The following is an 89244-nucleotide window of genomic DNA, read 5'->3' on the forward strand; positions in this document are numbered from 1 at the left end:
TCTGACCAGGCCACGAGCGCTCCCCATCGCCCGTGGGGGCGGCGGGGAAAAAGTAAAAAAAGCACCCCCCCCCCCCCAGTGGGGGGGAGGGGAAAAAAACCATGGGGGGTCCCCCCTCCCCCGGGGGGGAAAAAACACCGAGGGGGGGAGCCCCAAATTGGTTCTCCCCCCCCCCCCTGGGGGGGAGGGGGGGGGGGGGGGGGGGGTGGTTTGAACCAGTCAAAAAAATCAGCCCTGACCGCCCTCGCCCTCCGCCCGCTTGCCGCGCTTGAGCCAGGCGGCCAGGTTATGCGGACGCAGCGTGTCGTATTCCTCGAACGGCTGATGGATCCACGGATTGGTCGGCAGGAAGCTGACATGATAGTCGGGCTTGACCTTCGAGCAGGCCTTGTACCACAGCACCGCCGAACGCACCTCGGTCACCGCGGGATAGCGCTCCTGCAGATGGCGGCCGACGCGTTCCAGCGTCACGCCCGAGTCGACCAGATCGTCGACCAGCAGGATGCGGCCGCTCAGCTCGCCGCGCGTCATCGTGATGTACTGCGCGATGTCGAGATCGCCCTGCACCGTACCCGCCGCCTCGCGGTAGCTGCTGGTCGCCAGGATCGCCAGCGGCACGTCGAAGATGCGCGACATCTGGTCGCCGACGCGCAGGCCGCCGCGCGCCAGGCACAGGATCTTGTCGAAACGCCAGCCCGACTCGTGCACGTTCAGTGCGAGGCGGGCAATCAGCCGGTGGTATTCGTCCCACGAGATCCACAGGTTCTCGTCATCGTTCTGGGGCAGGGTCATCGCTTGCTCTTCGTCGCTGCTTTGTAATGGAGTCGTCCCGCGTGGAAAACGCACGCCGGGGATACAGCAAGGCCCGCTTGCGCGGGCCGGATTGCATTCGGTCGCCGCGGTCTGGCCGCGGCTGACGTTGGATCAGATCAGATACGGATGGCGCAGCAGAATGGTTTCGTCGCGGTCCGGACCCGTCGAGATCATGTCGATCGGAATGCCGACCACTTCCTCGATGCGCTTCAGGTACTGGCGCGCGGCCTCGGGCAGCGCGTCCCAGCTCTTGATGCCGAACGTCGATTCGTTCCAGCCGGCGAAGTCTTCGTAGATCGGCTCGCAGCGCGCCACGGCATCGGAGCCGCGCGGCAGCATGTCGATCTGCTTGCCGTCCAGCGTGTAGCCGACGCACAGGCGGATCGTCTCCAGACCGTCGAGCACGTCCAGCTTGGTCATGCACAGGCCGGACACGCCGTTGATCTGCACCGAGCGCTTGAGCGCCGCGGCATCGAGCCAGCCGGTGCGGCGCGGACGGCCGGTGACCGAGCCGAATTCCTTGCCGACGTTGGCCAGGCGCACGCCGACCGGATCCTGGCGGCGCGGATTGTCGTTGTCGTACAGCTCGCTGGGGAACGGGCCCGCACCGACGCGGGTGCAATAGGCCTTGGTGATGCCGAGGATATAGTGCAGACGGCCCGGACCGACGCCGGCGCCCGCGGTGGCGGCACCCGCCACGCAGTTGCTCGAGGTCACGAACGGATAGGTGCCGTGGTCGACGTCGAGCAGCGTGCCCTGCGCGCCTTCGAACATCAGGTTGTGGCCGGCGGCGTTGACCGCGTACAGCTCGGCCGACACGTCGGCGACCATCGGTGCCAGACGCGGCGCGTAGCTCAGGGCCTCGTCCAGCGTCTGCTGGAAGTCCACCGCCTCGGCGCCCAGATACTGGGTCAGCATGAAGTTGTGCAGGTCGAGGTTCTCGCGCAGGCGCTCGGCGAATTGCTGCGGATCGAACAGATCCTGCACGCGCAGCGCGCGGCGCGCGACCTTGTCTTCATAGGCCGGGCCGATGCCGCGGCCGGTGGTGCCGATCTTGCCGGCGCCACGGCGCACCTCGCGCGCCTTGTCGATGGCGACGTGGTACGGCAGGATCAGCGTGGCCGCTTCGGAAATGCGCAGGCGGTTCTGCACCTGCAGGCCGGCTCCTTCCAGTTCCTCGATCTCGCGGAACAGCGCCTCGGGCGACAGCACCACGCCGTTGCCGATATAGCAGACGGTGCCTTCGCGCATGATCCCCGACGGGATCAGCCGCAAAATGGTTTTCTTGCCGCCGATGATCAGGGTGTGGCCGGCATTGTGGCCACCCTGGAACCGCACCACGCCCTTTGCATGATCGGTAAGCCAATCGACGATTTTTCCTTTGCCTTCGTCACCCCACTGGGTGCCGATCACGACGACGTTGCGTCCCTGGCTTACTGCTGAAGCGGACATGTTGAACTGGTCAGAAGGTTAAAAACGTATTCTACTCTTGTTGCGGGCCGATCCCCGATTTTGACGGGAGAAACGCTCAGTCCGCTCGTGCGGCCGGACCGATCGCTCAGCGCGGCACCACCACCCAGCGGCTGCCCTCGCGCACCAGCTGGCGGTCGCAATTGAATTCGTCGAGCTCGTGCGTGTGGCCCGGCAACGACTGGATCACGATCTCGCCGCCCTCGCGCAGCGCCGCAATCGCGGTGCGCAACGCAGGATCGGGGTCCCACGGCGCGAAGATCGCCAGCGCGCGAACCTCGACCGGCGACAGCGCCGCCACCTCGCGCAGGTCCAGCGAAAAGCCGGTGGCCGGACGCGCGCGCCCGAAGGCCTCGCCCACCTTGTCGTAGCGGCCGCCGCGCGCGACGTGGTTCGGCAGGCCCGCCACGTACGCGGCGAACATGACTCCACTGTGATAGTGGTAACCGCGCAGATCGGCAAGGTCGATATTGACCGTGGCACCGCGCACTTCGGCGGCGAGGAACGCGAGCTCGTCCAGCGCGCGGGCGATGGCCGGGCTGGCGGGCAGCACCGCGCGGGCCCGCTCGATCACCTCGGGGCCGCCGTACAGCGTCGGCAGCGCCAGCAGCGCGTCGCGCTCGACCTCGGGGAATCCGGCCGTCAGTTCGCGCAGCGCCGGCACATCCTTGTTCTCGAGCGCATCGAACAGGGCCTGCTCGTTGCTGCGCGCCGGCGGCAGGCCGTCGAGCAGTGCCGCGACGATGCCGGCATGGCACAGATCCAGCCGCACCTCGCCCAGCCCCGCCGACTGCAGCGCCGCCAGCATCAGGTTCTGGATCTCGACGTCGGCTTCGAGGCCGGCATGGCCGTAGATCTCGGCGCCGACCTGGATGGGTTCGCGCGTCGCATGAAAGCCTGCCGGACGCGCGTGCAGCACGTTGCCGGCGTAGCACAGCCGGGTCACGCCGGGGCGGTTCAGCAGGTGGGCGTCGATACGGGCGACCTGCGGCGTGATATCGGCGCGCAGGCCCATCGTGCGGCCCGACAGCTGGTCGACCAGCTTGAACGTGCGCAGGTCCAGATCGTGGCCGGTGCCGGTCAGCAGCGACTCGATGTACTCCAGCAGCGGCGGCATCACCAGCTCGTAGCCGTAGGTGCGGAACAGATCGAGCATGCGGCGGCGCAGCTCCTCGATCTTGCGGGCCTCCGACGGCAGGACGTCGGCGATGTTCTCGGGCAGGAGCCAGTGGTTCGACATGGAGCTTCTCTGATTCGTGTGGATCGCGCGCCGGGCGCAGGCGGCTCGCGCGAATGGGGTCATCGGTGTGCGGGCGGCCAAGCCAGGGGGCCGCCCTGCCGAGCGAACAAAACCCCGGCAAGCCGGGGTTCGGGCACAGCGGAATTATCGCGCTATTGCACTAGACACTATCGGACGATCGCACTGCGGCGGCCGGCGTGCTGGCTAGCGCCGCGGTGCGGTCTGCGCGCCGCCCGACGACCGCATGTAGCGGAAGAACTCGGAGTCCGGCTCCAGCACCAGCACGTCGCGCTTGTCGCGGAAGGTGTTGCGATAGGCTTCCATGCTGCGCCAGAACTGCGCGAACTGCGGATCGCGGCCGAACGCGTCGGCGTAGATCTGCGAGGCCCGGGCATCGCCCTCGCCCTTGATCTTCTGCGCCTCGCGATAGGCCTCGGCCAGCACCACCTCGCGCTGGCGGTCGGCATCGGCGCGGATCTTCTCGCCCTCGGCCGCGCCGGTCGAACGCAGCTCGTTGGCCACGCGCTTGCGCTCGGCCTCCATGCGGCGGTAGACCGATTCGCTGATCGCCGGCAGCAGGTCGACGCGCTTGAGGCGCACGTCGAGGATCTCGACGCCGACCGACTGGCCGTACTCGCTCATGCTGTTGCGGATGTTCTGCATGACCTTGTCGCGCTCGCCGGCGACGACCTCGGCCACGGTGCGGCGGCCGAATTCCTCGCGCGCCGCGGCATCGATCCGCTGCGTCATGCGGTCCTGGGCGCCGCGCAGATTGCCGCCGAAGGCGACGAAGAACTTGCGCGGATCGGTGATTCGCCATTTGACGAACCAGTCCACCATCATGCTTTTCTTCTCGGCGGTCAGGAAACGCTCGCCGGCGGCCACGTCGATGGTCTGCAGGCGGCGGTCCATGAAGACCACGTTCTGCAGCGGCGGCGGCAGCTTGAAATGCAGGCCGGGGTCGCGCACCACCTGCTTGATCTCGCCGAAGGCGAACACCACGGCGTACTGGCGCTGGTCGACCACGAACACCATCGAGGAGGCGATCGCCAACACGATGAAGAGGCCGATGGCATAGGAAATCAGTCGGTTCATCTGTTTACTCTCCTCAACGGGAATCGCGATCGCGATTGCGCAGCGCTTCGCGCGAGCGCGTGTCGGCGCTGGCGTCGGGCGCCGGCGTCGGCGTGGCCGGCGGCGGCACCGCGCCTGCCATCCCGCGGGGGTCGCCCTGCGACTGCGACATCAGCTTGTCGAGCGGCAGGTAGAGGAGATTGTTGCCCTGTTTCGTATCGACCAGCACCTTGCTGGTATTGGCGTAGATCTGCTGCATCGTTTCCAGATAGATGCGGTCGCGCGTGACCTGCGGCGCCTTGGCGTATTCGTTCTGCACCTGGCGGAAACGCGACGCATCGCCCTCGGCCTGTGCGATTACGCGCGCCTTGTAGGCCTGCGCTTCCTCGGCCAGGCGCGCGGCGGTACCCTGAGCGCGCGGGATCACGTCGTTGGCATAGGCCTGGCCTTCGCTGATCGCGCGCTCGCGGTCCTGGCTGGCCTTGTTGACGTCGTCGAAGGCGGCCTGCACCTGCTCCGGCGGCTGCACGCTCTGCACGTTCACCGAGATCACGCGAATGCCGGTCTTGTACGCCGACAGGATCGCCTGGATCGACTTGGCCAGGCCCTGCGCGATCTGCTCGCGGTTTTCGTACAGCACCGAATCCATCTTGTTGCGGCCGACGATCTCGCGCACCGAGGTCTCGGCGGCCTGCGTCACCAGTTCCTCGTCGCCGCCGCGATCGGTCCGGTTGAAGAACAGGAATTCGGTCGCGTCCTGGATGTCGTACTGCACCGTGAAGCGCACGTCGATGATGTTCTCGTCCTGCGTCAGCATCGACGAGTCCTTCAGATTGCTGTCCTTGATCGAGGTCGAACGGCCCACCTCGACCGAACGCACCGCCGACAGGTTGACGATCTCGGCCGACTGGATCGGCCAGGGCATGCGCCAATTGATGCCGGGACCGGTGGTGTATTTGAACTTGCCGAACTGCAGCACCACCGCGGTCTGGCCTTCCTGCACCATGAAGAAGCCGCTGGCCAGCCAGATCGCGATCACTGCGACCGCGATCACGCCGGCGCCGATGCCCGAACCCTTGCCCGGCGTGCGCGTGCCGCCGCCGAAGTTCTGGTTGTTGTTGCCGCCGCCGTTGTCCTTGCGGCCGAGCAGGCTGTTCAGACGGCGATTGAAATCGCGCCACAACTCGTCCAGGTCCGGCGGACCGTCCTGCGGGCGCTGGTTCTGACGGCCGTTGTCGCGTCCGCCGTCGCGCCCATCCTTGTCCTCGTCGTCCTTGTCGCCACGGCCCCAACGGGGATCGTTCAGCGACAGGATCGCGCGCAGACGCTGCCAGCTGCTCGGCCGACGGGCGCCTCGGGCAAGGCTTGTATCAGAGGTCCGGGAGAACTGGGGCATGTAGGGCACGGTTCCGGGAAAGTTGTAACGAGGGGATTCTAGCAGCCATCGACGCCACTTTTGCTCATTTGATGCCGAAGGCGGCGCATGGCGCCGCCCGCATCAGCTGGCGTCGCGATCGGGAAGGCGGCGAGGGGCCGCCGCCTGGGGGTCGGAATCCGGGTCCAGATCCGGGTCCAACGACGCGTCCGAAGCGGATTCCGGATCCGGGCCGGTGGCGCGCGCCGAGCCGGAACGGGCGCCGGGTTCGACATCTTGTCCGGGGTCCGGGGCATGGGCATCGGCGCCGCGATCGGCAAACTCGACGCCGCCCGCATCGTCTGCGCCATCGCCCTCCCACGGCCGCCGCTCCTGCAGGTCCTGCAATCGCGGATCGGCAGCGTCGGAAGCGGCGGGCCGCTCGGCCAGCCAGCGTGCGGCCTCGACGATCGCATCGCGCAGTTCGTCCAGCCCGATGCCGTCGCGCGCGCTGATGAAGACGCGCACCGGCACGCCGTCCTCGTTGCGCTCCACGCGCGGACCGTGCTCCAGCAGCTCGGGCGCGGCGTCGATCTTGTTCATCACGACGATCTGCGGAATGTCGGCCGCATCGATCTCGGCGAGCACGCGATTGACCTGTTCGATCTGCTCATGCCGCACCGGGCTGGCGGCATCGACCACATGCAGCAGCAGATCGGCATGCACGGTCTCTTCCAGCGTGGCGCGGAAGGCCGCCACCAGCTGGGTCGGCAGGTCGCGGATGAAGCCGACCGTATCGGACAGCACCACATTGCCCAGCCCGTCGAGATAGAGCCGGCGCGAGGTCGTGTCGAGCGTCGCGAACAGCTGGTTGGCCGCATAGGCGCGCGCCTTGGTCAGCGCGTTGAACAGCGTCGACTTGCCCGCGTTGGTATAGCCGACCAGCGAAATGCTCAGCGTCTCGTTGCGGGCGCGAGCACGCCGCTGCGTGCTGTGCTGGCGCTGCAGCCGCGACAGATCCGACTTGAGCCGCTTGGCGCGATCGTCCAGCATGCGGCGGTCCAGTTCGAGCTGACGCTCGCCGGGGCCGCCGCGCATGCCGATACCGCCCTTCTGCCGCTCCAGGTGGCTCCAGGCGCGGACCAGCCGCGAGGCGCGGTATTGCACCTGGGCCAGTTCCACCTGCACCTTGCCGACATGACTCTGTGCGCGCTGGCCGAAGATATCGAGAATCAGGCCGGTGCGGTCGATCACGTGCCGGTTCAGAAAGCGTTCGAGATTGCGCTGCTGCGCGGGACTGAGCGCATGGTTGAACACCACCACGTCGGCATCGAGCGCGTCGGCCGCTTCCTTCAGTTCCTCGGCCTTGCCCGAGCCGATGAACAGCGCCGGGTCCGGACGCGAACGTTTGCCGGTCAGGGTATGCACGGGCGTCGAGCCGGCGGTCGACGTCAGCAACGCCAGTTCGCTCAGACTCTCTTCGAAATCGTGCTTGCCGAAATCGACGCCGACGAGAATGGCGCGGGTGGGTTCGGAGGGGGATGTGGCTCTAGGTTGCAAGCTCGGGGCGCACAGCGGCGCGAGAAAAATCGGGGATCAGAAACAGGGAGGCGCGCTCCGCGACAGGCGGCGAAAAACGCGACGATACAAAGAACGATGCCGCGCCAGCACCGGAGGGCGCTGGCGCGGCGTCGGAGCGTGATTGCCGCGCGTCGGCGCGGCGTGAAATGCGAGCGGCGTCGGAATCAGCCTTCCGCGGAGTCGTCGACGCGGAAATTGACCGCGCGCGCAGGAACGACAGTGGAGATCGCATGCTTGTAGACCATCTGCGTCACGGTGTTACGCAGCAGGACAACATATTGGTCGAAGGATTCGATATTACCTTGCAGCTTGATGCCATTGACGAGGTAGATGGAAACCGGCACGTGCTCCTTGCGCAGCGCGTTCAGGAACGGGTCTTGTAGCAATTGCCCTTTGTTGCTCATGGCACACTCCAAATTTATAGATTTAGTGATCAATGATGGGGATCGATATCCCCGGTTTCAAGTCGGACGACGCAAGATCGCGTCAAAAAAAGTCAAAACGGTACCAGGCCGGCATCAACCAGCGGGGGCTCCCGCTAGTGTGAATTTAGCCGCAGTTCCAAACGAACGCAAACGAAACTTCGGCGCCACAGACGGGGCTGCGGCGCCCCCATCAGGCCGCCTTTTCCGACTCAATCCTTCGATTGCGCGTACGGATTTTTGTTCGTACGAAATTCGATTCGAAGCGGTGTGCCCTTCAGATTGAACGCCGCGCGGAAACGCCCTTCCAGAAAACGCCGATAGGTTTCCGGCACCGCGTTCAGCGAGTTGCCATGCACGACGATGATCGGCGGATTGGAACCACCCTGGTGCGCGTAGCGCATCTTGGGGCGGGTCGCACCGACGCGGCGCGGCTGCTGGAATTCCACGGCGTCATGCAGCACGCGCGTGAGCTTCGGCGTCGGCATCTTGATCATCGCCGCGGCATAGGCCTCGTCCACCGAGCGCAGCAGCGGGCCGATGCCGGTCCGTTCGCGCGCCGAAATGAAGTGGAAATTGGCGAAATCGAGGAACTGCAGCTTGCGCTGCAGATCGTGCTTGATCCGGTCCCGGCTGTGTCCGTCCAGCCCATCCCATTTATTGACGCCGACTACGAGCGCCCGCCCCGACTCGACGATGAAGCCGGCGATATGGGCGTCCTGTTCGGACACGTCCTGCTGCGCGTCGAGCAGCAGCACCACCACGTTGGCATCGGCGATCGACTGCAGCGTCTTGACCACCGAGAACTTCTCGATCGCCTCGAACACCTTGCCGCGCTTGCGCAGGCCCGCGGTATCGATCAGCGTATAAGGCTTGCCGCCCCGCTCGAACTCGACATAGATCGCGTCGCGGGTGGTGCCCGGCATGTCGAACGCGATCACGCGCTCCTCGCCGATCAGCGTATTGACCAGCGTGGACTTGCCCACATTGGGACGACCGACGATCGCGATCTTGGTGCCGCGCGTGTTCTGGTCCTCCGGCTCGCCCAGCTCGGGGCGTTGCTGGACAGCGGCTTCGAGCGCTTCCTCGATCAGCTCGCGCACGCCGTCGCCATGGGTGGCCGAGATCGCATAGGGGTCGCCCATGCCCAGCTCGTAGAAGTCTGCCGCGACCGCGGTGTACTTCATGCCCTCGGCCTTGTTGACCGCCAGCATCACGCGGCGGCCGGTCTTGCGCAGATAGTCGGCGATCACCAGGTCTTGCGGCGCCAGGCCCAGACGGCCGTCGACGATGAAGATGACGACGTCGGCCTCGACCACGGCCTGCCGGGTCTGCTTGGCCATCTCGGCGACGATCCCTTCCTTGGCCACCGGTTCGAAGCCGCCGGTATCGATGACGATATACGGACGGTCGGCGCCGCGTCCCTCGCCATAGTGGCGGTCGCGGGTCAGGCCCGGCAGGTCGGCGACAAGCGCGTCGCGCGAGCGGGTCAGGCGGTTGAATAACGTCGACTTGCCCACATTGGGGCGGCCGACGAGTGCGATCACTGGTTTCATGCAAATCGTGGAGGGCCACGCCGCGCGCGGTGCGCCCGGCATGCCTCCGAAGAATCAGGTTGGTCCGACAGCCTGGCGCAACGCGCCGGGCCGGCAATCCTGTCGGGTGAAATCATTGTGCGGGCGTTGGCCCGCATGACGCATGCGGCCGACACCGCCATCGCGACGGGTCGGCCGTGCAGTCGGATCCGGCGATCGCGCGCACCGACAGGTGAGCGCGCGGTCGCCGGTGGGACGCCCGCCGTGGCGGCCGCCCCTGTTCTTGTCAGGTCTTCAGTCCGGAATATAGCCGTAGACGTCGCCCCCTCGGGTCTGCACCACCAGGGTCTGGCCCGCCACCACCGGCGCGGCGGTGATCGGGCTGCTGCCGGCCCGCACACGCGCGACGAACTTGCCGTCCTCGCGCGACAGGAAGTGCAGGTAGCCTTCGAAGTCGCCGATCACCACCGAGCGGCCCAGCGCCAGCGGCATGCCCAGCGGCCGGTTGCGCAACTGCTCGTTGCGCCAGCGCTCGTTGCCGTTCTGGCGGTCAAAGGCATACACCACCGAATGCTCGTTGGCGGCGAACAGCGAAACGTCGTCCTGGGTCGGCCCGACCGGCGACGAGAAATCCTTGCCCCACTGCGGCTGGCCATTGGCCAGTTCCAGGCAGGCGACGCGGCCCTGGAACGTGGTCGCGCAGACCTGGCGGCCGTTGACCATCGGCAGGCCCGTCACGTCGTTGAGCCGCTCGATCTCGGACACGCCCTTCGGATACGAAATCGTGCTCTCCCAGCGCAGCACGCCGTTGGACGGCGCCAGCACGCCCAGCTTGCCGCCGGGGAAGCCCATCACGATGCCGTCGCCGGCGAACACCATGCCCATCGCGGCGCGCAGGTTCAGCGGCGTCTGCGCGCGCTGGTAGATCCAGCGGCGCTCGCCGGTCTGCGCATCGAGGCCGAGCACGCGGGTATCGGTGGTACGCACGACCACCAGGTCATGGCCGACCAGCGGCGAGGACAGGATCTCGCCATTGATCTGCTTCTTCCACAGCTGCTTGCCGCTGGCGTCGAAGGCGAACACCACGCCCTTCTCGCCCGCCACCGCCGTCACGTTGCCGTCGCTGCCGGGGCCGGTGGTCAGGTCGACATCCGTGTCGACCTTCCACAGCGTGCGGCCGGAGGTGCCGTCGAGCGCCATCACGTCGCCGCCGTGCGACGACACATAGACCTTGTCGCCGACCGCGACCGGCTGCAGCGAATACGGGCCGCTCTTGCCGACGCTGGCGCGCCAGGCTTCCTTGACCGTCAGCGTCTGCGTGACCGGCTGCAGCTGGGCCGGCGGATTCTTGTCGGCCTTGCCGAACAGCGAGCAGCCAGCCAGGGCGGTGGCACAGGCAACGACGAGCGCCTGGGTCAAGCGAACAGGGCGAGAGATCCGGGCAGCGCCGTTAGGCATCGACATCATCTGGTTGCGTTCCTGAAAAAAGGTGGGAAGCGAAGTAGGTAGCGAAGTGGGCAGCGATTCAGCCAATTCCGATCGCCGGGCAATGTGGAGCCGCCATCGATGCACCGGCGAGGCCGCGGCGTCGATGGCGGTGGCTCCGCTTACGCCGTACCCAGGGCGTCCAGCTTGAACTGGATGATCTGGCGCATGCCGGCTTCGTCGACGCCGAGCTTGTCGAGCGCCTGACGGTAAGCTGCGCGCGCCTCGTCGCGCTTGTCCTGCGCCGCCAGCAGATCGCCGCGGCGGTCCGCATACAGCGCGACGAACGGGCCCGGCGGCTCGGTCTTGAGCAGCGCCAGCCCCTGGTCGTAGGCTTTCTCGTCGAGCAGCACGCCGGCCAGCCGGACTCGCGCGAGGTGCTGATACTCACCGTCGCCGTGATCGACCGCCCATTGCAGCTGGCTCTTGGCGCCGGCCAGATCGCCTGCCTCGTACAACACCTTGGCGGCGACCAGCGCCGTCATCTGGCCGTAAGCGGTCTTGCCGTACTTGTTCTCGAGGTCGCCGGCGGCGCGCTTGATCCGCTCGACATCGCGCGCTTCGGCCGCCTTCAGCACCTGCTCGTACAGCACCGCGGCCTCGCCGGCCTGCTTGCGCTGCCACCAGTTCCAGCCGTTCCAGGCCGCGAAGGCCAGCAGGCAGGCGATCAGCAGCCAGGTCAGGAAGTTGCCGTACTGGCGCCACCATGCCTTGATGTTTTCAAGCTGTTCCTGCTCTTCCAGATCGTAAGCCATCTAGTCGTTTCAACCGCGTTGGTTTGTCGTCGGGCAAGCGCGCGCAGCGAGCGCCGCGCCTGCGTCATTGAAGGTCTTCGCCGGCCTCGCCGCCCATGCCGGCGACCATCGATTCGACCAGATAGTCGACCAGGTCCTCGGCGGGCACCGTGGCCTGCTGGCCGTTGTTCTCGGTCTGCCCGTCCGCGGCGCGCAAGGCCTTGACCTGCACCACACCGGCGGCGAGCTCATCCTCGCCAATGATAACGGCATGGGAAGCCCCGCTCGCGTCGGCGCGCTTCATCTGCGACTTGAAGCTGCCGCTCTTGCCGTCCGCGGTGGCATGCACGACCACGTCGAAACCGGCATCGCGCAGCCGTTCCGCCGCGATCATCGCCTGCTGCACGGCGGCCTCGCCCTGGTGCACGACATAGACGTCGCAGGCATCGGCCTGACGCGCCAGCCCTTCCTCGCGCATCAGCTCGATGATCCGCTCGATGCCCATGGCCCAGCCGCAGGCCGGCGCCGACTTGCCGCCCATCTGCGCGATCAGCGGATCGTAGCGGCCGCCGCCGGCAATGGTGCCCTGCGCGCCGAGCTTGTCGGTGATCCACTCGAACACGGTCAGGTTGTAGTAGTCCAGCCCGCGCACCAGACGCGGATTGATCGTGAACGGAATATTGTTGGCCTTCAGCAAGCGCTGCACGCCTTCGAAGTGCGCCAGCGAGGCCTCGCCGAGGAAGTCGATCAGCTTCGGCGCGTTCGCCGCCATTTCCTGCAGTGCCGGATTCTTCGTGTCCAGCACGCGCAGCGGATTGGTGTACAGGCGGCGCTTGCCGTCCTCGTCGAGGATGTCCTGGAAGCCTTCCAGATACTTGATCAGTTCCTGCCGATGGGCCGCGCGCTCGTCGGCCTGGCCCAGCGAATTGATCTCCAGCCGCACGCCGACCAGGCCCAGGTCGTCCCACAGGCGCTGGCACATCAGGATGATCTCGGCGTCGACATCGGGGCCGGCGAAACCGAGCGCCTCGGCGCCGAGCTGATGGAACTGCCGATAGCGGCCGCGCTGCGGACGCTCGTGGCGGAACATCGGGCCGGTGTACCACAGGCGCTTGGGGCCGTCGTACAGCAGGTTGTGCTCGATGGTCGCGCGCACCACCGCCGCCGTGCCCTCGGGGCGCAGCGTCAGTTGCTCGCCGTTCAGCGAATCGGTGAAGGAATACATCTCCTTCTCGACGATGTCGGTGACCTCGCCGATGCCGCGCACGAACAGCTGGGTCGGCTCGACGATCGGCGTACGGATCTGCTGATAGCCGTAGGCGCGCAGCATCGCGCGGGCCGCCTGCTCGAACTGCTCCCACAGCGGGGCGTCGGCGGGCAGCATGTCGTTCATGCCCTTGACGCCCTGCAGCGCGCGGGCCTTGCCTGTGTTCTGGGCGCCGCCGTTGGCCGGCGCCGGATTCTCGGATGCGTTCATGGTTGTCATTCTGTTGCTCGGTCGGCGGCTGCGTTGCTCGCGCTATCCCGGGGAGCGCCTCAATGGGGCGCGCCGGCGCTGGCCGCGGCCTTCCCCTTGCCGTAGTGCGTGCGCACGTATTCGTCGACCATGGCCTGGAATTCCTCGGCGATCCGCTCGCCGCGCAGCGTCTTGACCTTGACGCCGTCGACGAACACCGGCGCGGCCGGCGATTCGCCGGAGCCCGGCAGCGAGATGCCGATATTGGCATGCTTGCTCTCGCCCGGGCCGTTGACGATGCAGCCCATCACGGCCACATCCATTTCCTCGACGCCGGGATACTCGGTCTTCCATACCGGCATCTGCGCGCGCAGATACGACTGGATGCTGGCGGCCAGTTCCTGGAACACCGTGCTGGTGGTGCGGCCGCAGCCCGGGCACGCGATCACCATCGGCGTGAAATTGCGCAGGCCCATGGTCTGCAGGATTTCCTGCGCGACATGGACTTCCTTGTCGCGCGACGCGCCCGGCTCCGGCGTCAGCGAGATGCGGATCGTGTCGCCGATGCCTTCCTGCAGCAGCACCGACAGCGCGGCCGTCGAGGCGACGATCCCCTTGCTGCCCATGCCCGCCTCGGTCAGCCCGAGATGCAGCGCATAGTCGCAGCGGCGCGCCAGTTCGCGGTAGACCGCGATCAGCTCCTGCACCTGCGACACCTTGCACGACAGGATGATCTGCTCGCCCGGCAGGCCGATTTCCTCGGCGCGCTGCGCGGACTCGATCGCCGACGTGATCAGCGCCTCGATCATCACGCTCTGCGCGGGCCACGGTTCGGCGCGCCGGCCGTTCTCGTCCATGATGCGCGCCAGCAGATCCTGATCGAGGCTGCCCCAGTTGACGCCGATGCGCACCGGCTTGCCGTGGCGGCAGGCCATCTCGATCATCTGCGCGAACTGCGTGTCGCGCTTGGCGCCCTGGCCGACATTGCCCGGGTTGATGCGGTACTTCGACAGCGCCTGCGCGCAGGCCGGATGGTCCTGCAGCAGCTTGTGGCCGTTGTAGTGAAAGTCCCCGACCAGCGGCACGTCGATGCCCATCCGGTCGAGCTGGTCGCGGATCGCGGGCACCGCGGCAGCCGCCTCCGGCGTATTGACGGTCACGCGAACGATCTCCGAGCCGGCGCGCGCCAGTTCCTTGATCTGGATCGCGGTGCCGACCGCATCGACGGTGTCGGTATTCGTCATCGACTGCACCCGCACCGGCGCATCGCCGCCGATCGTCACCACGTTGTCGCCCCAGACCACGCGCGCCTGCCGAGTGCGGCGACGCGGCAGCGATCCGGGCAGTACGGGCAGACAGGCCTGTGCGTTCATGGTGTTACCTCGTTGCATTGGCGTGCGGTTGACGAACGGGAACGATCGGAAATCAATCGGCGGAAAAATCAGGGCAGCGTCAGACGCGCCACGTTGTTGCGGTTGGCCGCCTGCAGATCGACCGGCTCGCCGTTGCGGGTCATCGCCGCGACGCCCTTGACGTTGCCGATCACGACCTTGTACGGCGCCGTGCCGCCGCCGACGACTTCGTCGCCGGCCTTGGCGGTCCCGCCCAGCACCACCTTGCCGCTGGCGTCGCGGACCTCATACCAGGTCGGGGCGCTGAAGCGCAGCTGCAGTTCGCCGGCGGCCGATGCTGCCGTCGCGGCGGGCGCTGCGGCTGCCGGCGTGGCCGTGACAGCAGACTCGTTCGCCGCGGCGGACGGACCCGTCACCGGGGCCAGCGGCGTCGCGAGCGTAGCGGACGCATTGGCGGCACCTTCCGTGCCGGTCATCGCGCCCGGTGCCTCGCTGGCGGCGCCGCCCATCACGTGCGGCAGCACCGCGGTGACGGTGCCCGATTCCGCCTCGGGGGCCGCTTCCGTGCCCGACTGCGTGAATTGCTGCTCGCGGGCATCGAGCCATTGCTTGACATGATCGACGCCGAACAGGGCACCGGCGCAGACCACGGCCGCGACTAGCGCGAGCCAGACCCAGCGTCCGCCGGAACCGGACGTGCCGCTGCTGCGAAAGCGCCGGCGATCGTCGAAGCTCGCGTTCAGGCTGCCCTGGCGGCGGATCGCGACCTCGGGTGCCGGGGGCGCGGCCTGGGCATGGAAGCGCGCCAGCAAGGAATCGATGTCGACCTGCAGCAGGCGCGCGTAGGCGCGCATCAGACCCTTGGCGAACGTCAGATCGGGCAAGGCGTCGACATTGCCGGACTCGATCGCATCGACCTTCTGCGCCGGCACCTTCAGCCGCGCACCGACGTCGTGCACCGACAGCCCCTGGGCCGCGCGCGCCTTCGCCAGGCTCGCGCCGATCTCCTGCGCGACCGCGTTGGCGCTGCCGCTCGCATTGGTCGAGACGGCCTGGCCCTCGGCGCGCTCGTGCTCATTCATCCCGTGCTCCTTGTTGGTATGCGCTCGACTCCCGTGAGTCCGGGAAGCGCTTATGTAATTGCGCCAGCAATGCCTGCTGTGCGGCCGCGTCTCCCTCGCGGTGCGCGATGCGGGCGCCCAGCCACAGCGAGGCCGGACTGGCGAAGCGTCCTGCGTTGACCTGCGCCACCTCGGCGCGGGCCCGCGGCAGATCGCCCTGCTTCCAATACAGCAGACCGAGCTGGGTCTGCGCGGCCGCGCGCGTCGCCGCGTCGGCCGATTCGGCAGATTCGGCGCTCGCCGTCGTGCCAGGCTGTGCCAGTGCGCTGGTCAGGCTGCGGTGTGCCGCCTCCAGATCGCCCTGGCGCAACTGGCAGGCACCCAGGCTGGTCAGCATCCTGGCTGCGCCGCCCCTCGAAGGCGCCGCCACCGCGCGCTGCAGCTGAGTCAGCGCCTCGGCGTAGCGTCCCTGTTCGCACAGCAGCCAGCCATAGTTGTTCAGCAGATCGCCGTCGTCCTGGCGGCGCGACAGCGCGGCCCGAAAGCTCTGCTCGGCCTCGGCCGGCCGCCGCAGCGCCATCTGCGCCAGCGCCTGCACGTGATAGGCGTCGGTCAGGGCGGGATCGAGCGCGATCGCCTGGCGGGCCTCATCGAGCGCGATCGCGCTCTGCCCGGCTTGCAGATAGCCGGTGGCCAGCTGCAGCCGCAGGGCTGCGCGCTGATGCGCATCGGCCGGTGCGGGACTGGCGTCCCTTGCCTGCGGCGCCTGTTGTCCCGGCGTGCCTCGGGTGGCGGGCGTGCCTGTCGACTGGCACGCGGTCAGCAGTGCCAGCCCGGCCAGAACCACGGCGGGCAGACCGGCAGGCAGACGCCTCATGCAGATCGCGCCTCCCCGCCCGGCGCCGCCACCACCGGCGGAATCTTGCCGAAGCGGCCGCGCTCGGCAAGCCGGGTGCGATCCTGCACGCGCCCCTCGGCGGCAAGCTGACCGCAGGCGGCGTCGATATCGTCGCCGCGTGTCTTGCGGATCGTCGTCACGATGCCGGCGTCCATCAGCACCTGGGCGAAACGCCGGATCTGCTCGTTGTTCGAGCGCTTGAGCCCCGATTCGGGGAAGGGGTTGAACGGAATCAGGTTGAACTTGCATGGCACGTCGGCCACCAGCTTCAACAATTCCCGCGCATGCTCGACGCCGTCGTTTACGCCATCCAGCATGCAGTATTCGAAGGTGATGAAGTCGCGCGGGGCGAACTCCAGATAGCGGCGGCAGGCCGCCATCAGTTCGGCCAGCGGGTACTTGCGGTTCAGCGGCACCAGCCCGTCGCGCAAGGCGTCGTTCGATGCGTGCAGCGACACCGCCAGCGCAACCGGCAGGTCCTTGGCCAGGCGGTCCATCATCGGCACCACGCCGGAGGTGGACAGCGTGACACGGCGGCGCGACAACCCGTAGGCGTTGTCGTCCAGCATCAGGCGCATCGCCGGCACGACCTGGTCGTAGTTCAGCAGCGGCTCGCCCATGCCCATCATCACCACGTTGGAGATCACGCGATCGTCCTTCGGACCGCGCCCCAGCTGGGTGCGCATCGCGAATTCGGCCATCCACAGCTGGCCGATGATCTCGCCGGTGGTCAGATTGCGCGAGAAGCCCTGCTTGCCGGTCGAACAGAAGCGGCAATTGACCGCGCAGCCGGCCTGCGAGGAAACGCACAGCGTGCCGCGCGTTTCCTCGGGGATGTAGACCGTTTCGACCGCATTGCCGTTGCCCACGTCCAGCAGCCACTTGCGCGTGCCGTCCGCCGACAGATGGTCGGTGATCACGGACGGCGCACGGATTTCGGCGCGCGTGGCCAGCTTCTGGCGCAGCGACTTGGCCAGGTCCGACATCTGGTCGAACTGGCTGGCGCCGAACTGGTGGATCCAGCGCTGCAGCTGCCGCGCGCGAAACGGCTTCTCGCCGAGCTCGCCGCAATAGGTGGCGAGCCCGTCCGCATCCAGATCGAGCAGGTTGACGAGAGCGTTCATGACGGCAGCGGGGGCTTCGGGTAGCAGTCTAGTGTCCGGGTTCAGGCCAGACAATCAGCGCGAGTAAACGTTCATGCCGGGGAAGAAGAACGCCACTTCCGCGGCCGCGGTCTCGGCAGCGTCGGAGCCGTGCACCGCGTTGGCGTCGATGCTGTCGGCGAAATCGGCGCGGATGGTGCCCTTCTCGGCCTTCTTCGGGTCGGTGGCGCCCATCAGCTCACGGTTCTTGGCGATCGCGTTCTCGCCTTCCAGCACCTGGATCATCACCGGGCCGGAGATCATGAAGTCGACCAGATCCTTGAAGAACGGACGCTCCTTGTGCACGGCATAGAACTGCTCGGCTTCGCCGCGCGACAGGTGCGCCATCTTGGCGGCCACGATCTTCAGGCCGGCGCCTTCGAAACGGGCGTAGATCTGACCGATGACGTTCTTGGCCACGGCATCGGGCTTGATAATCGACAGAGTGCGTTCGATCGCCATAAAAACTCCGAAAAATGAAGGGGTTACCAGATTGGGAAACGCAAGATTCTAGCACGAGACCCCGATCGTTTCGAGAACTGGCGCCGGGAAACGAAAGGGGCGGCATTCCGTAGATTATCGCGGCGCACCATCGCTCCGATATGGGACAAAGGGACGGGAACACCGGGCCGCCCCGCCGATCCAAGGCAACGTAAGCGCCTCATCGGTTCCTCGACGGTTTCGCGATTTTTAGTGCTGGTTAAATCACCCAGCACTTGCAATCGTGCAAGGACGATGCCACATTGGCGAGGTGTCCGCCGGCGCTTCCGGCACCGCCCTTCAAAGAGGAGTCATCATGAACGACAAGCTGAACACCTATGGTTTCGGCAATGCCGGCGCGACGGCGGGAGCCGTTACCGTCCGCAATCGGGTCCTGCGCAATACCTACTGGCTGCTCGCGCTGTCGATGGTGCCGACCGTGCTCGGCGCCTGGATCGGCGTGGCCACCGGCTTCAGCTTCATGGCCGCGAGCCCGGGCCTGTCGCTGATCCTGTTCCTCGCGATCGCCTTCGGCTTCTTCTTCGCGATCGAAAAGACCAAGAACAGCGCCATGGGGGTGGTCCTGCTGCTGGCCTTCACGTTCTTCATGGGCCTGATGCTGTCGCGGCTGATCGGCGCGGTATTGCAGTTCTCCAACGGCCCGGCGCTGATCATGTATGCGTTCGGCGGCACCGCCACGATCTTTGCCGCGATGGCGACCATCGCCACGGTCAGCAAGCGCGATTTCTCGAACCTGGGCAAGTTCCTGTTCGTGGGCGTGATCCTGCTGATCCTGGCCTCGGTGGCCAACATCTGGCTGCAGCTGCCCTCGCTGATGATCACCGTCTCGGTGATCGCGATCGGCATCTTCTCGGCCTACATGCTGTACGACGTGCAGCGTGTGGTGAACGGCGGCGAGACCAACTACATCACCGCGACGCTGGCGATCTACCTGGACGTCTACAACGTGTTCGCCAACCTGCTGGCGCTGCTGGGCATCTTCGGCGGCAACCGCGAATAAGCGTTCGCTTCACCACGATGGCGAAGGGCCGGCAATGCCGGCCCTTTTTGTTGCCTTGGCGGGCGACTCCCGCGTCGCCGGCCCCTGCCCCGTCAACCCCGCTCGAACACCGCGATCGACTCGACGTGCGAGGTGTGCGGGAACATGTTGACCACGCCCGCGCCGCGCAAGCGGTAGCCGGCCTCGTGCACCAGCAGGCCGGCATCGCGCGCCAGCGTGGCCGGATTGCACGACACATAGACGATGCGCCCCGGCAGCACGTCGCTGCCCGCCTGCGCCAGTTCGGCCAGCGCCTTGCTGACCGCCAGCGCGCCTTCGCGCGGCGGATCGACCAGCCAGCGATCGAAGCGCCCGAGCGCCGCGATATCCTCGGCACTCACCTCGAACAGATTGCGGCAGGCAAAGCCGACCTTGTGGGCCAGGCCGTTGTACTCGGCATTGGCCAGCGCCCGCGCCGTCAGCGCCTCGCTGCCCTCGATGCCCATTACCTCGCGCCCCTGCGTCGCCAGCGGCAGCGTGAAGTTGCCGATGCCGCAGAACAGGTCCAGCAGCCGGTCGCCCGGCTGGGCATCGAGCAGACGCAGCGCGCGCTTGATCAGCACGCGATTGATCTGATGGTTGACCTGGGTGAAGTCCGTCGGCTTGAACGGCATGCGGATGCCGAATTCCGGCAGCGTGTAGGCCAGCTCCCGATCGAGCGGATAGAACGGCACCACCGTGTCCGGGCCCTTGGGCTGCAGCCAGAACTGCACGTTGTGGCGGTCGGCGAAGGCGCGCAGCAGATCGCGGTCGGCATCGTTGAGCGGCTCGAGGATCCGCAGCACCAGCGCGGTGACGTCCTGCCCGACCGCCAGCTCGATCTGCGGCATCCGGTCGCGAATCGACAGCCCGGCCACCAGCTCGCGCAGCGGCACCAGCAGGGCGGACACGTGCGGCGGCAGCACCTCGCAAGTGGTCATGTCGGCCACATAGCTGCTCTTGCGCTCGTGGAAACCCACCAGCACCCCGCCCTTCTTCGCCACGTGGCGCACCGTCAGCCTGGCCCGGTAGCGATAGCCCCAGTCCGGCCCCGCGATCGGCCGGAACACCATCTCGGGCCGCACCTTGGCGAGATGCCACAGATTGTCTTCCAGTACGCGCTGCTTGATCGCCAGCTGGGCGCGTGCGTCCAGGTGCTGCATCGAACAGCCGCCGCAGACGCCAAAGTTCGCGCACCCCGGCTGCACCCGCATCACCGACGGCTCACGGACCTCCACCAGATGCGCCTGTTCGTAGCTCGGCTTGCGGCGATAGCTCTGGTAGGCCACCGTCTCGCCCGGCAGCGCACCCTCGACAAAGACGACCTTGCCGGGCGTCCCGTCCTCGTTCACCAGCCGTCCGACGCCGCGCGCCTCCATGTCGAGGCTGTCGATCTTCACGGTCGGATGGGCCTGGGCCTCGGCGCCGGCAGCGGGTGCGGCGGCGCCGCCACGCTTGCGAGCGGGAGCGGGCGAAGCAACCGGCTGCTGCACCGGCTCGGGGGTGGATTGCGGGGAAGACACGGCTTGAGACACCAGCGGGACCTGACGTATTGTTTTGCGAAAGCGCGATTGTAGACCAGTCGCCGCGATCCGAACGGACACGACGGCGGTGCGGCGCGCGCGGCAAACCCGCGCCGGGAGAGGCTAGCGATGGAACTGATCAACTGGAATATCCAGTGGGGGCGAGGGTGCGACGGCGAGGTCGACCTCGCCCGCACCGTGTCGACGCTGCGGGCGCTGGCCGACTTCGACGTGCTGTGCCTGCAGGAGGTGACGCGCGGCTTCGGCGAGATGCCGGGCAACCCGGGCGCGGACCAGGTCGCCGAGCTGGCCGCGCTATTGCCCGGCTACCACCTGCTGTACGCGCCGGGGGTCGACCGCTTCGCAGCGGATGGCACGCCGCGCCAGTTCGGCAATCTGATTGCGACCCGTCTGCCGGTGTGCGAGGTGTTTCGCCATGCGTTGCCCTGGCCCGCCGATCCTGCCGTCGCCTCGATGCCGCGTGTCGCGTTGGAAGCGACGGTCGTCGTCGGCACCGGGCGGCTGCGCGTCATCTGTACGCATCTGGAGTACTACTCGGCCCTGCAGCGCAACGCGCAGGCCGAGGCCCTGCGGGGCTGGCATGTCGAGGCCTGCCAGCATGCGGCGCGGCCCGGTCCGGCAGAGCGGCGCTTCGGTCCGTTCACGCCCGAGGCGCGCCCGCGCAGCGCCATCCTCTGCGGCGACTTCAACAGCAAGCCCGACGACATCGCCTACCGGCGCCTGACCGCACCATTCGACGACGGCACGCCGGCGTGGCGCGATGCCTGGCTGCATCTGCATCCGGGTCGGCCACACGCACCGACTTGCGCGCTCTACGACAAGGCGCAGTGGAACGAGCCGCCCTTCGCTTGTGATTTCGTGCTGGTGACCGAGGACCTGCTGGGACGGGTCACGCGCTGCGAGGTCGACGGCAGCACGCAGGCATCGGACCATCAGCCGGTGCACCTGTCGCTGCGGGACTTCGAATGAGGCAGTGAGGGTGTGAGGCGCGCGACGTCGCGACGCTGCGACTTCGCGACGCCGTACGCGTCAGTCGATCTCTTCGTCGTCGGCCACGCGGCTTGACGGCTGCAGCTGGAAGGCCTGCAGATATTCCATCCATTGCGGCCCCGGCAGTTCCGCCAGCGATTCCTGCACCAGTTCGACTTCGGCATCGAACTCGCGCGGCGTCAGGCCGCCGCGCATCATCTGGAAGCGGCAGTACATCAGGTAGGTATTGACGACGTCGGTCTCGCAGTAGGCGCGGATCGCACCGATCTGCCCCTGCTGGAACGCCTCCCAGACCTTGCTGCCGTCCATCCCCATCTTGCCCGGGAATCCGCACAACCTGGCGAGGTCATCGAGCGGCGCGCTGGCCCGCGGCTGGTACATCGCCAGCAGATCCATCAGGTCCAGATGCCGCATGTGGTAGCGGCTGATGTAGTTGTTCCACTTGAAGTCGCGGCTGTCGTCGTCGCGGCCCTCGCCCATTTCCCAGTAGCGGGGCGCGGTAACGCCGTGCACCAGCCCGCGATAGTGCAGCACCGGCAGATCGAAGCCGCCGCCGTTCCATGACACCAGTTGCGGACTGTAGCGTGCGATCAGTTCGTAGAAGCGCTGGATCAGCGTTGCTTCGCCATCGTCCTCGCTGCCGAGCGAACCGACATGGAACAGCGCGGTGCCGTCGCGCTGCGTGCGACGCAGCACGCAGGAGATCGCCACCACGCGTTGCAGATGCAGGGGGAGGAAATCGCTGCCGGTCTTTTCGCGGCGAGCCGCGAAGGCCAGCTCCGCGACCTCGGCATCGCTCAGCGTCGGCGGATGGTCGTGCAAGCGGCGCAGGCCGGCGACATCGGGAACCGTCTCGATGTCGAATACCAGCACAGGCGTCATAGAACCGCGTCCTTGCGCACCCCTTGCGAAGCGAAATGCCGCTTGAGCTTGACCAGCGCTTCCTGCTGGATCTGACGCACACGCTCGCGCGTCAGGCCCATCTCCTCGGCCAGCTCTTCCAGCGTGGCGGGCTCGATATGGTTCAGGCCGAAACGGCGCTCGACCACATAGCGGTGCTTCTCGGACAGCCGCGCCAGCCACAGCTTCATCAGGTTCTCGAGCTCGCGGTGCGCGACCTCCTGATCCGGCGCGGCATTGTGCTCGTCCGACAGGAAGTCGAGCAGGCTCGATCCCGGATCGAGATCGAACGGCGTATCGAGCGAGGTCGTGTGTTCGTTCAGTGCCAGGACGTCCTGCACTTCGTCGGGAGTCTTGCCGAGCAGATGCGCGATGTCCTCGAGGCTGGCATCGCGTCCGTCGGTGCCGCCCTTCTCCAGATGGCGCTTGGCACGCAGCACCTGATTGAGTTCGCGGATCACGTGCACCGGCAAGCGGACCGTGCGCGCCTGATTCATGATCGCGCGCTCGATGCTCTGGCGGATCCACCAGGTGGCATAGGTCGAGAAACGGAAGCCGCGCGACGGATCGAATTTCTCGATGGCATGCATCAGGCCGAGGTTGCCCTCTTCGATCAGATCGAGCAGCGGCACGCCGCGATTCAGATAGCCCTTGGCGATGCTGACCACCAGGCGCAGGTTGCGCTCGATCATGACCTGACGCGCGGAGAAATCGCCGTCCTTGGCCAGCGTCGAGAAATGGAGTTCTTCGGGAGCCGACAGCAGCGGCTTGATGCTGATGCGATTCAGATAGTGCTGAACGGTATCGGCGGCCAGTTCGGTATGCAGGGCGCTGCGGAATTCGTCCTGCTCGGTGGCGACCGCGGCTTCGGTCGCGCCCTCTTCCTCGTCGGTCTCGCGCTCGGACTCGTCGTCGTCGCGCGCGACCGCATCGCCGTCGTCGGCCATCAGATCGGCCTCGCGCAAACCCACGGAGCCGGCGCCGGGCGCGATCGGTTCGTCGGTCAGGGGAATCAGCTCGGCCGCCAGATCGTGTTCGTAGCCATCGGCTTGCCCGTCACGATGTGCCACACCAGAACGTGCTTCCGGTTGCTTGGCACGACGGGTGCGGCTGGCGGTTCCGGAGGAGACTGTTTTCTGGCGTGGCATGAACCCTCACTGTGGCGGCAAATACCGCATCGGATCGACCGGTTTCCCGTTCCTGCGAACCTCGAAATGCAGCTTCACGCGATCGGCATCGGTATTGCCCATCTCTGCAATCTTCTGACCCCGGCGGACCGTTGCCTGCTCTGTCACGACGACCTTGTCGTTGTGGCCGTAGGCAGTAAGAAAAGTCTCGTTGTGTTTGATGATGACAAGATTCCCGTAGCCGCGCAAGGGGCCTACGTGAATCACCCGACCGTCATCCGCGGCGAGCACCGCATCGCCGCGCTGACCGCTGATATCGATGCCCTTGTTGCCCTTTTCGTCGAAGCGCCCGAGCAGCGCACCACGCGCGGGCCAGGCCAGCTGGACCTCGCCGTTGGCCGCTGCTGCGGGGCTCGTGCCGGCGGCGGCCGGCGCGGAAGCACCGGCGGGCGCGGCGCCGTTCGCGCCCGGCGTGGTGGCCGGCGGCAGCGCGGCCTGATCGAGCGGCTGGCCTTGCACCGCGGCCGGTGCGACCGGCATGGTCGCAACGCCGGTCGCGGCATTGACGTCGGCGCCCGGCGGCACGATGCGCAGCAGTTGGCCGACCTCGATCTGATTGGCGTTGACGATATTGTTCCAGGCCGCGACATCGCGATACGACTGGCCGTTCTCGAGGGCGATGCGATACAGCGTATCGCCGCGCTTGACCCGATAGTAGCCGGGAGGCGCGGGCTCGACCGGTGCGGCCGCGGTGCCCATGCCGCCGGCGGTACGGTCGATCACGGGCGCGGGCATCGGCGAGGAAGCGCAGGCGGCCAGCAGGGCAGCCAGCAGCGAGGCGGTGGCGAGCTGGCCCGCGCGGATAAGACGTTGCGAAGTCACGGTGTTGTGCATAGTTCGACTCAGGTGGTGCCCGATTTTAATGGCACAAAGAAAACGGCTTCAAGCGCGGTGCGGTGATAACGATGCCGGCCCCGGCGCTCGATCAGCAGCAGTTGCTGCGCCGCGGCCTGGCCCTGCTTGTGCCCGTCCGCGGCCGCCACCGCGACCGGCGCGATCAGCCTGCCGCCGATCTCGAGCTGTTCCAGCAGCGCCTCCGGCACTTCCATTCCCGCCGCGGCCAGGATGATCGCGGAGAACGGCGCGGCCTGCGGCAGTCCCAGCATGCCGTCGCCATAGTGCAGGCGCAGATTGGGCAGGCGCAGCGCGCGCAGGTTCGCCTTGGCCTGTTCGTGCAGCGGCCGGATCCGCTCGATCGAGAACACGTCGCGCGCCACCAGGCTCAGCACCGCGGCCTGATAGCCGCAGCCGGTGCCGATCTCAAGCACGCGCTCGAGCGGCTGCGCCGGCGCCAGGCCATGGCGCAGCAGTTCGATCATGCGGGCCACCACCGACGGCTTGGAGATGGTCTGCTGATGGCCGATCGGCAGCGCCGCGTCCTCGTAGGCCTGCGAGGCGAGCCCCGGCTCGAGGAACAGATGGCGCGGCACGGTGGCGATCGCCTGCAGCACGCGTTCGTCGCGAAGGCCGCCGCTGCGCAGGCGCGCGGCCAGCGCGGCGCGCGCGCGGTCCGAGGCCATGCCGCCGCCGCCGACGCTGGCCGCGATGGTGCGGGCCTGCACCGCGCTGCCCGGCGGCGCGGGCGCGGGCACCGGCGCGGCGGCCGGCGGCACACGGCGCGCTGGCGTCGGTGCCGGGGCCGGCGTGGCCGCACGCTTGCCTACGATCGCGGGCAGGCCGGCGGTTCGCGCGGGCGCGGGCTTGCGCTCGACCACGGAGTCGAGCGTCAGCGGAAACTTCGGACGGCGCGGGCTCGAACTCATGGCCTCATCGCATCCATGGACCCGGCCGCCGGCACGCGGCTCGGCTCATTCGAGCCATTGCCGCAGCGTATCGAGCTGGGCGCGGTGGGTCAGATCCAGTTGCAGCGGGGTCAGCGAAACGAAGCCCTCCGCGGTCGCGTGGAAGTCGGTGCCTTCGCTGGCATCGAGCGCATCGCCGGCGGGACCGATCCAGTAATTGGTCTCGCCGCGCGGATTGACCTGCGAGATCACCGGCTGCGAAGGATGGCGCTTGCCCAGCCGCGTGGCGCGCAGCCCGCGGATATGTTCGAACGGCAGATTGGGGATATTGACGTTGAGCAGGAACGGTTCGCGCGGCGGCGTCGCGATGGCGCGCTCGACGATGCCGCGCGCGATGCGGGCGGCGGCGTCCAGATGTTCCCAGCCCTTGTCGACCTGCGAGAAGGCGATCGACGGGATGCCGAGCAGAAAGCCCTCGATCGCGGCGGCGACGGTGCCGGAGTACAGCACGTCCTCGCCCATGTTCTGGCCCTGGTTGATGCCCGACACCACCAGGTCCGGCTTTTCGTCGAGCAGGCCGGTCAGCGCGATATGGACGCAGTCGGTCGGCGTGCCGTTGACGAAGCGAAATCCCTGTTGCACCCCTTCGCGCGCCTCGAACACCGTCAGCGGCCGCTGCAGCGTCAGCGAATTCGATGCACCGCTATGATTCTGCTCGGGGGCAATCACGGTGATACGGCCCAGCGGCGCCAGCGCGGCATGCAGCATGGCAAGTCCCGGCGCGAGGTAACCGTCGTCGTTGGCGAGAAGGATGTGCATGGCCGCGATTGTACCCGAGGCAAATGCGATGGCGTCGTGACAAGGTGCCGGAGAATGGTGCGCGGCGCCCCCTGCAGCGGCCCTTGCCGCGTCCCGCACCGCCGCCGCCATGCTGCCTTCCGCCAAACTGAACGATCGTACTATTTCTGCGCTACACTAGCCCGGACCCGCGTGGCCGCGCGGTCCACATCGAGGCATCAAGACATTCAATGGAGACACGATGAAAGCCGTACTGTGCAAAGCCTGGGGCCCGCCCGATTCGCTGGTGCTCGAAACCCTGCCCGACCTGGTCGCCGGTCCCGGCGAAGTGGTGATCGACGTCAAGGCCGCCGGCGTCAATTTCCCCGACGTGCTGATCATCCAGAACAAGTACCAGGCCAAGCCGCAGCTGCCCTTCTCGCCCGGCTCCGAACTGGCCGGCATCGTCAACGCGGTCGGCGAAGGCGTCGGCCACGTCAAGCCCGGCGACAAGGTGATCGCGTATCTGGGCAACGGCGCCTTCGCGACGCAGGCCAAGGCGCCCGCCGCCGCGGTCGTGCCGATGCCGCCGGGCATCGATTTCGAGACCGCTGCAGCGTTCACGCTGACCTATGGCACCTCGCACCATGCGGTGGTCGATCGCGGCGAGCTGAAGGCCGGCGAGACCATGCTGGTGCTGGGCGCGGCCGGCGGCGTGGGCCTGGCCGCGATCGAGATCGGCAAGGCGATCGGCGCGCGCGTGATCGCGGCCGCCTCGACCGACGAGAAGCTGGCCGTCTGCAAGGAGCATGGCGCCGACGCGCTGATCAACTACAGCACCGAGGACCTGCGCGAGCGCATCAAGGCGCTGACCGACGGCAAGGGTCCGGACGTCATCTATGACCCGGTCGGCGGCATCTATGCGGAACCCGCATTCCGCTCGATCGGCTGGCGCGGCCGCTATCTGGTGGTGGGCTTTGCCAACGGCGAGATTCCGAAGATGCCGCTGAACCTGGCGCTGCTCAAGGGCGCGTCGCTGGTCGGCGTGTTCTGGGGCGAATTCACGCGCCGCGAGCCGCGCGCCAACCAGGCCAACATGGCGCAGATGCTGGGCTGGATGAAGGAAGGCAAGATCCGCCCGCACATCTCGGCGCGCTACCCGCTGGAACAGGCGGCGCAGGCGCTGAAGGACATGGAGGCACGCAAGGTCACGGGCAAGATCGTGATCGTGCCGTAAGCCTGCGACACTTGGGATTGAACCTTGAGCCTGCTCCCCTCTCCCGCGTGCGGGAGAGGGGTTGGGGGAGAGGCAGCGGCGGTGGCAATCTGCGAATCCCATCCACATGACTACCGCCCTATTCCCTCTCCCCGGCCCTCTCCCGCAAGCGGGAGAGGGAGAACCCCCTACAGCTTCTCCGTCTCCCCGCTCTTGGGCTGCCACTTCATCAGCCGGCGTTCCACCACTCCCACCATCCAGTCGAGCACCAGCGCAAACGCGGTCAGCACCACGATGCCCGCGAACACGGTATTGATGTCGAAGGTGCCTTCGGCCTGCAGGATCAGATAGCCGACGCCGCGCGCCGAACCCAGATACTCGCCGACCACCGCGCCGACGAAGGCCAGCCCCACCGAGGTATGCAGCGACGAGAACACCCAGCTGGTGGCGCTCGGCAGATAGACATGGCGCAGCAGCTGCTGCTGGTTGGCGCCCAGCATGCGCGCGTTGGCCAGCACCACCGGGCTGACTTCCTTGACGCCCTGGTAGACGTTGAAGAAGACGATGAAGAACACCAGCGTCACCGCCAGCGCGACCTTGGACCAGATCCCCAGGCCGAACCACACCGCGAAGATCGGCGCCAGAATCACGCGCGGCATCGAGTTCATCGCCTTGATATACGGATCGAGGATGGCCGAGGTGACGGGGCTCAGCGCCAGCCACAGCCCCACGCCCAGGCCCGCGATGGTGCCGATGCCGAAGGCCAGCACCGTCTCGAGCAGCGTCACGCCCAGATGCAGGTAGATGTCGCGCTCGACGAAGAACCAGCTCCAGACGCGCTGCGCCACCAGCCACGGCTCGCCGAAGAAGAACGCCACCTGCTGCGAGCGCGTGGCCAGATGCCAGACGCCGAGAATGATCACGAGGACGAGCAGCTGCCAGACGCGCAGCATGCCTTTGGAATCGGTACGAAATGCCATGGATCGTTATTGGTTCGGATTCGTTGGATCGTGGACTGGTGGGCTAGCGGGCTGGGGGGCTGGCGGGCTTGCCGGCAGCGTCGCGCCCCTCAGGCGACCTTGCGCTGCTGCGCATAGCCCTTGAGCACTTCCTCGCGCAGCACGTCCCAGATCGCCGCGTGCAGTTCGACGAAGCGCGGATGGTTGCGGATCTCCGCCACGTCGCGCGGACGCGGCAGATCGATGTCGAATTCGCCGATCGGATGCGTGGCCGGGCCAGCGGACAGCACCACCACGCGGTCGCTCATCGCGATGGCCTCGTCCAGATCGTGCGTGATGAACAGCACCGCCTTGCGCCTGGCGGCCCACAGTTCGAGCACCTCGTTCTCCATCAGCTGGCGGGTCTGCACATCGAGCGCGGAGAACGGCTCGTCCATCAGGATGATGTCCGGGTCCAGGATCAGCGTCTGCGCCAGCGCGACGCGCTTGCGCATGCCGCCCGACAGCTGGTGCGGATAGCGGTCGCCGAAGCCGCCCAGGCCCACGCGGCGCAGCCATTCCTCGCCGTCCGCGGCCGCCTGCGCGCGCGGCACGCCGCGGAATTCGAGTCCCGCGATCACGTTGTCGAGCGCGCTGCGCCAGGGCATCAGCGCCTCGGTCTGGAACATGTAGCCGGCGCGCGCGTTGATGCCCGACAGCGGCTCGCCGAACACGCGCACCTGGCCGGACGAGGGCGTCAGCAGGCCGGCGCCGACATTGAGCAGCGTCGACTTGCCGCAGCCGGTGGGCCCGACCACCGAAACGAATTCGCCGGGCGCGATCGCGAGCGAGACGTCCTTGACGGCGGTATAGCGCTGATTGCGGTCCTCGCGCGAAATGAAGGTACAGGTGACGTTGTCGAGGGAAAGGGCCGGAGTGCTCATGCGTTTCGCTATGCGTGCGCCGCGCATCGGTGCGGACCGAAGGCGGCGGAAGTTCGATGACGCCGCGATGGGGCGTCCATCGCATGTCAATGGCGCCTCGGCGATGCGGTGCGCGGCCTTTGTCTGATACAAAGCCGCACCGCCGAAAGCAAAGGCCCGCTGCACGCAGCGGGCCCCGCTTCCCGCGGCCGCCGATGCGCGCCGCGGTGGCTTACTTGTACTTCGCGTTGGCTTTCTGCACGAAGCTGTTGGTGAAGGTCTGGTCCAGCTTGATCGCCTTGCCCTTGAGGGCCGGATCGAACTGCTGCAGCGTCGCCAGTGCGGTGCGCGGACCGTCGGCCGGCATCATGCCGTCCGGCGAGATCGCTTCCTTGACCTTGTCCCACGCCGACAGATAGAGCGCACGGTCCCCCAGCAGATAGCTCTCCGGCACCGTCTTGACGATGTCCGACGGGCCCGCCTTCTGCAGCCACTTCAGCGCGCGCACCATCGCATTGGTCAGCGCCTGCGTGGTATTGGGGTTCTGTTCGATGAACGAGGCCGAGGCATAGAGGCAGCCCGACGGCATATTGCCGCCGAACACCGCCTGCGTGTCCTTCAGCGTGCGGGTATCGGCGACGACGCGCACCTCGTTCTTCTGCGTCAGCATCGAGATCACCGGGTCCAGGTTCGCCATCGCGTCGATCTGGCCCGAGCGCATCGCCGCGACGGCGCCGTTGCTGGCGCCCACGCCGATAAAGGACACGTCCGACGGCTTCAGTCCGGCCTTGGCCAGCACGAAGTTCGCCATCATGTTGGTCGACGAACCGGGCGCGGTGACGCCGATCTTCTTGCCCTTCAGGTCGGCGACCGACTTGAAGTCCGGCATCGTCTTGTTGGACGTCACCAGCACGATCTGCGGCGCGCGGCCCTGCAGCACGAACTCGCGGTAGTTCTGGCCCTTGGCCTGCAGATTGATGGTGTGCTCGTAGGCGCCCGATACCACGTCGGCGCTGCCGCCGACCACGGCCTGCAGCGCCTTGGCGCCGCCGGCGAAGTCGACGATCTCGACGTCGAGCCCTTCGTCCTTGAAGTAGCCCTGGCGCTCGGCGATCGTCAGCGGCAGGTAGTAGAACAGGTTCTTGCCGCCGACGGCGATCGTGACCTTGGCCTTCTCGGGCTTGCCCTGCGCCTGCGCAAAGCCGCCGAAGGTGAACCAGCCGGCCAGGAACAGCACCAGCGCGATCAGCAGCTGTTTCCAGAATTTGCGGTTGTACATCTGTGTCTCCTGCTTATTGTGTTCCCGCGCGGTGTTCTCGCGCCTTTTCGAGCCTCTCGCCCCGCGCATGACGCGCGAGCGACCCGCCGGATGGCATGCAGCGCCGCCGCGCGGCTTCGTGCGATGCTATCCGAGCGGCGCGGGTCGGCCCAATCGGGAACACTACCTAGCGGGAACGCTGCCCGCAGGCTTATTCGGCCTGGATATTGGCCGACTGTATGACCTTGCCCCAGCGCGTCAGCTCGTCACGCTGGTACTGGCCCAGCTGCGACGGGTTCATGTACTTCGCTTCGGCGCCCAGGTCCTCGGCCTTCTTGCGGAAGGCATCGGTCTTCATGATCTTGTCGATCTCTACCGTCAGCTTGTCGATCACGGGCTTGGGCGTGCCGGCCGGGGCGTACATCGCGAACCACGACGACACGTCGAGATCGGCGTAACCGGCCTCGGGCGCCGACGGCACGTCCTTCAGGCTGGGCAGGCGGTTCTTGCTGGTCACCACCAGCGGGCGCAGCTTGCCGGCCTGGATATGCGGAATCAGCGGCGGCGGCGTGGTGATGGTCAGATCGACCGAGCCGCCCAGCAGATCGGTCATCGCCGGACCGGTGCCCTTGTACGGCACGTGCGTGATGTGGATGCCGGCCATCAGGTTCAGCAGCTCGGTCGACACATGCTGCAGCGAGCCGTTGCCCGACGAGGCGTAGTTCAGCTTGTTCGGATTGGCCTTGGCGTAGGCCACCAGCTCGGACAGCGACTTGACCGGCAGGCTCGGGCGCACCACCAGCACCTGCGGCGCCGACAGCAGATTGGCCACCGGCGCGAAGTCCTTGACCGGGTCCCACGACAGACCCTTCACCAGCAGCGGCGTGATCACGTGAAAGCCCGAGTACTGCACCAGCAGCGTGTAGCCGTCCGGCTTGGCGCGGGCCACCAGTTGCGCGGCGATGCCGCCATTGCCGCCGGGGCGGTTCTCGACGACCACCGGCTGGCCGAGCGCCTTGGCCAGCGGCTCGGAGATCATGCGCGCGGCCAGGTCGGTGGTGCCGCCAGGCGCCGCGGACACGATCAGCGTGACCGGGCGATTCGGATAGGCGCCGTCCTGCGCGTGCGCGCCGGGGGTCAGACAGGCCGCGGCCGCGCAAACGGCGGCGGCAAGCAGACGGCGGCGGCCGGGCATGGCCGAGTCAGCGGCAAAGTCAGCGGAACGGAACGGTTTGGACGAACGGATCGACATGCTGTCTCCTCCAGGAATCGATGTTGTTTTTGGGTTGGGGTTGCGGACCTTCGTCCGCGTGCTTGCTGATTGCTGTTGTTCTTGGGGGATGGGCCGCCTGCCCTCACTGCCCCGCGAAATGCTCCGCCAGCCAGGCCGGCGGCTGATGTGTGCGCAGCCGCGGACCGGCGCGCAGCAGCTGGCTGCAGACGTCGCGCTCGACCACGGTGGGCAGTTCGCCGATGATGCCGAGCAGGCGCTGCAGATCGACGCCGGTGTCGACGCCCATCGACGCGAACATATGGACGAGCTCCTCGGTGGCGACATTGCCGCTGGCACCGGGCGCGTAGGGGCAACCGCCCAGTCCGCCGGCGGCCGCATCGAAACGCGACACGCCGATCTCCCACGCGGCGAGCGCATTGGCCAGGCCCATGCCGCGCGTGTTGTGCAGATGGATGGTCAGGCCGGTCGCCGGCAGTTCGCGCTGGAAGGTTTCGCACACCGCGCGCACCTGGTTCGGATAGGCCACGCCGGTGGTATCGCACAGCGTGATGCCGTCTGCGCCGGCCTCGGCGAAGCTGCGTGCCAGCGCCATCACCGCATCGATGGCCACCTCGCCCTCGAACGGGCAGCCGAACACCGTCGACAGCGAGACATTGACCGGCACGCCGGCCGCGCGCGCCACCTCGATCATCGCCAGCAGCTGCGCCTGCGATTGCGCGCGCGTCATGCGCAGATTGGCGCGGTTGTGCGTCTCGCTGGCCGACATCACCAGATTCACTTCATCGGGCCGGCACGACAGCGCACGCTCCAGCCCGCGCAGGTTCGGTACCAGCACCGTGTAGCACACGCCCTCGGCCCGGCGCATGCGGTGCATCACGGCCTCGGCGTCGGCCAGCGCGGGAATCGCCTTGGCGGACGTGAACGAGGTCGCCTCGATGCGGGCGAAGCCGCAGCCGGACAGCGCCTCCAGCAGCGCGACCTTCGTATCGGTCGGCACCACGACGGGTTCGATCTGCAGGCCGTCGCGCGGCGCGACCTCGTTGATCTCGATGCGGGCCGGGCCGCGCAGCGGGAAGTTCGATGCGGCCGCGTTCATGCCACCACCCCGCGTGCGCGCAGGTCGGCGATGGTCGCGGCATCGAAGCCGGCCTGCGCCAGCACCGCGTCGGTATGCTCGCCGAGCGTCGGCGCGCGATCGTGGATCGCGCCGGGGCTGCCCGACAGCTTCGGCACGATGCCCGGCACCTCGACCGTCAGGCCGCTGGCCGCGGTGACCTGCTCGATCACGCCGCGGGCGCGATAGTGCGGATCCTCGGCGATGTCCTTGACCGTATAGATGCGGCCGGACGGCACCTGGGCCTCACGCAGCACTGCCAGCGCGCTGTCGATGTCCTGCGTGCGCGTCCACGCGGCGATCGCGGCGTCGAGCTCCTCGACCCGGGCCACGCGGCCGTCGTTGCGCGCCAGTGCCGGATCGTCGGCCAGGTCGGCGCGGCCGATCGCCTGCATCAGGCGCTTGAAGATGGCGTCGCCGTTGGCGGCAACCAGCACGTATTCGCCGCTGGCGCACGGATAGGCGTTCGACGGCGCAATGCCGGGCAGCGCGCCGCCGGCCGGCTGGCGCACCGCGCCGAAGGCTGAATACTCTGGCAGCAGGCTCTCGCTCAGATTGAACAGCGCCTCGTACAGCGCCACGTCGATGACCTGGCCGGTGCCGCCGCGCGCATCGCGCTCGTACAGCGCCAGCAGCACGCCCAGCGCGCCATGCAGGCCGGCGATGGTATCGCCCAGCGACAGCCCCGCGCGCACCGGCGGCCGGCCCGGCTCGCCGGTCAGATGGCGCAGCCCGCTCATCGCCTCGGCAACCGCGGCAAAGCCGGGCTCGTCGCGCTTCGGGCCGGTCTGCCCGTAGCCGGACACGCGCAGCATGATCAGCCTCGGATTGGCGGCGTGCAGCACGTCCCAGCCCAGGCCCCACTTCTCCATCGTGCCCGGGCGGAAGTTCTCGATCAGCACGTCGGCCTCGGCCGCCAGCTTGCGCACCAGCGCCTGCCCGTCCGGGCTGCGCAGATCGATGCAGATCGATTCCTTGTTGCGCGACTGCGCCTCCCACCAGACCGAGGTGTCCTGATACAGCAGGCGCCATTTGCGCAGCGGATCGCCCTGCCCGGGCGGTTCGACCTTGATCACGTGGGCGCCGAAATCGGCCAGCGTCTTGGCGGCGAAGGGACCGGCGATCAGCTGCCCGAGTTCGAGCACGCGGATGCCATCCAGAATCTGTCGCGGCATGCGGATTGTCTCCGGGGATCGGTGTGTGTCTGGCGATCGCCGGGAGGATTGGGGCCTGGCCCTGCGATCGAATTTGGCCGCAGTGTGCCGCAGCCCTGGCGGGCGCGGAAGGCGTCAATCGGTGAAGCGGGCCTTCACCGAACGCGAAAGGCTGCTGCCCTCTCCCCTACCCCTCTCCCGCAAGCGGGAGAGGGGTAGGGGAAGGCAACCGCATGACTTTGAACGCCCGCAGCAGGCTCCCCTCTCCCGCTCGCGGGAGAGGGGTGGGGGGAGAGGGCCCCCCCGAGCGGAAAAAAATTCAGAACGGCGCGCGATCGCCGCAGAGGTGGGTGATCAGCAGCCGCGCCGATACCGTCAGCGCGGCCGGGTCGCGCATGCCGATCAGCAGCGAGCGCTGCGCCCAGGCGTCCTGCAGCTTGACCAGCGACAGGCCCATCGACTTGACGTGCGGCTCGGCGGCAATGCGCGGCAGCACGCCGACGCCCAGGCCCGCCATCACCATGCGGCACATCGCATCGAAGCTGCGCACCTGGATGCGCAGCCGGAACGGCCGCTCGAGCCGGCTGCTTTCCTCGAGCAGGCGCGCGGCCAGCGAGGTCACCTGCGGCAGGCTGACGAAGTCGTATTCGAGGGTATCGGCATAGCGTACCGGACCGCGCTGCGACAGCGGGTGGCCCGGCGGGGTCACCAGCACCAGCTCGTCCTGGCGGTATTCGACGGTAACGAGGCCGGCGCTCGGCGTGCGGTCGGCGAAGATGCCGACGTCGGCGCGGTTCTCGACCAGCGCCGCGACGATATCGCCGCTGTTCTGCTCCTCCAGCTCGATGCGGATGGTCGGATGCAGCCGCATGAAACCGGCAAGATCGTCAGGCAGGAATTGCGTGATCGCGGAGGTGTTGGCGCAGACCCGCACCTGTCCGCGCACGCCCGACGCATAGTCGGACATCACGCCGGCCATGCGCTCGACGTCCTGCAGCACGGTCAGCGCATGATGAAAGCACGCCTGCCCCGCCTCGGTCAGCTGCACGCCCGCCGCATGGCGGAAGAACAGCGGCGCGCCGACGGCCGCCTCGAGATCGGAAATGCGTTTGCTGGCGGCCGCAACGGCCAGATGCGACTGGCGCGCGCCGGCCGAGATACTGCCCTGCCGCGCGACAGCGACGAACAGTCCCAGCGTGACCAGATCGAAGCGGGCCAGGTTCATCGGGCGATCAGACCATGCGCGTCGATGCGAAGCGATGCAAGGGGCCGCGGCTCACAGCGTGCGGCGGTCCATCACCGCGCGCGCGATGGTGCCGGCATCGACGTATTCGAGCTCGCCCCCGACCGGCACGCCGCGCGCCAGCCGCGACACCTTGAGCCCGCGCGCCTTCAGCATCTCGCCGATATAGTGCGCGGTGGCCTCGCCCTCGCTGGTGAAGTTGGTGGCGACGATGACCTCGGCCACCGGACCGCCGAGCGCGGGATCGGTGGCGCGCGCCAGCAGCCGGTCCAGATGGATCTCGCGCGGGCCGACGCCGTCCAGCGGCGACAGCCGGCCCATCAGCACGAAATACTGGCCGCGGTAGGTCAGCGTCTGCTCGATCATCACCTGGTCGGCGGGCGTCTCGACCACGCACAGCAGCGAGGCATCGCGGCGCGGATCCAGGCAGGTCTCGCAGACCTCGGCCTCGGTGAAGGTATTGCAGCGCGCGCAGTGACGCACGCCGTCCGCCGCGCCGCGCAGCGCGTCGCCGAGCCGGCGCGCGCCCTCGCGGTCATGCTGCAGCAGGTGATAGGCGATCCGCTGCGCCGACTTCGGGCCAACGCCGGGCAGCACCTTCAGTGCCTCGACCAGCGCCTGCAGCGAGGTGGGAGTGGATGCCTTCATTGGATGTGCGGGCTCGGCAAGTCCGCGCTCAGAACGGCAGCTTGAAGCCCGGCGGCAGCGGCAGGCCCGAGGTCATCGAGCCCATCTTTTCCTGCGTGGTGGCTTCGGCCTTGCGCACCGCATCGTTGAAGGCGGCCGCGACCAGGTCTTCCAGCAGCTCCTTGTCCTCGCCCTCGGCGAGCAGGCTCGGATCGATGGTCACGCGCTTGACATCGTTCTTGCAGGTCATCACGACCTTGACCAGGCCGGCGCCGGACTGGCCCTCGACCTCGATCAGGGCGAGCTGCTCCTGCATCTTCTTCATGTTTTCCTGCATCTGCTGGGCTTGCTTCATCAGCCCGGCGAGTTGGCCCTTCATCATGATGCTTCTCCTGATATCGATGGATTCGGTGGATTCGTCAGTCGGTGCGCGCCGCGCGGCTTCGATAGGGACGTATTGGCGTAGGGATCGACAGGCGTGCTCGTGTCAGACCGCGCGCGGCTGGATCGAGCCCGGCACGATCTGGCCGCCAAACTCGCGCAACAGGCCCTGCACGAAGGGATCGTTCTCGATCGCTGCCTCGGCCGCACGCTGGCGCTCGGCGCGCGCCTGCGCATCGGCCGCCGCGGCGGTCTCGCTCACCGCGCCGACCTCGCAATGCACGCGCACCGCTTCGCCGAAATGGTCCGACAGCGCCTGCGCCAGACGCTCGACTGCATTGCCTTCGGCGATCGCCGCGACCGGTGCGCGCAGCACGAAGGTGCGGCCCTGCACGCGCGCCAGTTCGCTCTGGTAGGCCAGTTGCTGGGCCAGGCCCTTCAGCGGCAGGCTGGCGGCCAGCGCCGGCCAGTCGCCGCTGAAGATCGCCGGCGTGCCGTCGTCCGGCGGCAGCGGCGCGGCGGCCGGCGGCGGGGTCTTGTTCGGGCCCGCCGCGAAGGCCTCGTCCGCGGCGGCAGTGGCCGGCACCGGCATGGCGGCGCGCGGCGGTTCGGGGCGGCGCAGCGGTGCGGCACGCTGCGGCTCGGGTTCGCTGTCGTACGGGCCGATCAGCGGCAGAGCGGGCGGCAGCTCTTCCCGCGGCGGCACGTCGCTGCCGCCGGCCAGTTCCCATGGTGCGGGTTCGGCGGCCGGTGCGGCGGGCGTTGCGGCCGGCGTCGGCGCCAGAGCTGGAGTCGACGGACGCGGCGGCTCGGGCCGGCGTTGCGGCGCGGCCGGGCGCAGCGATTGCGTCGGCGCGGCCGGTGCGGTCGGCATCGGTGCCGGCGCGGCAGCGGCGGCCGTGGGCCGCGCCGAACCGCCGCCCTTCCCGGCCGACGCCTGACGGGCGGCTTGCAGCGCGGCGCGGGCCGGCGACAGCGGCTTGCCGTCGGCGGCGGGCCTGGCGGCCGGGGCCGGCGAAGCGGCAGGCACCGCGGAAGGTGCCACAGACGGTGCGGCGGACGGTGCGGCGGACGGTGCGGCGGACGGTGCCGCGGACGGTGCCTGAGCAAGGGCCGATGCGGGCGACGCTGCGCTGCCGGCCATCGGGCTGGGCGCGGCCGGGCGCGGACCCGCTGTCGTGGCGGGCGCGGCGGACGTGGGGGGCACAGCGGCGGGGCTCGTCGCAGGCGTTGCAGCGGTGTTGGCGGCGGCGCTTGAAGCGGCCCGGGCCGGCGCCATCGCCGGACTCGGCGTCGACAGCGGCGAAGCGGAGGCAACCGATGCCGCCGGCGCGGAAGCCGCCGCGGCGCTGGCCACACTGGCCGCCGCGGGAGCCGGCGAGCGGCGCGCACCGGTCGTCGCGGGTCCTGCCGGCGTCGGCGCCGACGGCATGGCCGACGGCCGGAACGCCAGCATCCGCAGCAGCGTCATCGTGAAGCCCGCATACTCGTCTGGGGCGAGCGCCAGCTCGCTGCGGCCGAGGTTGGCGATCTGGTAGAACAGCTGGACTTCCTGCGGATCGAAGGCGGCGGCCAGGCGGCGCACTTCACCGGCCTCGGGCCATTCCTCCTGCACCGATGCGGGCACGGCCTGCGCCAGCGCGATCTTGTGCAGCAGCGAGCCGAGATCCTGCAGCGCGCCGGCGAACGACAGGCTGCGATCGGCCATGCTGTCGGCCACCGCCAGCATCGCGGCGCCGTCTTCGGCAGCCAGCGCGTCGAGCAGCTGCACCAGATAGCTCTGGTCGATCGCGCCCAGCATGCCGCGCACCGAGGCCTCGGACACCTCGCCGGCGCTGTAGGCGATCGCCTGGTCGGTCAGCGACAGCGCGTCGCGCATCGAGCCGTGTGCGGCCTGCGCGAGCAGCCGCAGCGCATTGCCATCGTGCGCGATGCCCTCCTCGGCCAGGATGCGGTCGAGGTGGTTGACGATATGGCCCGGCGGCATCTGCTTCAGATTGAACTGCAGGCAGCGCGACAGCACCGTGACGGGAATCTTCTGCGGGTCGGTGGTGGCGAGGATGAACTTGACGTGGCCGGGCGGCTCTTCCAGCGTCTTCAACATCGCGTTGAAGGCGTGGTTGGTCAGCATATGCACTTCGTCGATCATGTAGACCTTGAAGCGTCCGACCGTCGGTGCGTAGACCGCCTTGTCGAGCAACTGGGCCATCTCGTCGACGCCGCGGTTCGATGCGGCATCCATCTCGATGTAGTCGACGAAGCGGCCCGCATCGATCTCGGTGCAGGCCTTGCAGACGCCGCAGGGCTGCGCGGTGATGCCGCCGTTGCCGTCAGGCCCGGTGCAATTCAGGGCCTTGGCCAGGATGCGCGACAGCGTGGTCTTGCCGACGCCGCGCGTACCGGTAAACAGATAGGCGTGATGCAGCCTCTGCTGTTCCAGCGCATGCGTGAGCGCGCGCACCACGTGCTCCTGGCCGACCAGCGTGGTGAAATCCCTGGGGCGCCATTTGCGCGCTAGAACTTGGTAACTCATGGCGGCGATTGTAGCAAATGGCGTGCCGCGACAGCGCGGCCGCAGGCCGGGCTTGTCGGTGCGTCGCCGTGGCGAGCGCTACCGCGTGTCTCCCCTCTCCCGCGTGCGGGAGAGGGCTCGGGGGAGAGGGCAAGCCACCGCCGCCCAGCGGCACACACTAACCGCACTCGCCGACGTACCCGCAATTGGCGCATTTGGCGCAGCCGTCGACCTTGTGCAGCGCATGCGCGCCGCAATCCGGGCACGGCTTGCCGGTGCCGACGCCCGGCGCGCCGACCGGCAGGCCGGCGCCCGGCGCGGAAGGTCCACCCTGCGGCGCGGCGTCCATTGCGAGGCCGGCCTCGCGCTGCGCCAGCCGCTCGGCCAGCGCGGCGACCGGCACCTGCTGCCCGTCGGCATCGAGAAAACCGCGCTTGATCAGGATGCGCTGCAGCGCATAGCCGAGCGCCGCCACCTCGGAATCGTGAAAACGCGGCACCTCGGTGCCGTCCTGCCGCGTCAGCGTGCCGTAGCGCACCGTGCCCTTGTCCCACACTACGTTGCGCATGTCGGCCAGCGCCTTGGCGATCGAACCGCCCGAGCGCGCCACCATCGACAGCAGCCGCATCGTGGAGGTAATCCATTGCTGGCCTTCGCTGCGCTGCCCGGCCGGCATGAAGAATTCCACCGGCCGCTCGATCGTCACCGGCTTGCCATCGACCACGCCGCTGACGCGCATGAAGTTGACGGTCAGATAGACCGTCTTGTGGCCCTCGTAGGTCAGGTACTCGACCTTGGACGTCACGCCCTCGAGATCGCCCACCGGCCGGCTGGCGAAGGGCTTGCGCAGCGGATCGTCGCCATTGGCCGCCGCCGCACCCACCGGCCCCGCGCCCTGCCCCGCCGCCTCCGCCACCGACAGCACCGCGCCCAGCACGCGATTGGGGCGATAGGTCGCCAGCCCCTTCAGCCCGGCCTTCCACGCCTCCAGATACAGATTGCGGAAGGCCTCGTACGGATAGTCCTCCGGCACGTTGACGGTCTTGCTGATGCTGGTGTCGATATAGGGCTGCACGGCCTCCAGCATCTTCATATGGTCCAGCGCGGACATCTGCAGCGCGGTGACGAAGCTGTCGGGCAGTTGCGCGACATCGCCGCCCAGATGGCGGTACAGGCGCCAGGCATGGTCCGCGACCTCATAGACCTTGTAGCTGTCGTCGCCCATCCGCTTGCGCCGCTGGTAGGTCCACGAGAACGCCGGCTCGATGCCGTTCGAGGCGTTGTCGGCGAACGCCAGCGTGATGGTGCCGGTCGGCGCGATCGACAGCAGATGCGAATTGCGGATGCCATGCGCGCGGATCGCTGCCCGCACCGGCTCGGGCAACCGGCGCGCGAAGCCGCTTTGCAGATAGGCATCGGCATCGAACAGCGGGAAGGCGCCCTTCTCGCGCGCCAGTTCGGTGGAGGCCAGGTAGGCGGCATCGCGCAGCGTCTGCGCGATGCGCGATGCCAGCGCGCGGCCCGCTTCGCTGTCGTAGCGCACGCCCAGCATCACCAGCGCGCTGCCCAGGCCGAGAAAGCCAAGACCGATGCGGCGCTTGGCCATCGCCTCGGCGCGCTGTTCGGGCAGGGGCCAGTAGGTGACGTCGAGCACGTTGTCCAGCATCCGCACCGCCACCGCGACCAGCGCGCGAAAGCCGTCGAAGTCGAAGGACGCCGCCTCGCTGAACGGCCCGCGCACGAAGCGCGTCAGATCGATCGAGCCGAGGTCGCAGCAGCCGTAGGCCGGCAGCGGCTGCTCGGCGCACGGGTTGGTGGCCTCGATGCGCTCGCAGTAATAGAGGTTGTTGTCGTCGTTGATGTGCGACAGGAACAGGATGCCGGGCTCGGCGTGATCGTAGGTCGCCTGCATGACCTGATCCCACAGCTGCCGCGCCGGCACCCGCCGGTACACCCACATGCCGTCGTCGCGGCGCCAGGCGCCGGCGGCGATGGTCTCGGGCGCGGGCTCGGCGACATGGACCAGATCGATCTCGCCATCGGCCTCGACCGCCTGCATGAAGGCATCGTCGACGCCGATCGACAGATTGAAGTTGGTCAGCTCGCCGCGGTCCTTGGCGTGGATGAAGGCCTCGATATCGGGATGATCGGCGCGCAGCACGCCCATCTGCGCGCCGCGCCGCGCGCCGGCCGATTCGACGGTCGCGCACGAGGCGTCGAACACCTTCATGAACGAGACCGGGCCCGAGGCGCGCGAATGCGTGCCGCGCACCAGCGCGCCCGAAGGACGGATCGCCGAGAAGTCGTAGCCGACGCCGCCGCCGCGGCGCATGGTCTCCGCGGCCTGCGCCACCGCGGCATAGATGCCGGGCTTGCCGTCCACCGTTTCGGACACGGCATCGCCGACCGGCTGCACGAAGCAGTTGATCAGCGTGGCCTCGATGCGGGTGCCCGCGGCGGAGTGGATGCGCCCGGCCGGCACGAAGCCGCCTTCGAGCGCCGCGAGGAAGCGCTGGGCCCAGCGTTCGCGCTGCGCCTCCGGCTCCGCCTCGGCCAGTGCGCGCGCCACGCGGGCACGCACATCGGCTGCGGTGCGTTCCTCGCCCTTGGCGTACTTCTCGCGCAGCACCTCGACCGAAATTTCCTGCGGCGGCAGCACGGCCTGCATCATCTGTTCGTTGGCATTCATCGGTCAGATCACCAGGTTTTGGCGCGGGACTCGCGCTCTGGGTTACAATGCCGGTCGGACGGGCCTCCTCGCATGGCGGCGCGGTCAACCTGGTCAGGTCGGGAACGAAGCAGCCACAGCCGTTTTCCGCCAGTGCCGAGGGTCAGGCTCGTCCCCCTTCCTTTTCTCCCCTCCTGCTTTTCCCCCCGCTTTTTCCCCTGTTTGCTGTTCGCTTTCGGCGCGACATCGGCCGAAGGATGCTGTTCGTCTTCGTTCCGGGCGGCGCGCGTTGGCGCTTGGCCGGCGCCCTTGCCCTCTCCCCCACCCCTCTCCCGCACGGCGGGAGAGGGGAGCCGGTATCCCGCATCGTCGGCGCCGTCCATACCGATATCGCGCTCCCCTCTCCCGCTTGCGGGAGAGGGGTGGGGGAGAGGGCAACGGCGCTCGACAAACCCGCACCGTTCGCATCTTATTCCCGTTCGCCGCCCTGCGCCGAGCGCTCAGAACAGCGACGCCTGCCGCGGCGATGGGGGCGCCGATAGCTTGCCCAACGCGATCCATTCCCCGTCGGCCGTCGCGATGCCCGACTCGATGCGCCGGCCCGGGAACATCGGCCGCAGCGCGGCCTCGTAGCGCCGCAGCTGGGCCGCGTAGGCGGCGTGTTCCTGCGGCAGCAGCCGCAGCTTGTAATCGACCACCACCACGCGATCGGCGTATTCGACCAGCCGGTCGATCCGCAGCAGGCGTCCCTGCGCGTCATACAGCTCGACCTCGTTGCGCGCGCTGTGTGCGCCCTCGGCCAGCAGCAGCGGCCGCAGCGCCGGCGCGTTCAGCATCGTGCGGACCGCCTGCACGGCGGCCTCGGCCTGCGCGCGCCATTCGGTGCGTGCCTGCGGACTGCCCGCTCCGGCCAGCGGAAACCAGCGCATCACGGCATCGGCATCCGGCACGCCGTCGTAGGCGCCGGGATAGCGCGTGATCCGCTCGAGCAGCGCATGCACCAGTTCGCCATGACGGGCCGCGGCGGCATCGAAGACGATCTCGTCGTGTCCGCCGTCGTGCTCGCCGTCGTGCTCGCCCTCCATGTCCTGCCCGCGGCGCCGGGAATCGACCGGCTCGACGGATAGCGCATCGCGATAACGCACGTGGAAGTCGGTAAAGCGGATCGGCCCTTCCACGCCGCCGGACGCAACACCCCGCACCCCGACGTGATCGTCCGGCAGCGCCGGCACCGGCTGGCCGACATTCGCCACCTGCAACCGCACATACCAGCTGCCGGCGATCTCGCTGCCCGCCTCCTTGCCGCCGTCACTGCCGCCCTTGCCGTTGCGCTGGATGCCGCTGACGATCAGGCCCTGCCGCGCGCGCGTCATCGCGACATAGAGCAGGTTCCAGTTCTCGCGTTCGGCCAGCGCGGCCTGCTCGTCGAAGCGCGCCGCGCGCGCCAGCCCACGCTCCGACCGCTTGCCGTACGCGGAGAAATGCACCGGTGCCGGGGCCGACGGCGGCCAGTCGATCAGGATGCCGGCGCGATCGGCGGCCGGCTCGCTGTGATTGGCGTCGAGCAGCACCACGAACGGCGCCTCCAGCCCCTTGGCCGCGTGCACGGTCAGGATGCGCACCGCATCCAGCGTGCCATTGCTGTCCTCCGCGCCCTCGGGCTCGTCGGCCTCGGCTTCTGCCGCGTCGCCCATGCCGCCTTCGTCGGGGCTCTCGTCCTCGTCGCCGCGGCGGATCGCCTGCAGCTCGTCGATGAACTTCGGCAGGCTGGGATAGCGCCCGCCATCGAGGTCGAGCGACAGCTTCAGGAACGCATCGAGATTGGCGAGTACCTGCTCGCGAATTTCCGCGGGCGCCGCCTGCGCATAGCGGCGGCGCACCTCGCCGGTGTGATAGATGTGGTCGATCAGATCGTGCACCGGCCGATGCGGCGCGATCTCGAGCCAGCCGCGCAGGCGCACCAGTCCTTCGCGCATGGCGGGCGAAGCGTGCTCCGGGCACTCGCCAGCCGACAGCGTCGGCCACCAGCGGCGCGTGCCTGCCAGTTGTGCGATGGCGATCAGATCGTCGTCGCATGCGCCCACCAGCGGGCTCTTGAGCACGTGCGCCAGATCGAGGTCCGACTCGGGCGTCATCAGGAAGGCCAGCAGCGCCGACAGGTCCAGCGCCTCGAGCGTGGCCAGCAGACCGCCCCGGCGCGGGCTCAGGCAGGGAATGCCGGCCTCGCGGAAGGCGCGTTCGTAGTCGGCCAGATAGGACTTGCGCCGGACCAGCAGCGTGATGTCGCGCCAGCAGGCCGGACGCTGGCCCTCGCCCTCGTCGACCGGCACGGTGGCGCGCAGATGGCGCAGCCAGGCGGCGACGCGGCGGCCTTCCTCGAAGCGCGGCGAATCGCCCAGCGCCGTGCGCGGCTGGGTCAGCGTGTCGCGGGATGCGGGGGCGATGTTGGCTTCGCCATTGGCGTGATTGCCATTGCCGTTGCCTTCCTCGCCATTGCCGCCATTGCCGCCGTTGCCGCCATTGCCGCCGTTGCCGTTGCCGTTGCTGTCGCTGTCGCCATTGCCGTTCGCCGGCACCAGCGGCAGCAGCCACACCGGCCCACCCTGCTGCGCCAACGCGGTGGTCTGCGTTTCGTACAGCGGATAGCGCCCTTCCGCCCGCGCCTGGTCGAACACCGCATTGACCCAGCGCAGCACGCTGCCGCTGTTGCGGCGCGTGCGGTTGGTGCGCAGCACCGTGGCGCCGAACTCGTGCTGCAGCATCTGCCGGGCCACGTCGAACAGCCGCGCGTCGGCACGGCGGAAGCGATAGATCGACTGCTTCGGATCCCCGACCAGGAACACCGTCGGCCGCTCGGCCAGATCCTGATAGCCGGCCAGCCAGCCCTGCAGGATGCGCCATTGCAGCGGGTTGGTGTCCTGGAATTCGTCCAGCAGCAGATGGCGATAGCGCGCGTCGAGCCGGACCTGCAGATAGGTCGCGGTCTGCTCGTCGCGCATCAGCCGCGCGGCCAACCATTCGAGATCGGCAAAATCCATCGCGCGCTGCTGGCTCTTGTGCTCCTGATAGCGCGACAGCAGCGCGTCGCCCAGCAGATAGAGATCGCGATTGAGCGCGAGCACCGCGGCCTCGCAACGGCGCGCGGCCACCTGGCGCAAGGTGTCGCACAGGCTCGCGTGCCGGGCCAGCAGCGCGTCGGCTTCCGCCTCGCCGCCCGCGGCCTTGACCAGCGCCGCGGTGCGCCGCAGCGCGCGCGGTTCGCCCTTGCCGGTGAAAAAGGCCTCCCAGCAGCAGCCGAACGTGTCCTGCGCCGGCTGTCCGGTGTGCGCGCCGGCCTCGGTCCAGGCCCGCATCGCTGCCAGCGCCGCACCGATGCGATCGGCATGGCCCTGCTCGGTCTTGCCGCCCTGCGCCAGGCTGGCTGCCAGCGCCTCGCACTCGGCGCGCAGTGCCGCGTCGCCCATGGCATGCGCCAGCACGTCGATGCGCGCGTCCTCGCCAAGATCGGCGGCCAGCCGCTCGGCGGGATCGTCGTCGGGCGCATCCTCGCGCATCGCCCACCATTCGCTGCGCGCATGGAACATCGCGTCGAGCAGCGCGCGCGCCGAGAACTCGCCGATCGCATCGACCAGCCGCTCGTAGGCTTCGCGGTACGGCGCCGCTTCGGGCCCCGACAGGCCGCGCCAGAACGGCGCCCATGCCTCTCGCTTCATGCGCAGCGCATCCTCGCGCAGCGCCGCGCCCGGCACGATGCCCGACGCCAGCGGCGCGCCGCGCAGCAACGTGCCGAACCAGCCGTGGAAGGTGTCGATCGCGATGCGGCCGGGGCTGGCCAGCACGCGCGCATGCAGCGTGCGGGCGCGTGGCAGCGCGGCGCGCGCGGCGTCGGGCGACAGGCCGCGCTGTTCCAGCGCGGCCAGCACCTGGGCCTCGGTGCCGCCGGCCAATTGCGCCAGCACGTCGAGCAGGCGCTCGCGCATTTCCTCGGCGGCCTTGCGGGTGAAGGTGATGGCGAGGATCTGGCTCGGCTCCGCGCCGGCCAGCAGCAGGCGCAGCAGCCGCGCCACCAGCAGCCAGGTCTTGCCGCTGCCGGCGCAGGCCTCGACCACGACCGAGCGCGCGGGGTCGCACGCGGCGCGCGTGAATTCGGCTTCGCTGACGTCCTGGCCGTCGCGCAGATAGGCGTGCACGGTCATGCCAGCGGTCCTCCTGTGTTGTCGTCGGTTTGATGGTTCGCTTGTTCGTTCCCCCGTTCGTTCCCCTGCTCGCCCGGCTGCTCGCTCATCGCGCGATCTTCTGGTGATTCCGATGTCGGCGTCGGCGCGCGCTCATGCGTGTATTTGGGCGCCGCAGCCACCGACTGCGGCAGCGCGGTCGATTGCCAATACCCCTTGCGGCACAAGCCGCGCGCATTGCACCAGGTGCAGGCCGCGGCGTCGCCAAAGGCCGGCAGCGGCGCGCCCTCGCGCAGCCGCAGCGCGTCGTGCGTCAGCTGCTCGTGCAGCCACGCCACCGCCTCGTCGAAGTCCGGCAGCGAGACCTCGCGGCGGCTGGCCGGCGAGGCACTGCGCGGCTCGTTGCGGCCGTCCTCGAGCGCGATCCAGCTGCCCGCGCGCGCGTCGGCACGCAGCAGGCCGTAGAACGGCAACTGGCAATCCTCCTGCGCATCGCGCGCCTTGCGCTTGAGCCTCGCCGCGCTTTGGGTCTTGTAGTCGAGCACCGCATGGCGGCCGTCGCGATGACGGTCGAGCCGGTCGATGCGGCCATGCAGGCGAATCGGCTGACCGTCGCGCATCGGCAGATCGGCGCCGGCATCGAGCTCGCCCGCATGCCAGTACCAGCCTTCGCGCTCGCGCGCGGCCTGCCAGGCGACATACGAGGGCAGCACCGCGAGCCAGCGTCGGTAGTAGCCGATCGCATTGCCGTCCTCGGCCATCACGCCGTCGAAGACCTCGCGCGAGACCGCCTGCAGATGCGCGATGCGCGCCGCATCGTCGCGCACGTCCTGTGCCTGCACGTCGCGGTGATAGCGCAGCAGGATCTGGTGCAGCAGCTCGCCGATATCGCGCTTCTCGAGGTCGTCGCTGACCGCTTCCAGTCCCGCCAGGCCCAGCATGCGGCCGGCGAAGAACTGATAGGGACAGCGGCGCAGCATGTTGTACGACTGCGCGGTCCAGCGCGCCGGCGCCAGTTCCGGCGCGCGCGGCGCCGGCATGCCGCCCACTTCTGCGTTGGCCTCGTACAGCGCGGGCGCAACGCTCGCGCCGATCGGCGCCCCGGCCGCTTCGCAATGCACCGCCAGCCGTTCGAGCCAGCCCGACACATGCTTGGGCTCGCCGCGGCCGCCGAAACGCTGCCAGGTCATCACCACGTCGTCGTTGTTCAGCAGCACCTCGGCCAGATCGCGCGCCTGCTGCGCGAAGCGGGCCTCGCGATCCTCCAGACCCAGTTCGCGCCGCATCTGATTGGAGAAGAACATCAGCTCGGCGGCGGTGGACGGCAGTTGCGCGTCGTCGCAGCCGACGATCACGACGCCGTCGAAGCGGCGCATGCGCGCGCCGTTCAGCGGCAGGATCGTGATGCGCGCGGCGGACGGCTCGCTCGGCTCCTTGTAGGCCACCGCTTCAAGCAGCGCGGCCAGCATCGCGCGGAATTCGGCCAGCGTCAGCGTGGCGGTGGCGCCGGCCTCGTCGTCGGGCAGCTCGTCGAGCCGCGCCAACGCGTCGAGCAATTGCACGCCGGCATCGTCCGCAGTGAGCGCAGAGCGCATGTCCAGCGCGTCGAGCGTGGCCTGCAGGCGCTGCAGCCAGAAGCCGACCGGACGCGCATCGTTGCCGCGCGGCCAGGCCTGCGCCTCGCCGGCCAGCTGGCGCAGCAGCGCCGCGGTGGCGGCCTGGGCGGCGGCCAGCGCGGCCGCTTCCTCGTCGTCCTGCGGGCCGGTGTCGGCCGTCCACTGCGGCTGCGACGCTGCCGGAAAGCGCTGCAACAGCCGGCGCCATCCGCCCGTGATGCCGTGGCGGCGCCCCTGCCGCTCGAGCAGCGCGATCGCCGCGCCGCGCTGCGGCAGTTGCGGCAGGCAGAACGGGCTCTTGAGCAGATCGAGCAGCGCCGCGGTATCGCCGTCGCCGACCACCAGGTCGAACCAGCGCATCAGCGCGGCGGCGGCCCGCGTGGTCGACAGCTTCCAGCCGGTCTCGTCGCGCACCGGCGCACCGGCGCGCGCGAGCAGGGCGCGGGCGCGCCGCGCCACCACGCGGTCATGCGCGACCAGCGCCAGTTGCTTGCGGCCCTCGTTGAGCCAGCGCACCAGCTGGTCCGCCGCGGCGGCGGCTTCGTCCTCGAAGCGCGCGCTGCCGATCAGCCGCACGCGCGGGCGGTCCGCTGGCAGGCGCGGCGCCATCAGGGCCGGCACCGCGTTCGTATCGGCGGGCAGGCGGCATTCGGGCCAGAGCGTCAGCAAGGTGCGATACCAGCTGCCATGTTGTCCCTCCCGATCGTCGGCATCATCCGGGTCAAAGCCGCTCGCCGCTTGCGCAGCGTCGCTGCCCTTCTCATCCGCGCCGTGGTGCTCGGCCTCGCCCTCGGCCGCCTCGCCGCTCCAGTCGTAGCCGATCTCCAGCACCGGCACGATCTCCGCGGCGGCACGCAGGAAGGCGGCCTCGATCGGCGTCGGCGGGGTCGGGCCGAGCCACACCACCGGCCCGGACAGCTGCTGGGCCAGTGCCTGCAGCGCACGGCGGCGGGCCGGCAGCGGATCGTCGGGCCCGGACAGCGCCTGCCAGAATGCCAGCACGATGCGCGCCTCCTCGCCGAGAAAGCGCTCCGACAGATGCGCATAGGTGCGTTGCAGCGCTTCCTGCAGCAGGCTGGCGCGGTCGTCGGCCAGCACCGCGTCGTCGTCGCGGATGGCGGCATCCTCGAGCCATCGCGCCGACAGTTCGTCGCAGACGGTCAGCACGGTCTGCGCCAGCCCCCAGGCCGCCGGTTCGGTCTGCGCGCCGAAGGCCCGCCGCAACCAGTCCTGGCCGCGGATCGCCTGCTGCACGGCAAGCAGGCGCGCGGCATGGCTGCGCACCTTGCCGCCATGCAGCATCGCCGGCGGAAAATCCAGCAGCCAATGGCCGAGCGTCAGGATGCGGGGCAGCAGGCGCGCCGCACCGGACGCGCGCGCGGCGCGATCCAGCGCCTGGCGCACGCCCGGGATCTGTGCCGCGGTCGGCACCACCAGATGCGCGGCGGACGCGCTCTGGCCGTGCTGCTCGCAGCGGTCGAGGAAATACCAGGCCGCGGCCGCGGCATTGTCGAGAAAGTCGCGGCCGGGGCGGAAACGCAGCGTCGTCATGGAGCGGGGGAAATGGCAGGGGCGAGGCTGGCGGAAGAAAGGAACATCGTGCAGGCGCGGCGCATCGCCGGCGCGCGCTCAGGCGCCGGCGTCAAGCGCCGGCATCAGGCGAGCGCGGTCGGACTCAGGAGCGGTCGCCTTCGATGCGGGCGCGGATCTCGCGCGCGGTTTCGAGCAGCCCTTCGTAGCCCGAGCGCGCGTGCTCGGGCAGGTCCGGGTCGCCCACCAGCGTACCGAGCGTCTCGATGATGCTGTAGACGAGGCCCTTGGCCGCGCCCACCGCGATGCTGTTCTCCTCGACGGCGGTACTCAGATGGGCCAGCGCGTCGCCCAGATGCTCGGCGCCGGCAGGATCGGCGCGCGTTTGCGCGTCCGCCTCGGACAAGGGCTCGGGATCGCGCAAGGGGTCGCGCGTCGGATCATGTTCGGGCGTCATGGTCGTGGCCTGATCGATTGGGGAGGAACTGCGCCGGGCCTGGTCCGGCACGCGTTCATTCTACGCGCGACGTGCCGGCACACGGCAACTGCTGGCGACTGTTCGGCAAGTGCGGCCGCCAGCGCGCACCGGGAAAACCCGATGCAACAGAATGCGATATTGACAAAATCTCTGACGCCGATTGAAAGGCATCATTGGCCTCGCGGCGCCGAGCGCGGCAAAATGGCGCCATCCCTGGTACGAGGCCGACGCCGCCGGCGCCGGGACCGCACGGTTCGCGCGCAGCACGGGCGAAGGTCGGGACGGTTGAATTCGAGGCCGCCGCCGCCATCTCCCGTATTGCAAACCCGGGCGGCCAACCCCGGCGCAGTATGGCCGGCCCCGACGAGCCGCGAAAAAGTCGTGTAATGTAGCGGTTCGGCATAATCCAGCCTTTTGAAATCCCCGAGCGAACCCTGAGGTTTTCCGCCATGAGCGAACAAATCAAGTATGTGAGCGACGCCTCCTTCGACGCCGACGTCCTCCAGTCCGACAAGCCCGTGCTGCTCGACTTCTGGGCCGAATGGTGCGGCCCCTGCAAGATGATCGCGCCGATCCTGGACGAAGTCGCCAAGGACTACAGCGACAAGCTGCAAGTGGCCAAGATCAACGTCGACGAGAACCAGCAGGTGCCGGCCAAATTCGGCATCCGCGGCATCCCCACGCTGATCCTGTTCAAGAATGGCCAGGTCGCCGCGCAGAAGGTCGGCGCGCTGTCCAAGTCGCAGCTGACCGCCTTCCTCGACGGCAACCTGTAATTGCCCCGCGCGGCGCCGCGCAACGCGCGCCGCGACAGGCATCGCCGCCCTCCCGGGCGGCCACGATCCGGCTGGCGCCCCGGCTCTGGTGCGCCGGTCGGATTGTGCTAAGATGCCCCCTACAACTTCCCCGAGCGTTCGCTCATTTCTTTCCCCTTCCTTTGCTTCCGCCCGTCCGGGCCCCATCTGTACCCCTCGTCTATGCACCTGACAGAACTCAAATCGCTTCACGTGTCTGCCCTTCTCGAAATGGCCGCGACCCTCGAGATCGACAACGCACAACGGATGCGCAAACAGGAACTGATGTTTGCGATCCTGAAGAAGCGCGCCAAGATGGGCGAAACCATCTACGGAGACGGCACGCTGGAAGTGTTGCCCGACGGCTTCGGCTTTCTGCGCTCGCCCGAAACGTCGTATCTGGCCAGCACGGACGATATCTATATTTCCCCCTCGCAAATCCGCCGCTTCAATCTGCATACCGGCGATTCGATCGAGGGCGAGGTGCGGACGCCCAAGGACGGCGAGCGCTATTTCGCGCTGGTCAAGGTCGACAAGGTCAACGGGCAGCCGCCCGAAGCGGTCAAGAACCGCATCATGTTCGAGAACCTGACGCCGCTGCATCCGAACCGGCCGCTGACGCTCGAGCGCGATATCAAGGCCGAGGAAAACATCACCGGCCGCATCATCGACATGATCGCGCCGATCGGCCGCGGCCAGCGCGCGCTGCTGGTGGCCTCGCCCAAGTCGGGCAAGACCGTGATGCTGCAGCATGTCGCCCACGCGATCGCCAACAACCATCCCGAAGCCGACCTGTTCGTGCTGCTGATCGACGAGCGTCCCGAGGAAGTGACCGAGATGCAGCGCTCGGTGCGCGGCGAAGTCGTGGCGTCGACCTTCGACGAACCGGCGATCCGCCACGTGCAGGTGGCCGAGATGGTGATCGAGAAAGCCAAGCGCCTGGTCGAGCTGAAGCGCGACGTGGTGATCCTGCTGGACTCGATCACGCGTCTGGCGCGCGCCTACAACACGGTGGTGCCGGCCTCGGGCAAGGTGCTGACCGGCGGTGTCGATGCCAATGCGCTGCAGCGCCCGAAGCGTTTCTTCGGTGCCGCGCGCAATCTCGAGGAAGGCGGTTCGCTGACGATCATCGCGACCGCGCTGATCGAGACCGGCAGCCGCATGGACGACGTGATCTACGAAGAGTTCAAGGGCACCGGCAACATGGAAGTGCACCTGGAACGCCGGCTGGCCGAGAAGCGCGTCTACCCGTCGATCAACCTGAACAAGTCCGGCACGCGCCGCGAGGAACTGCTGATCAAGCCCGAGATCCTGCAAAAGATCTGGGTGCTGCGCAAGTTCATCTCCGACATGGATGAAGTGCAGGCGATGGAATTCATCCTCGACAAGATGAAGGCGACCAAGAACAACGCCGAATTCTTCGACATGATGCGCCGCGGCGGCTGAGGCCGCCCGCCATCGCTCGCATCGCTTGAAGTCAAGGCGCGCCACGGCGCGCCTTTTTTCCGTCCGCGCCACGCTGCCCGTATTCACCGACTGAGCCCCACTGAGCCGACCGCCGCCATGCTCGCCCGCCTCGCCCGACTGCTGCATGCCCGCTCGCGCCAGCGCAAGCTGCGCCGCTACGCGATCGACGACGCGCTGTGGCAGCAGACCGTTGCCTCGTTGCCCTTCCTGCAGCGCTACGGCGCCGACGATCTCTCGGCGCTGCGCGAGCTGGCCACGCTGTTCATCGCCGACAAGGAATACTCGACTGCGCACGAACTCGCGTTGACCGACGAGATGGTGGTCAGCGTCGCCGCGCAGGCCTGCGTGCCGATCCTGCGGCTCGGGCTGGAGTGGTATCGCGGCTGGCACGGCATCGTGCTGTACCCCGGCGAATTCATCATCCGGCGGACCGTCGAGGACGAGATCGGCCTGGTGCATGGCGTGGTCGAGGAGGCCAGCGGCGAGGCCTGGGAACGCGGACCGGTGATCCTGTCGTGGCCGGACGCGAGCCTGCCGGGCGCGGGCCTGGACGCCGCCGCGGATCAGCCGGACGACACCTACAACGTGGTGATCCACGAGTTCGCCCACAAGCTGGACATGCTCGACGGCGAGGCCGACGGCGTGCCGCCCTTGTCCCGCGCGCTGCATGCCGGCGTGCAGCGCAGCCAGTGGGCGCAGACGTTCGACGCCGAATACCAGCGCTTTGCCGACGCCTGCGACGCGGTGCCGGACGCAGCCTGGGAGGATCCGGACCGCTTGCCCGCGCCGATGCGGGTGATCGACCCCTATGGCGCGGAGGCGCCCGGGGAATTTTTCGCGGTCGCCTCGGAGGCGTTTTTCGTCGAGCCGGCCGGGCTGTCGCGGCATTGGCCGGTGCTCTACGGCTTGCTGAAGACCTTCTACCGGCAGGATCCCGCATCAATGTGACACACGAGGCGCACGGCCGCGCTGCAACGTCACCACGCGCTGCGTGTTGCACCTTGCCCAAGTCCTTGTTTCTCTGCCATAATCCGCGTTTGTCCGTCACCGGCAAGTGGTTCGCTCGCCGCCAGCCAGCGCAACAACGAATGGTCAACACGATGGCCAGGCATTGGCGGCCGCGGACTGGCTACCCAACCTGCAAGGAAACACCATGAAAGAAGGCATTCACCCGAATTACCGCGAAGTCGTGTTCGTCGACGTGTCGTGCGACTTCAGCTTCGTGACCCGCTCGACCATCCAGACCAAGGAAACGATTACCTGGAAGGATGGCAAGGAATATCCGCTGGCCAAGATCGAAGTGTCGTCGGAATCGCACCCGTTCTACACCGGCACCCAGAAGATCATGGACACCGCCGGCCGCGTCGAGAAGTTCCGCCAGAAGTTCGGCAGCAAGCTGGGCAAGTCCGCCGCGAAGTAATCCGGCGCTGGACCCAGAGACGGCGCCGGCAGCGCATCCCGCATGCCTTCTGCCGCCGTCCGATGCGCGCCTTCCTGCAGGAACCGGTGCACATTGTGTTAAAAGAGGCAGCCCAGGCTGCCTCTTTGCTTTTGCAACGCGTCTGGCGCCGCGCGGTCTTCGTTCTGTTGCATCCCATCTACCGCGCCCGCCAAGTCCGGTGCCAAGCCCTGCGCCAAATCCGCCGCCCAGCCCGCTGACCGATCGATGAGCCCCGTCAAAGCCTCCCGCGTCCACCTGACCGCCGCCGCCACCGGAGCCCTGCCCCGCGCCCTGCTGCTGGCGATCTGCATCATCTACGGCGCCGTCGGCCTGTTCGGCCGCGACCCGTGGAAGAACGAAGACGCCGCCGGCTTCGGCGTGATGTGGCAGCTGGCCATCGGCGGCCTGCACGACTGGCTGATGCCGAACATCGCCGGCCGGCCATACGGGCAGGACGGCCCGCTGGTGTTCTGGGTCGGCGCCACGATGATCCGGCTGGCCAGCGGCTGGCTCGGCGCGCCCGATGCCGCGCGGCTGGCCACCGCGCTGTTCTATTTCGCGACCTGCGCCTTCATCTGGTACGCGACCTATCTGCTGGGACGGCGCGCCGAGGTGCAGCCGTTCGCCTTCGCCTTCGGCGGCCAGCCCAATGCGCGCGACTACGGGCGCACGCTGGCCGATGGCGCGCTGCTGATCTTCCTGGCCTGCGTCGGCCTGGCGATGCGCGGGCACGAGACCACGCCGCAGGTCGGCCAGGTCTGCTTTGTCGCGATGAGCCTCTATGGCCTGGTGCGCAGTCTCGACATGCCGACCCAGGGCGCGCTGTGGCTGGGCGCCGGGCTGGGCGCGCTGACGCTGGCCAGCGGGCCGATCCTGCCGCTGGTGCTGTTCGCCGCGATCCTGATCGGTGGGCTGGTCTGCAAGCCGCTGCCGTTGCGGCGCGTGCTGACGATCGCGTTGCCGATCGCGCTGGCGATGGTCGCGGCCTGGATGGCGGCGACCTACTTCGGGGCCGCGCATCGCGACGAGGCGGTCGCCTTCATCCGCGAATGGTCGCGCTACGACCGCCGCACCTACAGCTGGCCGAACGGCTTCGCGATCGGCTTCGTCGCCCGCAATTTCTTCCTGTTCTCGTGGCCGGTGTGGCCGATCGCGATCTGGTCCTGGCTCAGCTGGGCCGGCATGCGGCGCGGGCCCCATGTTGCGCTGCCGCTGGCGCTGCTGCTGCCGCTGTTCGTGCTGCTGCTGATGCTGCGCCAGCCCGGGGACGTGCAGTTCATCCTGCTGCTGCCGCCGATGGCGGTGCTGGCGGCCTTCGGGCTGCCGACGCTGACGCGCGCCACCATCAATGCGATCGACTGGTTCGCGCTGCTGTTCTTCACGATCTTCGGCGGCTTCGTCTGGTTCATGTGGCTGGCCAAGACCACCGGCTGGCCGCCGCGGATCGCCAACAACATCTTCAAGCAGCTGCCCGGCTATCAGCATGTGTTCTCGGTCAGCGCGGTGCTGTTCGCGATCGCCGCGACCGCCGCCTGGGTGCTGGTGGTGCGCTGGCGGCTGTCGCGGGCGCCCAAGCAGATCTGGCGACCGGTGGTGATCTCGGCCGCCGGCACCACGCTGATGTGGGTGATGGCGATGACGCTGTGGCTGCCGTCGATCAACTACGGCAAGACCTACCGCGATGTCGCCGAGGCCGCCTCGATGGCGCTGCCCTCGACCTACGAATGCGTGCAGCCGATCCGCATGGGCGATGCGCAGCTGGCTTCGTTCGCCTTCTTCGGGCATTTCCGCTTCGGCGGCCCGGAGGACGGCTGCGACGTGCTGCTGCGGCACGATCCGGTCGATTACGGCGCGCCGTCGAGCATCTCGCGCTTCGAATGGCGGCTGATCTGGGAAGGCCGCCGCCCGTCGGACCGCGACGAGCGCTTCCGCATGTACCAGCTGCTCGAAAAGCCCGCGGCCCCGCCGCGCAAGAGCACGCGCCGGCTGCCGCGCCAGCCTTGATCGCCGGGCTCGGCGGCCGGGGCCTCAACCCTTCGCACGGCGCCATCGCGTGGCCGCCCTGCCGCGGCCCGCGCCACGCCTTCGAACGACCATGACCCTGACCCAGGACCTTCGCCGCATCGCCGCGCTGGCCGGCCCCGTGCTGGTCGGCCAGCTGGCCGTGATCGCCTTCAGCGTGATCGACACCATCATGGCGGGCCGCGCCTCGGCCACCGATCTGGCCGCCGTGGGGCTGGGCGGATCGATCTATGTGACCGTCTATATCAGCCTGATGGGTGTGCTGCAGGCGCTGGCGCCGATCGCCGGGCAGCTCTATGGCGCCGGCCGCCACGCGGAGATCGGCGTCGAGGTCCGGCAGGCCGCATGGCTCGGCCTCGCGCTGGCGGTGCCCGGCATGCTGCTGCTCAGTTTCCCCGGCCCGCTGCTGGCTTTCGCCAAGGCGCCGCCCGAGCTGGTCGACAAGGCCACCGCCTACCTGCATCTGCAGGCGTTCGGCCTGCCGGCGGCGCTGGGCTTCCGCATCTATTCGGCGCTGAACAATGCGCTGTCGCGTCCGATCATGGTGACGCTGCTGCAGTTGCTGGGGCTGGCGGTCAAGGTGCCGCTCAACGCGTGGTTCATCCATGGCGGACTGGGCCTCGCGCCGATGGGCGGCCCGGGCTGCGCGCTGGCGTCGACGCTGATCAGCTGGATGTGGTGTGTGTCCGGCGTGCTGATCCTGCGCCAGGGCAGCGCGTATCGGCCGCTGGGCATCTTCGCCGCGTGGAGCTGGCCGATGCGTTCGCATCTGTGGGCGCTGCTGCGGCTTGGCGTACCGATGGGGCTGACCTATCTGATCGAGATCACCTCGTTCACGCTGATGTCGGTGTTCATCACGCGGTTGGGCACGGTCGCGCTGGCCGGGCATCAGATCATCGCCAACCTCGGTGCGGTGGCCTATATGCTGCCGCTGTCGCTGGGCATCGCCACCTCGACGCTGGTCGCGCAGGCGGTCGGCGCCCGCGACCGGGCCGGCGCGCGCCGCGTCGGCTGGCGCGGGATCCGGCTGGCCGCCGCGCTGGCGTTGGCGGTCGGGGCGACGCTGTGGCTGTTGCGCGCGCCGGTGCTGCATGCCTATGCCAGCGATGCGGCGGTGGTGCAGGCGGCGTTGCCGCTGGTGATCTTTGTCGCGCTCTATCAGGCTTTCGATGCCGTGCAGGTGACGACGGCCTTCGTGCTGCGCGCCTACAAGATCGCGCTGGTGCCGACCCTGATCTATGCGCTGTCGCTGTGGGGAATCGGCCTGGGCGGCGGCTATCTGCTGGGATTCGGTCTGATCGACGGGCTGCCGGCATTCACGCGCGGCGCGGCCGGGTTCTGGCTGGCCAACAGCCTGAGCCTGGCGATCGCCGGGGCGCTGCTGGTGTTTTACTTCATTCGGATCAGCGAGGAGCGCAGCTAAGGGCGGGCGTTCTTGGGACGCCCTGCCCTGCGCCTGCTCCGCGGCAAACCCAGGAGCAAAAAATCCGTGCGGCAAAAAGAAAAACCCGCATGGCGCAAACCATGCGGGTTCAGTGTTGGCGGAGTGGACGGGACTCGAACCCGCGACCCCCGGCGTGACAGGCCGGTATTCTAACCGACTGAACTACCACTCCTTAGTCGGCTTATCGATATTGCTGCACCGAGGTGCGGGCTTTACCGATAATCTGGACGTTTGATTACGCCCATTATCTGGCGTCCCCTAGGGGATTCGAACCCCTGTACTCACCGTGAAAGGGTGATGTCCTAGGCCTCTAGACGAAGGGGACAGAAACTTGTTTTTCAACACGTTCCGTCTTGTTCCGAGAACCCGGCGAACCGGCTTGTCGAAACGGATAACACCGTACTGCTGATGTTATCGCTGGAATCTTGGTGGAGCTAAGCGGGATCGAACCGCTGACCTCTTGCATGCCATGCAAGCGCTCTCCCAGCTGAGCTATAGCCCCATAGTTACTGCTGCCGCCGTTATTGCACCGGCGTTTCGTCTTTCGTTTCCGGATTATCGTCTCGTTTTACCGAAGCGATTATCTTGTCGTTTCCAGCGAAGCCAGGATTATATAACAGCCTTGCTTTTTTGCAAGCCCCTATTTCACTTTTTTACTGCTTCGGCTGTCGTCGATATCGTTTGTGATATTCGCTGATAACCGCTGCGGTACTGCCGTGATGCCCGCTTGGTGTTGAACCGCGCTGCAGGGAGAAAGAGATTATGCGCAAGTCGCGGCAAAAGCGCAAGCCCCTGCCGCAACTTTTTTGCCGGATCAGACGCCAACGCTGCCGCCCACACCGGCCTGCAGCCGGCGCAGCACCGCATCGCGGCCAATCAATTCCAGCACCGCGTCGATGCTGGGCGTCTGCAGCTGGCCGACCACCAGCAGGCGCACCGGCATCGCCAGCTTCGGCATCTTCAGACCGAACTCGGCCAGCACCGCCTTGAACTCGGCGGAGATCGCCTCGCGGCGCCATTCGCTCAGCGCGGCCAGGCGCTGCGACAACGCGCGCACGGCCGGCACGATCTCGTCGGTCAGATGTTCGGCCTTCAGCGCCGGATCGGGCTGCGGCTCGCCGCGATAGAACAGCAGCGCGGTCTGCGCGACTTCCTTCAGCGTATTGGCGCGGTCCTTGACCAGCGCCACCACGCCGACCAGGTCGGCGCCCTCGACCTTGCCGCCCAGCTGCTCGATGAAGGGCCGCGTCAGCTCGGCCAGGCGTTCGTTATCGCCGACCTTGATGTAGTGGTTGTTCAGCCAGGCCAGCTTTTCCGGGTTGTATTGCGCCGGCGACTTGCCCAGATGTTCCAGGTCGAACCATTCCACGAACTGATCGCGCGAGAAGATCTCGGCGTCGCCGTGCGCCCAGCCCAGCCGCGCCAGATAGTTCAGCACCGCCTCCGGCAGATAGCCTTCGTCGCGGTAGGCCGTCACCGCCATCGCGCCATGGCGCTTGCTCATCTTCTCCCCATGCTCGTTCAGCACGGTCGGCAGGTGCGCGTAGACCGGCGGCGTGCCGCCCAGCGCGCGGATGATGTTGATCTGGCGGGGCGTGTTGTTGACGTGGTCGTCGCCGCGGATCACATGCGTGATCTTCATGTCGAGGTCGTCGATCACCACGCAGAAGTTGTAGGTCGGCGTGCCGTCCGGCCGCGCGATGACCAGGTCGTCGAGTTCGTCGTTCGAGATCTCGATGCGGCCCTTGACCGCGTCGTCCCACACCACGCTGCCGCCGATCGGATTCCTGAAGCGTATCACCGGGTCGACGCCGGCCGGCGGCGTCGGCAGGACCTTGCCCGGCTCGGGGCGCCAGAAGCCGTTGTAGCGCGGCTTCTCGCCGCGCGCGCGTTGCTCTTCGCGCAGCGCGTCCAGTTCCTCGGTGCTCATATAGCAGCGGTACGCGAGGCCCGCGTCCAGCATCTGCTTGACCACCTCGCGATAGCGGTCCATCCGCTGCATCTGGTAGAACGGCCCCTCGTCGATGTCCAGGCCCAGCCAGTCCATGCTTTCGAGGATCACGTCGACCGCTTCCTGCGACGAGCGCTCGACGTCGGTGTCCTCGATGCGCAGGATGAAGTCGCCCTTCATGCGGCGGGCGAAGGCCCACGGATACAGCGCGGAGCGGATATTGCCCAGGTGGATGAAGCCGGTCGGGCTCGGGGCGAAGCGGGTGCGGACGCGTGTGGTCATAGACGGGAAGACAGGGGGATACCGCGGAAACTCGGCAAACAAAAAGGCCCGCGCAACAAAGGGCGGGGCCGACGATTCGGAGCGGGTAATTGTAGCAAAGGCATCTGCCACTCCCCGGCAGATGTATCTGCCACCCCGCTCCGGAAGCCGCACCGCGGAATCATTTATGCTATCGCCCGGTCTGAACCGCTGCCGCCGCCGGCGCCGATCCAGACGCGACGCGCCGGAACGCCGGCCCCGGGGCCCCGCCCTTCCCCTTTCGACTTCCCGCATGCAACGACGTACCTTCCTGAGCGCGGCCGCGGGCGCCACCGCGGCGTCCCTGCTGGCGGCCTGCAGCCTGGGCCCCAAACCCGACACTCCCGCCGAGCCGACGGCCGCCACGCCGCCGCCGCGCCCGGTGCGCATCGGCCTGGCGCTGGGCGGCGGCGCCGCGCGCGGCTTCGCCCATATCGGCGTGATCAAGGCGCTGGAGGCGCACGGCATCCGCCCGGACCTGGTCACCGGCACCAGCGCGGGCGCGGTGGTCGCAGCCCTGTACGCCTCGGGCATGGACAGCTTCGAGTTGAACAAGCACGCGTTGAAGATGGACGAGGCCACCATCGCGGACTGGGCCCTGCCCTTCGGCACGCGCTTCGGCGGCTGGCTCAAGGGCGAGGCGCTGCAGAACTACGTCAACCGGCTGGTCGACAACCGGCCGATCGAGGCGATGAAGATCCCGCTGGGCATCGTCGCCACCGACCTGAAGACCGGGCGAGGCATCCTGTTCCGGCGCGGCAACACCGGGCAGGCGGTACGCGCGTCCAGCAGCGTGCCGGGCGTGTTTCAGCCGGTGTCGATCCAGGGGCACGACTATGTCGACGGCGGCCTGGTCGAGCCGGTACCGGTCGACTCGGCCCGCAGCATGGGCGCGGATTTCATCATCGCGGTCAACATCTCGGCCGACCCGGCCAGCCAGAACAACGCCGGCCAGAGCGGCGTGCTGCTGCAGACCACGGCGATCATGGGACAGTCGATCAACCGCCTGGCGCTGGCGCGCGCCGACGTGGTGATCCGCCCGGACCTGCCGGACATGAGCGGCAGCGACTTCGGCGCGCGCAATCGCGCGATCCTGGCCGGCGAGAAGGCCGCCGTCGCGGCGCTGCCCGCGTTGCGCGAGAAGCTGGCGCAGGCGCGCCTGCAGCCGGCCGCGGCAATCGCCGGGAAATAGAAAGGGAACGAGAAAGGGAACGAGAAAGGGAACGGAGCGAACGAAGCGAGCGCAATGACGACCGCACGAACAAAAAGGACTGCCAGGGCAGTCCTTTTTGTTGCAGGGCGATCGGCGTCATTCGGCGCCGTTGCGCTCAGCCGCCGTAGAACGTGCGTCCGCTGGCGTTCGGATCGAAGCGCTTGAGCGTCTCGACCATGCCGCCGATGCCGCCCGCGGCGCCGTTGTCGCGCTCGGGCATATCGTCGATGCGGCGTGCGCCGTTGTAGCGCGTGACCCAGTAGGCCGAGCGCATGTCATCGACGCGGATCTTGCTGCCGGTCGACGGCGCGTGCACGAACTTGTTGTCGCCGATATAGATGCCCACATGCGAGAACGCATGGCGCATCGTATTGAAGAACACCAGGTCGCCCGGGCGCAGCTCGTGCGCGGCGACGTTGGTGCCGACGCGGCTGATCTCGACCGAGCGCCGCGGCAGCATGAAGCCGAAGGTGTCGTTGAAGACGTAGCGGACGAAGCCGCTGCAGTCCAGGCCCGACTCCGGCGTGTTGCCGCCGAAGCGATAACGGACACCGATCAGGCCCAGCGCGTTCATCACCAGGTCGCCGGCCTTGTTGGCGACATGGCTGGTCGAATTCATCATCGACGACAGCAGGCCCTTCCTGGGCTCGGCCTGCTGCTGGGCCTCGACGCTCAGTTCCGCGCCGGGCTCCTTGAACACCGTGTCAGCCAGGGCTCCATTCGACAAGGCCGCGCCGCATGCCAGGGTCAGTCCGATGGCGGCACGCGCCAGGGAATGAAGCACCGTTCGCTGCATGGGTTCTCCCGTTGGTTCCGGTTCGGGTAATTCGAATCACACGATCCCTCACGCGACGCGTTGGACCATCGTCGTGTGGATCGGAGATGACTATGTGGAAAAACTGCCGAGGGTGGATGCAAGCGCCGGACCAGCCCGACAACGGCGTCGGAGCACGGCTTTGGGGCATCCGCCAGGAGACGTGCGGCGTGCAAACCACCCACACATCAAGTTCTCGCGGGATGGTATAAGCTCACGCCGGCGATGTCAAAGTTCGTTACAAAATCGGCCGATTTCGTCGTGTAATCAAAGGAATAGCGTGGGGTTTGCACGCTAATTCTTGGGATTGACCGGGATGCCGAACATTAGCGGGGACACTAGCCCGGCCAACCGCCGACGTCTCCGGCACGTGGTTCGAGGCCCAACTGAGCGGCCCGCATCAGCTTGCGGGTGTAGGCATGCTGCGGTGCGCCCAGCACCGCTTCGGTCTCGCCCGCCTCCACCACTTCCCCGCCCTTCATCACGATGACGCGGTGCGCCATCGCCCGGATCACCGCCAGATCGTGGCTGATGAACAGATAGCTGAGGTTGTACTTGCGCTGCAGCTGCGACAGCAGCGCCAGCACCTGCTGCTGGATCGATACGTCGAGCGCCGAGGTCGGTTCGTCGAGCACCACCACCTGCGGCTTGAGGATCAGCACGCGGGCAATGGCGATGCGCTGGCGCTGGCCGCCCGAGAACTCGTGCGGATAGCGCCCCAAGGCGGTGCGATCGAGCCCCACTTCGCGCAGCGCCTCGATCACGCGCTCGCGCATCGCCTCGCGCGACAGGCCGGGCTGATGCAGCGCCAGCCCCTCGCCGACGATCTGCTCGATCGTCATGCGCGGCGACAGCGAGCCGAACGGGTCCTGGAACACCACCTGCAGGCGGGCCCGCAGCGATGCGCGCTCGGCCCGCTTGACCTGCTCCAGGCTGCGGCCGAGAAACTGGATCTGGCCGCCGCTCTTGCGCTGCAGGGCCAGCACCGCATGGGCCAGCGTGGTCTTGCCCGAGCCGGACTCGCCGACGATGCCGAGCGTCTCGCCCTCGCGCAGGTCGAAGTCGACCTCCTTGACGGCGCGCACCACGTCGCGGCCGAACCAGCCGGCCAGGCCGCGCCGCTTGCGCGTGTAGTTGACGTGCAGGCCGCGCGCGCTCAGCAATGTCGGCGCCAGCGGCAGCACCGGCACCACGTCGCGCCGCGGGCGGCTGTCGATCAGCCGCTGGGTGTACGGATGGCGTGGGTTGGCAAAGACCTCGGCGGTCTCGCCGATCTCGACCAGCATGCCCTGCTCCATCACGCCGATGCGCTGCGCAAACGCGCGCACCATGTTCAGGTCGTGGGTGATCAGCATCACCGCCATGCCGAACTCGGCCTGCAGGTCGCGCAGCAGTTCCAGGATCTGCACGCGGATGGTGACATCGAGCGCGGTGGTCGGCTCGTCGGCCAGCAGCAGCTTGGGCCGGCAGGCCAGCGCCATCGCGATCATCGCGCGCTGGCGCTGGCCCCCCGACAGCTGGTGCGGAAAGCTGTCGAAGCGGTGCTCGGCCTCTTCGATGCCGGTGCGCTGCAGCAGCGCGATCGCGCGCTGGCGCGCGGCGCGCTTGTCCAGCCCTTCGTGCAGCTCCAGCGTCTCGACGATCTGGTTGCCCACCGTATAGAGCGGATTGAGCGCGGTCATCGGCTCCTGGAAGATCATCGCGATCTCGCTGCCGCGGATCGCGCGGATCTCCCGATCGGGCACGCGCAACAGGTCGCGCCCTTCGAAATGGATCGCGCCCTGGTAGTGCGCCTCCTCGACCAGCCGCAGCATCGACAGCGCGGTCACGGTCTTGCCGGAACCGGACTCGCCGACCAGCGCGAAGCGTTCGCCGGGGCGCAGCGCGAAACTGACATCGCGCACCGCACGGGTCGCCTCCGGGCCTTCGCCGAAGGTCACCGACAGACGGTCGACACGGATCAGCGCGGGGTCGCCGGCATCGGGCGGCGCGGCCACCGGCTGCGGCGGCGTGGTCACGGGCAGCTCGCTCATGGCCGCGCTCCCGCGGCGGACTGACCCGCCGCTGCGGCTTCGGCCGCCGGTCCGCTCGCCGATCCCGCCGAGGGATCTGGCAACTTCGGCTCGACCCGCCCGCGCAGCGCCGCCAGCCCCAAGCGCGTATCGAAGGCGTCGCGCAGCGCATCGCCCATGAAGGTCAGCAGCAGCAGCGTGACGACCAGCACGCCGAAGGTCGACAACGAGATCCACCACGCATCGAGATTGGCCTTGCCCTGTGCCAGCAGCTCGCCCAGGCTCGGCGTGGTCGGCGGCACGCCAAGGCCCAGGAAGTCGAGGCTGGTCAGCGCCAGGATCGCGGCGCTCATGCGGAACGGCAGGAACGTGATCACCGGCGTCAGGCTGTTGGGCAGGATATGGCGCCACATGATCTGCACGTTCGACAGACCCAGCGCGCGCGCCGCCTTGACGTAGTCGAGCGAGCGGTTGCGGTAGAACTCGGCGCGCACGTAGTCCGACAAACCCATCCAGCCGAACAGCGACAGCAGGATGATCAGCAGCGCCAGGCTCGGCTCGAAGATCGAGGCGAAGATGATCAACAGATAGAGCTCGGGCATCGAGCTCCAGATCTCGATCGCGCGCTGCGAGATCAGGTCGAAGCGCCCGCCGAAGAAGCCCATCAGCGCGCCGGTGATGGTGCCGATCACCACGCCGATCACGGTCAGCGCCAGGCCGAACAGCACCGACACGCGAAAGCCATAGATCAGCCGCGCCAGCACGTCGCGGCCGCGGTCGTCGGTGCCGAGCCAGTTCTCGGAGGACGGCGGCGCGGGATTCGGCTCCTTGGCGAAGTAGTTCAGCGTGTCGTACGAATAGCGGTTGGGCGGATAGATGGCCCAGTTGCCGTTGCTGGTGATGCGCTGGCGGATGAAGGGGTCGAGATAGTCGGTCGGCGTCGGGAAGTCGCCGTCGAAGGTGGTCTCGGCATAGGTCTGCACGATCGGGAAATACCACTCGCCGCGGTACTTGACGACCAGCGGCCGGTCGCTCGACAGCACCTCGGCGAACATGCTGAGCACGAACAGAACGACGAACGCGATCAGGCTCCAGTAGCCGAGCCGGTTGCGGCGGAAGCGCTGCCAGGCGCGCTGGCGCGGCGACAGCGAGGACGGCAGCCGGTCCAGCCGGGGCGGCCGCGGGGTGGTACGGAACGGGGATTGCCAACGCGGGGTCATCGCGGCATGGCCTCGAAATGGATGCGGGGGTCGACCAGCACGTAGCAGACATCGGAGATCAGCCGGGTCACCAGGCCGATCAGCGTGAACAGGTACAGCGTGCCGAGCACGACCGGATAGTCGCGGCGCAGCACCGCTTCATAGGACAGCAGGCCCAGCCCGTCGAGCGAGAACAGCGTCTCGATCAGCAGCGAGCCGGTGAAGAACGCACCGATGAAGGCGGCCGGGAAACCGGTGACCAGCGGGATCAGCGCATTGCGGAAGATATGCTTCCACAGCACACGCCGCTCCGACAGGCCCTTGGCGCGCGCGGTCAGCACATACTGCTTGCGCACCTCCTCCAGGAAGGCGTTCTTGGTCAGCATCGTCACCACGGCGAAGCTGCCGACCACGGACGCGGTGATCGGCAGCACCAGGTGCCACAGATAGTCCATTACCTTGCCCATCAGCGACAGCTGCTCCCAGTTGTCGGAGGTCAGGCCGCGCAGCGGGAACCACTGCACGAAGGTGCCGCCGCCGAACAGCACCAGCAGCAGCACGCCCAGCACGAAGCCCGGGATCGCATAGCCGACCAGCACGATCATGCTGGTCACCACGTCGAAGCGGCTGCCCGCCCGGATCGCCTTGGCGATGCCGAGCGGCACCGATATCAGATAGGTCAGGAAGAAGGTCCAGAGCCCGAGGCTGACCGACACCGGCAGCTTGGACTTGACCAGTTCCCACACGCTGCGGTGCTGGAAGTAGCTCTGGCCGAGATCGAACTGCGCAAAGCGCTTGAGCATCATCCAGTAGCGCTCCAGCGGCGGCTTGTCGAAGCCGTACAGCGCCTGGATCTCCTTGATCTTCTCGGGGTCGACGCCGCGCCGGCCGCGGTATTCGGCACCGCCGCCGCTGGCCTCCCCGCCGCCGCCGCGGCCCTTGAGCTCCATCATCATCTGCTCGACCGGGCCGCCGGGCACGAACTGGATCACGACGAAGGTCAGCGTGATGACGCCGATCAACGTCGGGATCATCAGCAGAACGCGCTTGAGCAGATAGGCCAGCATGCCGTTTCCTGTTTTCCTTGGGCTTCGCCGCGCTCAGCGCGCCGCCTTGGGCTGCGCCGCCCTGGCTTGCGAGGCGCCCGGCACGTCGCTGCGCCACCAGCTGCTGAGCACCCAGCCCTCGGCCGTGTAGTAATGCGGCAGCCGCTGCGGATAGACCAGCTCGCGCCGGTAGGCGATGCGGTGCGAGGCGCTGTACCAGTTCGGCACCACGTAATAGCCGTGCATCAGCACGCGGTCGAGCGCGCGCGACGCGTTGATCAGTTCCTTGCGCGTCTGCGCGCGCAGCACGTGGTCGACCAGCTTGTCGACCGCCGGCGATTTCAGCCCGAACAGATTGTCCGAGCCGGGCATCGTCGCCGCCTCGCTGTTGAAGCGGTCGCGCAGCTCGTTGCCCGGGCTCTGCGAGTCGGGGAAGCGGATCGACACCACGTCGAAATCGAAGTCCTCCAGCCGCTTCTGGTACAGCGCGAAGTCGGTGGTGCGCTGATGGACCTGGATGCCGAGCTTCTCCAGATTGCGCACATAGGTCGTGATCACGCGGCTCATCGCGCCGCCGTCGTCGAGGAACTCGAACACGAACGGTTCGCCCTTCGCATTGCGCAGCGCGCCGTCGCTGTAGGTCCAGCCTGCTTGCGCAAGCAGGCGGCGCGCCTCGCGCAGGTTGTCGCGCAACGAGCGCGGCGGCTCCGTCGTCGGCTGCGTGACGATCGGCCCGAAGACTTCGGGGGCCAGCTGGCTGCGCAGCGGCTCGAGCAAGGCGAGTTCGCCGGGGCCGGGACGGCCGTCGAAGGTCGAGCTGGCGGCCAGCTCGCTGTTGGAGAACCAGCTGTCCAGGCGCTTGTAGGCCCCGTAGAACAGCTGGCGGTTCAGCCATTCGAAGTCCAGCGCCAGGATCAGCGCCTGACGCACGCGCACGTCCTGAAACAGCGGCTTGCGCAGGTTCATCACGAAGCCCTGCATGCCGGCGCCATTGCGGTGCGGAAATTCGGTCTTCATCAGCTCGCCGTTGGCGAAGCGCTTGCCGACATAGCTCTTGGCCCAGCTCTTGGAGCGGTACTCGACGATGGCGTCGAATTCGCCGGCCTTGAAGGCTTCCAGCCGCGCGGTCTCGTCCTTGTAGAGCCGGTACACCACGCGGTCGAAGTTGAAGGTGCCGCGCCGCACCGGCAGATCCTTGCCCCAATAGTCGGGGTTGCGCTTGTAGACGATGCCGCGGCCGGCGTCGTAGCGCTCGATCAGATAGGGGCCGCTGGTGACCGGCGTCTCGAACGTCAGCTTCTCGAACGGCACCTTGGCGGTCCATTTGCGCGAGAACACTGGCAGCGAGCCGACGATCAGCGGCAGCTCGCCGTTGCGCTGCTTGAAGTCGTAGCGCACCGTGCGCTCGTCGATCACCGTCAGCGACTTCACGTCGGCGCACATGCTGCGATAGCCGGGGCTCGAGGCCTTGCTCATCAGCATGTCGAACGAATACTTGACGTCGCTCGCCAGCACCGGATCGCCGTTGTGGAAGCGCGCCTGCGGGCGGATGCGGAAGGTCACCGACAGCTCGTCGGGCGCCACCGTGACGTCCTCGGCCAGCAGGCCGTAGGCGCTGGCGGTCTCGTCGGCGCTGCCGATCAGCAGCGACTCGAACATCAGCGAGGTCAGGCCCGGCGCGGCGACGCCCTTCAGCGTGAACGGGTTGAATTTGTCGAAGCTGGTGCGCCGGTCCGGATTGGCCAGCGTCAGCGTACCACCGCGAGGGGCGTCGGGATTGACGTAGTCGAAGTGGTGGAAGTCGGCCGGGTACTTCAGGTCGCCGTGCAGCGCGAAGCCATGCGCGGCCCAACCCGTCGTCGGCACCATCGGCAACAGCACCGCCAGCAGGGCGGCTGCGGCGGACCGTGCCAGCATCTGGACCAGGCCGGTGCGAGTCCGCGCCCGGATACGATGCCATGCCGAAAACGGCCCTGCTGCTTGCCTTTGCATCCGGTCGATGCCCTCCCCTGAACTACGCGTGGCAGTACGGCCGCGGTCGGTGCCCGGGCCAAGTTGTGCGACAATTTTACCTTCGTTCGGCGGCGTTCCAGCCATCCGGACATTCCAGTACGCGGCGTGGCCGCGGCCGCAGCCGGTGCGCCGGCGGCTGCCGGGATCCGTTCCGGCAAGCGGCCCGGCCAGCCGCAGCATGAACCGTGCCCAGCGGCGTGCCCCAACCCGGCACACGGCGCCGATGCGCATCACAAGACCACCATGGAGAACTTATGGGATTTCTGGCAGGTAAGCGGATCCTGATCACCGGCTTGCTGTCGAACCGCTCGATCGCCTACGGCATCGCGTCGGCCTGCAAGCGCGAAGGCGCGGAACTGGCCTTCACCTATGTCGGCGAGCGCTTCAAGGACCGTATCCAGGACTTTGCCAAGGAATTCGGCAGCGATCTGGTATTCGAATGCGACGTATCGAGCGACGAGCAGATCGCCGCCACCTTCGCCGCGCTGGGCCAGCGCTGGGACAAGCTCGACGGGCTGGTCCATTCGATCGGCTTCGCCCCGCGCGAAGCAATCGCCGGCGACTTCCTCGACGGCCTGTCGCGCGAGGCGTTCCGCGTCGCCCACGACATCTCGGCCTACAGCTTCCCCGCGCTCGCCAAGGCCGCGCTGCCGCTGCTGTCGGACAAGGCCTCGCTGCTGACGCTGACCTATCTGGGCAGCGAGCGCGTGGTCCCGAACTACAACACGATGGGCCTGGCCAAGGCGTCGCTGGAAGCCAGCGTGCGCTACCTGGCCGCCTCGGTCGGCCCGCGCGGCATCCGCGCCAACGGCATCTCCGCCGGCCCGATCAAGACGCTGGCGGCCTCGGGCATCAAGGGCTTCGGCAAGCTGCTCGGCCACTTCGAAGAAGCCGCCCCGCTGCGCCGCAACGTCACGATCGACGAAGTCGGCAACGTGGCGGCTTTCCTGCTGTCGGACCTGTCCAGCGGCGTGACCGGCGAGATCACGTACGTGGACGCCGGCTTCAATATCGTGGGCGCCAGCCTGCCGGAAGGCGAGTAAGCGCCTGTGAGCTCGGCGGCCGCGAGTTTCGTCCCGCGGCCGCCGGCTTGTCCCCATCCCCTCTCTTTTTTGCCGCTTGCGGTGGGCTACACCGGTTCGATGCAGCCAACCGGATAGCAGGCCAGCTTGGCGTCGGCCGTAACGAGCCGCATCGACTCCGTCAGCGCCTGCGCCACCAGCATGCGATCGAACGGATCCTTGTGACCGTCCACGTCCGGCAAGTTCGCCACCATTCCCGCATGCGCTTCCGTCATCGCCAGACTGCGATAGCCGCTCGCCCGGAACGCCGCCATTGCCATCCCTGGGCTGAACGGAAGCTTGCCGCTGGCAAACTTGATGGCGATCTCCCACAAGCTGACCGCGCTGACGACGACTTCGTTACCGGGATCGATGAGCAAACCCCGCGCCGGACCGGACAAGCGGGGACTGTCCTGGGCAGCCCAAATTGCCACCTGTGTATCGAGCAGCAGAATCATTCGCCCTCCGTGAACAGTCGGGCGATGTCTTCATTGCCCTCGTCGAACTCGTCCTGGCTCATCGCCGCGAATCCGCCGAGGAAGGCGATGCCGCCTCCAATCCGTTTTGAAATATCCAACGGCTCGATCGGCACGATACGGGCTGCGGGCTGCCCATTGCGGGCGATGATGACTTCGGCCTGCGATCCGCTTTCGACCGCCTCCACCAGTTGGGACAGCCGGCTCTTGGCGTCGTGCATGTTGACGATCAGCATCAAAGTCTCCCGAGGTCGATTAGCTAAACATTAGCTAGTCTAGGTGGCATCGATGCGCTTTGCCAGGCGGGCGGTTTCGGAAAACACAAGGGCGCGCCAAGGATCGCCAGTCCATTGACGAGAAAAGCCGAAGGAGCCAGCGTCGGAATGGAATGCGGTAGCGAAGTGCCTGAACCGGCACCGAAGAAGGATGGCCCGCCCTGCACGATTCGAACGTGCGACCGCTCGCTTAGAAGGCGAGTGCTCTATCCAACTGAGCTAAGGGCGGTCGGAAGAGAAAAAGAAGAGAAAAAGGGTTAGCCGGCCGTGGCCTGCTAACCCTTGTCGTTCTGGTCGGGGCGACATGATTCGAACATGCGACCCTCTGATCCCAAATCAGATGCGCTACCAGGCTGCGCTACGCCCCGAAGCCGCGCATTGTATCCGTCGACACTGCGGCGGTCAAACGCGATTGGCGGATGGCCCGCCGCGCACGGTCGCACAAACCGAAGTAGCAACGACATCACTTCGGCGAGCGCACGGGAACTAAAGGCGGGCGCCGGGAACCCAAAATGCTGCAGGTGCGTTCATGCTATAATCGCACATCCGCAAAGGCGGCCGTCCGGCTGCCCATCATGGAGCCACAAAGGAAGGAAGCTTGGCTAAGGAAGAACTCATTGAATTCGGCGGCGTCGTTTCGGAAGCGCTGCCCGACAACCGCTATCGCGTGCTGCTGGAAAACGGCGTGGAAATCTGGGCCTACGCATCGGGCAAGATGCAGAAGCACCGGATCCGTATTCTGGCCGGCGACCGCGTGACGCTGGAAATGTCGCCCTACGACCTGACCAAGGGTCGCATCAACTTCCGTCACAAGAGCTGATACCGGACCGCCCGGTCCAACGGTTTCGCTCCTGCTCGGCGTCGCTGCGACGACGCGATCTTGCGCGTCGCATTGGCGGCGTCGCGCCTCCCACCGTCCCGCAGCAAATCGCAGCTTGTACGCGGTCATCCGCCTGGAATGACCGCGGCGGTGGCGTTCGCCTGTCGGCGGACAACGGGCCTTCGAGCCCCCCTCATACTCCACTGCGCTCGGCTTGCCGGATTCTCCGGACGCCATCCATCGCAACACCCCGCCTGATGGTCACCAGGATCCTCGCTGGTCCGACTTCGCTCGCGCCTGCGCTGCGCGGATCTTGACCGTTTCGCGACTGTCATCGCTCCGTCACCGACGCCGCGGATACTCCCGCGTCGCCCGGCGTCATGGACCCGTCACCGGCATGGCGGCGCATTGCCCGGGCCATGCGGCTGGCCCATACTGGCCGCCGCATTGGCTCGTCGGTCATGCCGCGCACACAAGCGGTGAGGCCAAGGCCTGACGCAGGCGAACCGAGGCTCGACACACTAGTCGAATCGATCCGGACGGAGTCGGTATGGTCTCCGCAGTTCCAACACGAACGACCCTTGCACGGCATTCGCGCCGTGCCGATCTCCAGCGATGAACCTGATCCTGTGGCGCCACGCCGAAGCGGAAGCGCTCCCCGATGTTGCCGGCATGGGCCGCGCCGCGGACCTGCAACGTGCCCTGACCCGCCGCGGCCGCAAGCAGGCCGAAGCCTCGGCCGCCTGGTTGCGCGCGCATCTGCCGCCCGATGCGCGGCTGTTGTGCAGTCCGGCGCAGCGCAGCCGCGAAACCGCTGCGGCATTGCGCCCGGATGCGCTGGTGGTGCCCGCGCTGGCGCCGGACAGCGACGTCACCGACGTGCTGGCCGCGATCGACTGGCCGCATGCGGCCGGCACCACGGTCGTGGTCGGACATCAGCCCTGGATCGGCCGGCTGGCGGCGCTGCTGCTGGCAGGCACGGAAATCAGCTGGAGCATCCGCAAGAGCGGCATCTGGTGGCTGACCGCCCGCACGCGGGAGCACGAGGATCAGGTCGTGCTGCGCGCGGTGATCAACCCGGAATTCCTTTGACCTTCGTGCGGATGGCGTACGCGGCGCGGTAACCGCCGCCGCGCCTTCCTCTCGCCACGACCGCACGGTCACGCAACCGTCATCGCCGCTTCACGGGGCTGTCACTGGCCCCCTCTACATTGTTTCGCAGCCATGTTGTCATCGAAAGGACATCTGATGCGAGACCTCCCGACGCCTACCCAGCCGCTCTTCGATTCCTTGCCCAATGGCCTGGCGGGCCATTCGGGCCGGAGGCGTCTTCATCGCCAATCCGTTGCGCAGCAAGATGCAGCGCCTGCTCTCAGCGTGGCGTGGGCGCGCCACCAGGACGAAGTAGTCGAGGCGCAGCGCCTGCGCTACAAGGTGTTCGCCGAGGAGATGGGCGCGCGCCTGTCGACCTCGTCGCCCGAGCTCGACATCGACATGTTCGATGCCTACTGCGACCACCTGATCGTGCGCGACCTCGCCACGCTGAAGGTCGTGGGCACCTATCGCGTGCTGCCGCCGCACCAGGCCAAGCGCATCGGCTGCCTGTACGCCGAATCGGAATTCGATCTGGTCCGGCTGGCGCATCTGAAGCCGAAGATGGTCGAGCTGGGCCGCTCGTGCGTGCATCGCGACTACCGCACCGGCAGCGTCATCATGGCGCTGTGGGGCGGCCTGGGCGAGTATCTGCAGCGCTGGGGCATCGAGTCGATGCTCGGCTGCGCGAGCGTGCCGATCAACGACGGCGGCCATATCGCCGCCAGCCTGAGCCGCGTGTTCGCGCGCAACTATCTGGCGCCGATCGAATACCACGCGTTTCCGCGACTGCCGTTGCCGGTCGACGAGCTGAATCAGGATCTGGAAGTCGAGCCGCCGGCGCTGATCAAGGGCTATCTGCGCCTCGGTGCGCGCATCTGCGGCATGCCGGCCTGGGATCCGGACTTCAATGTGGCGGACTTCCTCACGCTGCTGCGCGTGGGGGACATGAATCCGCGGTATGCGCGGCATTTCCTGGGGTTGCAGCGTTGAGCGGATGAACTTGCGTTGCGCGCCTGCGGCGCGCGCCCCTCTCCCCGGCCCTCTCCCGCAGGCGGGAGAGGGAGAAAACCGAAGCCATTTTCAAGCGTCGGCTGACGGCGACTGCCGGCGATTCAGACGTACACCACCTTGTAGCGGATCCCGATCCGCTCCCATTCGTCGGCTTCCTTGCCGAGGCTGTATTCGACCAGCGGATTGGCCTCGATCCACGCCTTGGGCAGCCGCACCTCGAAGCCCTCTTCCAGCGCATCGGCGCGCTGGCTGACCTTGATCTCCGGCAGTTCGACGTCGGCGCGGCGCCGGCACAGCACGAAGGCCAGGCGCAGGCTGAACAGCATGCGCCAGTCGAGAAAGCGGCCGCGCCCGGACAGCTTGCCAAGCTTGCCGGCATGGCCGAGCAGCAGCGTGGCAAGCCGCGCCTGATCGGTCTTGGAAAAGCCCGGCATGTCCGCATGCGTGGCGATATAGGCCGAATGCTTGTGGTAGCTGCTGTGCGCGATCGACATGCCGATCTCGTGCAGGCTCGCGGCCCAGCCCAGCAGCGCCAGATTGTCCTCGCGCCGCTCGTTGGCCGGATCGGGAAACTGCGCCAGCAGCCGTTGCGCGGCGTGGCGCACGCGCGCGGCCTGGGCACGGTCGACGCCGTAGCGGCGCATGAATTGATCGACCGTGACGGTGCGCATGTCCTCGTGATGGCTGCGCCCGAGCAGGTCGTACAGCACGCCCAGCCGCAGCGCGCCGTCGGTCACGTCCATGCGGTCGACATCGAGTTCGGCGAACACGCCCAGCATGATCGACAGCCCGCCCGGCAGCACCGGGATCCGGTCCGGCTTCAGGCCGATCAGACGCACGCGATTGGTGTTCTCGGCCTTGATCAGCGCACGCTTGAGCCGCTCCAGCCCTTCCCGCGTGATGCCGTGCTCCTGCGCGTTGTCGTTCATGCCGTTCAGCTCGATCAGCTCGGCCAGCGCGCGGGCCGTGCCCGACGAGCCCACCGCCTGCTGCCAGCCGGCGCTGCGGTACTGCCGCACCAGCACCTGGATCTCGCGGCGCGCGGCCAGCTCGGCCTGCTTCATCGCGTACTCGTCGACATTGCCGCTGGGGAAGAACTGCCGGCTGTGCGAGACGCAGCCGATATACAGCGATTCCATCAGCTTGGCGGTATAGCCATGGCCGATGATGAATTCGGTCGAGCCGCCGCCGATATCGACCACCAGCCGATTGCCGGCGCAGGCCGGCGCATCGTGCGACGCGCCCAGATAGATCAGCCGGGCCTCCTCGCGGCCGGCGATCACCTCGATCGGGAAGCCCAGCGCGTTCTCGGCCTCGATCAGAAACTCCGAGGCGTTCTTTGCCACGCGCAGCGTATTGGTGGCAACGGCCCGCACCTGGTCCGGCGAGAATTCGCGCAGCCGATCGCCGAAGCGCCGCAGCGCCTCCACGCCGCGCCGCCGCGCCGGCTGGTCCAGGTACTTGTCGGCGGTCAGGCCCGCGGCCAGGCGCACCGGCTCGCGCAGCGCATCGACCTGGAAGATCTGGCTGACCGGACCGGTCGCGGTCTGGGTCTCGTCCACCCGGCCGATCATCAGCCGGAAGCTGTTGGAGCCCATATCGACGGCGGCGAGCAGGCGTGGAGTATTGTTCATCGTCATAGCAGTCTGGAAACACGGACCGGCGGCGTGGCGTTCAACGTCGGCCGCGCGAGGCACGAAGAATATGTCCTGGCCGTGTCGGTGTCATGACAAAATCACGTTGTCATCAAGTTGACACGATTCTATGGAAAAGTCGCCGCATCGCCCAAAGAAGGTCATGCCTATGTCGACGACCCCGCCCGGTACGCTGCTCAATCGCGAACTTGGCATCCTGGAATTCAACTCCCGTGTGTTGGCCCAGGCAGCGGACCCGGCAGTGCCGCTGCTGGAACGCCTCAAGTTCATCTGCATCGTGTCGAGCAATCTCGACGAGTTCTTCGAGATCCGGATGGCCGGACTCAAGGAGCAGATGCGCGACAACCCGTCCGGCCTGACGCCCGACGGCCTGTCGTTCCAGCAAACCTACCAGGCGATCACCGAGCGGACGCAGCGCCTCGTTGCAGCGCAGTATGCCATGCTGCAGGACGTGATCTTCCCCCTGCTCGAGCGCGAGGGGGTGTTCTTCCATATGACCACGGTCTGGAACGACGCCCAGCGCGACTGGGCGCGCGACTTCTTCGTGCGCGAGATCGGGCCCGTGCTGACGCCGATCGCGCTCGATCCGGCCCATCCGTTTCCGCGCGTTTCCAACAAGAGCCTGAACTTCGTCGTCGAGCTGTCCGGCAAGGACGCCTTCGGCCGCGAGGCCGATCTGGCGATCGTGCAGGCGCCGCGCGCGCTGCCGCGCGTGGTGCAGATGCCGCAGTCGCTGTCGGGCTACCCGTACGGCTTCGTGCTGCTGTCCTCGTTCATGCAGGGCTTCGTTCACGAGCTGTTCCCGGCGATCGCGGTCGACGGCTGCTATCAGTTCCGCGTGACCCGCAATTCCGATCTGTTCGTCTCCGAAGACGAGATCACCGATCTGCGCGAGGCGCTGCAGGGCGAACTGCCGACGCGCCACTACGGCGATGCGGTGCGGCTCGAGGTCGCGGCCGAAACGCCGCCTTCCCTGACACGGCGGCTGCTGACCGAGTTCGCGCTCGGGGAACAGGATCTGTACCGCGTCAGCGGTCCGGTCAACCTGGTGCGGCTGATGTCGATCCCCGATATGGTCGACCGCCCGGCCCTCAAATATCCGCCGCACGTGCCCGCCGCGGTCAAGGCGTTCAGCGGCGGCGCGCCGATGTTCGACGTGATCCGCCAGCGCGACGTGCTGATGCACCATCCGTACGAGAGCTTCAGCTCGGTGCTCGACCTGCTGCAGCTGGCGGCCAACGATCCCGACGTGGTGGCGATCAAGCAGACCGTCTACCGCACCGGCAACGACTCGCTGGTGATGGAAGCGCTGATGACGGCGGTGCGCAACGGCAAGGACGTGACCGTCGTGCTGGAGCTGCTGGCGCGCTTCGACGAGGAAACCAATATCAACTGGGCGGAGCGCCTCGAATCGGCGGGCGCCCACGTAATCTACGGCGTGGTCGGCCACAAGTGCCACGCCAAGATGCTGCTGATCGTGCGGCGCGAGCCCGCCGGCCCGAAGAGCAAGCAGACCAAGCTGCGCCGCTACGTGCATCTGGGCACCGGCAACTATCATCCGCGTACCGCGCGGCTGTACACCGACTTCGGGCTGCTGACCGCCAACGAGGAAGTGTGCGAGGACGTGCACCACGTATTCCAGCTGCTGACCGGCACGGCCGGTTCGATCAGGCTCAAGCATCTGTGGCAGTCGCCGTTCACGATGCAGAGCAATCTGGTCGAGCACATCCGCGCGGAGGCGCGCAACGCGCGGGCCGGCAAGCCGGCGCGCATCATCGCCAAGATGAACGCGCTGCTGGAACCGTCGGTGATCGAGGAACTGTACAAGGCCTCGCGCGCCGGCGTGCAGATCGATCTGATCGTGCGCGGCGTCTGCGCGCTGCGGCCTGGCGTGCCCGGGCTGTCCGAGAACATCACGGTGCGGTCGATCGTCGGCCGCTTCCTCGAACACCATCGCGTCAACTACTTCCTGGCCGGCGGCACCGAGTTGCTCTATCTGTCTAGCGCCGACTGGATGGACCGCAACCTGTTCCGCCGCGTCGAGGTTGCCTTCCCGATCCTCGACAAGACGCTGAAGACGCGCGTGATCCAGGAAGGGCTGCTGGTACATCTGCGCGACAACGGCTCGGCCTGGGTGATGCAGCCGGACGGCAGCTACGTGCAGCAGACGGGCAAGGGGAAGGAGCGGCGGGTCAGCCAGATGGAGTTGCTGACGAGGTTCGCCTGAGAGCGAAATCTCGCGACGCTGATGCTCCCCTCTCCCGCTCGCGGGAGAGGGGTTGGGGGAGAGGGCAAACGGCCGTCGCGAATGCCACCGCCGCCGCTTTACGCCACCCCCTCTCCCCGGCCCTCTCCGCCTGAGGGGGAGAGGGAGAACACCGTCTCACGGGCGAACGCCCAGGATTGGCGGGCAACACGCCTACGCCGCGTGCCGCGCCCCCGGCTGGTGGATGCTGCGATCGACCGGAAACACCACCCGGAACACGCTGCCCTTCCCTACCTCGCTGCTGATGCGCAGCTCGGCGTGGTGGCGCGACAGCACGTGCTTGACGATCGCCAGGCCCAGGCCGGTGCCGCCGGTATCGCGCGAACGGCTGCGGTCGATGCGATAGAACCGCTCGGTCAGCCGCGGAATGTGCTCGGCGGCGATGCCCAGGCCCGTATCGCTGACCGAGAACACCGCGTGGCCGTCGCGGTAGCACAGGCCGATGCCGATGCGGCCGCCGTCGGGCGTGTAGCGCACCGCGTTCGACACCAGATTGCCCAGGGCCGACAGCAGCTCGGTTTCGCTGCCGCGGATGCCGACCGATCGATCGATGTCGGCGGTGATCTCGTGCCGGCCTTGCGACAGGCCCTGCGCGTCGTGCACCAGGTGGTGCACCAGCGCGCCGATATCGACCGGGTCCTGACTGGGCGGCTGCATGTCGCTCTCGAGCTTGGCCAGCGCCAGCAGGTCCTCGACGATATGCTGCATGCGCATGGCCTGCGTCATCATCATGTCGACATAGCGCCGGCGATCGTCGTCGGAGATCGGCAGATCGCGTACGGTCTCGAGGAAGCCCGTCAGCACCGTCAGCGGCGTCTTCAGTTCATGCGAGACGTTGGCGACGAAATCGCGCCGCATCGACTCGGTGTTCTCGAGCTTGGTGATGTCCTGTGTCAGCACCAGCTTGCGATTGTCGCCATAGGGCAGTACCTGCACCGCCAGCACGCTCTGCTTGTGTTCGCCCATGTCGCGCATCTGCAAGGGTTCGTCGAAACGTTGCAACATCAGGTACTGCACAAACTCCGGCCGCCGGATCAGGTGCGTGATGCGCTGGCGTGCGTCACGCCGCGCGCTGAGGCCGAAATGCAGCTCGGCCACGGCGTTGCACCATTCGATCTGATCGGCGTCGTCCAGCATCAGCACGCCGTTGGGCGAGGCCTGGATGGCCTGAATGAAGCGGGTGTGCTGCTGTTCGACCTGCAGCACCTGCATGCGCCAGCGCTTGACCAGCCGGTGCAGCCGGTAATAGACCTCGCCCCACAGCCCGAGCGCGCTCGGAATCTCGCCGTAAGCCGGCGCGTCGAGCACCTTCCACAGCCGGTTGATTTGATACAGGTAATACAGCAGCAGCGCCAGCAGCGCGCCGCTGGTCACCGCCAGCGCGGCGGTGACGCCGACGAAGACGGCCAGCAGCGCGGCGGCGATGGCCAGCAGGATCAGGACGGCCGCGGATCGGGCCCAGATGACATTCATGAGATCGTGCGATGGCAGCCTGGCGGGGGTCGGCGATGGCGGGATTCAGGTCCGGCCCCACAGGCGGGATGGGCCGCAGTGTGCCACGGAAAACGCAACAGCGACGCAGCAGCGCGGCGACGGCGGCGCTGCCCCGCCCGGGCCGCAAACCCCGCGGCGAACCGGGCAAGGCCGGCGGTTCACTGCCCCGGCGACCGGGCCAGGCGATAGCCGCTGCCGCGCACCGTCTCGATCATCGCGCTGTAGCCCCCGGGGGCCAGCGCCGCGCGCAGGCGCTTGATATGGACGTCGACGGTGCGCTCTTCGACGAAGACATGGTCGCCCCAGACCTGATCGAGCAGCTGCGAGCGGCTGTGGACACGCTCCGGGTGCGTCATCAGGAAATGCAGCAGGCGGAATTCGGTCGGGCCGAGTTCGAGCTTGATGGGGCCCGATTCGTCCTCGCCGGTGACGCGATGCGTGGCCGGGTCCAGCCGCAGGCCGTTGATCGCGACCACATCGTCGGTCAGCTGCGGTGCGCGCCGGCGCAGCACCGCCTTGATGCGCGCCAGCAGTTCCTTCGGCGAGAACGGCTTGGTCACGTAGTCGTCCGCGCCCGCCTCCAGTCCCATCACCTTGTCCTGCTCCTCGCTGCGGGCGGTCAGCATGATGATCGGGATCTGCTTGGTGCGCTCGTTGTTGCGCAGTTCCTTGGCGAACACCGCGCCCGACTTGCCCGGCAGCATCCAGTCGAGCAGGACCAGGTCGGGCAACACATCGCTCATCAGCGACAGCGCCTGCTCGGCGTTGTACGCACGGATCGGATAGTGCCCGGCGTGCTGCAGGTTGACGGCGATCAGTTCGGCGATGGCCGGTTCGTCTTCGACGACCAGAATACTGCTAGGCATGAATGAAGTCTCCGCTCTCTGGCAGGTTCAGGTATTGGCAGATGGGACAGCGAGATGGCGATACAGCGGCGAAAAACAGCGGAATACAGCGGACGAATACAGCGGGCGAGAGACCACGATCGATGCGCAGCGGGCAGATACCACGGCATCGATGGCAACACGTCCAACCCGCCGGTCCGGTTCAGCTCAGCGCTTCCTTTTCCATGTCCTCGCGCGAGGTATGGCGAACGTCGGTGCCCTTGACGATGTAGATGATGAACTCGGCGATGTTCTTCGCATGGTCGCCGATGCGCTCGACGGCCTTGGCGATAAACAGGAAGTCCAGCGCGACCGAGATCGTGCGCGGGTCTTCCATCATGTAGGTGATCAGCTTGCGCACGAAGGCGCGGAATTCGTCGTCGATCGCCTTGTCTTCCTTGACGATGCGCGCGGCCGCCACCGTGTCGAGACGGGCAAAGGCATCGAGCGACTTGCGCAGCAGCGCGATCGCGAGATCGCCGGCCAGCTTGACCTCGGCGTAGTTGATGCCCTGCGCCCCGGTCTCTTCCATGATGTGCTTGGTGCGCTTGGCGATCTTCTCGGCCTCGTCGCCGGCGCGCTCCAGATTCGTGATGGTCTTGGAGATCGCCATCACCAGGCGCAGGTCGCGCGCGGTCGGCTGGCGGCGCGCGATGATATTGCCGCAGTCGGCGTCGATCTCGATCTCGAGCGCATTGATCTGGTTCTCGCGCTCGATGACCTGCTCGGCCAGCGTGGCGTCGAAGTCGGCCAGCGCCTTCATCGCGGTATCGATCTGCGCCTCGACCAGGCCGCCCATCTGCAGCAGCTTGGTATTGATCGCGTTGAGGTCGGCGTCGAATTGGGTCGACAGGTGCTTGTCGGTCATCATGTTCTCCTGGCCTTCCGGTCAGCCATAAGCAGCCAAAAAATCGGCCGAAGATCAGCCGAAACGGCCGGTGATGTAGTCCTCGGTTTCCTTGCGGTGCGGCTTGATGAAGATCTTCTCCGTCTCGCCGAACTCGATCAGCTCGCCCAGGTACATGTAGGCGGTGAAATCCGAGCAACGCGCGGCCTGCTGCATATTATGGGTCACGATCACCACGGTGTACTCGTCCTTGAGTTCGGCGATCAGTTCCTCGATGCGGCCGGTCGAGATCGGGTCCAGCGCCGAGCACGGCTCGTCGAGCAGCAGCACCTCGGGACGGATCGCAATGCCGCGGGCGATGCACAGCCGCTGCTGCTGGCCGCCGGACAGGCTGTAGCCGGACTGGTGCAGCTTGTCCTTGGCCTCGTTCCACAGCGCGGCCTTGGACAGCGCCCACTCGACGCGATCGTCCATTTCCGAGCGCGACAGCTTCTCGAACAGCCGCACGCCGAAGGCGATGTTGTCGTAGATCGACATCGGGAACGGCGTCGGCTTCTGGAACACCATGCCGACCTTGGCGCGCAGCAGCGCGATGTCCTTGCGGCTGGTCAGCAGGTTCTCGCCGTCCATGTTGATCTCGCCCTCGGCGCGCTGCTCCGGATAGAGCGCGTACATCTTGTTCAGGGTGCGCAGCAGGGTCGATTTGCCGCAGCCCGACGGGCCGATGAAGGCGGTGACCTTGCGGTCCGGGATCGACATGTTGATGTTCTTCAGCGCATGGAACTGTCCGTAGTAGAAGTTCAGGTTGCGCACGTCGATCTTGGCGCGGACGCTGTCGGGGATGTCGATGACGGTCGAAGTCATGCTGGATCTCGCAGGTAAATTCGTGGTTTCGCGGGCGGCTTGCGGTTTGCTCGATGTCCGCCGGTTGCGCTCACTGGCTCTTCTTGAACAGCACGCGCGCCAGGATGTTCAGCGCCAGTACGCCGATCGTGATCAGGAACACGCCGGCCCATGCCAGCTCCTGCCATTCGGTAAAGGGGCTCATCGCGAAGCGGAAGATGGTCACCGGCAGGTTGGCCATCGGCTTGTTCAGGTCCGTGCTCCAGAACTGGTTCGACAGCGCGGTGAACAGCAGCGGCGCGGTCTCGCCGGCGATCCGGGCCACGGCCAGCAGCACGCCGGTAATGATGCCCGCGTACGACGCCTTGACCGTGATCGACAGCACCATCTTCCATTTCGGCGTGCCGAGCGCGAAGGCGGCCTCGCGCAGCGCGTTGGGCACCAGGTTCAGCATGTTTTCGGTGGTGCGCACGACGATCGGGATCTGCAGCAGCGCCAGCGAGCAGATGCCGGCCCAGGCCGAAAAATGCCCCATCCGGGCTACCACCAGCGCGTAGACGAACAGGCCGATCACGATCGACGGCGCCGACAGCAGGATGTCGTTGATGAAGCGGATGAAGCTGGCCAGCGCCGACTTCTGGCCGTACTCGGCCAGATAGATGCCGGCCAGGATGCCCAGCGGCGTGCCCAGCACGGTCGCCAGGCCCACCATCACGAAGCTGCCGAAGATGGCGTTGGCCAGGCCGCCGCCGGCGGTGTTCGGCGCCGGCGTCATCTGCGTGAACAGGTCGATCGACAGGCCGCCGATGCCCAGCGCGATCGTGGTCCACAGGATCCACGCGAGCCAGAACAGGCCGAAGGTCATCGCCGCCAGCGAGGCCGCCAGCGCGTAGACGTTCATGCGCTTGCGCCGTGCCTGCAGGCGCTCGCGCACCTCGTTGGCATCGGCATGGACGGCCGGGATCGCCGACGTCGATGAGGTCGACATGGTCGCTTGGCTGGTCGAATTCATTTCTTGCCCTCATTGCGCGACAGGCGCAGCAGCAGCAGTTTGGACAGCGCCAGCACGACGAAGGTGATGAAGAACAGGATCAGGCCCAGCTCCATCAGCGCGGCGGTATGCAGGCCGGGACCGGCCTCGGCAAACTCGTTCGCCAGCGCGGACGTGATGCTGTTGCCCGGCGAGAACAGCGAGGCGTTGTCCAGCAGATTGGTGTTGCCGATCACGAAGGTGACCGCCATCGTTTCGCCCAGCGCGCGGCCCAGGCCGAGCATGATGCCGCCGATCACGCCGGCGCGGGTATAGGGCAGCACGACGTTCCACATCACCTCCCAGGTGGTGCAGCCGACGCCGTAGGCGGACTCCTTCAGCAGCACCGGGGTGACCTCGAACACGTCGCGCATCACCGAGGCGATATACGGAATGATCATGATCGCCAGGATCACGCCGGCGCACAGCAGGCCGATGCCCAGCGGCGCGCCCTGGAACAGCGGCCCGATCAGCGGCAGCTGGCCCACGGTGGCGGCCAGCGGCTTCTGGAAGTACTCGCCGAACAGCGGCGCGAACACCAGCAGGCCCCACATGCCGTAGACGATCGAGGGCACCGCGGCCAGCAGCTCGATCGCGGTGCCCAGCGGGCGGCGCAGCCATGCGGGCGACAACTCGGTCAGGAACAGCGCGATGCCGAAGCTGACCGGCACCGCGATGATCAGCGCGATCAGCGAGGTCACGACGGTGCCGTAGATCGGCACCAGCGCGCCGTAGACGTCGGCGGGAGGGTCCCACTCCGCGGTCCACAGGAATTTGAGGCCGAATGCCTGGATCGAAGGCCAGGCACTGATGGCAAGCGAGACGATGATGCCGCCCAGCAGCATCAGCGTGACGATGGCGGCGCCGCGGGTCAGGCCACCGAACAGGATGTCACCGGTGCGGCCGGGTGCGCGTACGGCGGGAAGATCGGAGGTGGTCGCCATGTTCAGGAGTACTCGGTTTGGCTCCCCGCTCCCGCTTGCGGGAGAGGGGCCGGGGGAGAGGGCAGCGCGCTCGGCGCGCCCTCCCTTCGGATCACCACAGATGGATCAGTACAGGCCCTTGCCCGACGCGTCCTTGATGCTGTTCTTCCAGGTCGCGCGGATCTGGTTGACGACCGCCTCGGGCATCGGCACGTAGTCCAGTTCCGTGGCCATGTTGCCGCCGCTCTTGTAGGCCCAGTCGAAGAACTTCAGCACTTCCGCGCCCTGCGCCGGCTTTTCCTGGTTCTTGTGCACCAGGATGAAGGTCGCGCCGGCGATCGGCCAGGCGTCCTTGCCTTGCTGGTTGGTCAGGATCTGGTAGTACGACTTGCTCCAGTCGGCGCCGGCCGCAGCGGCCTTGAACGCGTCGTCGCTCGGCGAGACCACCGCACCGGCGGCGTTCTTCATCTTCACGTGCGTCATCTTGTTCTGCTTGGCGTAGGCGTACTCGACGTAGCCGATCGCGCCGTTCAGACGCTGCACGAAGGCGGCCACGCCCTCGTTGCCCTTGCCGCCGGTGCCGCCGCCCGGCCAGTTGACCGTGGTGCCCTCACCGACCGAGCCCTTCCAGTCGGCGCTGACCTTCGACAGGTAGTTGGTGAAGATGAAGGTGGTGCCCGAACCGTCGGCGCGGCGCACCGGCAGGATGTCCTGGCTCGGCAGCTTGGCGTTCGGATTCAGCGCCTTGATGGCCGGATCGTCCCACTTCTTGATCTTGCCCAGATAGATATCGGCCAGCACTTCGCCGGTGATGGTCAGGTCGCCCGGCTTGATGCCTTGCAGATTGATCACCGGCACCACGCCGCCGATCACGGTCGGGAACTGCACCAGGCCTTGCTTGACCAGTTCCTCGTCCTTCAGCGGAGCGTCGGAAGCGCCGAAATCGACCGTCTTGGCGTTGATCTGCTTGATGCCGCCCGACGAACCGATCGATTGATAGTTGACCTTGTTACCCGTAGCTTTTTGGTATGCGTCGGCCCACTTGGAATAGACGGGCGCCGGGAAAGAAGCGCCTGCACCGGTAATTTCTGCCGCGAATGCGGAGCCTGCTACCACCATCGAAACGATGCCCGCAACGGCAGTCTTGACCAGCTTCATATGTCCTCCAGAGAACATGGTTGGGAATGTCAGTTTTTTGACATCCCGAACTGTATGCGGCCACTATGACAGTTCCATGACATCGCCAAAATTTCTTTGAAGTGACATTTAAGACCGGCTGGCAGCGGTTGCCACCCTGGCCCGGCAGCAAAGGAAAACGCCCGGCACGGGCCGGGCGTTTTCTGAAGGGCGGCTGACGGACGTGCGCCCTGCTCGCTACTCAGGAAGCCAGCGAGTCCGCCAGCTTGCGGGCCGCCTGTTCGGCCGTCTCTGCCCGCTCCGCCTCGACCATCACCCGGACCACCGGCTCGGTGCCGGAGGCGCGGATCAGCACCCGGCCCTTCCCGGCCAGCGCCGGCTCGATCTCGGCGCGCGCGGCCTGCAGGCCGGCATGGTTTTGCCAGTCGAAGCCCTTCTGCACCCGCACATTGATCAGCGTCTGCGGAAACAGCGACACGCCGTCGAGCAGCTGGGCCAGCGTCTTGCCGCTGCGGCGCAGCGCCGCCAGCACCTGCAGGGCCGACACGATGCCGTCACCGGTGGAGTGCCGATCCAGGCATAGCAAGTGACCCGAGCCCTCGCCGCCCAGCGTCCAGCCGCGCTTGCCCAGTTCCTCCAGCACGTAGCGGTCCCCGACCTTGGCGCGGACGAACGCGATGCCCTGGCGTTGCAGCGCCAGTTCGACCGCCATATTGGTCATCAGCGTGCCGACCACGCCGGGAACGCTGTGCCCGCAGGCGATGCGGTCCTGCACAATCGCATACAGCAGCTCGTCGCCGTTATAGAGCCGGCCATCGGCGTCGACCACCTGCAGCCGGTCGGCGTCGCCGTCGAAGGCCAGGCCGAGGTCCGCGCCGTTGGCCTGGACGGCCTCGACCAGCTTGCCGGGCGCGGTGGCGCCGTAGCCGTCGTTGATATTGCGGCCATTGGGCTGGTTGCCGATCGACACCACGTCCGCGCCCAGCTCATGGAACACGTGCGGGGCGATGTGGTAGGCGGCGCCATGCGCGCAGTCGACCACCAGCTTCAGGCCATGCAGGTCCTTGTCGTAGGGGAAGGTGCTCTTGCAGAACTCGATGTAGCGGCCGGCCGCATCGTCGATCCGGCGGGCGCGGCCCAGCTGGTCGGACGGCACGCAGTGCATCGGCGCCTCGAGCTCGGCCTCGATCGCCAGTTCGACATCGTCGGCCAGCTTGTCGCCGGTCGCCGAGAAGAACTTGATGCCGTTGTCGTGGTACGGGTTGTGGCTGGCCGAGATCACCACCCCGGCGGCAAGGCGCAGCGCCCGCGTCAGGTAGGCGACGCCTGGCGTCGGCAGCGGACCGGTCAGCAGGACATGGACGCCCGCCGCGGTGAAGCCCGCCTCCAGCGCCGCTTCCAGCATATAGCCGGAAATCCGCGTGTCCTTGCCGATCAGCACCGTGGGCTTGCCCTGCGTGCTCGGCTGGCCCAGCGCCAGCACGCGTCCGGCTGCATAGCCGAGCCGCATCACGAAGTCCGGCGTGATCGGCGCCTCGCCGACCCTGCCGCGCACGCCATCGGTGCCGAAGTATTTACGTGTCATCCGATCGTTCTCCCTGTTCTGATTCGGGTTCCGGTTGTTCGTGTGTTGAATGAGTGGGGTGCTGGCCACCGCAGATGCTGGAGTCGCTTCGAGTCGGCCGCTCAGGCCGAGCCCTCCAGCTCCAGGCGCTGCTGGCGCACCGCCCACCAGGTCTTCATGGCATCGACCGACGCCTGCACATCGTGCACGCGCACGATATAGGCACCGCGTTCGGCAGCGCACACAGCGGCGGCGATGCTGGCCGCGACGCGCTGCTGCGGCGGCCGTCCGCCCAGGATCGCACCGAGCGTCGACTTGCGCGACAGGCCGGCCAGCAACGGCAGTCCTTCGACCGCCAGCTGCGGCAATTCGCCAAGCAGGCGCAGATTATGATCGACCGTCTTGCCAAAGCCAAAGCCCGGATCGAGCACGATGCGGCTGCCGTCGACGCCGGCGGCGCGCAGCGCATCGACCCGCTGCTGCAGGAAGTCGCGGACCTCGCCGACCACGTCGTCGTATTGCGGGGCCTCCTGCATCGTCTGCGGGTCGCGCTGCATGTGCATCACGCACAGGCCTGCCTGGCCCGCGTCGGCCGCTGCGACCGCCTCGATCGCGCCCGGCATGCGCAGCCCCCAGATGTCGTTGATCAGGTCGGCGCCGGCCGCCAGCGCGGCGCGCATGGTCTCGGGCTTGTAGGTATCGATCGACAGCGGCTTGCCGCAGTCGCGCAGCGCCTCGATCACCGGCAGCACGCGTGCCAGTTCCTGGTCCAGCGGCAGCGAGGCGGAGCCGGGCCGGCTCGATTCGCCGCCGATATCGATGATGTCCACGCCCTCGGCAATCATCTGCTCGGCATGGCGCAGCGCCGCGTCGCGGCTCGCGTGCTGGCCGCCGTCGGAGAACGAGTCGGGGGTCACGTTGAGAATGCCCATGACCAGCGGGCGGCGGTCGCGCGGGAAGCGGTAGCGCCCGCACTGAAAGTACGAGGTCGACAAGTTGCAGTCCTGAATGAAACGGGAAGGGACGGAAAACGGGAAACGGGAAGCGGGAACGGAGGTCGGCGGCGAGGGGTCGGGACGAAAAAAGCCGGTGCCCTGGGGCACCGGCTTTCGAAGCTCAGCGTGCGAGGCGCAGCGCTGCCATCCTGCTCTGACCGGACAGTCGCGGATCAGGCCGCGGCCGGTGCGTTCGACGGCGTCACCGGCGAGCCGCCCGACGGCGGCGTGCCGCCACCGCTGGCGCCCGGCATGCCGCGCGGCGGACGCGGCGGCTTGCCTGCCATGATGTCGTTGACCTGGTCGGCATCGATCGTTTCCCACTCCATCAGCGCGGCGGTCATCGCTTCGACCTTGTCGCGATTCTCTTCCAGCAGGCGCTTGGCCAGCGCGTACTGCTCGTCGAGGATGCGGCGGATCTCGCCGTCGACCTTCTGCTGCGTGACTTCCGACACCGACTTGGACGACATCTTGCCGAACAGGCCTTCCTGCTCGGTATCGACGTAGACCATCGTGCCGAGCGTGTCGCTCATGCCGAAGCGGGTCACCATGTCGCGGGCGATCTTGGTCGCGCGCTCGAAGTCGTTGGACGCCCCGGTGCTCATTGCGTTGAGGAACACCTCTTCCGCGGCGCGACCGCCGAACAGAATGGCGATCTCGTCGAGCATGTTGTCCTTGTACTTCGAGTACTTGTCATGCTCCGGCAGCTGCCAGGTCACGCCCAGCGCCCAGCCACGCGGCATGATGGTGACCTTGTGCACCGGGTCGGCCTTGGGCAGCAGCTTGGCCACCACCGCATGGCCCGACTCGTGGTACGCGGTCGCCTTGCGTTCCTCTTCGCGCATCACCGTGGACTTGCGCTCCGGACCCATATAGATCTTGTCCTTCGCGTCCTCGAAGTCCTGCATGTCGACCACGCGCTTGTTGCGGCGGGCGGCGAACAGCGCGGCCTCGTTGACCAGGTTGGCCAGATCGGCGCCGGAGAAGCCCGGCGTGCCGCGCGCGATCACCGACGCGTCGACATCGTTGCCGATCGGCACCTTGCGCATATGGACCTTCAGGATCTGCTCGCGGCCGCGGATGTCCGGCAGGCCGACGAAGACCTGGCGGTCGAAGCGGCCCGGACGCAGCAGCGCCTTGTCCAGCACGTCGGCACGGTTGGTCGCGGCGATCACGATCACGCCCGAGTTGGCCTCGAAGCCGTCCATCTCGACCAGCATCTGGTTCAGCGTCTGCTCTCGCTCGTCGTTGCCGCCGCCCATGCCGGCCCCGCGATGGCGGCCGACGGCGTCGATTTCATCGATGAACACGATGCAGGGCGCCTGCTTCTTGGCGTTCTCGAACATGTCGCGCACGCGGGCCGCGCCCACGCCGACGAACATTTCGACGAAGTCCGAACCGGAGATGCTGAAGAACGGCACCTTGGCCTCGCCGGCGATGGCGCGCGCCAGCAGCGTCTTGCCGGTACCCGGAGGGCCGACCAGAAGCACGCCGCGCGGAATGCGCCCGCCCAGCTTCTGGAACTTCTGCGGGTCCTTCAGGAAGTCGACCAGCTCGACCACTTCTTCCTTGGCCTCGTCGCAACCGGCGACGTCCTGGAAGGTGACCGCATTCTGGTTCTCGTCGATCAGGCGCGCACGCGACTTGCCGAACGAGAAGGCGCCGCCTTTGCCGCCACCCTGCATCTGCCGCATCATGTAGAACCAGAACACGATGATCAGCAGGGTCGGTCCGAGGTAGTACAGGGCCTGGACCAGCACATTCGGCTCGTCATCGGCCTTGCCGGTCACCTGGACGCCGTATTTCATCAGGTCGCCGACCATCCAGATGTCGCCCGGCGAGATGATGGTGTATTTCTGCCCTTCCTTGGGCGTCACCACGAGGTTTCGGCCCTGTACGTCGACGCGGCTCACCTTGCCGTTCTTGGCGTCATCCATGAACTGCGAATAGGTGACGCTTTCCTGCGCACGGGGCTTGTCGAACTGCTTGAAGACGGTAAACAACACCAGCGCGATCACGAGCCAGATTGCCGCCTTTTGAAACAGGTTGTTATTCAAGGCCGAACTCCTTTGCGATTGCCTTGCCAACGATAGCTGCATGCATTGTAATGCAGCGCCGCCCCGGGGGGCGAAAAGCGTCCCTATCGGTTCGATAGCGATAGCGCTAGCGGGCGAAAGCCCGTAGGCCAATGCGGGACGACAATCAGACCGGCAACGGCTCAAATGGTGCCCGGCTTCGGGCCATGGCCATGCCAAGGCCCGTGCCGGGCGGTCCGGCCGCTTCAGCCGGGCGACTTCAGGTGGCGCCCCAGAATGAAAGTTTCGGAGGATTTGTCCCGCGAGGCCTTCGGCTTGCGCTTGGCCACCACCTTGAACTGACGCTTGAACTTTTCCACGATCTGGCTGTAACCGCTGCCGTGGAAGCACTTTACCAGCAACGCGCCGTCGGGTTTCAGATGGGCCTGGGCGAATTCGAGCGCCAGGTCGCATAGATACTCGATGCGCGCGGCATCGGCCGACGCCACACCGGACAAATTGGGGGCCATATCGGACAAAACAAGGTCGATCTTGTTGCCGCCGGACGCCTCCAGCACGATCTCTTCGAGTTGGCGGAACACCGCTTCCTCACGGAAGTCGCCCTGGATGAACGTCACGTCGGCGACCGGCTCCATCGGCAGCAGGTCGATCGCCACCACCGCCCCGTCGATATGACCGTCTTTCGCGCGCGGCGAGGCCGCCAGCTTGTTGCGCACATACTGGCTCCAGCTGCCCGGCGCGGCGCCCAGGTCGACGATGATCTGGCCCGGGTGGATCAGCTTGTCCTGCTCGTCGATCTCCTTGAGCTTGTACGCTGCCCGCGCGCGATAGCCTTCGCGCTGCGCCAGCTTGACGTAGGGATCGTTGATATGGTCGTGCAGCCACGACTGCCTGAACTTGTTCTTGGCCATTTCTCGTGATTTCGCCGCCAGACCGGGACGGTTTGACGGATAATACGCGCCGTTGCGACGCCCTTGCGACGTAAGAGGCCCTGCCGGCCGCTTTTGCAGCCGCGATTGCAGCCGCTATTGCAGCCGCCTTTCCAGCCGCCTTCACCGGCGTCGCCCTTATCCTGCCTGACTATGCCTGCCCTTCAATTGAATCCCGCCCAGCGCTCCGAACTGCGCTCCCGTGCCCACGGCCTGAATCCGGTCGTGATGATCGGCGCCGAGGGGTTGACCCGCGCCGTTCTGGCCGAGATCGACCGCAGCCTCGCCGCCCACGATCTGATCAAGATCCGCGTGTTCGGCGACGAGCGCGACACCCGCATCGCCATCTACGAAGCCATTTGCGATGAACTTGGCGCCGCCCCGATCCAGCACATCGGCAAGCTGCTGGTGGTCTGGCGCCCCGGACCGGCGCGGCTGAAGGAAAACCAGCCGCAAGACCTGGGCCGCATGGCCCCGGCTCGCCGCGGTGCAGCGCCGCGCACCGTCACGGTGCGCAAGCCCGCCGCCAAGCCGGGCGGCCGCCCGACCCGCAACGAGGTCCGCGTGCTCGGCAACGAGCGCGTGACCGCCGGCGGCAACGTCAAGCGCGCCCGCAGCCGCCAGGCCAGCCAGAAGAAGAAGTCGCTGGGCTGAGACCGGGCCTTTCGGGCCTTGCTTGCTGTTCTCCCTCTCCCCTTCAGGGGGAGAGGGTTGGGGAGAGGGGGTGGTTTTCAAACCTCGGTGGCATAACGACTGCCGTTTTCCCTCTCCCCCGACCCCTCTCCCGCAAGCGGGAGAGGGGTCGGGGGAGAGGGAAAACGGCAGTCGTTATGCCACCGAGGTT

Annotated in this window: 72 protein-coding genes, 5 tRNA genes and 1 other RNA gene; 17 read left to right on the top strand and 61 right to left on the bottom strand. The window is 67.6% G+C overall.

Features of this window, described 5'->3' with window-relative positions; genetic code table 11:
* Positions 1 to 228: 228 nt before the first annotated feature.
* From J5T34_RS09555 to ndk, 16 genes are all read right to left on the bottom strand, one after another.
* Positions 229 to 792, bottom strand: a complete 564-nt coding sequence (locus J5T34_RS09555) for a phosphoribosyltransferase (RefSeq protein ID WP_053822054.1) — start codon at positions 790 to 792, stop codon at positions 229 to 231.
* 132 nt (positions 793 to 924) lie between these two features.
* Positions 925 to 2265, bottom strand: a complete 1341-nt coding sequence (locus J5T34_RS09560; RefSeq protein ID WP_208579552.1) for an adenylosuccinate synthase — start codon at positions 2263 to 2265, stop codon at positions 925 to 927.
* A 106-nt stretch (positions 2266 to 2371) separates the two neighbouring features.
* A complete protein-coding gene (locus J5T34_RS09565) occupies positions 2372 to 3523 on the bottom strand; it encodes an ATP phosphoribosyltransferase regulatory subunit (protein WP_208579553.1) in 1152 nt (383 codons plus the stop codon).
* Between the two features lie 204 nt (positions 3524 to 3727).
* Complete coding sequence (gene hflC, locus J5T34_RS09570) at positions 3728 to 4618, bottom strand: protease modulator HflC (RefSeq protein ID WP_208579554.1); 891 nt, start codon at positions 4616 to 4618, stop codon at positions 3728 to 3730.
* Positions 4619 to 4631: 13 nt separating this feature from the next.
* Positions 4632 to 5993, bottom strand: a complete 1362-nt coding sequence (hflK, locus tag J5T34_RS09575) for an FtsH protease activity modulator HflK (protein ID WP_208579555.1) — start codon at positions 5991 to 5993, stop codon at positions 4632 to 4634.
* A gap of 102 nt (positions 5994 to 6095) precedes the next feature.
* The gene (gene hflX, locus J5T34_RS09580; RefSeq protein WP_244258798.1) at positions 6096 to 7511 is read right to left on the bottom strand and encodes a GTPase HflX; all 1416 of its coding nucleotides are present in this window, start codon (positions 7509 to 7511) and stop codon (positions 6096 to 6098) included.
* A gap of 185 nt (positions 7512 to 7696) precedes the next feature.
* Complete coding sequence (gene hfq / locus J5T34_RS09585; RefSeq protein WP_006577126.1) at positions 7697 to 7936, bottom strand: RNA chaperone Hfq; 240 nt, start codon at positions 7934 to 7936, stop codon at positions 7697 to 7699.
* A 230-nt stretch (positions 7937 to 8166) separates the two neighbouring features.
* Positions 8167 to 9510, bottom strand: coding sequence for a ribosome biogenesis GTPase Der (gene der, locus J5T34_RS09590; RefSeq protein ID WP_208579556.1), 1344 nt, complete (start codon positions 9508 to 9510; stop codon positions 8167 to 8169).
* Between the two features lie 273 nt (positions 9511 to 9783).
* Positions 9784 to 10953, bottom strand: coding sequence for an outer membrane protein assembly factor BamB (bamB, locus tag J5T34_RS09595; RefSeq protein ID WP_432207649.1), 1170 nt, complete (start codon positions 10951 to 10953; stop codon positions 9784 to 9786).
* A 143-nt stretch (positions 10954 to 11096) separates the two neighbouring features.
* Complete coding sequence (locus tag J5T34_RS09600; protein ID WP_208579558.1) at positions 11097 to 11729, bottom strand: YfgM family protein; 633 nt, start codon at positions 11727 to 11729, stop codon at positions 11097 to 11099.
* Positions 11730 to 11793: 64 nt separating this feature from the next.
* On the bottom strand, positions 11794 to 13185 hold the full coding sequence (gene hisS / locus J5T34_RS09605) for a histidine--tRNA ligase (RefSeq protein ID WP_208579559.1): 1392 nt from the start codon (positions 13183 to 13185) through the stop codon (positions 11794 to 11796).
* A 59-nt stretch (positions 13186 to 13244) separates the two neighbouring features.
* Positions 13245 to 14537, bottom strand: coding sequence for a flavodoxin-dependent (E)-4-hydroxy-3-methylbut-2-enyl-diphosphate synthase (ispG, locus tag J5T34_RS09610; RefSeq protein ID WP_208579560.1), 1293 nt, complete (start codon positions 14535 to 14537; stop codon positions 13245 to 13247).
* A 68-nt stretch (positions 14538 to 14605) separates the two neighbouring features.
* Positions 14606 to 15598, bottom strand: coding sequence for a RodZ domain-containing protein (locus J5T34_RS09615; protein ID WP_208579561.1), 993 nt, complete (start codon positions 15596 to 15598; stop codon positions 14606 to 14608).
* Entirely contained in the window at positions 15591 to 16454 is an 864-nt protein-coding gene (locus J5T34_RS09620; RefSeq protein WP_244258799.1) for a tetratricopeptide repeat protein, read from the bottom strand. The genes J5T34_RS09615 and J5T34_RS09620 overlap by 8 nt, the downstream gene beginning before the upstream one ends.
* On the bottom strand, positions 16451 to 17599 hold the full coding sequence (gene rlmN / locus J5T34_RS09625; RefSeq protein WP_174108558.1) for a 23S rRNA (adenine(2503)-C(2))-methyltransferase RlmN: 1149 nt from the start codon (positions 17597 to 17599) through the stop codon (positions 16451 to 16453). The genes J5T34_RS09620 and rlmN overlap by 4 nt, the downstream gene beginning before the upstream one ends.
* Before the next feature lie 54 nt (positions 17600 to 17653).
* Positions 17654 to 18079, bottom strand: coding sequence for a nucleoside-diphosphate kinase (gene ndk, locus J5T34_RS09630; protein ID WP_208579562.1), 426 nt, complete (start codon positions 18077 to 18079; stop codon positions 17654 to 17656).
* Between the two features lie 334 nt (positions 18080 to 18413).
* Here ndk and J5T34_RS09635 point away from each other — a divergent pair, with 334 nt between their 5' ends.
* Positions 18414 to 19118, top strand: coding sequence for a Bax inhibitor-1/YccA family protein (locus tag J5T34_RS09635; protein ID WP_208579563.1), 705 nt, complete (start codon positions 18414 to 18416; stop codon positions 19116 to 19118).
* Positions 19119 to 19210: 92 nt separating this feature from the next.
* On the opposite strand, the gene rlmD is transcribed toward J5T34_RS09635, so the two are convergent.
* Positions 19211 to 20728, bottom strand: coding sequence for a 23S rRNA (uracil(1939)-C(5))-methyltransferase RlmD (gene rlmD, locus J5T34_RS09640; protein ID WP_208579603.1), 1518 nt, complete (start codon positions 20726 to 20728; stop codon positions 19211 to 19213).
* A gap of 60 nt (positions 20729 to 20788) precedes the next feature.
* Here rlmD and J5T34_RS09645 point away from each other — a divergent pair, with 60 nt between their 5' ends.
* Positions 20789 to 21649 (top strand): endonuclease/exonuclease/phosphatase family protein, encoded by an 861-nt coding sequence (locus J5T34_RS09645; protein ID WP_208579564.1) that lies wholly within the window; start codon positions 20789 to 20791, stop codon positions 21647 to 21649.
* 60 nt (positions 21650 to 21709) lie between these two features.
* On the opposite strand, the gene J5T34_RS09650 is transcribed toward J5T34_RS09645, so the two are convergent.
* The 5 genes from J5T34_RS09650 to surE are packed head-to-tail and all read right to left on the bottom strand — an operon-like array spanning position 21710 to position 26318.
* Entirely contained in the window at positions 21710 to 22552 is an 843-nt protein-coding gene (locus tag J5T34_RS09650) for a 3'-5' exonuclease (RefSeq protein WP_208579565.1), read from the bottom strand.
* Positions 22549 to 23718 (bottom strand): RNA polymerase sigma factor RpoS, encoded by a 1170-nt coding sequence (rpoS, locus tag J5T34_RS09655; protein WP_208579566.1) that lies wholly within the window; start codon positions 23716 to 23718, stop codon positions 22549 to 22551. The genes J5T34_RS09650 and rpoS overlap by 4 nt, the downstream gene beginning before the upstream one ends.
* A gap of 6 nt (positions 23719 to 23724) precedes the next feature.
* Positions 23725 to 24591, bottom strand: coding sequence for a peptidoglycan DD-metalloendopeptidase family protein (locus J5T34_RS09660; protein ID WP_208579567.1), 867 nt, complete (start codon positions 24589 to 24591; stop codon positions 23725 to 23727).
* An 8-nt stretch (positions 24592 to 24599) separates the two neighbouring features.
* Complete coding sequence (locus J5T34_RS09665; protein ID WP_208579568.1) at positions 24600 to 25520, bottom strand: protein-L-isoaspartate(D-aspartate) O-methyltransferase; 921 nt, start codon at positions 25518 to 25520, stop codon at positions 24600 to 24602.
* Positions 25521 to 25565: 45 nt separating this feature from the next.
* Entirely contained in the window at positions 25566 to 26318 is a 753-nt protein-coding gene (surE, locus tag J5T34_RS09670) for a 5'/3'-nucleotidase SurE (RefSeq protein ID WP_208579569.1), read from the bottom strand.
* Between the two features lie 220 nt (positions 26319 to 26538).
* On the opposite strand from surE, the gene J5T34_RS09675 reads away from it, so the two are divergent.
* Positions 26539 to 27513 carry an NADPH:quinone oxidoreductase family protein gene (locus J5T34_RS09675; protein ID WP_208579570.1) on the top strand — a complete coding sequence of 325 codons (975 nt, stop codon included), beginning with the start codon at positions 26539 to 26541 and terminating at the stop codon, positions 27511 to 27513.
* 167 nt (positions 27514 to 27680) lie between these two features.
* Here the strand turns inward: J5T34_RS09675 and J5T34_RS09680 are convergent, their stop codons facing one another.
* The 11 genes from J5T34_RS09680 to J5T34_RS09730 all read right to left on the bottom strand — a co-directional run bounded on the left by J5T34_RS09680 (position 27681) and on the right by J5T34_RS09730 (position 41565).
* On the bottom strand, positions 27681 to 28472 hold the full coding sequence (locus J5T34_RS09680) for an ABC transporter permease (protein ID WP_208579571.1): 792 nt from the start codon (positions 28470 to 28472) through the stop codon (positions 27681 to 27683).
* Positions 28473 to 28561: 89 nt separating this feature from the next.
* Positions 28562 to 29374: an ABC transporter ATP-binding protein gene (locus tag J5T34_RS09685; RefSeq protein ID WP_208579572.1), complete on the bottom strand. Its 813-nt coding sequence runs from the start codon at positions 29372 to 29374 to the stop codon at positions 28562 to 28564.
* Between the two features lie 211 nt (positions 29375 to 29585).
* The gene (locus tag J5T34_RS09690; protein WP_208579573.1) at positions 29586 to 30632 is read right to left on the bottom strand and encodes an ABC transporter substrate-binding protein; all 1047 of its coding nucleotides are present in this window, start codon (positions 30630 to 30632) and stop codon (positions 29586 to 29588) included.
* Positions 30633 to 30822: 190 nt separating this feature from the next.
* Entirely contained in the window at positions 30823 to 31806 is a 984-nt protein-coding gene (locus tag J5T34_RS09695) for a Bug family tripartite tricarboxylate transporter substrate binding protein (RefSeq protein WP_208579604.1), read from the bottom strand.
* Positions 31807 to 31966: 160 nt separating this feature from the next.
* Positions 31967 to 32941, bottom strand: coding sequence for a hydroxymethylglutaryl-CoA lyase (locus tag J5T34_RS09700; protein ID WP_208579574.1), 975 nt, complete (start codon positions 32939 to 32941; stop codon positions 31967 to 31969).
* On the bottom strand, positions 32938 to 34134 hold the full coding sequence (locus J5T34_RS09705; protein WP_208579575.1) for a CaiB/BaiF CoA transferase family protein: 1197 nt from the start codon (positions 34132 to 34134) through the stop codon (positions 32938 to 32940). The genes J5T34_RS09700 and J5T34_RS09705 overlap by 4 nt, the downstream gene beginning before the upstream one ends.
* Positions 34135 to 34432: 298 nt before the next feature.
* On the bottom strand, positions 34433 to 35338 hold the full coding sequence (locus J5T34_RS09710) for a LysR family transcriptional regulator (protein WP_053822073.1): 906 nt from the start codon (positions 35336 to 35338) through the stop codon (positions 34433 to 34435).
* 51 nt (positions 35339 to 35389) lie between these two features.
* On the bottom strand, positions 35390 to 36004 hold the full coding sequence (gene recR / locus J5T34_RS09715) for a recombination mediator RecR (RefSeq protein WP_149319859.1): 615 nt from the start codon (positions 36002 to 36004) through the stop codon (positions 35390 to 35392).
* A 28-nt stretch (positions 36005 to 36032) separates the two neighbouring features.
* Complete coding sequence (locus tag J5T34_RS09720; protein WP_023263605.1) at positions 36033 to 36365, bottom strand: YbaB/EbfC family nucleoid-associated protein; 333 nt, start codon at positions 36363 to 36365, stop codon at positions 36033 to 36035.
* Between the two features lie 105 nt (positions 36366 to 36470).
* Positions 36471 to 38897, bottom strand: coding sequence for a DNA polymerase III subunit gamma/tau (locus J5T34_RS09725; RefSeq protein WP_208579576.1), 2427 nt, complete (start codon positions 38895 to 38897; stop codon positions 36471 to 36473).
* A gap of 157 nt (positions 38898 to 39054) precedes the next feature.
* Positions 39055 to 41565 carry an adenosylcobalamin-dependent ribonucleoside-diphosphate reductase gene (locus J5T34_RS09730; protein ID WP_208579577.1) on the bottom strand — a complete coding sequence of 837 codons (2511 nt, stop codon included), beginning with the start codon at positions 41563 to 41565 and terminating at the stop codon, positions 39055 to 39057.
* 57 nt (positions 41566 to 41622) lie between these two features.
* Here J5T34_RS09730 and ffs point away from each other — a divergent pair.
* Positions 41623 to 41721: signal recognition particle sRNA small type (ffs, locus tag J5T34_RS09735), an RNA gene on the top strand.
* A gap of 323 nt (positions 41722 to 42044) precedes the next feature.
* On the opposite strand, the gene J5T34_RS09740 is transcribed toward ffs, so the two are convergent.
* The 3 genes from J5T34_RS09740 to J5T34_RS09750 all read right to left on the bottom strand — a co-directional run bounded on the left by J5T34_RS09740 (position 42045) and on the right by J5T34_RS09750 (position 49322).
* Positions 42045 to 45740, bottom strand: coding sequence for a UvrD-helicase domain-containing protein (locus J5T34_RS09740; RefSeq protein ID WP_208579578.1), 3696 nt, complete (start codon positions 45738 to 45740; stop codon positions 42045 to 42047).
* Positions 45737 to 48886, bottom strand: a complete 3150-nt coding sequence (locus J5T34_RS09745) for a PD-(D/E)XK nuclease family protein (RefSeq protein WP_208579579.1) — start codon at positions 48884 to 48886, stop codon at positions 45737 to 45739. The genes J5T34_RS09740 and J5T34_RS09745 overlap by 4 nt, the downstream gene beginning before the upstream one ends.
* A 124-nt stretch (positions 48887 to 49010) precedes the next feature.
* Complete coding sequence (locus J5T34_RS09750; protein WP_244258800.1) at positions 49011 to 49322, bottom strand: hypothetical protein; 312 nt, start codon at positions 49320 to 49322, stop codon at positions 49011 to 49013.
* A 470-nt stretch (positions 49323 to 49792) separates the two neighbouring features.
* On the opposite strand from J5T34_RS09750, the gene trxA reads away from it, so the two are divergent.
* The 6 genes from trxA (at position 49793) to J5T34_RS09780 (ending at position 56490) form a co-directional block, all read left to right on the top strand.
* Entirely contained in the window at positions 49793 to 50119 is a 327-nt protein-coding gene (trxA, locus tag J5T34_RS09755; RefSeq protein WP_006578220.1) for a thioredoxin TrxA, read from the top strand.
* Between the two features lie 201 nt (positions 50120 to 50320).
* Entirely contained in the window at positions 50321 to 51583 is a 1263-nt protein-coding gene (gene rho / locus J5T34_RS09760) for a transcription termination factor Rho (RefSeq protein WP_006578219.1), read from the top strand.
* Between the two features lie 117 nt (positions 51584 to 51700).
* Positions 51701 to 52552 (top strand): M90 family metallopeptidase, encoded by an 852-nt coding sequence (locus J5T34_RS09765; protein ID WP_208579580.1) that lies wholly within the window; start codon positions 51701 to 51703, stop codon positions 52550 to 52552.
* 205 nt (positions 52553 to 52757) lie between these two features.
* Positions 52758 to 53024 carry a type B 50S ribosomal protein L31 gene (locus J5T34_RS09770; RefSeq protein ID WP_174108537.1) on the top strand — a complete coding sequence of 89 codons (267 nt, stop codon included), beginning with the start codon at positions 52758 to 52760 and terminating at the stop codon, positions 53022 to 53024.
* A gap of 246 nt (positions 53025 to 53270) precedes the next feature.
* Entirely contained in the window at positions 53271 to 55049 is a 1779-nt protein-coding gene (locus J5T34_RS09775; RefSeq protein ID WP_208579581.1) for an ArnT family glycosyltransferase, read from the top strand.
* Between the two features lie 91 nt (positions 55050 to 55140).
* The gene (locus tag J5T34_RS09780; protein ID WP_208579582.1) at positions 55141 to 56490 is read left to right on the top strand and encodes an MATE family efflux transporter; all 1350 of its coding nucleotides are present in this window, start codon (positions 55141 to 55143) and stop codon (positions 56488 to 56490) included.
* 116 nt (positions 56491 to 56606) lie between these two features.
* Here the strand turns inward: J5T34_RS09780 and J5T34_RS09785 are convergent.
* From J5T34_RS09785 to gltX, 4 genes are all read right to left on the bottom strand, one after another.
* A tRNA-Asp gene (locus J5T34_RS09785) sits at positions 56607 to 56683 on the bottom strand.
* Between the two features lie 77 nt (positions 56684 to 56760).
* Positions 56761 to 56836: transfer RNA gene (locus J5T34_RS09790), tRNA-Glu, on the bottom strand.
* Positions 56837 to 56937: 101 nt separating this feature from the next.
* Positions 56938 to 57013, bottom strand: a tRNA-Ala gene (locus tag J5T34_RS09795).
* Between the two features lie 312 nt (positions 57014 to 57325).
* Complete coding sequence (gene gltX, locus J5T34_RS09800; RefSeq protein ID WP_208579583.1) at positions 57326 to 58744, bottom strand: glutamate--tRNA ligase; 1419 nt, start codon at positions 58742 to 58744, stop codon at positions 57326 to 57328.
* 271 nt (positions 58745 to 59015) lie between these two features.
* Between gltX and J5T34_RS09805 the strand changes: the two genes are divergently transcribed.
* Entirely contained in the window at positions 59016 to 59954 is a 939-nt protein-coding gene (locus J5T34_RS09805; RefSeq protein WP_208579584.1) for a patatin-like phospholipase family protein, read from the top strand.
* Positions 59955 to 60090: 136 nt separating this feature from the next.
* On the opposite strand, the gene J5T34_RS09810 is transcribed toward J5T34_RS09805, so the two are convergent.
* The 5 genes from J5T34_RS09810 to J5T34_RS09830 all read right to left on the bottom strand — a co-directional run bounded on the left by J5T34_RS09810 (position 60091) and on the right by J5T34_RS09830 (position 66915).
* Positions 60091 to 60771, bottom strand: a complete 681-nt coding sequence (locus J5T34_RS09810) for a C40 family peptidase (RefSeq protein WP_208579585.1) — start codon at positions 60769 to 60771, stop codon at positions 60091 to 60093.
* 356 nt (positions 60772 to 61127) lie between these two features.
* The gene (locus J5T34_RS09815) at positions 61128 to 62822 is read right to left on the bottom strand and encodes an ABC transporter ATP-binding protein (RefSeq protein WP_208579586.1); all 1695 of its coding nucleotides are present in this window, start codon (positions 62820 to 62822) and stop codon (positions 61128 to 61130) included.
* Positions 62819 to 64021 carry an ABC transporter permease gene (locus tag J5T34_RS09820; RefSeq protein ID WP_208579587.1) on the bottom strand — a complete coding sequence of 401 codons (1203 nt, stop codon included), beginning with the start codon at positions 64019 to 64021 and terminating at the stop codon, positions 62819 to 62821. Before J5T34_RS09820 ends, J5T34_RS09815 begins: the two co-directional genes overlap by 4 nt.
* On the bottom strand, positions 64018 to 65067 hold the full coding sequence (locus tag J5T34_RS09825; RefSeq protein ID WP_149319846.1) for a microcin C ABC transporter permease YejB: 1050 nt from the start codon (positions 65065 to 65067) through the stop codon (positions 64018 to 64020). The genes J5T34_RS09820 and J5T34_RS09825 overlap by 4 nt, the downstream gene beginning before the upstream one ends.
* A 33-nt stretch (positions 65068 to 65100) precedes the next feature.
* A complete protein-coding gene (locus tag J5T34_RS09830; RefSeq protein WP_244258803.1) occupies positions 65101 to 66915 on the bottom strand; it encodes an extracellular solute-binding protein in 1815 nt (604 codons plus the stop codon).
* A 398-nt stretch (positions 66916 to 67313) separates the two neighbouring features.
* Here J5T34_RS09830 and fabI point away from each other — a divergent pair, with 398 nt between their 5' ends.
* Positions 67314 to 68102 (top strand): enoyl-ACP reductase FabI, encoded by a 789-nt coding sequence (gene fabI, locus J5T34_RS09835; protein ID WP_174107212.1) that lies wholly within the window; start codon positions 67314 to 67316, stop codon positions 68100 to 68102.
* Between the two features lie 86 nt (positions 68103 to 68188).
* Here fabI and J5T34_RS09840 read toward each other — a convergent pair whose 3' ends face one another.
* From J5T34_RS09840 to J5T34_RS09855, 4 genes are all read right to left on the bottom strand, one after another.
* Positions 68189 to 68578 (bottom strand): type II toxin-antitoxin system VapC family toxin, encoded by a 390-nt coding sequence (locus tag J5T34_RS09840; RefSeq protein WP_208579589.1) that lies wholly within the window; start codon positions 68576 to 68578, stop codon positions 68189 to 68191.
* Positions 68575 to 68832, bottom strand: coding sequence for a type II toxin-antitoxin system Phd/YefM family antitoxin (locus J5T34_RS09845; protein WP_208579590.1), 258 nt, complete (start codon positions 68830 to 68832; stop codon positions 68575 to 68577). The genes J5T34_RS09840 and J5T34_RS09845 overlap by 4 nt, the downstream gene beginning before the upstream one ends.
* A 191-nt stretch (positions 68833 to 69023) precedes the next feature.
* Positions 69024 to 69100: transfer RNA gene (locus J5T34_RS09850), tRNA-Arg, on the bottom strand.
* Between the two features lie 62 nt (positions 69101 to 69162).
* Positions 69163 to 69239, bottom strand: a tRNA-Pro gene (locus tag J5T34_RS09855).
* A 230-nt stretch (positions 69240 to 69469) separates the two neighbouring features.
* Here J5T34_RS09855 and infA point away from each other — a divergent pair.
* The 3 genes from infA to J5T34_RS09870 all read left to right on the top strand — a co-directional run bounded on the left by infA (position 69470) and on the right by J5T34_RS09870 (position 71776).
* Entirely contained in the window at positions 69470 to 69691 is a 222-nt protein-coding gene (infA, locus tag J5T34_RS09860) for a translation initiation factor IF-1 (RefSeq protein WP_006578938.1), read from the top strand.
* 615 nt (positions 69692 to 70306) lie between these two features.
* Positions 70307 to 70783, top strand: coding sequence for a SixA phosphatase family protein (locus tag J5T34_RS09865; protein ID WP_174107209.1), 477 nt, complete (start codon positions 70307 to 70309; stop codon positions 70781 to 70783).
* A 156-nt stretch (positions 70784 to 70939) separates the two neighbouring features.
* Entirely contained in the window at positions 70940 to 71776 is an 837-nt protein-coding gene (locus J5T34_RS09870; protein WP_208579591.1) for a GNAT family N-acetyltransferase, read from the top strand.
* Positions 71777 to 71898: 122 nt separating this feature from the next.
* Here the strand turns inward: J5T34_RS09870 and ppx are convergent, their stop codons facing one another.
* Entirely contained in the window at positions 71899 to 73431 is a 1533-nt protein-coding gene (gene ppx, locus J5T34_RS09875; protein ID WP_208579592.1) for an exopolyphosphatase, read from the bottom strand.
* Between the two features lie 130 nt (positions 73432 to 73561).
* On the opposite strand from ppx, the gene ppk1 reads away from it, so the two are divergent.
* Complete coding sequence (gene ppk1 / locus J5T34_RS09880) at positions 73562 to 75679, top strand: polyphosphate kinase 1 (protein ID WP_208579593.1); 2118 nt, start codon at positions 73562 to 73564, stop codon at positions 75677 to 75679.
* 192 nt (positions 75680 to 75871) lie between these two features.
* Here ppk1 and phoR read toward each other — a convergent pair whose 3' ends face one another.
* The 11 genes from phoR to J5T34_RS09935 all read right to left on the bottom strand — a co-directional run bounded on the left by phoR (position 75872) and on the right by J5T34_RS09935 (position 88382).
* A complete protein-coding gene (gene phoR, locus J5T34_RS09885) occupies positions 75872 to 77191 on the bottom strand; it encodes a phosphate regulon sensor histidine kinase PhoR (protein ID WP_208579594.1) in 1320 nt (439 codons plus the stop codon).
* Between the two features lie 179 nt (positions 77192 to 77370).
* On the bottom strand, positions 77371 to 78078 hold the full coding sequence (phoB, locus tag J5T34_RS09890; protein WP_149319839.1) for a phosphate regulon transcriptional regulator PhoB: 708 nt from the start codon (positions 78076 to 78078) through the stop codon (positions 77371 to 77373).
* A gap of 181 nt (positions 78079 to 78259) precedes the next feature.
* A complete protein-coding gene (phoU, locus tag J5T34_RS09895; RefSeq protein WP_006576606.1) occupies positions 78260 to 78964 on the bottom strand; it encodes a phosphate signaling complex protein PhoU in 705 nt (234 codons plus the stop codon).
* Positions 78965 to 79018: 54 nt separating this feature from the next.
* Positions 79019 to 79807, bottom strand: coding sequence for a phosphate ABC transporter ATP-binding protein PstB (gene pstB / locus J5T34_RS09900; RefSeq protein ID WP_006576607.1), 789 nt, complete (start codon positions 79805 to 79807; stop codon positions 79019 to 79021).
* Between the two features lie 70 nt (positions 79808 to 79877).
* A complete protein-coding gene (pstA, locus tag J5T34_RS09905) occupies positions 79878 to 80798 on the bottom strand; it encodes a phosphate ABC transporter permease PstA (RefSeq protein WP_208579595.1) in 921 nt (306 codons plus the stop codon).
* The gene (gene pstC, locus J5T34_RS09910; protein ID WP_208579596.1) at positions 80795 to 81760 is read right to left on the bottom strand and encodes a phosphate ABC transporter permease PstC; all 966 of its coding nucleotides are present in this window, start codon (positions 81758 to 81760) and stop codon (positions 80795 to 80797) included. Before pstC ends, pstA begins: the two co-directional genes overlap by 4 nt.
* Positions 81761 to 81865: 105 nt before the next feature.
* Positions 81866 to 82897, bottom strand: coding sequence for a phosphate ABC transporter substrate-binding protein PstS (pstS, locus tag J5T34_RS09915; RefSeq protein WP_208579597.1), 1032 nt, complete (start codon positions 82895 to 82897; stop codon positions 81866 to 81868).
* 220 nt (positions 82898 to 83117) lie between these two features.
* The gene (gene glmM / locus J5T34_RS09920; RefSeq protein ID WP_208579598.1) at positions 83118 to 84461 is read right to left on the bottom strand and encodes a phosphoglucosamine mutase; all 1344 of its coding nucleotides are present in this window, start codon (positions 84459 to 84461) and stop codon (positions 83118 to 83120) included.
* 101 nt (positions 84462 to 84562) lie between these two features.
* Positions 84563 to 85435 (bottom strand): dihydropteroate synthase, encoded by an 873-nt coding sequence (gene folP, locus J5T34_RS09925; RefSeq protein ID WP_208579599.1) that lies wholly within the window; start codon positions 85433 to 85435, stop codon positions 84563 to 84565.
* A gap of 173 nt (positions 85436 to 85608) precedes the next feature.
* The gene (gene ftsH, locus J5T34_RS09930) at positions 85609 to 87492 is read right to left on the bottom strand and encodes an ATP-dependent zinc metalloprotease FtsH (protein WP_006576612.1); all 1884 of its coding nucleotides are present in this window, start codon (positions 87490 to 87492) and stop codon (positions 85609 to 85611) included.
* Positions 87493 to 87716: 224 nt separating this feature from the next.
* Positions 87717 to 88382, bottom strand: coding sequence for an RlmE family RNA methyltransferase (locus tag J5T34_RS09935; protein WP_208579600.1), 666 nt, complete (start codon positions 88380 to 88382; stop codon positions 87717 to 87719).
* Between the two features lie 171 nt (positions 88383 to 88553).
* On the opposite strand from J5T34_RS09935, the gene J5T34_RS09940 reads away from it, so the two are divergent.
* A complete protein-coding gene (locus J5T34_RS09940) occupies positions 88554 to 89054 on the top strand; it encodes a YhbY family RNA-binding protein (RefSeq protein ID WP_149319832.1) in 501 nt (166 codons plus the stop codon).
* Positions 89055 to 89244 lie beyond the last annotated feature (190 nt).

It is taken from the genome of Cupriavidus gilardii (assembly GCF_017598945.1).
Classification (GTDB): domain Bacteria; phylum Pseudomonadota; class Gammaproteobacteria; order Burkholderiales; family Burkholderiaceae; genus Cupriavidus; species Cupriavidus gilardii_E.

What these genes read in the sequence shown, in the direction of transcription:
- J5T34_RS09565 (WP_208579553.1), bottom strand. Translation starts at nt 3,523, where the DNA reads ATGTCGAACCACTGGCTCCTGCCCGAGAACATCGCCGACGTCCTGCCG.
- J5T34_RS09940 (WP_149319832.1), top strand. Translation starts at nt 88,554, where the DNA reads ATGCCTGCCCTTCAATTGAATCCCGCCCAGCGCTCCGAACTGCGCTCC.
- J5T34_RS09815 (WP_208579586.1), bottom strand. Translation starts at nt 62,822, where the DNA reads ATGAGCGAGCTGCCCGTGACCACGCCGCCGCAGCCGGTGGCCGCGCCG.
- J5T34_RS09765 (WP_208579580.1), top strand. Translation starts at nt 51,701, where the DNA reads ATGCTCGCCCGCCTCGCCCGACTGCTGCATGCCCGCTCGCGCCAGCGC.
- J5T34_RS09645 (WP_208579564.1), top strand. Translation starts at nt 20,789, where the DNA reads ATGGAACTGATCAACTGGAATATCCAGTGGGGGCGAGGGTGCGACGGC.
- hfq (WP_006577126.1), bottom strand. Translation starts at nt 7,936, where the DNA reads ATGAGCAACAAAGGGCAATTGCTACAAGACCCGTTCCTGAACGCGCTG.
- ppk1 (WP_208579593.1), top strand. Translation starts at nt 73,562, where the DNA reads ATGGAAAAGTCGCCGCATCGCCCAAAGAAGGTCATGCCTATGTCGACG.
- J5T34_RS09770 (WP_174108537.1), top strand. Translation starts at nt 52,758, where the DNA reads ATGAAAGAAGGCATTCACCCGAATTACCGCGAAGTCGTGTTCGTCGAC.
- J5T34_RS09820 (WP_208579587.1), bottom strand. Translation starts at nt 64,021, where the DNA reads ATGACCCCGCGTTGGCAATCCCCGTTCCGTACCACCCCGCGGCCGCCC.
- J5T34_RS09705 (WP_208579575.1), bottom strand. Translation starts at nt 34,134, where the DNA reads ATGCCGCGACAGATTCTGGATGGCATCCGCGTGCTCGAACTCGGGCAG.
- J5T34_RS09745 (WP_208579579.1), bottom strand. Translation starts at nt 48,886, where the DNA reads ATGACGACGCTGCGTTTCCGCCCCGGCCGCGACTTTCTCGACAATGCC.
- J5T34_RS09680 (WP_208579571.1), bottom strand. Translation starts at nt 28,472, where the DNA reads ATGGCATTTCGTACCGATTCCAAAGGCATGCTGCGCGTCTGGCAGCTG.
- hisS (WP_208579559.1), bottom strand. Translation starts at nt 13,185, where the DNA reads ATGAACGCATCCGAGAATCCGGCGCCGGCCAACGGCGGCGCCCAGAAC.
- pstB (WP_006576607.1), bottom strand. Translation starts at nt 79,807, where the DNA reads ATGACTTCGACCGTCATCGACATCCCCGACAGCGTCCGCGCCAAGATC.
- rpoS (WP_208579566.1), bottom strand. Translation starts at nt 23,718, where the DNA reads ATGCCACGCCAGAAAACAGTCTCCTCCGGAACCGCCAGCCGCACCCGT.
- phoR (WP_208579594.1), bottom strand. Translation starts at nt 77,191, where the DNA reads ATGAATGTCATCTGGGCCCGATCCGCGGCCGTCCTGATCCTGCTGGCC.
- J5T34_RS09825 (WP_149319846.1), bottom strand. Translation starts at nt 65,067, where the DNA reads ATGCTGGCCTATCTGCTCAAGCGCGTTCTGCTGATGATCCCGACGTTG.
- phoU (WP_006576606.1), bottom strand. Translation starts at nt 78,964, where the DNA reads ATGACCGACAAGCACCTGTCGACCCAATTCGACGCCGACCTCAACGCG.
- J5T34_RS09740 (WP_208579578.1), bottom strand. Translation starts at nt 45,740, where the DNA reads ATGACCGTGCACGCCTATCTGCGCGACGGCCAGGACGTCAGCGAAGCC.
- J5T34_RS09635 (WP_208579563.1), top strand. Translation starts at nt 18,414, where the DNA reads ATGAACGACAAGCTGAACACCTATGGTTTCGGCAATGCCGGCGCGACG.
- J5T34_RS09695 (WP_208579604.1), bottom strand. Translation starts at nt 31,806, where the DNA reads ATGCCCGGCCGCCGCCGTCTGCTTGCCGCCGCCGTTTGCGCGGCCGCG.
- rho (WP_006578219.1), top strand. Translation starts at nt 50,321, where the DNA reads ATGCACCTGACAGAACTCAAATCGCTTCACGTGTCTGCCCTTCTCGAA.
- J5T34_RS09750 (WP_244258800.1), bottom strand. Translation starts at nt 49,322, where the DNA reads ATGACGCCCGAACATGATCCGACGCGCGACCCCTTGCGCGATCCCGAG.
- J5T34_RS09665 (WP_208579568.1), bottom strand. Translation starts at nt 25,520, where the DNA reads ATGAGTTCGAGCCCGCGCCGTCCGAAGTTTCCGCTGACGCTCGACTCC.
- J5T34_RS09775 (WP_208579581.1), top strand. Translation starts at nt 53,271, where the DNA reads ATGAGCCCCGTCAAAGCCTCCCGCGTCCACCTGACCGCCGCCGCCACC.
- J5T34_RS09615 (WP_208579561.1), bottom strand. Translation starts at nt 15,598, where the DNA reads ATGAATGAGCACGAGCGCGCCGAGGGCCAGGCCGTCTCGACCAATGCG.
- hflK (WP_208579555.1), bottom strand. Translation starts at nt 5,993, where the DNA reads ATGCCCCAGTTCTCCCGGACCTCTGATACAAGCCTTGCCCGAGGCGCC.
- hflC (WP_208579554.1), bottom strand. Translation starts at nt 4,618, where the DNA reads ATGAACCGACTGATTTCCTATGCCATCGGCCTCTTCATCGTGTTGGCG.
- pstS (WP_208579597.1), bottom strand. Translation starts at nt 82,897, where the DNA reads ATGAAGCTGGTCAAGACTGCCGTTGCGGGCATCGTTTCGATGGTGGTA.
- J5T34_RS09935 (WP_208579600.1), bottom strand. Translation starts at nt 88,382, where the DNA reads ATGGCCAAGAACAAGTTCAGGCAGTCGTGGCTGCACGACCATATCAAC.
- ispG (WP_208579560.1), bottom strand. Translation starts at nt 14,537, where the DNA reads ATGAACGCACAGGCCTGTCTGCCCGTACTGCCCGGATCGCTGCCGCGT.
- rlmN (WP_174108558.1), bottom strand. Translation starts at nt 17,599, where the DNA reads ATGAACGCTCTCGTCAACCTGCTCGATCTGGATGCGGACGGGCTCGCC.
- J5T34_RS09650 (WP_208579565.1), bottom strand. Translation starts at nt 22,552, where the DNA reads ATGACGCCTGTGCTGGTATTCGACATCGAGACGGTTCCCGATGTCGCC.
- J5T34_RS09675 (WP_208579570.1), top strand. Translation starts at nt 26,539, where the DNA reads ATGAAAGCCGTACTGTGCAAAGCCTGGGGCCCGCCCGATTCGCTGGTG.
- J5T34_RS09780 (WP_208579582.1), top strand. Translation starts at nt 55,141, where the DNA reads ATGACCCTGACCCAGGACCTTCGCCGCATCGCCGCGCTGGCCGGCCCC.
- J5T34_RS09700 (WP_208579574.1), bottom strand. Translation starts at nt 32,941, where the DNA reads ATGAACGCGGCCGCATCGAACTTCCCGCTGCGCGGCCCGGCCCGCATC.
- J5T34_RS09720 (WP_023263605.1), bottom strand. Translation starts at nt 36,365, where the DNA reads ATGATGAAGGGCCAACTCGCCGGGCTGATGAAGCAAGCCCAGCAGATG.
- glmM (WP_208579598.1), bottom strand. Translation starts at nt 84,461, where the DNA reads ATGACACGTAAATACTTCGGCACCGATGGCGTGCGCGGCAGGGTCGGC.
- J5T34_RS09830 (WP_244258803.1), bottom strand. Translation starts at nt 66,915, where the DNA reads ATGGTGCCGACGACGGGTTGGGCCGCGCATGGCTTCGCGCTGCACGGC.
- phoB (WP_149319839.1), bottom strand. Translation starts at nt 78,078, where the DNA reads ATGCCTAGCAGTATTCTGGTCGTCGAAGACGAACCGGCCATCGCCGAA.
- J5T34_RS09845 (WP_208579590.1), bottom strand. Translation starts at nt 68,832, where the DNA reads ATGCTGATCGTCAACATGCACGACGCCAAGAGCCGGCTGTCCCAACTG.
- ndk (WP_208579562.1), bottom strand. Translation starts at nt 18,079, where the DNA reads ATGGCGATCGAACGCACTCTGTCGATTATCAAGCCCGATGCCGTGGCC.
- J5T34_RS09560 (WP_208579552.1), bottom strand. Translation starts at nt 2,265, where the DNA reads ATGTCCGCTTCAGCAGTAAGCCAGGGACGCAACGTCGTCGTGATCGGC.
- J5T34_RS09870 (WP_208579591.1), top strand. Translation starts at nt 70,940, where the DNA reads ATGCGAGACCTCCCGACGCCTACCCAGCCGCTCTTCGATTCCTTGCCC.
- J5T34_RS09660 (WP_208579567.1), bottom strand. Translation starts at nt 24,591, where the DNA reads ATGCACAACACCGTGACTTCGCAACGTCTTATCCGCGCGGGCCAGCTC.
- ppx (WP_208579592.1), bottom strand. Translation starts at nt 73,431, where the DNA reads ATGAACAATACTCCACGCCTGCTCGCCGCCGTCGATATGGGCTCCAAC.
- J5T34_RS09620 (WP_244258799.1), bottom strand. Translation starts at nt 16,454, where the DNA reads ATGAGGCGTCTGCCTGCCGGTCTGCCCGCCGTGGTTCTGGCCGGGCTG.
- gltX (WP_208579583.1), bottom strand. Translation starts at nt 58,744, where the DNA reads ATGACCACACGCGTCCGCACCCGCTTCGCCCCGAGCCCGACCGGCTTC.
- J5T34_RS09865 (WP_174107209.1), top strand. Translation starts at nt 70,307, where the DNA reads ATGAACCTGATCCTGTGGCGCCACGCCGAAGCGGAAGCGCTCCCCGAT.
- J5T34_RS09730 (WP_208579577.1), bottom strand. Translation starts at nt 41,565, where the DNA reads ATGAATGCCAACGAACAGATGATGCAGGCCGTGCTGCCGCCGCAGGAA.
- J5T34_RS09840 (WP_208579589.1), bottom strand. Translation starts at nt 68,578, where the DNA reads ATGATTCTGCTGCTCGATACACAGGTGGCAATTTGGGCTGCCCAGGAC.
- der (WP_208579556.1), bottom strand. Translation starts at nt 9,510, where the DNA reads ATGAAACCAGTGATCGCACTCGTCGGCCGCCCCAATGTGGGCAAGTCG.
- surE (WP_208579569.1), bottom strand. Translation starts at nt 26,318, where the DNA reads ATGCACATCCTTCTCGCCAACGACGACGGTTACCTCGCGCCGGGACTT.
- J5T34_RS09710 (WP_053822073.1), bottom strand. Translation starts at nt 35,338, where the DNA reads ATGAACCTGGCCCGCTTCGATCTGGTCACGCTGGGACTGTTCGTCGCT.
- bamB (WP_432207649.1), bottom strand. Translation starts at nt 10,953, where the DNA reads ATGTCGATGCCTAACGGCGCTGCCCGGATCTCTCGCCCTGTTCGCTTG.
- J5T34_RS09810 (WP_208579585.1), bottom strand. Translation starts at nt 60,771, where the DNA reads ATGCAGCGAACGGTGCTTCATTCCCTGGCGCGTGCCGCCATCGGACTG.
- recR (WP_149319859.1), bottom strand. Translation starts at nt 36,004, where the DNA reads ATGAAGGCATCCACTCCCACCTCGCTGCAGGCGCTGGTCGAGGCACTG.
- pstA (WP_208579595.1), bottom strand. Translation starts at nt 80,798, where the DNA reads ATGAATTCGACCAGCCAAGCGACCATGTCGACCTCATCGACGTCGGCG.
- trxA (WP_006578220.1), top strand. Translation starts at nt 49,793, where the DNA reads ATGAGCGAACAAATCAAGTATGTGAGCGACGCCTCCTTCGACGCCGAC.
- fabI (WP_174107212.1), top strand. Translation starts at nt 67,314, where the DNA reads ATGGGATTTCTGGCAGGTAAGCGGATCCTGATCACCGGCTTGCTGTCG.
- J5T34_RS09725 (WP_208579576.1), bottom strand. Translation starts at nt 38,897, where the DNA reads ATGAGTTACCAAGTTCTAGCGCGCAAATGGCGCCCCAGGGATTTCACC.
- J5T34_RS09690 (WP_208579573.1), bottom strand. Translation starts at nt 30,632, where the DNA reads ATGTACAACCGCAAATTCTGGAAACAGCTGCTGATCGCGCTGGTGCTG.
- J5T34_RS09600 (WP_208579558.1), bottom strand. Translation starts at nt 11,729, where the DNA reads ATGGCTTACGATCTGGAAGAGCAGGAACAGCTTGAAAACATCAAGGCA.
- J5T34_RS09805 (WP_208579584.1), top strand. Translation starts at nt 59,016, where the DNA reads ATGCAACGACGTACCTTCCTGAGCGCGGCCGCGGGCGCCACCGCGGCG.
- J5T34_RS09555 (WP_053822054.1), bottom strand. Translation starts at nt 792, where the DNA reads ATGACCCTGCCCCAGAACGATGACGAGAACCTGTGGATCTCGTGGGAC.
- J5T34_RS09685 (WP_208579572.1), bottom strand. Translation starts at nt 29,374, where the DNA reads ATGAGCACTCCGGCCCTTTCCCTCGACAACGTCACCTGTACCTTCATT.
- pstC (WP_208579596.1), bottom strand. Translation starts at nt 81,760, where the DNA reads ATGGCGACCACCTCCGATCTTCCCGCCGTACGCGCACCCGGCCGCACC.